This window comes from Ruegeria sp. BHSC029, from assembly GCF_059613085.1.
Genome location: NZ_JBXWRU010000002.1, coordinates 332,422 through 441,412, shown reverse-complemented (window position 1 = coordinate 441,412; position 108,991 = coordinate 332,422). Strand labels below are relative to the sequence as shown.

At 62.2% G+C, this 108,991-nt stretch carries 118 protein-coding genes, 1 tRNA gene and 2 riboswitches (1 of these 121 cut by a window edge); of the genes, 37 read left to right on the top strand and 82 right to left on the bottom strand.

Annotated features, from left to right (window positions below; all coding sequences use genetic code 11):
• Positions 1 to 758 carry the 3' portion of a Hint domain-containing protein gene (locus AC2FML_RS05880; RefSeq protein WP_496782366.1) on the top strand. The gene continues 7 nt to the left of window position 1, outside the view, so only the last 758 of its 765 coding nucleotides appear in the window; the start codon falls outside the window, past its left edge; its stop codon occupies positions 756 to 758.
• 55 nt (positions 759 to 813) lie between these two features.
• Here AC2FML_RS05880 and AC2FML_RS05875 read toward each other — a convergent pair whose 3' ends face one another.
• The 7 genes from AC2FML_RS05875 to AC2FML_RS05845 form a co-directional block, all read right to left on the bottom strand.
• On the bottom strand, positions 814 to 3,015 hold the full coding sequence (locus AC2FML_RS05875; RefSeq protein WP_496782364.1) for a 3-hydroxyacyl-CoA dehydrogenase NAD-binding domain-containing protein: 2,202 nt from the start codon (positions 3,013 to 3,015) through the stop codon (positions 814 to 816).
• A gap of 23 nt (positions 3,016 to 3,038) precedes the next feature.
• Positions 3,039 to 4,250, bottom strand: a complete 1,212-nt coding sequence (locus AC2FML_RS05870; protein ID WP_170366562.1) for an acetyl-CoA C-acetyltransferase — start codon at positions 4,248 to 4,250, stop codon at positions 3,039 to 3,041.
• Between the two features lie 10 nt (positions 4,251 to 4,260).
• Positions 4,261 to 4,899 (bottom strand): glutathione S-transferase family protein, encoded by a 639-nt coding sequence (locus AC2FML_RS05865; protein WP_170443344.1) that lies wholly within the window; start codon positions 4,897 to 4,899, stop codon positions 4,261 to 4,263.
• A gap of 136 nt (positions 4,900 to 5,035) precedes the next feature.
• Positions 5,036 to 5,248, bottom strand: coding sequence for a hypothetical protein (locus AC2FML_RS05860; RefSeq protein WP_005981899.1), 213 nt, complete (start codon positions 5,246 to 5,248; stop codon positions 5,036 to 5,038).
• Between the two features lie 56 nt (positions 5,249 to 5,304).
• Positions 5,305 to 7,086, bottom strand: coding sequence for an acyl-CoA dehydrogenase C-terminal domain-containing protein (locus AC2FML_RS05855; protein WP_496782362.1), 1,782 nt, complete (start codon positions 7,084 to 7,086; stop codon positions 5,305 to 5,307).
• Between the two features lie 46 nt (positions 7,087 to 7,132).
• Positions 7,133 to 7,534, bottom strand: coding sequence for a MerR family transcriptional regulator (locus AC2FML_RS05850; RefSeq protein ID WP_093962630.1), 402 nt, complete (start codon positions 7,532 to 7,534; stop codon positions 7,133 to 7,135).
• Positions 7,535 to 7,816: 282 nt separating this feature from the next.
• Complete coding sequence (locus AC2FML_RS05845) at positions 7,817 to 8,185, bottom strand: MerR family transcriptional regulator (RefSeq protein WP_170337669.1); 369 nt, start codon at positions 8,183 to 8,185, stop codon at positions 7,817 to 7,819.
• A 113-nt stretch (positions 8,186 to 8,298) separates the two neighbouring features.
• Here AC2FML_RS05845 and AC2FML_RS05840 point away from each other — a divergent pair, with 113 nt between their 5' ends.
• The 3 genes from AC2FML_RS05840 to AC2FML_RS05830 are packed head-to-tail and all read left to right on the top strand — an operon-like array spanning position 8,299 to position 10,560.
• Positions 8,299 to 8,718 carry a PaaI family thioesterase gene (locus AC2FML_RS05840; protein WP_170358398.1) on the top strand — a complete coding sequence of 140 codons (420 nt, stop codon included), beginning with the start codon at positions 8,299 to 8,301 and terminating at the stop codon, positions 8,716 to 8,718.
• 1 nt (position 8,719) lies between these two features.
• The gene (locus tag AC2FML_RS05835) at positions 8,720 to 9,238 is read left to right on the top strand and encodes a PaaI family thioesterase (RefSeq protein WP_170368762.1); all 519 of its coding nucleotides are present in this window, start codon (positions 8,720 to 8,722) and stop codon (positions 9,236 to 9,238) included.
• A gap of 5 nt (positions 9,239 to 9,243) precedes the next feature.
• Entirely contained in the window at positions 9,244 to 10,560 is a 1,317-nt protein-coding gene (locus tag AC2FML_RS05830) for an MATE family efflux transporter (protein WP_170443340.1), read from the top strand.
• Here the strand turns inward: AC2FML_RS05830 and arsC are convergent.
• The 4 genes from arsC to AC2FML_RS05810 are packed head-to-tail and all read right to left on the bottom strand — an operon-like array spanning position 10,557 to position 12,716.
• Positions 10,557 to 10,898 carry an arsenate reductase (glutaredoxin) gene (gene arsC / locus AC2FML_RS05825; protein ID WP_170337675.1) on the bottom strand — a complete coding sequence of 114 codons (342 nt, stop codon included), beginning with the start codon at positions 10,896 to 10,898 and terminating at the stop codon, positions 10,557 to 10,559. The genes AC2FML_RS05830 and arsC overlap by 4 nt on opposite strands.
• Positions 10,895 to 11,953 carry a quinone-dependent dihydroorotate dehydrogenase gene (locus AC2FML_RS05820; protein ID WP_496782359.1) on the bottom strand — a complete coding sequence of 353 codons (1,059 nt, stop codon included), beginning with the start codon at positions 11,951 to 11,953 and terminating at the stop codon, positions 10,895 to 10,897. The genes arsC and AC2FML_RS05820 overlap by 4 nt, the downstream gene beginning before the upstream one ends.
• Complete coding sequence (locus tag AC2FML_RS05815; protein WP_170366556.1) at positions 11,950 to 12,381, bottom strand: DUF1330 domain-containing protein; 432 nt, start codon at positions 12,379 to 12,381, stop codon at positions 11,950 to 11,952. Before AC2FML_RS05815 ends, AC2FML_RS05820 begins: the two co-directional genes overlap by 4 nt.
• Positions 12,378 to 12,716 (bottom strand): DUF952 domain-containing protein, encoded by a 339-nt coding sequence (locus AC2FML_RS05810; protein WP_170359235.1) that lies wholly within the window; start codon positions 12,714 to 12,716, stop codon positions 12,378 to 12,380. The genes AC2FML_RS05815 and AC2FML_RS05810 overlap by 4 nt, the downstream gene beginning before the upstream one ends.
• Before the next feature lie 107 nt (positions 12,717 to 12,823).
• Between AC2FML_RS05810 and AC2FML_RS05805 the strand changes: the two genes are divergently transcribed.
• Complete coding sequence (locus AC2FML_RS05805) at positions 12,824 to 14,401, top strand: bifunctional metallophosphatase/5'-nucleotidase (RefSeq protein ID WP_496735024.1); 1,578 nt, start codon at positions 12,824 to 12,826, stop codon at positions 14,399 to 14,401.
• Between the two features lie 63 nt (positions 14,402 to 14,464).
• Here the strand turns inward: AC2FML_RS05805 and AC2FML_RS05800 are convergent, their stop codons facing one another.
• A complete protein-coding gene (locus AC2FML_RS05800) occupies positions 14,465 to 16,117 on the bottom strand; it encodes a tetratricopeptide repeat-containing sulfotransferase family protein (RefSeq protein WP_496782357.1) in 1,653 nt (550 codons plus the stop codon).
• Positions 16,118 to 16,172: 55 nt separating this feature from the next.
• Here AC2FML_RS05800 and AC2FML_RS05795 point away from each other — a divergent pair, with 55 nt between their 5' ends.
• Entirely contained in the window at positions 16,173 to 16,841 is a 669-nt protein-coding gene (locus tag AC2FML_RS05795; RefSeq protein ID WP_496782355.1) for an SOS response-associated peptidase, read from the top strand.
• A gap of 51 nt (positions 16,842 to 16,892) precedes the next feature.
• Positions 16,893 to 17,945, top strand: a complete 1,053-nt coding sequence (gene mnmH, locus AC2FML_RS05790) for a tRNA 2-selenouridine(34) synthase MnmH (RefSeq protein ID WP_496782354.1) — start codon at positions 16,893 to 16,895, stop codon at positions 17,943 to 17,945.
• Here the strand turns inward: mnmH and selD are convergent.
• From selD to AC2FML_RS05755, 7 genes are read right to left on the bottom strand one after another with little or no spacing between them, the layout of a single operon-like run.
• Positions 17,936 to 20,095 (bottom strand): selenide, water dikinase SelD, encoded by a 2,160-nt coding sequence (gene selD / locus AC2FML_RS05785; protein ID WP_496782352.1) that lies wholly within the window; start codon positions 20,093 to 20,095, stop codon positions 17,936 to 17,938. The two genes, mnmH and selD, sit on opposite strands and share 10 nt — an antisense overlap.
• 4 nt (positions 20,096 to 20,099) lie before the next feature.
• Positions 20,100 to 20,486, bottom strand: a complete 387-nt coding sequence (locus tag AC2FML_RS05780) for a Na+/H+ antiporter subunit G (protein WP_093962618.1) — start codon at positions 20,484 to 20,486, stop codon at positions 20,100 to 20,102.
• A 7-nt stretch (positions 20,487 to 20,493) separates the two neighbouring features.
• The gene (locus tag AC2FML_RS05775; protein ID WP_093962617.1) at positions 20,494 to 20,763 is read right to left on the bottom strand and encodes a K+/H+ antiporter subunit F; all 270 of its coding nucleotides are present in this window, start codon (positions 20,761 to 20,763) and stop codon (positions 20,494 to 20,496) included.
• Complete coding sequence (locus tag AC2FML_RS05770) at positions 20,760 to 21,257, bottom strand: Na+/H+ antiporter subunit E (protein ID WP_170337690.1); 498 nt, start codon at positions 21,255 to 21,257, stop codon at positions 20,760 to 20,762. Before AC2FML_RS05770 ends, AC2FML_RS05775 begins: the two co-directional genes overlap by 4 nt.
• Positions 21,257 to 22,813, bottom strand: a complete 1,557-nt coding sequence (locus tag AC2FML_RS05765) for a monovalent cation/H+ antiporter subunit D (protein WP_170402042.1) — start codon at positions 22,811 to 22,813, stop codon at positions 21,257 to 21,259. The genes AC2FML_RS05770 and AC2FML_RS05765 overlap by 1 nt, the downstream gene beginning before the upstream one ends.
• The gene (locus tag AC2FML_RS05760; RefSeq protein WP_480635459.1) at positions 22,810 to 23,169 is read right to left on the bottom strand and encodes a Na+/H+ antiporter subunit C; all 360 of its coding nucleotides are present in this window, start codon (positions 23,167 to 23,169) and stop codon (positions 22,810 to 22,812) included. The genes AC2FML_RS05765 and AC2FML_RS05760 overlap by 4 nt, the downstream gene beginning before the upstream one ends.
• Positions 23,169 to 26,042, bottom strand: a complete 2,874-nt coding sequence (locus AC2FML_RS05755) for a monovalent cation/H+ antiporter subunit A (RefSeq protein ID WP_170417877.1) — start codon at positions 26,040 to 26,042, stop codon at positions 23,169 to 23,171. Before AC2FML_RS05755 ends, AC2FML_RS05760 begins: the two co-directional genes overlap by 1 nt.
• A gap of 222 nt (positions 26,043 to 26,264) precedes the next feature.
• Between AC2FML_RS05755 and AC2FML_RS05750 the strand changes: the two genes are divergently transcribed.
• Positions 26,265 to 26,735, top strand: coding sequence for a rhodanese-like domain-containing protein (locus tag AC2FML_RS05750; RefSeq protein WP_496782350.1), 471 nt, complete (start codon positions 26,265 to 26,267; stop codon positions 26,733 to 26,735).
• Positions 26,735 to 27,550: a CE1 family esterase gene (locus tag AC2FML_RS05745; protein ID WP_496782348.1), complete on the top strand. Its 816-nt coding sequence runs from the start codon at positions 26,735 to 26,737 to the stop codon at positions 27,548 to 27,550. The genes AC2FML_RS05750 and AC2FML_RS05745 overlap by 1 nt, the downstream gene beginning before the upstream one ends.
• Here the strand turns inward: AC2FML_RS05745 and mdoH are convergent, their stop codons facing one another.
• The 7 genes from mdoH to AC2FML_RS05710 all read right to left on the bottom strand — a co-directional run bounded on the left by mdoH (position 27,551) and on the right by AC2FML_RS05710 (position 37,044).
• Positions 27,551 to 29,431, bottom strand: a complete 1,881-nt coding sequence (gene mdoH / locus AC2FML_RS05740) for a glucans biosynthesis glucosyltransferase MdoH (protein ID WP_170358424.1) — start codon at positions 29,429 to 29,431, stop codon at positions 27,551 to 27,553. It abuts the gene before it with no gap.
• Entirely contained in the window at positions 29,419 to 30,918 is a 1,500-nt protein-coding gene (locus AC2FML_RS05735) for an OpgD/OpgG family glucan biosynthesis protein (RefSeq protein ID WP_170390553.1), read from the bottom strand. Before AC2FML_RS05735 ends, mdoH begins: the two co-directional genes overlap by 13 nt.
• Positions 30,915 to 32,132, bottom strand: a complete 1,218-nt coding sequence (locus tag AC2FML_RS05730; RefSeq protein WP_496735040.1) for an OpgC family protein — start codon at positions 32,130 to 32,132, stop codon at positions 30,915 to 30,917. The genes AC2FML_RS05735 and AC2FML_RS05730 overlap by 4 nt, the downstream gene beginning before the upstream one ends.
• A gap of 29 nt (positions 32,133 to 32,161) precedes the next feature.
• Positions 32,162 to 33,532 (bottom strand): tetratricopeptide repeat protein, encoded by a 1,371-nt coding sequence (locus AC2FML_RS05725; protein WP_170599303.1) that lies wholly within the window; start codon positions 33,530 to 33,532, stop codon positions 32,162 to 32,164.
• 180 nt (positions 33,533 to 33,712) lie between these two features.
• Positions 33,713 to 34,897 (bottom strand): CaiB/BaiF CoA transferase family protein, encoded by a 1,185-nt coding sequence (locus AC2FML_RS05720; protein WP_496782345.1) that lies wholly within the window; start codon positions 34,895 to 34,897, stop codon positions 33,713 to 33,715.
• Entirely contained in the window at positions 34,884 to 36,503 is a 1,620-nt protein-coding gene (locus AC2FML_RS05715) for a thiamine pyrophosphate-binding protein (RefSeq protein ID WP_496782343.1), read from the bottom strand. The genes AC2FML_RS05720 and AC2FML_RS05715 overlap by 14 nt, the downstream gene beginning before the upstream one ends.
• 79 nt (positions 36,504 to 36,582) lie before the next feature.
• The gene (locus AC2FML_RS05710; RefSeq protein WP_170358436.1) at positions 36,583 to 37,044 is read right to left on the bottom strand and encodes a DUF302 domain-containing protein; all 462 of its coding nucleotides are present in this window, start codon (positions 37,042 to 37,044) and stop codon (positions 36,583 to 36,585) included.
• Positions 37,045 to 37,188: 144 nt separating this feature from the next.
• On the opposite strand from AC2FML_RS05710, the gene AC2FML_RS05705 reads away from it, so the two are divergent.
• Positions 37,189 to 37,533, top strand: a complete 345-nt coding sequence (locus AC2FML_RS05705; RefSeq protein WP_496782341.1) for a DUF1636 family protein — start codon at positions 37,189 to 37,191, stop codon at positions 37,531 to 37,533.
• Here the strand turns inward: AC2FML_RS05705 and AC2FML_RS05700 are convergent.
• From AC2FML_RS05700 to cbiE, 9 genes are all read right to left on the bottom strand, one after another.
• Positions 37,521 to 38,015, bottom strand: a complete 495-nt coding sequence (locus AC2FML_RS05700; RefSeq protein WP_496782339.1) for a hypothetical protein — start codon at positions 38,013 to 38,015, stop codon at positions 37,521 to 37,523. The genes AC2FML_RS05705 and AC2FML_RS05700 overlap by 13 nt on opposite strands.
• Positions 38,016 to 38,079: 64 nt before the next feature.
• Positions 38,080 to 38,778, bottom strand: coding sequence for a CbtA family protein (locus AC2FML_RS05695; protein ID WP_496735046.1), 699 nt, complete (start codon positions 38,776 to 38,778; stop codon positions 38,080 to 38,082).
• Between the two features lie 4 nt (positions 38,779 to 38,782).
• Positions 38,783 to 38,953: a CbtB domain-containing protein gene (locus AC2FML_RS05690; RefSeq protein WP_005981986.1), complete on the bottom strand. Its 171-nt coding sequence runs from the start codon at positions 38,951 to 38,953 to the stop codon at positions 38,783 to 38,785.
• Between the two features lie 36 nt (positions 38,954 to 38,989).
• Positions 38,990 to 39,198: riboswitch (cobalamin riboswitch) on the bottom strand.
• 43 nt (positions 39,199 to 39,241) lie between these two features.
• On the bottom strand, positions 39,242 to 39,985 hold the full coding sequence (gene cobF / locus AC2FML_RS05685) for a precorrin-6A synthase (deacetylating) (RefSeq protein ID WP_496782338.1): 744 nt from the start codon (positions 39,983 to 39,985) through the stop codon (positions 39,242 to 39,244).
• Complete coding sequence (cobA, locus tag AC2FML_RS05680) at positions 39,978 to 40,706, bottom strand: uroporphyrinogen-III C-methyltransferase (protein ID WP_170443308.1); 729 nt, start codon at positions 40,704 to 40,706, stop codon at positions 39,978 to 39,980. Before cobA ends, cobF begins: the two co-directional genes overlap by 8 nt.
• Positions 40,703 to 42,019, bottom strand: coding sequence for a cobyrinic acid a,c-diamide synthase CobB (locus AC2FML_RS05675; RefSeq protein ID WP_496782336.1), 1,317 nt, complete (start codon positions 42,017 to 42,019; stop codon positions 40,703 to 40,705). The genes cobA and AC2FML_RS05675 overlap by 4 nt, the downstream gene beginning before the upstream one ends.
• Positions 42,012 to 42,806: a precorrin-4 C(11)-methyltransferase gene (gene cobM / locus AC2FML_RS05670; protein WP_496782334.1), complete on the bottom strand. Its 795-nt coding sequence runs from the start codon at positions 42,804 to 42,806 to the stop codon at positions 42,012 to 42,014. The genes AC2FML_RS05675 and cobM overlap by 8 nt, the downstream gene beginning before the upstream one ends.
• A complete protein-coding gene (locus tag AC2FML_RS05665) occupies positions 42,803 to 43,171 on the bottom strand; it encodes a cobalamin biosynthesis protein (protein ID WP_496680318.1) in 369 nt (122 codons plus the stop codon). Before AC2FML_RS05665 ends, cobM begins: the two co-directional genes overlap by 4 nt.
• Positions 43,168 to 44,367: a precorrin-6y C5,15-methyltransferase (decarboxylating) subunit CbiE gene (gene cbiE, locus AC2FML_RS05660; RefSeq protein ID WP_170358451.1), complete on the bottom strand. Its 1,200-nt coding sequence runs from the start codon at positions 44,365 to 44,367 to the stop codon at positions 43,168 to 43,170. Before cbiE ends, AC2FML_RS05665 begins: the two co-directional genes overlap by 4 nt.
• On the opposite strand from cbiE, the gene AC2FML_RS05655 reads away from it, so the two are divergent.
• Positions 44,366 to 45,115 carry a cobalt-precorrin-6A reductase gene (locus AC2FML_RS05655; RefSeq protein WP_496782332.1) on the top strand — a complete coding sequence of 250 codons (750 nt, stop codon included), beginning with the start codon at positions 44,366 to 44,368 and terminating at the stop codon, positions 45,113 to 45,115. The genes cbiE and AC2FML_RS05655 overlap by 2 nt on opposite strands.
• Here the strand turns inward: AC2FML_RS05655 and cobJ are convergent.
• The 8 genes from cobJ to AC2FML_RS05615 all read right to left on the bottom strand — a co-directional run bounded on the left by cobJ (position 45,088) and on the right by AC2FML_RS05615 (position 54,291).
• On the bottom strand, positions 45,088 to 45,840 hold the full coding sequence (gene cobJ, locus AC2FML_RS05650; protein ID WP_496782330.1) for a precorrin-3B C(17)-methyltransferase: 753 nt from the start codon (positions 45,838 to 45,840) through the stop codon (positions 45,088 to 45,090). The genes AC2FML_RS05655 and cobJ overlap by 28 nt on opposite strands.
• Positions 45,837 to 46,565 carry a precorrin-2 C(20)-methyltransferase gene (locus AC2FML_RS05645; RefSeq protein ID WP_496782329.1) on the bottom strand — a complete coding sequence of 243 codons (729 nt, stop codon included), beginning with the start codon at positions 46,563 to 46,565 and terminating at the stop codon, positions 45,837 to 45,839. The genes cobJ and AC2FML_RS05645 overlap by 4 nt, the downstream gene beginning before the upstream one ends.
• On the bottom strand, positions 46,562 to 47,191 hold the full coding sequence (locus AC2FML_RS05640) for a precorrin-8X methylmutase (RefSeq protein WP_170366531.1): 630 nt from the start codon (positions 47,189 to 47,191) through the stop codon (positions 46,562 to 46,564). Before AC2FML_RS05640 ends, AC2FML_RS05645 begins: the two co-directional genes overlap by 4 nt.
• Positions 47,191 to 48,318 carry a precorrin-3B synthase gene (cobG, locus tag AC2FML_RS05635; RefSeq protein WP_496782328.1) on the bottom strand — a complete coding sequence of 376 codons (1,128 nt, stop codon included), beginning with the start codon at positions 48,316 to 48,318 and terminating at the stop codon, positions 47,191 to 47,193. The genes AC2FML_RS05640 and cobG overlap by 1 nt, the downstream gene beginning before the upstream one ends.
• Complete coding sequence (gene cobN / locus AC2FML_RS05630) at positions 48,315 to 51,608, bottom strand: cobaltochelatase subunit CobN (RefSeq protein ID WP_496782326.1); 3,294 nt, start codon at positions 51,606 to 51,608, stop codon at positions 48,315 to 48,317. Before cobN ends, cobG begins: the two co-directional genes overlap by 4 nt.
• Positions 51,609 to 51,614: 6 nt before the next feature.
• Entirely contained in the window at positions 51,615 to 52,670 is a 1,056-nt protein-coding gene (gene cobW / locus AC2FML_RS05625; protein WP_170366528.1) for a cobalamin biosynthesis protein CobW, read from the bottom strand.
• A 2-nt stretch (positions 52,671 to 52,672) separates the two neighbouring features.
• Complete coding sequence (locus AC2FML_RS05620; RefSeq protein WP_093962591.1) at positions 52,673 to 53,056, bottom strand: DUF1636 family protein; 384 nt, start codon at positions 53,054 to 53,056, stop codon at positions 52,673 to 52,675.
• Between the two features lie 82 nt (positions 53,057 to 53,138).
• A riboswitch (cobalamin riboswitch) is annotated at positions 53,139 to 53,343 on the bottom strand.
• A 72-nt stretch (positions 53,344 to 53,415) separates the two neighbouring features.
• A complete protein-coding gene (locus AC2FML_RS05615) occupies positions 53,416 to 54,291 on the bottom strand; it encodes a LysR family transcriptional regulator (protein WP_170438054.1) in 876 nt (291 codons plus the stop codon).
• A gap of 108 nt (positions 54,292 to 54,399) precedes the next feature.
• Here AC2FML_RS05615 and AC2FML_RS05610 point away from each other — a divergent pair, with 108 nt between their 5' ends.
• A complete protein-coding gene (locus tag AC2FML_RS05610; RefSeq protein WP_496782325.1) occupies positions 54,400 to 55,356 on the top strand; it encodes an NAD(P)-dependent oxidoreductase in 957 nt (318 codons plus the stop codon).
• A gap of 220 nt (positions 55,357 to 55,576) precedes the next feature.
• On the opposite strand, the gene AC2FML_RS05605 is transcribed toward AC2FML_RS05610, so the two are convergent.
• Positions 55,577 to 55,650 (bottom strand) — tRNA-Cys (locus AC2FML_RS05605).
• A gap of 227 nt (positions 55,651 to 55,877) precedes the next feature.
• Between AC2FML_RS05605 and AC2FML_RS05600 the strand changes: the two genes are divergently transcribed.
• From AC2FML_RS05600 to AC2FML_RS05590, 3 genes are all read left to right on the top strand, one after another.
• The gene (locus tag AC2FML_RS05600; RefSeq protein WP_170338223.1) at positions 55,878 to 56,531 is read left to right on the top strand and encodes a protein-L-isoaspartate O-methyltransferase family protein; all 654 of its coding nucleotides are present in this window, start codon (positions 55,878 to 55,880) and stop codon (positions 56,529 to 56,531) included.
• A gap of 95 nt (positions 56,532 to 56,626) precedes the next feature.
• The gene (locus AC2FML_RS05595; RefSeq protein WP_170338225.1) at positions 56,627 to 58,045 is read left to right on the top strand and encodes a TolC family outer membrane protein; all 1,419 of its coding nucleotides are present in this window, start codon (positions 56,627 to 56,629) and stop codon (positions 58,043 to 58,045) included.
• A 74-nt stretch (positions 58,046 to 58,119) separates the two neighbouring features.
• Entirely contained in the window at positions 58,120 to 58,938 is an 819-nt protein-coding gene (locus tag AC2FML_RS05590) for a prolipoprotein diacylglyceryl transferase (protein WP_170443273.1), read from the top strand.
• 3 nt (positions 58,939 to 58,941) lie between these two features.
• On the opposite strand, the gene AC2FML_RS05585 is transcribed toward AC2FML_RS05590, so the two are convergent.
• Both AC2FML_RS05585 and AC2FML_RS05580 read right to left on the bottom strand, forming a co-directional pair.
• Positions 58,942 to 60,399, bottom strand: coding sequence for a cobyric acid synthase (locus AC2FML_RS05585; protein WP_496782322.1), 1,458 nt, complete (start codon positions 60,397 to 60,399; stop codon positions 58,942 to 58,944).
• 158 nt (positions 60,400 to 60,557) lie between these two features.
• Positions 60,558 to 60,878, bottom strand: coding sequence for a DUF6280 family protein (locus AC2FML_RS05580; protein ID WP_093962585.1), 321 nt, complete (start codon positions 60,876 to 60,878; stop codon positions 60,558 to 60,560).
• Between the two features lie 219 nt (positions 60,879 to 61,097).
• Here AC2FML_RS05580 and efp point away from each other — a divergent pair, with 219 nt between their 5' ends.
• The gene (gene efp, locus AC2FML_RS05575; protein ID WP_093962584.1) at positions 61,098 to 61,661 is read left to right on the top strand and encodes an elongation factor P; all 564 of its coding nucleotides are present in this window, start codon (positions 61,098 to 61,100) and stop codon (positions 61,659 to 61,661) included.
• A gap of 40 nt (positions 61,662 to 61,701) precedes the next feature.
• Here efp and AC2FML_RS05570 read toward each other — a convergent pair whose 3' ends face one another.
• Together AC2FML_RS05570 and ygfZ are read right to left on the bottom strand one after the other, a co-directional pair.
• Positions 61,702 to 62,667 (bottom strand): ABC transporter transmembrane domain-containing protein, encoded by a 966-nt coding sequence (locus tag AC2FML_RS05570; RefSeq protein ID WP_170338230.1) that lies wholly within the window; start codon positions 62,665 to 62,667, stop codon positions 61,702 to 61,704.
• Positions 62,668 to 62,773: 106 nt separating this feature from the next.
• Entirely contained in the window at positions 62,774 to 63,511 is a 738-nt protein-coding gene (gene ygfZ / locus AC2FML_RS05565; RefSeq protein ID WP_496782321.1) for a CAF17-like 4Fe-4S cluster assembly/insertion protein YgfZ, read from the bottom strand.
• 72 nt (positions 63,512 to 63,583) lie between these two features.
• On the opposite strand from ygfZ, the gene AC2FML_RS05560 reads away from it, so the two are divergent.
• Positions 63,584 to 64,183 carry a glycosyltransferase gene (locus tag AC2FML_RS05560; protein WP_496782319.1) on the top strand — a complete coding sequence of 200 codons (600 nt, stop codon included), beginning with the start codon at positions 63,584 to 63,586 and terminating at the stop codon, positions 64,181 to 64,183.
• Here the strand turns inward: AC2FML_RS05560 and AC2FML_RS05555 are convergent.
• On the bottom strand, positions 64,131 to 65,000 hold the full coding sequence (locus tag AC2FML_RS05555) for a hypothetical protein (RefSeq protein ID WP_496782317.1): 870 nt from the start codon (positions 64,998 to 65,000) through the stop codon (positions 64,131 to 64,133). The genes AC2FML_RS05560 and AC2FML_RS05555 overlap by 53 nt on opposite strands.
• Positions 65,001 to 65,106: 106 nt before the next feature.
• On the opposite strand from AC2FML_RS05555, the gene AC2FML_RS05550 reads away from it, so the two are divergent.
• Positions 65,107 to 65,877 carry an alpha/beta hydrolase gene (locus AC2FML_RS05550; RefSeq protein ID WP_496782315.1) on the top strand — a complete coding sequence of 257 codons (771 nt, stop codon included), beginning with the start codon at positions 65,107 to 65,109 and terminating at the stop codon, positions 65,875 to 65,877.
• A gap of 14 nt (positions 65,878 to 65,891) precedes the next feature.
• On the opposite strand, the gene AC2FML_RS05545 is transcribed toward AC2FML_RS05550, so the two are convergent.
• The 3 genes from AC2FML_RS05545 to parE all read right to left on the bottom strand — a co-directional run bounded on the left by AC2FML_RS05545 (position 65,892) and on the right by parE (position 69,246).
• Positions 65,892 to 66,173, bottom strand: a complete 282-nt coding sequence (locus AC2FML_RS05545; protein ID WP_170338238.1) for a DUF1496 domain-containing protein — start codon at positions 66,171 to 66,173, stop codon at positions 65,892 to 65,894.
• Between the two features lie 369 nt (positions 66,174 to 66,542).
• The gene (locus AC2FML_RS05540) at positions 66,543 to 67,262 is read right to left on the bottom strand and encodes a hypothetical protein (RefSeq protein WP_496782313.1); all 720 of its coding nucleotides are present in this window, start codon (positions 67,260 to 67,262) and stop codon (positions 66,543 to 66,545) included.
• A gap of 25 nt (positions 67,263 to 67,287) precedes the next feature.
• On the bottom strand, positions 67,288 to 69,246 hold the full coding sequence (gene parE, locus AC2FML_RS05535; RefSeq protein ID WP_170587455.1) for a DNA topoisomerase IV subunit B: 1,959 nt from the start codon (positions 69,244 to 69,246) through the stop codon (positions 67,288 to 67,290).
• 156 nt (positions 69,247 to 69,402) lie between these two features.
• On the opposite strand from parE, the gene AC2FML_RS05530 reads away from it, so the two are divergent.
• Complete coding sequence (locus AC2FML_RS05530) at positions 69,403 to 70,011, top strand: carboxymuconolactone decarboxylase family protein (protein ID WP_170443259.1); 609 nt, start codon at positions 69,403 to 69,405, stop codon at positions 70,009 to 70,011.
• 45 nt (positions 70,012 to 70,056) lie between these two features.
• On the opposite strand, the gene AC2FML_RS05525 is transcribed toward AC2FML_RS05530, so the two are convergent.
• Positions 70,057 to 70,935, bottom strand: a complete 879-nt coding sequence (locus tag AC2FML_RS05525; RefSeq protein WP_170435058.1) for an alpha/beta fold hydrolase — start codon at positions 70,933 to 70,935, stop codon at positions 70,057 to 70,059.
• A gap of 182 nt (positions 70,936 to 71,117) precedes the next feature.
• Between AC2FML_RS05525 and ppk2 the strand changes: the two genes are divergently transcribed.
• Together ppk2 and AC2FML_RS05515 are read left to right on the top strand one after the other, a co-directional pair.
• On the top strand, positions 71,118 to 71,999 hold the full coding sequence (gene ppk2 / locus AC2FML_RS05520) for a polyphosphate kinase 2 (protein ID WP_254430284.1): 882 nt from the start codon (positions 71,118 to 71,120) through the stop codon (positions 71,997 to 71,999).
• A gap of 101 nt (positions 72,000 to 72,100) precedes the next feature.
• Complete coding sequence (locus AC2FML_RS05515; RefSeq protein WP_170358487.1) at positions 72,101 to 73,453, top strand: MATE family efflux transporter; 1,353 nt, start codon at positions 72,101 to 72,103, stop codon at positions 73,451 to 73,453.
• 15 nt (positions 73,454 to 73,468) lie between these two features.
• Here the strand turns inward: AC2FML_RS05515 and AC2FML_RS05510 are convergent, their stop codons facing one another.
• Together AC2FML_RS05510 and AC2FML_RS05505 are read right to left on the bottom strand one after the other, a co-directional pair.
• A complete protein-coding gene (locus AC2FML_RS05510; RefSeq protein WP_093962573.1) occupies positions 73,469 to 73,870 on the bottom strand; it encodes a hypothetical protein in 402 nt (133 codons plus the stop codon).
• A gap of 14 nt (positions 73,871 to 73,884) precedes the next feature.
• Positions 73,885 to 75,087 carry a pyridoxal phosphate-dependent aminotransferase gene (locus AC2FML_RS05505; RefSeq protein WP_170363090.1) on the bottom strand — a complete coding sequence of 401 codons (1,203 nt, stop codon included), beginning with the start codon at positions 75,085 to 75,087 and terminating at the stop codon, positions 73,885 to 73,887.
• A gap of 92 nt (positions 75,088 to 75,179) precedes the next feature.
• Between AC2FML_RS05505 and AC2FML_RS05500 the strand changes: the two genes are divergently transcribed.
• The 3 genes from AC2FML_RS05500 to AC2FML_RS05490 all read left to right on the top strand — a co-directional run bounded on the left by AC2FML_RS05500 (position 75,180) and on the right by AC2FML_RS05490 (position 76,393).
• The gene (locus tag AC2FML_RS05500; protein WP_170337797.1) at positions 75,180 to 75,572 is read left to right on the top strand and encodes a helix-turn-helix domain-containing protein; all 393 of its coding nucleotides are present in this window, start codon (positions 75,180 to 75,182) and stop codon (positions 75,570 to 75,572) included.
• Positions 75,569 to 75,817, top strand: coding sequence for a succinate dehydrogenase assembly factor 2 (locus AC2FML_RS05495; RefSeq protein WP_170337799.1), 249 nt, complete (start codon positions 75,569 to 75,571; stop codon positions 75,815 to 75,817). Before AC2FML_RS05500 ends, AC2FML_RS05495 begins: the two co-directional genes overlap by 4 nt.
• 78 nt (positions 75,818 to 75,895) lie before the next feature.
• Positions 75,896 to 76,393, top strand: coding sequence for a MarR family winged helix-turn-helix transcriptional regulator (locus tag AC2FML_RS05490; protein WP_093962569.1), 498 nt, complete (start codon positions 75,896 to 75,898; stop codon positions 76,391 to 76,393).
• Here the strand turns inward: AC2FML_RS05490 and AC2FML_RS05485 are convergent.
• Genes AC2FML_RS05485 through AC2FML_RS05475 form a run of 3 tightly spaced genes read right to left on the bottom strand, consistent with a single transcriptional unit; the run spans position 76,387 to position 78,241 of the window.
• Entirely contained in the window at positions 76,387 to 77,118 is a 732-nt protein-coding gene (locus AC2FML_RS05485) for a DUF1194 domain-containing protein (protein ID WP_496782309.1), read from the bottom strand. The two genes, AC2FML_RS05490 and AC2FML_RS05485, sit on opposite strands and share 7 nt — an antisense overlap.
• A complete protein-coding gene (locus tag AC2FML_RS05480; RefSeq protein WP_170435053.1) occupies positions 77,115 to 77,816 on the bottom strand; it encodes a DUF1194 domain-containing protein in 702 nt (233 codons plus the stop codon). The genes AC2FML_RS05485 and AC2FML_RS05480 overlap by 4 nt, the downstream gene beginning before the upstream one ends.
• On the bottom strand, positions 77,813 to 78,241 hold the full coding sequence (locus AC2FML_RS05475) for a VOC family protein (RefSeq protein ID WP_170337804.1): 429 nt from the start codon (positions 78,239 to 78,241) through the stop codon (positions 77,813 to 77,815). The genes AC2FML_RS05480 and AC2FML_RS05475 overlap by 4 nt, the downstream gene beginning before the upstream one ends.
• Positions 78,242 to 78,419: 178 nt before the next feature.
• Between AC2FML_RS05475 and thyX the strand changes: the two genes are divergently transcribed.
• Together thyX and AC2FML_RS05465 are read left to right on the top strand one after the other, a co-directional pair.
• On the top strand, positions 78,420 to 79,331 hold the full coding sequence (thyX, locus tag AC2FML_RS05470; RefSeq protein ID WP_093962566.1) for an FAD-dependent thymidylate synthase: 912 nt from the start codon (positions 78,420 to 78,422) through the stop codon (positions 79,329 to 79,331).
• A 58-nt stretch (positions 79,332 to 79,389) separates the two neighbouring features.
• Positions 79,390 to 79,683 (top strand): hypothetical protein, encoded by a 294-nt coding sequence (locus AC2FML_RS05465; protein WP_170447089.1) that lies wholly within the window; start codon positions 79,390 to 79,392, stop codon positions 79,681 to 79,683.
• 82 nt (positions 79,684 to 79,765) lie between these two features.
• Here AC2FML_RS05465 and AC2FML_RS05460 read toward each other — a convergent pair whose 3' ends face one another.
• The gene (locus tag AC2FML_RS05460; RefSeq protein ID WP_008758035.1) at positions 79,766 to 79,972 is read right to left on the bottom strand and encodes a cold-shock protein; all 207 of its coding nucleotides are present in this window, start codon (positions 79,970 to 79,972) and stop codon (positions 79,766 to 79,768) included.
• A gap of 213 nt (positions 79,973 to 80,185) precedes the next feature.
• Here AC2FML_RS05460 and AC2FML_RS05455 point away from each other — a divergent pair, with 213 nt between their 5' ends.
• Together AC2FML_RS05455 and AC2FML_RS05450 are read left to right on the top strand one after the other, a co-directional pair.
• Positions 80,186 to 80,503 carry an ArsC/Spx/MgsR family protein gene (locus AC2FML_RS05455; RefSeq protein WP_093962565.1) on the top strand — a complete coding sequence of 106 codons (318 nt, stop codon included), beginning with the start codon at positions 80,186 to 80,188 and terminating at the stop codon, positions 80,501 to 80,503.
• 42 nt (positions 80,504 to 80,545) lie between these two features.
• The gene (locus AC2FML_RS05450; protein ID WP_170358498.1) at positions 80,546 to 80,914 is read left to right on the top strand and encodes a hypothetical protein; all 369 of its coding nucleotides are present in this window, start codon (positions 80,546 to 80,548) and stop codon (positions 80,912 to 80,914) included.
• 1 nt (position 80,915) lies between these two features.
• Here the strand turns inward: AC2FML_RS05450 and AC2FML_RS05445 are convergent, their stop codons facing one another.
• From AC2FML_RS05445 to thrS, 5 genes are all read right to left on the bottom strand, one after another.
• On the bottom strand, positions 80,916 to 81,443 hold the full coding sequence (locus AC2FML_RS05445; RefSeq protein ID WP_496782306.1) for a DoxX family membrane protein: 528 nt from the start codon (positions 81,441 to 81,443) through the stop codon (positions 80,916 to 80,918).
• The gene (locus tag AC2FML_RS05440) at positions 81,440 to 82,204 is read right to left on the bottom strand and encodes an HvfC/BufC N-terminal domain-containing protein (RefSeq protein ID WP_170358502.1); all 765 of its coding nucleotides are present in this window, start codon (positions 82,202 to 82,204) and stop codon (positions 81,440 to 81,442) included. The genes AC2FML_RS05445 and AC2FML_RS05440 overlap by 4 nt, the downstream gene beginning before the upstream one ends.
• Positions 82,201 to 83,058: an MNIO family bufferin maturase gene (bufB, locus tag AC2FML_RS05435; protein ID WP_496782304.1), complete on the bottom strand. Its 858-nt coding sequence runs from the start codon at positions 83,056 to 83,058 to the stop codon at positions 82,201 to 82,203. Before bufB ends, AC2FML_RS05440 begins: the two co-directional genes overlap by 4 nt.
• A 73-nt stretch (positions 83,059 to 83,131) precedes the next feature.
• Positions 83,132 to 83,434 (bottom strand): BufA1 family periplasmic bufferin-type metallophore, encoded by a 303-nt coding sequence (locus tag AC2FML_RS05430; protein WP_496782303.1) that lies wholly within the window; start codon positions 83,432 to 83,434, stop codon positions 83,132 to 83,134.
• Between the two features lie 221 nt (positions 83,435 to 83,655).
• Complete coding sequence (gene thrS, locus AC2FML_RS05425; RefSeq protein WP_496782301.1) at positions 83,656 to 85,614, bottom strand: threonine--tRNA ligase; 1,959 nt, start codon at positions 85,612 to 85,614, stop codon at positions 83,656 to 83,658.
• A gap of 219 nt (positions 85,615 to 85,833) precedes the next feature.
• Here thrS and AC2FML_RS05420 point away from each other — a divergent pair, with 219 nt between their 5' ends.
• The 5 genes from AC2FML_RS05420 (at position 85,834) to AC2FML_RS05400 (ending at position 89,430) form a co-directional block, all read left to right on the top strand.
• A complete protein-coding gene (locus AC2FML_RS05420; RefSeq protein WP_496782300.1) occupies positions 85,834 to 86,583 on the top strand; it encodes an alpha/beta fold hydrolase in 750 nt (249 codons plus the stop codon).
• Positions 86,583 to 87,575, top strand: coding sequence for an alpha/beta hydrolase (locus AC2FML_RS05415; protein ID WP_496782298.1), 993 nt, complete (start codon positions 86,583 to 86,585; stop codon positions 87,573 to 87,575). The genes AC2FML_RS05420 and AC2FML_RS05415 overlap by 1 nt, the downstream gene beginning before the upstream one ends.
• On the top strand, positions 87,575 to 88,000 hold the full coding sequence (locus tag AC2FML_RS05410) for a VOC family protein (RefSeq protein ID WP_496782546.1): 426 nt from the start codon (positions 87,575 to 87,577) through the stop codon (positions 87,998 to 88,000). The genes AC2FML_RS05415 and AC2FML_RS05410 overlap by 1 nt, the downstream gene beginning before the upstream one ends.
• A 20-nt stretch (positions 88,001 to 88,020) precedes the next feature.
• Entirely contained in the window at positions 88,021 to 88,635 is a 615-nt protein-coding gene (locus AC2FML_RS05405; RefSeq protein WP_170359241.1) for a hypothetical protein, read from the top strand.
• Between the two features lie 84 nt (positions 88,636 to 88,719).
• The gene (locus AC2FML_RS05400) at positions 88,720 to 89,430 is read left to right on the top strand and encodes an alpha/beta fold hydrolase (RefSeq protein ID WP_496782297.1); all 711 of its coding nucleotides are present in this window, start codon (positions 88,720 to 88,722) and stop codon (positions 89,428 to 89,430) included.
• On the opposite strand, the gene AC2FML_RS05395 is transcribed toward AC2FML_RS05400, so the two are convergent.
• Positions 89,427 to 90,011 carry a DUF6151 family protein gene (locus tag AC2FML_RS05395; protein ID WP_496782295.1) on the bottom strand — a complete coding sequence of 195 codons (585 nt, stop codon included), beginning with the start codon at positions 90,009 to 90,011 and terminating at the stop codon, positions 89,427 to 89,429. The two genes, AC2FML_RS05400 and AC2FML_RS05395, sit on opposite strands and share 4 nt — an antisense overlap.
• On the bottom strand, positions 90,011 to 91,282 hold the full coding sequence (phaZ, locus tag AC2FML_RS05390) for a polyhydroxyalkanoate depolymerase (protein WP_170337826.1): 1,272 nt from the start codon (positions 91,280 to 91,282) through the stop codon (positions 90,011 to 90,013). The genes AC2FML_RS05395 and phaZ overlap by 1 nt, the downstream gene beginning before the upstream one ends.
• A 111-nt stretch (positions 91,283 to 91,393) precedes the next feature.
• Here phaZ and AC2FML_RS05385 point away from each other — a divergent pair, with 111 nt between their 5' ends.
• The 3 genes from AC2FML_RS05385 (at position 91,394) to phaR (ending at position 94,464) form a co-directional block, all read left to right on the top strand.
• On the top strand, positions 91,394 to 93,196 hold the full coding sequence (locus tag AC2FML_RS05385; protein ID WP_496782293.1) for a PHA/PHB synthase family protein: 1,803 nt from the start codon (positions 91,394 to 91,396) through the stop codon (positions 93,194 to 93,196).
• 130 nt (positions 93,197 to 93,326) lie between these two features.
• Positions 93,327 to 93,773, top strand: coding sequence for a phasin, PhaP (locus AC2FML_RS05380; RefSeq protein WP_170338288.1), 447 nt, complete (start codon positions 93,327 to 93,329; stop codon positions 93,771 to 93,773).
• Positions 93,774 to 93,909: 136 nt separating this feature from the next.
• Positions 93,910 to 94,464, top strand: coding sequence for a polyhydroxyalkanoate synthesis repressor PhaR (gene phaR / locus AC2FML_RS05375; RefSeq protein ID WP_170438704.1), 555 nt, complete (start codon positions 93,910 to 93,912; stop codon positions 94,462 to 94,464).
• Positions 94,465 to 94,512: 48 nt separating this feature from the next.
• Here the strand turns inward: phaR and AC2FML_RS05370 are convergent, their stop codons facing one another.
• The 7 genes from AC2FML_RS05370 to AC2FML_RS05340 all read right to left on the bottom strand — a co-directional run bounded on the left by AC2FML_RS05370 (position 94,513) and on the right by AC2FML_RS05340 (position 101,189).
• Positions 94,513 to 95,727, bottom strand: coding sequence for a DegT/DnrJ/EryC1/StrS family aminotransferase (locus tag AC2FML_RS05370; protein ID WP_496782291.1), 1,215 nt, complete (start codon positions 95,725 to 95,727; stop codon positions 94,513 to 94,515).
• Between the two features lie 111 nt (positions 95,728 to 95,838).
• Positions 95,839 to 97,143, bottom strand: a complete 1,305-nt coding sequence (locus AC2FML_RS05365; protein ID WP_496782289.1) for an NAD(P)/FAD-dependent oxidoreductase — start codon at positions 97,141 to 97,143, stop codon at positions 95,839 to 95,841.
• Between the two features lie 12 nt (positions 97,144 to 97,155).
• Entirely contained in the window at positions 97,156 to 98,514 is a 1,359-nt protein-coding gene (locus tag AC2FML_RS05360) for a glutamine synthetase family protein (protein WP_170338296.1), read from the bottom strand.
• On the bottom strand, positions 98,514 to 99,194 hold the full coding sequence (locus AC2FML_RS05355; RefSeq protein ID WP_170438709.1) for a type 1 glutamine amidotransferase: 681 nt from the start codon (positions 99,192 to 99,194) through the stop codon (positions 98,514 to 98,516). Before AC2FML_RS05355 ends, AC2FML_RS05360 begins: the two co-directional genes overlap by 1 nt.
• 58 nt (positions 99,195 to 99,252) lie before the next feature.
• Positions 99,253 to 100,572 (bottom strand): glutamine synthetase family protein, encoded by a 1,320-nt coding sequence (locus AC2FML_RS05350; protein WP_496782288.1) that lies wholly within the window; start codon positions 100,570 to 100,572, stop codon positions 99,253 to 99,255.
• Positions 100,573 to 100,642: 70 nt separating this feature from the next.
• The gene (locus tag AC2FML_RS05345) at positions 100,643 to 100,861 is read right to left on the bottom strand and encodes a GDCCVxC domain-containing (seleno)protein (RefSeq protein ID WP_170366499.1); all 219 of its coding nucleotides are present in this window, start codon (positions 100,859 to 100,861) and stop codon (positions 100,643 to 100,645) included.
• Positions 100,862 to 100,865: 4 nt separating this feature from the next.
• A complete protein-coding gene (locus AC2FML_RS05340; RefSeq protein ID WP_496782286.1) occupies positions 100,866 to 101,189 on the bottom strand; it encodes a hypothetical protein in 324 nt (107 codons plus the stop codon).
• A gap of 98 nt (positions 101,190 to 101,287) precedes the next feature.
• Between AC2FML_RS05340 and AC2FML_RS05335 the strand changes: the two genes are divergently transcribed.
• Complete coding sequence (locus tag AC2FML_RS05335; RefSeq protein ID WP_170358527.1) at positions 101,288 to 101,677, top strand: MerR family transcriptional regulator; 390 nt, start codon at positions 101,288 to 101,290, stop codon at positions 101,675 to 101,677.
• 11 nt (positions 101,678 to 101,688) lie between these two features.
• Here AC2FML_RS05335 and AC2FML_RS05330 read toward each other — a convergent pair whose 3' ends face one another.
• From AC2FML_RS05330 to pyrG, 9 genes are all read right to left on the bottom strand, one after another.
• Positions 101,689 to 102,495: an ABC transporter permease gene (locus tag AC2FML_RS05330; RefSeq protein ID WP_496782284.1), complete on the bottom strand. Its 807-nt coding sequence runs from the start codon at positions 102,493 to 102,495 to the stop codon at positions 101,689 to 101,691.
• Positions 102,492 to 103,379 (bottom strand): ABC transporter permease, encoded by an 888-nt coding sequence (locus tag AC2FML_RS05325; RefSeq protein WP_170358530.1) that lies wholly within the window; start codon positions 103,377 to 103,379, stop codon positions 102,492 to 102,494. The genes AC2FML_RS05330 and AC2FML_RS05325 overlap by 4 nt, the downstream gene beginning before the upstream one ends.
• A gap of 80 nt (positions 103,380 to 103,459) precedes the next feature.
• Positions 103,460 to 104,209 carry a transporter substrate-binding domain-containing protein gene (locus AC2FML_RS05320; protein ID WP_093962541.1) on the bottom strand — a complete coding sequence of 250 codons (750 nt, stop codon included), beginning with the start codon at positions 104,207 to 104,209 and terminating at the stop codon, positions 103,460 to 103,462.
• Between the two features lie 32 nt (positions 104,210 to 104,241).
• A complete protein-coding gene (locus AC2FML_RS05315) occupies positions 104,242 to 105,018 on the bottom strand; it encodes an ABC transporter ATP-binding protein (RefSeq protein ID WP_093962540.1) in 777 nt (258 codons plus the stop codon).
• Positions 105,019 to 105,146: 128 nt separating this feature from the next.
• Positions 105,147 to 105,890: a phosphate/phosphite/phosphonate ABC transporter substrate-binding protein gene (locus AC2FML_RS05310; RefSeq protein WP_496782544.1), complete on the bottom strand. Its 744-nt coding sequence runs from the start codon at positions 105,888 to 105,890 to the stop codon at positions 105,147 to 105,149.
• A gap of 5 nt (positions 105,891 to 105,895) precedes the next feature.
• On the bottom strand, positions 105,896 to 106,333 hold the full coding sequence (locus tag AC2FML_RS05305; protein ID WP_093962539.1) for a tellurite resistance TerB family protein: 438 nt from the start codon (positions 106,331 to 106,333) through the stop codon (positions 105,896 to 105,898).
• 20 nt (positions 106,334 to 106,353) lie between these two features.
• Positions 106,354 to 106,803, bottom strand: a complete 450-nt coding sequence (locus AC2FML_RS05300) for a tellurite resistance TerB family protein (protein WP_170340012.1) — start codon at positions 106,801 to 106,803, stop codon at positions 106,354 to 106,356.
• A gap of 39 nt (positions 106,804 to 106,842) precedes the next feature.
• Positions 106,843 to 107,136: a DUF1330 domain-containing protein gene (locus AC2FML_RS05295; RefSeq protein WP_170435020.1), complete on the bottom strand. Its 294-nt coding sequence runs from the start codon at positions 107,134 to 107,136 to the stop codon at positions 106,843 to 106,845.
• An 80-nt stretch (positions 107,137 to 107,216) separates the two neighbouring features.
• A complete protein-coding gene (gene pyrG / locus AC2FML_RS05290; RefSeq protein WP_093963011.1) occupies positions 107,217 to 108,860 on the bottom strand; it encodes a CTP synthase in 1,644 nt (547 codons plus the stop codon).
• Positions 108,861 to 108,991: the final 131 nt, after the last annotated feature.

Sequence of the window (108,991 nt, the reverse complement as noted above, 5' to 3'; positions counted from 1 at the left end):
AAGTAGTGAGTGTTTCGGGGTTTTCCGAAAATAATATCCAGACCGTACCGGGTGACGCCGTTTCGGTCAGGCGTGGCGGATTGCTGCACGGGACGAAGGTTGCCACCACCAATGGCTGGAAACTGGCCGAGGCATTGGTTGCCGGCGATCTGGTCAGAACGATGGACAACGGGTTTCAGGAAGTGAAACGCGTGTCCCACGACAGAATAGCCGTACCGGCTGGCGAGGTTCGACCTGACTTTTTGCCCGTGCGCGTGCCGTCCCGCGCGGCATATAACGGTCGTGCGGTCTGGCTGATGCCCGAGCAGGGAATGGCCGTAGCCTTGTCTTCTGATTTCAACATAGACGAGGGGCTGGCGATCATTCCGGCGCGTCTGCTGAGCGGGCACTTCAGCTTTTCCTCTCGGACACCGGCAGAGGAATTCCAGGTCACATCGCTGTTTTTTGAGCAGGACGAAGTGGTCTTCATCGAGGGTGGCTTTCAAGCCTTCTGTTCCTCGTGCCGCATCCGTTCGCTGTCTGGCCCATCCCGACGATCCTACGCGGTGCTGGAAGAATCCGAGGCGCGGAGCCTCGTCACATCTATCGCAGAGGCCGGCGAACTGTCGCCCCTTGCAAACCCGTTGGGTGCACTGCCTGCACCCATCCCGCAGGAACCGATCTTTCCGATACGTCCCCCATCGGGGGTGCGGCGTCCGGGACGTCCGGGGCGGCCCAACGTGCCGGCCTTGTTTCTGCGGCCTGAATGGCAGACCTGACCAAACACTCTAAGAAAGATGCTGGCGCATGGGATCATGCGCCAGCATCACTTGTTCAGGCAGCTTTGGCTTCGGGGTCGAAGCGGCCGTAGAAGGTCTGACCTTTTTCGGCCATCTCGCGCAGCAGCGGCGGGCAGGCGAAGCGGTCACCGTATTTCTCTGACAGCTGGTCACAACGCTCGGCCGCGTAGGGCGCACCGATGATATCAAGCCAGCTGAACGGACCACCTGACCACGGCGCAAAGCCCCAGGCCAGGATGGCGCCGACATCGCCTTCGCGGATGTCTTCCAGAACACCTTCTTCAAGCGCGCGCACGGCTTCGAGAACCTGTGCGAACATCAGGCGTTCCTGTACCTCGATCAAGTCGGGCTGCTGCTCGGCCAGCGGATACTTGTCCTGCAGACCTTTCCAGTAGCCGATGCGCTTGCCGTTTTCGTCATAATCGAAGAACCCGGCCTTGGACTTGCGGCCCAGGCGACCCTGTTCTTCCATCCAGAAGATCAGATCGTCCGCCGGACTTTCCGGGTAGGCGTCGCCCATTGCCGCCTTGGTCGCCCGGGCAATCTTGGCGCCCAGGTCGATCGAAGTTTCGTCGGTTAGCTGAACCGGACCCACCGGGAAGCCCAGTTGACGGGCGGCGTTGTCGACCAGAACCGGGCTGACGCCTTCGGTGATCATCCGCGCCCCTTCGTTGATGTAGGGGATGATGCAGCGGTTGCAGTAGAAGAACCGCGCGTCATTGACCACGATCGGCGTCTTGCGGATCTGGCGGACATAGTCCAGCGCCTTGGCCACGGCCCGGTCACCGGTTTCCTTGCCCTTGATGATCTCGACCAGGAACATCTTCTCGACCGGCGAGAAGAAGTGGATGCCGATGAACTGATCGGGCCGCTTGCTGGCCTTGGCCAGTTCGGTGATCGGCAGGGTCGAGGTGTTCGAGGCAAAGATGCAGTCCTCGGGGATGATCGCCTCGACCTTCTGGGTCATCTCGGCCTTGACCTTGGGATCCTCGAACACGGCTTCGATGATCAGATCGCAGCCCGCCAGCTTTTCGAGGTCCGGCGTGGCAGTGATGCGGGCCAGCATGGCCTCTTTCTTCTCGGCCGTGACCTTGCCACGCTTCATGCCCTTGTCCAGATAGGCTTCGGTATAGGCCTTGCCTTTGTCGGCGGCGGCCTGATCGCGGTCGATCAGCACGACCTCCATCCCGGCCTGCGCCGAGACCAGCGCGATGCCCGCACCCATCATGCCTGCACCCAGAACGCCGATCTTCTTGACCGACTGATCCGGAATGCCTTGCGGACGAACGGCGCCTTTTTCCAGCGCTTCCTTGTTCAGGAACAGCGAACGGATCATCGCGCCCGAGGACGGGTTCATCAGCACCGAGGTGAACCAGCGCGCCTCGATCTTCAGCGCGGTGTCGAAATCGACCAGCGCGCCTTCATAGACCGCGCTCAGCAGGGCCTTGGCCGCCGGGAAGGCGCCTTGGGTCTTGCCGTTTACCATGGCCGAGGCACCCACGAAGTTCATGAAGCCCGCCGGGTGATAGGGCGCACCGCCGGGCATCTTGTAGCCCTTGGCGTCCCACGGCTTGACCAGATCGGCATCCTTGGCGTTCAGCACCCATTCCTTGGCCGCTGCCAGCGGATCGGCTGCGATCTCGTCGATGTAGCCTGCGCCCTTGGCCTTTTTCACGTCCAGCATCTTGCCTTCCAGCAGCAGCGGAGCCGCCGCGATGGCGCCCACCTTGCGGACCATACGCGTGGTGCCGCCCGCGCCGGGGAAGATGCCGACCATGATTTCCGGCAGGCCGTATTTGGCCTTGGGGTTTTCGGCGGCAAAGATGCGATGGGTCGCCAGCGGCAGCTCCATGCCGATGCCGGCGGCGGTGCCGGGCAGGGCGGCCGCGATCGGTTTGCCACCTTTCTTGGTCTTGGGGTCCATGCCAGCCAGCTCGATCTTGCGCAGCAGGGCGTGCATCTTCATCGTGCCTTCGAACAGGCCCTTGGCCGGGTCGTCGCCCGCCTGTTCCTTCATCACCGCCAGCAGGTTCAGGTCCATGCCGCCAGCGAACGAGCCTTCCTTGCCGCTGGTGATCACGATTCCCTTGATCTCGTCATCGGTCAGGGCCTGATCGATGCAGTCGTTCAGTTCGGACAGGCCGTCGAACGACATCACGTTCATGGTCTTGCCGGGGACGTCCCAGGTGATGATGCCAACGCCGTCGGCGTCTTTGGTCAGTGTAAAATCAGCCATTTTTCTTCTCCTGATCCCCGCCGTTACACACGTTCGATGATGGTTGCCGCGCCCATGCCGGATGCGATGCACAAGGTGGCCAGACCGGTTTCCTTGTCCTGGCGCTCCAGCTCGTCCAACAGGGTGCCGATGATGATCGCGCCGGTGGCGCCCAGCGGGTGGCCCATGGCGATCGAACCGCCATTGACGTTGACCAGCGCCGGATCGACGTCAAACGCCTGCTGGAACCGCAGCACGACCGAGGCGAAGGCCTCGTTGACCTCGAACAGGTCCAGATCACTGATCTTCATGCCGGTTTCGGCCAGGATCTTTTCGGTCACCGGAACCGGGCCGGTCAGCATGATGGTCGGGTCGGTGCCGATCTTGGCGGTGGCCTTGATGCGGGCGCGCGGCTTCAGGCCGTATTTCTCGCCGAATTCCTTGTTGCCGATCAGAACGGCCGCCGCGCCATCCACAATGCCCGACGAGTTGCCGGCGTGGTGGATGTGGTTGATCTTTTCCAGGTGCGGGTATTTCAGCATCGCCACCTTGTCGAAACCGGGCATCTGCTCGCCCATCATCTGGAAGGACGGGTTCAGCGCGCCGAGGCTCTGCATGTCGGTGCCGGGGCGCATGTATTCGTCGCGGTCCAGAATGGTCAGGCCGTTGCGGTCCTTGACGGTGATCACCGACTTGGCAAAGCGGTTCTCTTCCCACGCCTTGGCCGCGCGTTTCTGAGACTCGACGGCCAGCGCGTCGGCATCGTCACGGCTGAAACCGTATTCGGTGGCGATGATGTCGGCCGAGATGCCCTGCGGGACGAAATAGGTCTCCATCGCCAGCGACGGGTCGACCGCGATGGCGGCGCCGTCGCTGCCCATGGGCACGCGGCCCATCATCTCGACGCCGCCTGCGATATAGGCCTCGCCCGCGCCGCCTTTGACCTGATTGGCGGCCAGGTTCACGGCCTCCATGCCGGATGCGCAGAACCGGTTGATGGCTAGACCGGGGATCGATTCATCCAAGTCCGAGGCCAGAACCGCGGACCGCGCCAGGCAGCCACCCTGTTCCATCACCTGGGTGACGTTGCCCCAGATCACGTCCTCGACGGCGTGGCCTTCCAGGTTGTTGCGTTCCTTGATGGCGTTCAGGGCCACCGCCGACAGGCGCACCGAGGTCACCTCGTGCAGGCTGCCGTCCTTGCGGCCCTTGCCGCGCGGGGTGCGCAGGGCATCATAAATGTAAGCTTCGGTCATACTTCTCTCCTCAAGCTCGATCCGACGGGTTGCCGGGCATCAGGTCATAGGGGTGTTTCCATCCGGGCTGCTCGGACAGGCGGGTCAGCCAGGCGTCGATATGGGGCCATTCGGCGCGGTCAAAGCCGAAGGGTTCAGGGTAATACAGGTAGCCGCCGCAGCTGAGATCAGCGTTGGTCACACTGTCGCCGACGATCCAGTCGCGGCCTTCCAGATGCGCGTTCAGCACCTGATAGGCGGCCTTCAGTCGGCCCTGGTTGAAGGCGATCACATCCGGGTTGCGGTGCTCTTCGGGCAGGAAGTTCATCAGGAAACGGGTCAGGCCCGCCATCGAACTGAGTTTGTGGTTGTCCCACAGCACCCAGCGCAGGATGTTATAGTTCTCTTCCCGCGTCTTGCCGCCGAATTTCCCTGATTTTTCGGTGACATAGGCCTGAATCGCGCCCGACTGGCTGGTCCGGAAGTCTCCGTCGATCAGCACCGGCGCTTCGCCCATTTCGTTGACTTCGGCGCGGTATTCGGGGGTTCGGGTCTGGCCGTTGAAGAAATCGACAAAGACCGGCTCCCATTCCAACCCCGACATCTCGAGCGCAAGGGCGGCCTTGTACGAGTTTCCGCTTTCTCCGAAGCAATGCAGTTTTATCGTCATGCACTCACCCCTCCCAAGGCGGTTTGTACGGTTTCGTCACGCACGTGTTTCGAGAAAGACCTGACCGCGGGCCGCAGCCGCGTTCGGACTTGTCTTGCTGAAAACACGCCGGGCCTGGGCTAGGCATTGGGGTCGTCTAGCGTTTGCGCGCCTCAAGCTCGGAATTGAAGATGCGCAGCCGGTGGGTCAGGTTCTCCTCGTCGATCACGCTGTTGAAGTTCTCGAACAGGAATGACAGCGCCTCTCCTTCGTCCAGCCCGGCCTCGCGGGCAAACCCCTTGAGTTTTCGATACCCGTCCTCAGTCATGGCGACGGGAAAGCGGCGGGTCAGGCGAAAGCGTTTGGGCATGTCATCTCCTCCATGAGCGCTGGTTCCGGGCGGGGTCGCCCGGAACCAGACTGGGATCAGAAGTTCGCCGCGTCCAGTGCCATCACCGTGTCGGCGCCGGTCTGGATCCGCGCCAGGTGCATGCCCGTGGCCGGCAGACGGCGCGCCATGTAGTAGCGGCCGGTGGCGATCTTGGTCTCGTAGAAGTCCTTGTCGGACGCACCGGCATCCAGTGCTTCCTGCGCGGCCTTGGCCATCTGCGCCCACATCAGGCCCAGGCAGACATGACCGAACATGTGCATGAAGTCATACGAGCCCGACAGAGCGTTGTTCGGGTTGGTCATGCCGTTCTGCATGAAATACATGCCGGCGGCCTGCAGGTCTTTCGAGGCGGCCTTCAGCGGTTCGATGAAGGCCTTGTCATAGGCTTCGTCCTTGCCGCTGTTTTCCTTGCAGAAGGTTTTGACCATGTCGAAGAAGGCCATGACATGCTTGCCGCCGTCCTGCGCCAGCTTGCGGCCGACCAGGTCCAGCGCCTGAACGCCGTTGGCTCCTTCGTAGATCATGGCGATGCGGGCGTCGCGGGTGTATTGCGACATGCCCCATTCCTCGATGTAGCCATGGCCGCCATAGACCTGCTGGGCCTGAACGGTCATGTCATAGCCCTCGTCGGTCAGGAAACCCTTGATGACCGGGGTCATCAGCGAGATCAGCCCGTCGGCATCCTTGTCACCCGAACGGTGCGCCTTGTCGATCAGGGTCGCGCCCCACAGGATGAAGGCCCGCGCGCCTTCCACAAAGCTTTTCTGGTCCATCAGGCTGCGGCGGATGTCGGGATGTACGATCAGCGGATCGGCCGGGCCGTCGGGATTCTTGGCGCCGGTCACGTCGCGGCCTTGCAGGCGGTCCTTGGCGTATTCCAGCGCGTTCTGATAGGCGGCTTCGGCCTGAGCCAGACCTTGCATGCCGACACCCAAACGCGCTTCGTTCATCATGGTGAACATGGCGCGCATGCCCTTGTGTTCCTGACCCAGCAGCCAGCCGGTTGCGCCGTCATAGTTCATCACGCAGGTCGAGTTGCCGTGGATGCCCATCTTTTCTTCGATCTTGCCGACCGAAACACCATTGCGCTCGCCCAGGCTGCCGTCTTCGTTCACCAGGAACTTGGGCACGATGAACAGCGACACTCCCTTGATGCCCTCGGGGCCGCCGGGGATCTTGGCCAGCACCAGGTGGATGATGTTGTCGGCCATGTCGTGATCGCCGGACGAGATAAAGATCTTTTGGCCGGTGATCTTGTAGCTGCCATCGCCCTGCGGCTCGGCCTTGGTGCGCATCAGGCCCAGATCGGTGCCGCAATGCGGCTCGGTCAGGTTCATGGTGCCGGTCCATTCACAGCTGACCATCTTGGGCAGATATGTGTCTTTCTGCGCATCGGTGCCGTGCGCCAGGATGGCCGAGGCCGCGCCGTGGGTCAGGCCCTGATACATGGTGAAGGCCTGGTTTGCGGCCGAGAACATCTCGCCCACGGCCGTGCCAAGAACATAAGGCATGTTCTGGCCGCCATATTCCTCGGGCATATCCAGACCGGTCCAGCCGCCTTCCTTGACCTGCTCGAACGCGTCCTTGAACCCGGTCGGGGTGTAGACGACGCCGTTTTCCAGCCGGCAGCCTTCGGTGTCGCCGACCACGTTCAGCGGGTGCAGCAGGTTGACGGCGACCTTGCCGGCCTCCTCCAGAACGGCGCCCGTGAACTCGGGCTCCAGCTCATCGTAGCCCGGAATATCCGAGGCCGAGATTTTCAGAACGTCATGCAGAACGAATTGCGTGTCTTTGGTAGGCGCGTTGTAAACGGGCATTTGAAGCTCCCTTAATTCAGATGTCCGGGTGGCAGGCGGCGCGGAGTTACTCGGCCGCCTTCTTTTCCTGTTTCATCGAGGCGATGACCTTCTCGCCCCAGCGCAACTGCTCCTTCAGATCGTCGATCGCCTGGGTCAGTTCCTCGCGGCGGGCTTCCATGTCTGCCAGACGCTCGCACGCGATTTCATAGGTGCGGGTCATCTGGGTCAGTTGCTGGTCGCCGACATGGTACAGATCCAGAAGCTGACGAATCTCTTCCAGGCTGAAGCCAAAGCGCTTGCCGCGCAGGATCAGCTTGAGCCGCGCCCGGTCACGTTTGGTGAACAGCCGTTTCTGGCCCTCACGGATCGGAAACAGAAGCTCTTTGGCTTCGTAGAACCGCAAGGTCCGCGGCGTGACGTCATAGGTCTCGCACATCTCGCGGATGGTCATAAGATCTTCGGTCATTGGTCACCCTCTCGTCGCTGGCGTCATGAGAAAGTTGCGCAGTCGATGGCCGCTTTACAACATGAGATTGACGTTTACGTAATCCAGACGCTGCGTCACAAAGAAATTGACGTAACTTCCGGTCGCGTAAAGCGACGGGTTGGCAATTTTCTTTCCGTTAGGTCAGCCAAATCCACTGTACCCGCGCGGTTCGAATCCGACGGGCAGGCGGCAGGGCGCCAGCCGAAAAATTCGGATTTCCGGTGTAATGAAGGATGGATTTGGGGGCTCGAACTGGCCGATTTAGGTCAGCGAGTTGGCCGTTTGATCGCGAAGGCGCTGCAACTCGTCCATGGCTTCGTCCAGTTGCTGACGCTGCTGACGCAGCTCTTCCATCTGGCGGTCGGCCATTTCGATAAAGGTAGCCATCTGGGCCTTGTTGCCTTGATCTTCGTAGATCAACAACCACTGCCGAATTTCCTCAAGTGGAAACCCGAACTTTCGGCCACGCATGATCAGCTTCATCCGCGCACGCTCGCGCGGACCGTAAAACCGGGACCGTCCTTCCCGGTCTGGCTGCAGCAGCTCGATATACTCGTAGTAGCGCAGGGTGCGCGGAGTCACGTCGAACTCGGCGCACATCTCTTTGAATGACAAACGCTTGTCGGACATTCCTGTTCTCCTCGGTTGCAACCTAGGGCGTTGTGCGGACAAGCGCAACAGGCGGGCTTGCCCTTTGCGCGCAGAGCAGATCATAAAGGGGCAGGACAACAGGACTGAACCTCATGGTCGACAAGACAGTACTCGCCCGCCAGTTCATCGAGGCGATCCCCCATGCGCGGGCCCTGGGCCTGACGCTGACCCATATCGGCGAGGGTGAGGCCGAGATCACCATGCCTTACAACGAGGATCTGATCGGCGATCCCCGCACTGGCGTGATTCACGGCGGGGCTGTGTCGGCCAGCCTGGATACTTGCTGCGGGGCTGCGGTCATGAGCCATCCGGCGGCGCCGGGCGGCACAGCAACCATCGATCTGCGCATCGACTACATGCGCGCCGCAACGCCCGGCCAGACGATCACCACCCGCGCGACCTGCTATCACATCACGCGCAATGTGGCCTTCGTGCGCGCAACTGCCATGGACGACGATCAGGATCGCCCGGTGGCCACCGCCTCGGGCGCCTTCACAGTCGAGGGGAAGTGAGATGGCAAGACCCCGTCCCGAACCGATGCAGGTGGTGAAACAGCGCCGCGACGCGGCCCTCAAGGCGCTGGTCGAGGGTGTTCCGTATATCCGGTTCCTCAATATCAGCTTCGACCGGCGCGGAGACGAACTGACCGGAGTTCTGAATTTCGACGAAAAGCTGATCGGCAACCCGTTCCTGCCGGCGATTCATGGGGGCGTCACGGCGGCCTTTCTCGAGGTGACGGCGGTGATCACGCTCAGCTGGGAGCACCTGTTCCCGCGCATCGAAAGCGGTGAGATCGATGCCGAGGACATCATCTCCGATCACAGTATCCGCTTTCCCAAGACCATCGATTTCACGGTGGATTACCTGCGCTCGGGCCTGCCGCGCGATGCCTATGCACGCGCCTTCATCAGCCGGGCGGGTCGGCGGTATGCCTCGGTGCGCGTCGAGGCTTGGCAGGACAACCACGCCAAGCTGTTCGCGCAGGCCACAGGGCATTTCCTGATGCCGCAAGAGCCTTCGGCCAAGAGCTGAGCAAAATGCGGGACGCCTCGGCACCCATTACGCACAGACGGGTGCTGAAGATCGCGGTGCCGATCGTGCTGTCCAACGCGACGGTGCCGATTCTGGGCGCGGTAGATACCGGCGTGGTCGGCCAGATGGGGCAGGCCGCCCCGATCGGCGCGGTTGGCATTGGCGCGGTCATTCTGGCCACGATCTACTGGGTGTTCGGCTTTCTGCGCATGGGCACGACCGGATTGGCGGCGCAGGCCCGAGGCGCGGGAGACACGGCCGAAACCGGTGCGCTGCTCATGCGCGGCCTGCTCTTGGGCGGCGCGGCGGGGCTGTTCTTTATCGTGGCGCAGGTGGCGGTGTTCGCAGGGGCCTTCGCGCTGTCGCCCGCCAGCCCCGAGGTCGAGGCGTTGACGCGCAAATACCTCGAGATTCGCATCTGGGGCGCCCCCGCGACCATTGCGCTTTATGCCGTGACAGGCTGGCTGATCGCGGTCGAGCGCACGCGCGGCGTGTTCGTCCTGCAGGTTTGGATGAACGGGCTGAACATCCTGCTGGATCTGTGGTTCGTGCTGGGGCTGGGCTGGGGCGTCGAAGGGGTGGCGGTGGCCACGCTGGTTGCCGAATGGACGGGTCTGGCGCTGGGTCTGTGGCTGTGCCGCGATGCGTTCGGGGGTAATCAATGGCGCGATTGGGCGCGGATCTTCGACCCCGCCCGCCTGCGCCGGATGATGCAGGTCAATGGCGACATCATGATCCGGTCGGTCCTGCTGACCGGGTCCTTCACCACCTTTCTGTTCGTGGGCGCCGATCTGGGCGACGTGACGCTGGCCGCCAACCAGGTGCTGCTGCAGTTCCTGGAAATCACCGCTTTTGCACTGGACGGGTTCGCCTTTTCTGCCGAGGCATTGGTAGGCAGCGCCGTCGGAGCCAAGGACCGTTACCAGGTCCGGCGCGCCTCGGTCATGGCGTCGCAATGGGGCGTCGGTGGGGCTTTGGTGCTGGGGGCCACGTTTTTTGTGGCAGGGCCCGCATTGATCGACCTGATGGCCACCGCGCCCGAGGTGCGGATCACGGCGCGCGAATACCTGATCTGGGCGGCGCTGGCCCCGGTGGTCGGCGTTGCCAGCTGGATGTTCGACGGCATCTACATCGGCGCCACCTGGACCCGCGCCATGCGCATCGCCATGATCCAGTCGGTGGCAATCTATGTGGTGGCGCTGTTCCTGCTGGTGCCGACCATGGGCAATCACGGGCTGTGGGCCGCGCTGATGGTGCTGAACACCGCCCGCGCGGTGACGCTGGGCCTGCGCTATCCCCGGCTCGAGGCGCAGGTGGCCTAGAGCAGGGTCAGCAGGGTCTCGGGCGGGCGACCGATTGCGGCCTTGTCGGTGGTGATCCCGATGGGGCGTTCGATGAGGATCGGGTTCTCGGCCATGGCGTGAACCAAGGCCTCTTCGGGTGTTTCCCTACTCAGCCCCAGTTCCTTGAACCGCGCCTCGCCCCTGCGCATCATCTCGATCGCCGGGATGCCCAACCGGGACAGCACCGCGCGCAGCTCATCCGCGCTGGGCGCGTCCTCGAGGTATCTGCGAACGGTGACTTCGGCGCCGCGGTCCTGCAGCAGGGCCAGCCCGGCGCGCGATTTTGAACAGCGTGGGTTGTGCCAGTATTCGATCACAGCCAATCCTCTCGTTTGCTGCCGACGGCGTCGGCCACCGACTTGAACCCGTCCCGCGCCAGCAGGGCGTCCAGCCCCCGCGCGATCTCGGCCGCCAGCGACAGGCCGCCATAGACCATCGCGGTATAGAACTGCACGGCCGAGGCCCCGGCGCAGATTTTGGCATAGGCCTGTTCGGCCGTGCCGATGCCACCCACGCCGATCAGCGGGATCTGCCCGTCGGTCAACTGGCTCAGCCGAGCCAGAACGCGGGTCGATTTCTCGAACAGGGGCGCGCCCGACAATCCGCCGGCCTGATCCTTGTGCAGGCTGCGCAGCCCTTCGCGCGACAAGGTCGTGTTGGTGGCGATGACACCGTCGATGCCCGTGTCACGGGCGACATCGGCGATGTCCCGCAGTTCGTCATCCGTCAGGTCGGGGGCGATCTTCAGAAACACCGGGACCCGCCGCGCCAAGGCATCGCGGGTGTCCAGCACACCTGCCAGCAGGGCGCTCAGCGCTTCTTTCCCCTGCAGGTCGCGCAGCTTTTCGGTGTTGGGTGACGAGACATTCACCGTGGCGAAATCCAGCCATTGCCCGCAATGGGCCAGCACATGCGCAAAATCCCGCGCCCGGTCGGTGCTGTCTTTGTTGGCGCCCAGGTTCAGGCCGATCACCGCGTCCTTGGGGCGGTGCGCCAGACGCCGGGCCATCGCCTCCATCCCTTCGTTGTTGAAGCCGAACCGGTTGATGGCGGCGCGGTCCTCGGTCAGGCGGAACAGTCGCGGCTTGGGGTTGCCCGGCTGCGGGCGCGGGGTCACGGCGCCCACCTCAATGAATCCGAAGCCCGTGCGCGACAGCGGGCCCAGAACCTCGCCATTCTTGTCGAACCCGGCGGCCAGCCCCACCGGGTTGGGCAGGTCCAGCCCGGCAAGTTGCGTGCGCAAGCGCGTCGAGGTGACGGGACCGGGCGCCGGGGTCAGACCCGTTTTCAGCGCCTTGATCGACAGGCCGTGCGCGGTTTCTGGGTCCAGGCGATGTAGCGCGGCCAGGGCCAGTTTCTCGGTCAGTTTCATCCGAAGGACGCTCCGGTTGGGGTAGGGGCGGTGCGGATCAGGCGCGAGTCGGCCACCGCCGCCTGCCGGTGAATGACCGCCGCGCGATAGGCCGGGTCGGTCACCATCTCCAGAAACGCATGGGCCGAGGGGTAACGGGCGATGAACATCTCGTCCCACGCTTCGCCCTTCGGGCCGATCAGCGTTGTCTGGAACGTGCCGCGCCAGATGATCGAGGCCCCCAGCCGCGCGATGATCGGGGCGGTTTCGGCACCATACCGGCGATAGGCTTCTGCGCCGCTCAGCCCCGCGCCGGCCAGGTCGTGGCCTGCGGGATAGACGGCCTTGGCGCGGAACTGCACAAGGTTCAGCATCTCGATCGGGTGATCGCGGTCCAGCGCTTTGAACGCCTCGAACTCGGCGCGGTCGGGGTCGATATGGCCGGTCATTGCATCTCCTTGGGGAAGCGGTGCGCGCCGTTTTCCAGCGACAGCGGCTTGGCCCAGACCACATCCGCCATGCGCATGTTGCGATAGAGATGCGGGAACAAGGCCCCGCCGCGCGAGACCTCCCATCTCAGATCATCGCCCATTTTCTGGGCATCGCAGGCCACGAGGGTCAGGTTTTCGACCCCGGCAAAGTGTTTAGCCGCGGTCTCGGCCGCCTGTTCTGCGGTGGAGAAATGCACAAACCCATCCGCCACATCGATGGGCGCGCCCCGGGTTTCGCCCTGTGCCTGCAGGGCCGCCCATTCCTCGGCCCGGAATATCTTGTAGATCAGCATGGCGCCGTGATGCCCCGCGCGCGGGGTAGAATCAAGCCGCATTTCCCCCTTTGACTCTTTGCCGCCCTCGGCGCACGATCCTGACAATCAATTACAGGGAGTTTCAAATGATTACCCGTTTCCTGACATCCGTGGCGGCCCTTGGCCTGACTGCAGGCATGGCGGCGGCCGACTACAAGCTGACCATTCTGCACACCAACGACTTCCATTCCCGGTTCGAGCCGATCAACAAATATGACAGCGGCTGTGGTGCCGAGGACAATGCCGAGGGCAAGTGCTTCGGCGGTTCGGCGCGACTGGTGACCGCGGTCAACGATGCCCGCGCACGGGCCGAAAACTCGATCCTCGTGGACGGCGGTGACCAGTTTCAGGGGTCGTTGTTTTATACCTATTACAAGGGCAAGGTCGCGGCCGAGTTCATGAACAAGCTGGGCTATGATGCGATGACCGTGGGCAACCACGAATTCGATGACGGCCCCGAGGTTCTGGCCGGTTTCGTCGATGCGGTCGAATTTCCGATTCTGATGTCGAATGCGAACATCGAGAACGAAGAACTTCTGACTGACCGGATCAAGAAATCGACCGTGATCGAAGTGGGTGGAGAGAAGATTGGCCTGATCGGCCTGACCCCCGAAGACACCGACGAGTTGGCTTCACCCGGGCCGAATGTCGTGTTCTCTGATCCTGTTCCGGCGGTTCAGGCCGAGGTGGACAAGCTGACGGCGGAAGGCATCAACAAGATCATCGTGCTCAGCCACTCGGGCTATGGCGTCGACCAGCGGGTCGCGCAGGAAACCACGGGTGTTGACGTGATCGTGGGAGGACACTCGAACACCTACCTGTCGAACACTTCGGACAAGGCCGCCGGGCCGTACCCGACCGTGGTGAACGGGGTGCAGATCGTTCAGGCCTATGCCTACGGCAAGTTCCTGGGCGAGCTGAACGTGACCTTCGATGACGACGGCAACGTGGTTCAGGCGGTCGGTGAGCCGCTGATCATGGACAACACCGTGACCGAGGATCAGGCTGCCCTGGATCGCATCGCAGAACTGGCCACGCCGCTGGACGAGATCCGCAACAAGGTCGTGGCCAATGCCGCGGCTCCGATCGAAGGGGACCGGTCGATCTGCCGCGTGCAGGAATGCGAGATGGGTAACCTGGTGGCCGATGCCATGCTGGCGCGGGTCGCCGATCAGGGCGTTCAGATCGCCATCGCCAACTCGGGTGGCTTGCGCGCCTCGATCGACGCGGGCGACGTGACCATGGGCGAGGTGCTGACCGTTCTGCCCTTCCAGAACACGCTCTCGACCTTCGAGATCAGTGGGCAGGGTATCATCGATGCGCTGGAAAACGGCGTCAGCCAGGTAGAAGAGGTCAAGGGTCGCTTCCCGCAGGTGGCGGGGCTGAAATTCACCTGGGATCCGTCGGTTGCTCCCAACGAAGGCCGCGTGACCGAGGTCATGGTGGCCGAAGGTGATGGGTATGTGCCGATCGATCCGGCCAAGACCTATTTGGTGGTGACCAACAACTATGTCCGCAACGGTGGCGACGGGTACAAGATGTTCTCTGGCGAGGACAAGAATGCCTACGACTTCGGTCCCGATCTTGCGGATGTGACCGCTGAATACCTTGCGGCCAATGCGCCCTACACGCCCTATCTGGACGGACGTATCCAGCAGAAGTGATTGCTGACACAAAGAAAGAAAAGGCCGCATCCTTGGATGCGGCCTTTTTTGTTGGGTTTCGGCTTAATCGAATTCGTATTCGGGCCACAACTCGGGGTCGAAACCGTCCAACATGGGCCGGATATAGTCCGCAACCTGACGCCAGCCGCCAACCGATTTGGTCGAGATTTTGTTGCGCACCTGGTCGATACTGGCGGTACGCACCTGTTTCTTGTTTTCTTCCGGGTGCATCATGCTTTCGCGCCATTCGATCCCGCAGAATTCTGCAACCTGCTTGCTGTAGGTTTCGGGATCGGCAACCAGCTTTTCGTAGGGCACCGTCAGGATGCGATCACCGAAGATTGCATCCCAATGCTGCATGTAGCGGCGATACATGTTGGCCGAGTGCGCGATCGAGTTCAGGTTCGATGCGTATCGCATTCCGCCCGCTGGAAAACGCCGGATCCATTTCGACAGGCCGACGTCCCGTGGGTCACGCAGCATGTTGATGATCTTGGCGTTGGGGAACGCTGCCAAAAGAAAACCAACCCGCTGGTAGTTGTGCGGCATCTTGTCGACGAAAGCGATCGAGCCCTTGGGGATCGGGGGCATCAACTCGCGGAAATGCTTGGCGAACTCCGCGGCTTCTGCGTCCGAGAATGCCTTCTTTTCGTTCGAGTATGGCGCCGAAAGGTCGGACCCGAGGTTCAGCTCTCCACATCCCGCGATGTCGGGGGCGGAACTCAGCATCATTTCCATCAAGGTGGTGCCCGACCGAGGCTGTCCGATCACGAAAATCGGCAGGGGCATTTCCTCGATCCCGGAACTTGGGACCGACGTGCTGTCAGGGAACAGGCCGCAGATGCGGCGTAGTTTGCGCTCTTCTTCTTCGAAATCGTATGGGTTTTCGTCGTGCTGCACCCTGTTCGCGACTGCAAACTGCGCAAGAGCGGCCTCCAACCCACCGATCTTTGATTGAAGCTGTGCCAGCGTGAATTCCAGAGTCGAATTGGGGTGTTTCCGCTTTTCGATCGCGGCCTCGACCCGGGGCAGCAATGCTTCGGCCTGTTCGGCATCTACCATTGACGACAATTGGAACAACGCCGATGCGTGATACGGATCCTTGTCCAAAACACGCCACAAAAGGTCAGTACAGCCCTTCTTGTCGCCGGCTTGGTGCAGGTCCACTGCTCGGCGGAAGGCGATTTCGATGTTGTCGGGATCCAGCTCGTATGCGCGCGCAATATCGGCCGAGGCCGCATCCACGAAGCCGACGCGCCCATAGGCCCTGCTGCGGGTGGACAGCAGCTTGGGGTTGTCCGGATCGGTCATCAGTCGCTTGGTGGCGTTCTCGATGATGCTGCGCCAGTTCTTGCCCTTGAGCGTGATTTCATCGATCACCCGGACGATCTCGCGGTTGCCGGGCATCTTTTCGGCCATCTTTTCGGCATAGGCCAACGCTCGCGCGATCTGGCCGGTCTGCATCAGGGCATTCGCGATGTTTTCGACGAATTGCGGGTCGTCCGGTTTCAGGCGGGCGGCTTCCTGGAAATGCGGCAGCGATTTCCTGTACTGCTTCATCTCGGTCAGAACGAACCCGGCAATCGCGTGGTAGTCCGCGTCTTTCGGGAATTTCTTGATGCCGAGGGTAGCTTTCTTCAGAGCCTGAGGAAGCTTGCCGGAGTCCAGATCCGCCACCGCCTTGGCCTTGAGGGAATTTGGTGCTTGATTTGTCATCTGACTGCGCGAGACCCTGTGCCTGATTGAAACTTTTGTTGTTGGTTCATTACCCATGTGCGGACGGTTTGCAATAACTCTTCCCAACGATGCCATGGCGCAGCTGTTTGCTGCGCGGCCTTCAAACGCGTTGCCGGCGGTGCCCAACTACAACATCTGCCCGACAAATCAGGTGCATGTCGTGCGCGCCAGAGAGGGAGGGCGGCAGTTGGACCCGCTGCGATGGGGTTTCTTGCCACATTGGTACAAAGCCCAAAACGACGGTCCGCTGCTGATCAACGCCCGCGCCGAAACCCTGGCCCAGAAACCGGCCTTTCGCACAGCCTGCCGCGATCGGCGCTGTCTGATCGTGGCCACGGGCTTCTACGAATGGACCAAGACCCAAGACGGTGCGCGGCTGCCTTGGTACTTCCACCGCAGCGATGGTGCGCCCATCGCCTTTGCCGGCATCTGGCAGAACTGGGGCGAGGGTGAGGCGCGGCAGGCGACCTGCGCGATCGTCACGACCGCAGCCAACGACAATGTGCGTGCGGTTCATCACCGGATGCCGTTGATCATCGAACAGGCGGATTGGGCCTTGTGGCTGGGCGAGGTCGGCAAGGGGGCAGCCCGCCTGATGAAACCCGGCGCCGAGGATGTGTTGCAGTTTCACAGGGTCGGCACGGCCGTAAACTCCAACCGGGCCAGTGGGCCGGACCTTATCGCGCCCGAAGCCGATGAATGACATCAGCGGGGCCTTCTTTTCTTTTGCCATCCTGCGCGCTAAACCCCTGTCATGGCCCTGAAATTCTCAAACCTGTCGCAGCTGTACGCGCATCCGTTCGATACGATCATCGATGTGCGCAGCCCGGCAGAGTTTGCCGAGGACCATCTGCCCGGCGCCATCAACCTCCCGGTTCTGGACAATGAGGAACGCGCACGTGTCGGCACGATCTACGTTCAGCAGAGCCCGTTTCTGGCGCGCAAGCTGGGGGCCGCGTTGGTGTTTCGCAACGCCGCCACCCATATCGAGACGCAACTCAGCCACCACGAGGGCGGTTGGCGCCCTTTGGTCTATTGCTGGCGTGGCGGTCAGCGGTCAGGATCCTTCACCTGGATGCTGCAGCAGATCGGCTGGCGAGCCGAGGTGATCGAGGGCGGATACCGCAGCTATCGGCGTCTGGTGAAGCAGTACCTCTACGATGACCCGCTGCCGTTCAAGCTGGTGGCGTTGGATGGCTACACCGGCACTGCAAAAACGGAGCTTCTGGCCCAGTTGCAAACGCGCGGGGTGCAGGTTCTGGATCTCGAAGCGTTGGCCAATCACCGCGGTTCGCTGCTGGGCGAGCAACCCGGCGGACAACCCAGCCAGAAAGCGTTCGAATCTGCCTTGGCGTCGGCCATGTGCGCGCTTGATCCGGCATGGCCTGTGTTGGTCGAGGCCGAGTCGTCAAAAATCGGTTCGTTGATTTTGCCCCCTGCGGTCTGGCAGAACCTGTGCCAAGCGCCGCGAATCCTTGTCACGGCAGATATCGAGGCGCGAACGGACTATCTGGTCGCTGCCTATGACGACATTCTGTCCGATGCCGAGCGTTTGCAGGACCGCCTGTCGCCGCTGCGGTTTCACCGGGGGCATGATGTCGTGGATGCGTGGATGGCTCAGATTGCCGAGGGCAACAAGAAAGCTCTGACGCGCGCCTTGATGGAGCAGCACTATGACCCGGCTTACGAAAAGTCGCGGAAAAATCATCGGTTTGATGTGATCGCGTGCGTGCATGCCACGTCCTTGACTACAGACGGGCTGGATCAGGTCGCGTCGGAAATTGAAGGGATTGTGGCTCAGCTCTGAAGGCGCAGGCCGGGTGTGTCGCTCAATACACCGATGACTGCAGCCGGGTAACCAGCGGCACGTAAATGGTCGCAGATATTTAGTGCGTCGTCGGCCGAAACGGCAGCCAGCAACCCACCCGCGGTCTGAGGATCGAACAGCAGATCGGCTTTGCCGTCAATTGGAACTTCGGGCGCGATGGAACGATTGTCGTTGAACAAGCTGGACCGGACACCTTGCTGGCTGAGCTCGAGCGCCCCCTCCATGACCGGGACTGCGTCGAGATTCAGGACTGCGCCGCAGTTGGATGCCTCGCACAGTCCAACGAGATGCCCGGCCAGTCCAAATCCGGTGACGTCGGTCATGGCATGGGCTTGGGCCAGAATGCGTGCGGCGTCACCCTGCGGCCGCGTCATGTGGTCATAGGCGGACACTACCCACTCGCCGTTGGCTTGCCCTGCCATTTCTGCGGCCATCAGGACTCCGCTGCCAATAGGTTTGGTCAGGATCAACACATCACCGGGCCGCCCACCCGAAAGGGTGATCGGATCAGACTGGCACAAACCCGTGATGGTGAAACCGATGGTAAGCTCATCGCCCATCGAGCTGTGGCCGCCGACGATCTCAGCGCCGGCGCTGCGCATGACTTCGGTCGCGGTTGCCATGATTTCAGCCATGGTGCGGTGTTGCAGCTGAGAGGACATGCGCGGCAGGATCAGAGTGGCCGTCGCGGCCTGTGGGGTCGCACCCATCGCCCAGATGTCCCCCAGTGCGTGAATGGCCGCGATGCGGGTCATCAGAACAGGGTCCGAAACGAAGCTGCGCAAATGATCTGACGTCAGCACCTGCCGGACGCCTTCAAAGGTCAGCATTGCGGCATCATCCCCGGACAGGGGCGTGATATCCGGACGATCGGATCTCTGTACCGCGGATAGCGCGGCCTGCAAGGCGCCGCGACCTACCTTGGCGCCGCAACCGCCGCACATGGGCTTGTCGCCCAGAGCATCGCGCAGGCCATCCGCATGATGACGGGGAAGCGCGGGGCCTGGCATCTGGGGCAGCTCACGAAAGCGACGCATGAACTTCTGGTCGATATGGTTTTTCCACCGCCACATCACAGGTCCGCTGAATGACGTCCCAAAGCGCTCGGCCAGTGCCGAGCGTTCCCCCAGCGAGACCAGCTTCAGGTAATCCTTCTGCGGCTTGTACCGGCGCATGGTTCCAGCGCCGAGAGCTGCGCGCAGGTTGTTGAAGAGAACAGGAGCCTCTCGCACGGCAAAGACACCGGCCTTGGGGCGCGGCGTGTCATCCAGATGAGCGCAGTCGCCGACTGCGAAGACCGATGGATCGCTGGACTGCAAATACCCGTTCACTCGGATAAAGCCGTCGTGCAGGTCCAGTCCGGTCTGGCCGATCCAGTCATAGGGACGGGCGCCCGCCGCGCCGGTTGTGAAATCAGCCGTGATGTGACGCCCATCGGTCAGTTGCACGCCTTTTGGTGTGATCTGCGCAATTTCGGCCTGTTCGATGCAGTCGATGCCAAGCTGTTCCATCGTCCGCCGAATGGTCTGGGCGGCTTTGGGGTTTATCGCGGTCAAGATTTGCGCCTTGTCGATCAGAGTGACCGTTGATTGCCTACCCTTGGCGCGCAGGGCATGAGCCATGGCCATCGCCAGTTCAACGCCCGCGACGCCGCCGCCAATGACCGCCGCCGAAGCAGGGTCGGTTGTCTCCAGGTACTGGGCCCATTTTGAGGCAAAGGGACCAAGAGGTTTTGCCGGGATGGCATGTTCCGTGAACCCGGGCAAAGACGGCATGTTCGATGTTATTCCGACATTGATCGAGGCGACATCGAAAGCGACATCCGGGTGATCAGGCACATTCACCAGCCGCCGGTTCAGGTCCAGGCCGATCGCGGCACCCAGAATGATCCGGGCCCCCGCAAACCGTGCCAGCCGGATCAGATCGATGTCCAGGTCGCGGCGGGCATAGTGCCCCGCGACATATCCGGGCAACATCCCGGAATAGGGCGCGGTCGGGCCAGGATTGATCACGGTCAACCGCGCGCCGGGCAGGGGGTTCATCCCCCATTTCCGAAGGTAAAGCGCGTGCGTATGACCTCCGCCCACCAGAACCAGATCGCGGGTAAGTGGCAACGAAGGTGTTTTCATGAAGTCAGTTCGCGCTGTGATCCGGGACGTCTTCGACCTGCTCGACCGCGTGGGTGGCCCAAAGCTTGTCTTCGCCCGCGTCCGGCAGATCCTCGGGGGCTTCATGGCGGTGAATGTGCCACTTGGCAATGAACAGAGCCGTGATCGGAGCCGTCAGAAACAGGAACAGCGTGATTAGCAGTTCATGCATGGAAAGGCGCTGTTCGATCAGGATCGAATGAAAGATCGAGGCCAGCAACACACCGCCCACGCCCAGCGTGGTGGCTTTGGTCGGGGCGTGCAGCCGCGACATCGGATCCTTCAGCTTGATCATGCCGAATGACCCGACAAAGCCGAAAATCCCTGAAACGATCAGGAAAAATGCAATCAGAAGCTCGAAGATGAATTCCATGGCGGCCTCACTCGATGATGTTGCCGCGCAGCATAAAGCGCGCATAGGCCACGGTCGAAACAAAGCCCAGCATGGCAATGATCATGGCGGCTTCGAAAAAGATCTCGGTGCCCAGATGCAGGCCGTACAGGATCATCAGGGCGATGGTGTTGATCACCATCGTATCAAGGGCGAGCACTCGCGTTCCCACACCGTCGGCGGTGATGATCCGCCACAGGCACATCATGATCGCGGCCCCAAAGCAGGCAAAGGCAAAATAGATTGCATATTCGATCATTCGAAAATCTCCTTCAGGCGGCGCTCGTAACGCTGCTTGATCTGGTCTCGTACCGCGCCCGGATCCGGAGCGTCCAGGCAATGGACCAGCAGACAATGCCCTTGGGCCGAGAGGTCGCAACTGACGGTGCCCGGAGTCATGGTGATGGTTCCAGCCAGTACCGTGATCGCTTCGGGTGTGCGCAGTTCCAGCGGGATCGAGATCCAGTTCGGTTGTCTGTCCGCGTCGCGTTTGAACAGGATGATGCGGGCCACGGTCACGTTGGCCACCACGATGTCCCACAGAACCACGATCATGTACTCAACGACCATGGGCCAGTTCCGCAGGATGGGCCGGTCGGGCCAGTAGGGTTGGGTGATGAAGGGAATGATGATCCCCAGAAGCAATCCAAACACCAACGAGTTCAGCGAGGGCGCGTTGGCCAACAGCACCCAGACCAGAGTCAGCAGGAAGCTCAGATGCGGGTGGGGGAATATCCGGCGCAGCAGTTTCATCAGTCTTCCCTTCCCAATACGGCCGAGATGTACTGTTCCGGCGCGAACAGTTGCGCGGCGGTCTTGCGAGTGTAGTCCAGCGAGGGTCCGGCGAACAGGGTCAGCAGGACGAGGCCCAGAACCACTCCGAACACCGAGGTGAACGCCAGCCCCGGCTGCGGTTCAGGCGCGGGCCGGTGCGGGGGTTCATCATCGTTGGTGGCCTCGGTTTCGGGTTCCGGTTCGATCTGGGTGCTGGCGTCATAGCTTTTCCAGAAGATCAGGGACCCAGCGCGAGCCAGACCCACGATGGTGACAAAGGATCCGATCAGAACGACCGCCCAGACCGCAGTGGCATCCGGCGCATACCAAGACGCATCCAGCACCAGAAGCTTGCCGATGAACCCCGACAACGGCGGCATGCCCGCCATCGCTATGGCTCCTACGAAGAACAGCGCCGAGATCAGCCCGCTTTGCGGCATCGGCGGGCGGGGCGCAATGGCCCCTCCTCGACGTTCCATCACCAGATCGGCCACCAGGAACAGCAGTGCGGTCGCAAGGGTTGAATGGTAGACGTAATACAGAGCGGCGGCTGTGGCCGTCTCGGTGAACAAGGAAATAGCCACCAGCAGCGTTCCCATCGAGGCGATGGCGCAAAACGCAACCATGCGCGCGATGTGCCGCGTGCCCAGAATACCGATCGAGCCGATGGCAAGGGTCACCAGCGCGGCAGGTTGTAGCCAGTCACCAACCAGTCCTTCGGTGACGGCAACATCCGGGCCGAATGCCAAAGTATAGACCCGCAGGATCGAATAGGCCCCCACCTTGGTCATGATCGCAAACAGCGCGGCAACTGGCAGCGGCGCGTTGGCATAGCTGGCCGGCAGCCAGAAATGCAGCGGCAGGACAGCGGCCTTGATGCAGAAGACCAGCAGCAGAAGAACCGCACCCACGCGCAACAGGGCGGTGTCTTCGACCGGAATTTCCGCGACGCGCACGGCCAGGTCGGCCATGTTCAGGGTACCGGTAACCGAATAGATCGTGCCCAATGCAAACAGGAACAGAGTTGACCCCAAGAGGTTGTAGGTGACGTATTGCACCCCGGCCTTCAGGCGTACCGCGCCGCCGCCATGGGTCATCAGGCCGTAGGAGGCGATCAGCAATACCTCAAAAAACACGAACAGGTTGAAAGCGTCGCCGGTCAGGAAGGCGCCGCAGACACCCATAAGCTGGAATTGGAACAACGGATGAAAGTGGTTGCCGCGTTCGTCCCATCCGGACGCGATGGCGTACAGCACGACAGGCAAGGCCAGCAACGCCGTCAGCAACACCATCATCGCGGACAACCGGTCAAGGACCAGAACAATGCCAAACGGGGCCGGCCAATCACCCAGCTCGTAGACATGAATCTCGCCGCCCGCTGCCTGCGCAGTGATGGTCAGCGCGATGCCGAGCAGACCCACCACACCGGCGACTGAAAAGATACGCTGCAGGTCCAGATGGTACCGCAGAACCATGATGATGAAGGGGGCTAGGATCGCGGGCAGGACGATCGGCGCAACGATCCAGTGGTTCATGCGTCTTCTCCTGTGTCATCCACGCTGTCCTGCGCGGCCATGTCTATATGGTCATCCTTCGAAGACAGGTAGGCGCCCAGAGCGATCATCACGATCACAGCTGTCATCCCGAACGAGATCACAATCGCCGTCAGAACAAGGGCCTGCGGCAATGGATCGGTATAGGGAACCTCTTCGTATTTGTTCAGAACTGCAGGCGCGTTCACGGCCAGCCGTCCCGTGGCGAACAGGAACACGTTGACCGCATAGGTCAGCAGAGACAGGCCAAGGATGACCGGAAAGGTCCGACGGCGCAGGATCAGAAAGATCCCCGCGGCGGTCAGAACGCCAACGGCCGATGCGACGAGTGCTTCCATCAGCCCTGCTCCTTCGCTTTTTCTTGCTCTTCGGCCAGATCATCCCGCAACGGGTTGATGTCCATCGGGAATTCCTGTGCCATGCCCGGCCGCCACGCAAAGCGCGACAGGCTGTCCAGCGCCAACATCACGGCGCCCAGAACGGCAAGGAACACGCCTGTGTCGAACAGCATGGCCGTGGCCCATTCGAACTCTTCCAGCGGCGGCCAATGCAGATAGCCGAAATCGCTGGTCAGGAAGGGCCGCTCGTTGAACCAGGCGCCCAAACCCGTGGCCGCAGCGATCAGAACACCCCAGCCGATGGTGCCATGGTAGTAGAACCGCTGCCGCTCGATCGCCCAGGTATAGCCGCTGGCCATGTACTGCATCAGGAAGGCGATCGCGACCACCAGACCGGCGATGAACCCGCCTCCGGGCTGGTTGTGCCCCCGGAAGAAGATGTAGGCGCCCACCATAAGGGCGATCGGCATCATCACACGTGTAGCGACAACCATCATCAGCGGGTGCGAGTCACCTGACTGGGGCCAGTGCGGTTTGCGGTTCAGCAGGTAGGCCCGGACACTGGTGCCCAGCACGGCTTCGGTCAGGGCAAAGATGATCAGGGCCGCGATCCCCAGCACGATGATCTCGCCGAAGGTATCAAATCCCCGGAAGTCCACCAGGATCACGTTGACCACATTGGTGCCGCCGCCACCCTTGTAGGAATTGGCCAGGTGGAATTCCGAAATCGTCGGGAAGGCGAAATCGCGCAGCATGAGCGCATAGATCAAGCCCCCAGCTCCGATACCGGCCACCACCGAAATGGCGGCATCACGCCAACGCCGTGCCGCGCTGCTGTCCCATGGGGTCTCGGTCGGCAGGAAATTCAGCGACAGCAGCAGCAGTATCATCGTGACGACTTCGACCGAAATCTGCGTCAGGGCCAGATCAGGCGCGGACAGATAGTTGAAGGCCATCGACACGATCAGGCCGACGACACCGATCAAAACAAGCGACAGCAAACGGTTCCGGTGGAACCACATGATGCCCATCGTCGCCACGATCAGGCACAGCCAGCCGATGATCGGAATGATCGGAGCCGGCAGCGGAACCCGCGTTTCAACGCCAATCGTGCCGGTCGAATAGGCATAGTATCCAAGGCCGACCGTAAAGGCGATCAGGATAATCGCATAGCGACTGATGACACCGTTGTGCAGCTCGTCCGTGATCCAGCGGCTGGCGGCGGTCAATCCGCCGATCACGGCGTCGAAGATGGTCTTGGCCTCGGGGCGGGGCAGGATATTCCAGACCTGCTCGCCGCGGCGGTGCAAAGCCAACAGGAAGAGGCCGCCAAAAGTTGCGACGATCGACATGTACAAGGCAGGCGTGAACCCGTGCCACAGCTTCAGTGAGTAATAGGGCAGCTTCTCGCCGCCGATCACCGCGGAAGACACAACCGCAACCAAGGGGCCGACGATGGCGGCCGAGTTCAGGCCGATCAGCACGACCAGCACGACCAGGAATGCCGGAGCCAGCCACAGCCCCACCGGCGGGTCATGCGGGTGCGCAGGGTAATCCTCGCGTTCAGGGCCCAGGAAGACGTGGGACACGAACCGGAAGGAATATGCGGCAGAGAAGATCGCGGCTACCAGGGCAAGGGCTGGCACCAGATAGTGCGAGTTTCGCCAGACCGTGTGCACGGTTTCTTCCAGCATCATTTCCTTCGACAGGAATCCGTTCAAAGGTGGAATCCCTGCCATGGACAATGCGGCGATTGTTCCAATCGAAAAGGTGATCGGCATCAAATGGCGCAGGCCGCCCAGGCGCTTGATGTCCCGGGTGCCGGTTTCGTGGTCCACGATCCCGGCGGTCATGAACAGGGCGGCCTTGAAGGTGGCGTGGTTGATGATGTGAAAGATGGCGGCCACGACCGCGATCTTGGTGCCAAAGCCCAGCAGCATCGTGACCAGCCCCAGATGCGACACCGTCGAAAAGGCCAGCAACGCCTTGAGGTCATCCTTGAACAGCGCGATCACCGCGCCGATCAGCATGGTCACCAGGCCGGTGGTGGCGACGATGTAGAACCACGCCTCGGTTCCGGCCAGAACCGGCCACATGCGCGCCATCAGAAACAGGCCAGCCTTCACCATCGTGGCCGAGTGCAGATAGGCCGAAACCGGCGTTGGAGCGGCCATTGCATGCGGCAGCCAGAAATGGAACGGGAACTGGGCCGACTTGGTGAAACATCCCAGCAGGATCAGTATCAACGCCGGCAGGTAGTAGGGCGAAGACTGGATCAGTTCGCGGTTCTGGAGGATCACGCTCAGGTCATAGGACCCCACGATATTGCCGAGGATCAGCATCCCCGCAATCATCGCCAGCCCGCCGGACCCGGTGACCGCCAGCGCCATCCGCGCGCCCTGGCGGCCTTCGGGCAGGTGTTTCCAATAGCCGATGAGCAAGAACGAACTGAGCGAGGTCAATTCCCAGAAAACCAGCAAAAGCAGTATGTTGTCGGACAGAACGATACCGACCATCGCGCCCTGGAACAGCAGGAGATAGGTATAGAATTGCCCCATTGGGTCTTCACGCGACAGGTAGAACCGCGCGTACAGGATGATCAGCAGACCAATGCCAAGGATCAGCAGCGCGAACAGAAATCCCAGCCCGTCCAGCATGAAATTGGCGTTCAACCCCAGCCCTGGAATCCAGTCGAACCGCGCGGTGACCACCGTGCCGTTCATGACGTCTGGGATATGAATCAGCAGCCCCATCAAGGCCAGAAACGTGGTCAATCCCGCTGCCGACGCGGCTGCGTTGCGCCCGGCGCGGATCAGCAGGGCGGGAAAGACAGCTCCGAGGAAGGGAAGGGCCGCGATAAGGAATAGGGACAACTGCGATACTCCGGGCTGAGCGGTCAGGGTGCTGTTGATTTTGTAAGGATAATTTATTGACTGTCCAGCTATTGCAAGTTTTTCACCTTGCACTACTCCCCGCGAATTTTTGGCCAAAGCCTGCGCGAAAATGACGCGAACTTGATCCGTACCCGGCTTTTCGGCGCAGCGTCGGAGGCGGACCCGTGATAAAACCGGCTTGGAGAAACCGGAGGGTGCACATTGGCGATCACAACCAGGCTCAGCCGCAGAGGCGTGTTCCTTGGGGGCGCGGCCGCTGTTCTCGCGGGTTTTGCGATCCGTGAATACCGTCTGATCCCCGACGACTTTTCTGGCGGTACGTTGACCGTCGCTCGGGCGCACGAAAAGGCTGTTGCGGGGGAAATCCTGTTGCTCGACATTCGGACCCCGCGCGAATGGCGGGCCTCAGGCATCGGGCAGGGCGCCCAACCGCTGGACATGCGCCGTGAAGACTTTCTGGATGCGTTGGATCGCCTGTCTGGCGGTGACAAGGGGCGGCCGATTGCCTTGATCTGCGCCCGTGGTGTGCGGTCAGCGCGGCTGGGCAACAGGTTGACCGAGGCGGGCTACGGCAACATTCTTGACGTGCCCGAAGGGATGCTGGGGTCAGCCGCAGGTCCGGGCTGGGTGCGGGCCGGGCTGCCGGTGCAGGCGTGTTCGGAGGGGGCGTGATGAGGCTCAGGGACCTGTTGGCTGTGTTGATCGCAACCGCCGCAACTCCGGCATTGGCCGCGTGTGGGCAGGATCAGGGTGTTTGCGAGACTAAAACCGGAAGCTATCGCATCGAGCTGCCGGAAGACTCCAACCCGCCGTTGGTCGTGTTCCTGCACGGGTATGGCGGCAGCGCGCAGGGAACCATGAAAAACCGCGGCATGGTCGAACCCCTGCTGGCACGGGGATACGCGGTCATGGCACCCGAGGGGGCCGAGCGCAACGGGCGAAAGAGCTGGAACTTCTATCCGGGGTGGGACGGGCGAGACGAAGCCGCGTTCCTGAAGGAGGTTGTTGCGGATGCGGTCCAACGGTTCGGGATCGATGACCATCGCGTGGTGCTGGGAGGATTCTCGGCCGGCGGCTTTATGGTGAACTATCTGGCCTGCGCCGATCCCGAGGCATTCTCGGCCTATGTGCCGGTCTCAGGCGGATTCTGGCGCCCGCATCCCGAAAGTTGTGCGGGGCCCGTGCGCCTGTTCCACACACATGGCTGGACCGACAACGTGGTGCCGCTGGAGGGGCGCGCACTGGGCGGCGGTCGGTTCCTTCAGGGCGACATCTTCGCCGGGCTTGAAATCTGGCGGCAGGCCAACGAATGCGCCGACAACCGTCCGGACGGGTTTTCAACGACAGGTCAGTTCATGCGCCGCAAGTGGACCGCCTGTGCTGACGGCAGTGCATTGGAGTTCGCGCTGTTTCCCGGCGGTCATACAGTTCCGCGGGGCTGGGCCGACATGATGCTGGATTGGTACGAAGGGTTGCCCGGCGGGTGATCATTCCGCCGGGGTCATGGTTCCTTTGCCCTCGATCAGGCGTTTCAACTCGTTGCGATGCGAACGTGCCGCCCGCGTGATGGCGGGCTCGTGGAAATCCTCGGGCATGCCGACCATGCGACGCGCTGCTGCCGCAGATACGCCGCTGAGTGCGGAGAGCGGTACCGCAAAGGTCAGGCTGATGGCGATCGGAGCCAACCAGACCGAGACCAACCCGGCCAGGATACCCGCGCTCAGCGCGAAGCCGCTGATGGTTTCGAGCGCGTGACACACGATCAGCGTCCGCAGCCCATAAGTGCCGCCATCCCGTGCCTGCGGGGTCCAGCCTTTTTGCACACCGAGAACGGTGCGGAACACGGCGATCATCTGCTGCACCATCAGGATCGGTGCGTACAGGATCGACAGCACGACCTCGAACAGGAATGACGCAAGAAACCGGGTCCGGCCGCCGAAATCTTCATAGCGAACACCGCTGAGGGGCAATGCCAGTGCACCCAGAATTTTGGGGGCCAGCAGCATCGCGTACATGACAAGGATGATCAGAACATGCCGCGTTTCGGTCATTTCCGGCCACTGGGGGAACATCGGATTGTCGGGGCTGAAATAGTGCAGCACCGAAGCATCCTTGCCCTGACCGATCAACGCCCACATGACCAGCAGTGCGAACCACAAGGGTGACATCAGGTATCCGACGGCGCCGTGGAACAGATGAAACCGCGACACGGCCCGAAACCCGGTCGAGCCGAGCAGACGCAGATGCTGCAGGTTGCCCTGGCACCAGCGGCGGTCGCGTAGGGCGTGGTCGATCAATGTCGGCGGTGTTTCCTCGTACGAGCCTCGGATGCGCGGCAGAAAGCGAACGCCCCAACCGGCGCGGCGCAGCAACCCGGCCTCGACGAAGTCGTGGCTCATGATCAGTTGTTCCTGGCCCGAGAGCGAGCGCAGCTTGGGCAGACCCGCACAGGTCGCAAAGGCCTTGGTACGGATGATGGCGTTGTGGCCCCAATAGTTGCCTTCCTGGCCACACCAACGGGACAGGCCCTCTGCAAATGCGATGCCGTATACACCATTGGCGAACTGCTGCATCCGTGCAAAGACGGACTGGGCACCGATCAGTTGCGGATAGCTTTGGATCAGGCCGGCGCCGGGATCGCGGGCCAGCGCGTCGGTCAGCCGCGCGATCGCGCGCCCGGTCATCAGACTGTCGGCGTCCAGAACCAGCATTGCATCCCAAGCGCCACCCCAGCGGCTGACCCAATCAGCAATATTGCCGACCTTGCGGTCCGTATTCTGTTCTCTGCGTCGGTAATACAGCTCAAGCCCCGGGGCGAGCGTGGTACGCAGCGCCTCGATGCTGGCCTGTTCCTGGGCCGCGATTTCCGGATCGCGGGTGTCTGACAGGATGAACATCGCATAGTGATGCTTGCCCCCTCGGGCGCGCAATTCTTCCAGCATCGTGCGGGCATTGCCCAACACGTTCCACGGCACTTCGTTGTAGACGGGCATCAGCAAAGCAACCCGCAGTGGCTGCGCGCGACCCTGCCGTACCGGACGCTCTTGCCGGGCCAGAGAGACCATGCCCAGAAGGACGGTGCAGACCGTGAAGGAAATCCAGAAGAAATTGAACGAAATCAATGCCAACAGGATGGCTTCGACCACGTTTATCCCTTCGGCGTCGAACCAGTCCGCCATGACCCACAGCAAAGCAACCGAGGCGGCCATGGCAGGGGAAAACGCCAATGCGCGCCAAAGGCCAGCCGACGACCGGCGGGCATCCGCAGGTGCTTGGGCGTCCCGAAACCCGGCGCCAAAGTCCTGCTCCGGCATTGCCAGCGGTGCCTCGGGCGGCATGATTTTCAGGTCCGGGATTATGCTGTCCATCTGTACATCCAGACTTCCGAGGCGGGCTCGTCACCCAGCCTCAGTTGCGCGCGCAATTCTACGTGGTCGCGGTCGCCGGGTTGAAACGAAAAGGCCAGACGCAAACCGCCCGTATCCGGGTTGCGTTGCAGAACCCCGTCCGAGGTTTCCGCATGAGGCGACTGCACGAACACGCTGAGGGCGTCCGGATCGTCGAACAACTCGCTGGCTTCGAAGTCGATCACCGCAAGCCGTCCTTCGCCGAAAGTGTTCTCGCCCATTGCGGTGTTGATCACCCGCGGCATGGCGGTCCGCTGAGGTTCCTCGCCCCAGATCAGGCGGTACGACAAGTCGAGCTGAGCACCGGCAGCGACCGGTTCCGCAGGACGCCAATAGGCGACAATGTTGTCGTAGATCTCCTGATCGGCCGGAATTTCGACCAGAGTGACCGTACCTTTACCCCAATCGCCCATCGGCTCGACCCAAAGCCCGGGGCGCTTGTGGTATTGCGCCTCGAGGTCGGCATAGTCGGAAAACGCGCGTTTGCGCTGCATCAGTCCGAACCCGCGCGGATTCATGTCGACGAATGAGGACACCTGCAATCGCTTGGGATTGGCGAGCGGGCGCCAAATCACTTCTCCGGCCCCGTTTCGGATCATCAGCCCGTCGCTGTCGTGCACGGCCGGACGGAAATCGTCGAACCGGTTGTGATTGGTCTGATCGAACAGGAACATCGACGTCCCCGGAGCGATCCCGACATGGGGAAGTTCTTCCCGAGCAAACAAGGTTGCCTGCACCTCCATGATGCAGTCAGCGCCGGCCGAGATATCGAACCGGTAGGCGCCGGTCACACTGGGGCTGTCCATCAGGGCGTGAACGATCATGTTGCGCTGGCCGGGCTTTGGGCGCTCCAGCCAAAATCGGATGAAATCCGGAAATTCTTCGCCCTCGGGATCCCCGGTTTTTAGTGCAAGACCACGGGCCGACAGACCATAGACCTCGTGCAGGCCGATGGCACGGAAATAGCTGGCTCCCTGAAAGACGCAGAACTCGTCCGTCTTGCCAGGGCGATGCATCTCGGTGCGCAGCCGGAAACCCGAAAAACCCAGCGTTTCGTCTACGGGCAGATCGGGGACATCCTCGGCCCGGTCGAACATCTCGAGGTCGAAGGCAACCGGCGCGGTCATCCCGTTCTCAACCGCCGAGACCTGAACGGTTCGCGGGAAGTAGAGGCCGGGGGTGAAGAAATCGACGTTGAACGGCGTATCGGTCCCGTACCAGAGCGCACGGTCCAGCCGGAAACGGATGGAGCGGTACTGCTCGTAGGTGAGGTCCTGCCACGCCTGCGGAACGGTTTCGCGCGCCTCGTAGGGGCGGCTGGCCAGATCGCGGGCAAGGGCGATGATGTCGGCCCGGTCGAATGGCACCTCGCCACCGGTGGCAAAGGTGGCCGGGGCGAAGGCCAGCGCCGTAGTCGACGCAAGGAATGCACGACGCGTGAACTTCATGACTTCGATTTCCATGGGTGTGATTTGAACCAAGCGGCCAGATAAGCCACGCCGATGATCAATGCAAATCCAATTAGATTTGCGGCCAGAACGGTGGCAAAATCCCGCCCAAATTCGTCGAGGAAAACGCCGATAAGTCGTGCTGCTGCCATGGAAAATACAAAAACCGCCAAGGACTGCTGGCCCACTTTGGTGATCTGCTTCAGGATCCATCGCCACAGCTGCGCGCCGATCGTGTTGCCGGTGGCGATCAGGCGATGCCCATGTTGCCCTGCAGCCACCCAACCCAGGTAAGCCAGCGACAGGAAGTGCATGTACCGGAACAGGCCGAAATCGGTTTTTTCGCGCAGCTCGCTTGTAAGGGGCCAGACCTTTCGGATGTTCTCGGCAAGATCCGGGGCGGCCGCCTGCACCCACAAGAACACTTTCCACGATCCGAACGGGGCCGAGAGGACAAGGAACAATGCCGCGGCCCAGATCAGCGTCTTGGAAACCGGCGGCGCAGGAATCCAGCCCCGCATGAATGCAAAGCCCGTGAAAAACAGCAACTGCCATCCAAACGGGTTGAAGAACCACTGGCGGTCCGACCACGGTTCGGCCGGAAGCGCCAGCATACCGGTCTGCGCCACCAGCCAGATCGCGACCGAGACCAACCCGACCGCCCAGATGCTGAGGCGCGACAGGCCCATGAACATCGGCATCATTGCCAGAACGACCAGGTACATCGGCAGGATGTCGAAATAGTTCGGCACATAAGTCAGGGTGAACAGCCCCACCATCTGTGGCATCGGGTCGTTGAAGAAATGCTGCAGGTTCAATCCCGAGACATAGCTTTTGTCGAAGGCTCCGGACAGATCCAGTGCCGCCATGGACATGGCGACAAAGAAAAACAGGCAAATATGGGCCCAGTAGACCTGCCAGATGCGGAAGCTGACCCGGGCGGTACCTATCCACCAGCCCTTGCGTTCGAACGCGCCGCCAAAGGCGATCGCCGAAGCCATGCCCGAGCAGAAAACAAAGATTTCAGTCGCGTCCGAGAATCCGAAACGGGCCGGGATCCATCTGGCCCAAGGGTCGTTCGGGATGTGCGCGATCAGGATGATGAACATCGCAATACCGCGATAGAAATCCAGCCGCGGGTCGCGGGTTGTGGCAGCGGGGGCGGAGGATGCCGCCACCGGCGCAAAATCAGAAGCGGGCGATGCGGTCGCCATTCGTTTCTCTGTCCTTTGTGGTCGTCTTGTTATTCAGCCGGTACGCTTTGCACACCGGATTGGTCGCGGGCCGAACTGATTAGAGCGCGGCGCGCGAGGGCGTAATTGTCTTCGGTGCCGGACCGTTTGGCCTTGCGGTCGTCCAAAATGCGCTCGACATCATCGAGGCGTCCGGCACGCAGGCCGGAATCGATTGTAATGCGTTCAAAAACATCCCTCTGGGCGTGACTGCCGCCGGCCAATTGCATCGAATTTCGCGCATTTGCAAGATGCTCGAAGGCTTGGAGATAATCGCCTTTTCCAAATGCCTCAAGGCCAATGGCGGCGGCCAAGCCCGGGTCGGCCATGCGACGTGCCGTGTCGGTTGCGGGCTGTTGGGAGTCCTTGTGAATGCGGGCCAATAACTTGGCGGTCGAGTCGGGCCTGTTGTCACCAGTCAGTGCCAGAAGGTAATGCAAATCGGCGAAAATCAGACAGCCGTCTTCGGTGCGGGCGGCGCTCAGGTCGGCCAGTTCTTCCCATCGGGTGCCAATGTCCACCCCTTCAAGCTCGAGCCGCGACAACAGCGAGGTCGCATTCGAAATATCGCGATAGTCATCTGTCTTGTCCTGGCGAATCTCGTGGTCGTACAGATCAAGCACCTGGTCGATCTGACCCAGATCCAGATGCATCAACGCTTTGTGCCACCACACATGATACCGGAAGTTGTTGCAGTGGGACCAGGCAGCCTCGCGCCCGGCCAGCCAGTCCAGACCGGATTGCGCATTGCCCGTCATTTCGTGCACGTGGGCGACTGCGTGTAGGCCCCACGCATCGTCCGAGACCATCCACAGAGCCTGCCGCCCTGCGATCTCGGCCTTTTCATAGGCACCGGTTTCTTCCAACGCAAACGAATGGCACCCAAGCAGGTATCCACGACCGGGGTGATCGGGCGCATAGGCTGGCAGAACCCGTTCGATCGAGCGTCGCATTCCTGCGGAGTCACCCAACACGAAACGGGTCGCGTGGCTGAGTTTCATTGCCAGCGTGTCCTCGGGGTGAGTGCGCAGAATTGCCTCGAAGATTTGCACGGCGCGGGTGGGCTGGCCTGCCAGCCAGTGATCCAGGGCCTCAAGATACAATGTCTCGCGGGCCGAAATCGGCTGCTCAGCGGCCGCATTCTTTGCGGCGGCGGCGGCCTGATGGGCGACCTCCATCATTTCCCTGCGACCCAACAGAACCATGAACAGCCCCTTGATGGCATGTCCAAGCGCAAAGCCCGGTTCAAGCTCAAGCACCTTGCCCAGATGCTGAGGTGTGACCGCTGCGTGAGCCATGAAGCCAAGCAGAACACCATTCCACGCTTCGGCGCTGTCCGGGTGGGTCAGGGTGTTCATCTGTCCGAAAACATCTTGCTGCATGCTTGGGTCCAATCTGGTTGCAAAAACTCACACTCTTGGACTTAGCAGAGTGTGCAGACGGGACGTAACAGTATCGGGCCTGCTCTCGAATTGGTGAAAGCTTGTGTTCGCAAAAAGCGAAAAAAATCGCCGATTCAATGACATGTTTCAGCGACTTGCCGCCGAAAAAGGCAGAGTGTTTCAATCCTCGAAGGGGTTTTCCGCGTTCAGAACCGCTTGCGTGTCAGCGCCGAACTCGGGCGGAGCAGAGCGGTAGGTCACCGGGCTGCGGGACAACTTCAATGGATTCCCGATCAGACGCACCTGGCCGGGCCGGGCTGGCATATCCACTTGCATCCCCCGCGCCGCCACTTGGTCCGAGGCAAAGACCTGATCCAGCGTCTGAACCGGGCCGACCGGCACTTTCAGCGCCTCCAGGCCGTCGATGACGGCCTTGGTTTCCAGCCGCTGCAGCGCGGGCCGCAGAACGGCGTTCAATGCATCGCGGTGTTCCAGCCGAGCCGGGTTGGTGGCGAACCGCGCGTCGTCGGGCAGGTGGCTCAACTCCAGAAAACCGCAGAAGCGCCGGAACTGGCTGTCATTTCCCACGGCCAGAATGACGTGTCCATCGGCGGTTTCATAAACATCGTAGGGCACGATGTTGGGGTGCCCATTCCCGCGCCGCTGTGGAACCTGGCCCGAGGTCAGATAGTTCACGCCCTCGTTGATCAGCCATGCAATCTGGCTGTCGACCAGCGCGATGTCGATCTGCTGACCTTCGCCGGTCTGGTCCCGGTGGCGCAGCGCCGCCAGAATGCCGACGGTCGCGTACATGCCGCACATCACGTCGGCGATGCCCACGCCCACTTTCATAGGGGCTCCGTCCGGTTCGCCCGTCAGCGACATGATCCCGCCATAGCCCTGCGCCATCAGGTCATAGCCCGGCTTGGCCGCGTTCGGGCCGGTCTGGCCGTAGCCCGAGATCGAACAGTAGATCAGCCCCGGAAAGTCCCGCGAGAGGGTTTCATGGTCCAGCCCGTATTTGGCCAGCCCGCCGGGTTTGAAATTCTCGATGAGGATGTCGGCGCGGGAAGCCAGCCGCCGGATCTGTGCCTGCCCCTCTGGCGTTGCGATGTCGATGGCGACGGATTTCTTGTTGCGGTTCGCGGCCATGAAATAGGCGCTCAGATCGGTCGGGTTGCCATCCGCGTCGGTGACATAGGGCGGCCCCCATTGGCGGGTGTCATCGCCCCCGGTGGCCGGGTTTTCCACCTTGATCACGCTGGCTCCCAGATCGCCCAGCAGCTGCGTGCAGGTCGGCCCGGCCAGAATGCGTGACAGATCCAGAACCTTGACGCCCTTCAGCGGCCCGTCAGATGCGGCCATCATAGCCTCCGCGGTCGATCTCGGCGGCGATTACGGTGAACGTGTCGGCGGCCATCGCGGCCTGCAGCGCCGCGCGCAGTTCGGCGCGGTTGCGCACGGTGTGGCCGTTGCCGCCGAACGCCTGGCCCATCGCGGCATAGTCATGCCGGTCGAAATCGACGCCCCGATTGCCCATCTGGCGCTGGCGCTGTTTCAGCTCGATCAGTGCCAGGCTGGCATCGACAAAAACCAGAAAGATCGGGTTTCCGCCCATTTCCGCGGCGGTCGACAACTCACCGGCGACCATCAGGAATCCGGCATCGCCGGAAAAGCTGATGACCGTGCGGTCGGGTTCGGCCAGTTTCAGGCCGATCGCCATCGGAACGGCGCACCCCATCGTACACAGCGCCGACGACTGGATCAGGCCGCGCGCCTCGGAGCATTGCCACATCTGGCTGAGAAGGATGCGGTGCGCGCCGCTGTCGGCGGTGGCCAGTGTTTCGGGGGGCAGGGTGTCGCGGGCCTCGGCGATCACGGCGGCGGGGCCCCAGTCGTCATCGGTCGGAAAGGCCGACGCCAAGGCGGCCTTGACCTGCGCTGGTTGGCCTTGGGGCCAGGTCGGTCGGGCGGGGTTGCCCTTGGCGATCGCCTCGAGCGTGGCGCCGGTATCGGCCACCAGGTTCAGCCCTGCCTGGTGCATGTAGTGGTCATTCACCACGGCCGAGATGTCGATCACGCGTTTTTCGTCCGGGTCCCAGATCTCGCGCCAGCCGGGGCGCATTTCGATCGGGTCGTAGCCCAGGCACAGGATCAGGTCGGCCTGTTCGACCAACGGTACAAGCTGGGTGTCGGCAAGGGGCGACAGGCCCGCGCCACCCAGGCACAGCGAGTGATCCTCGGGCACCACGCCCTTGGCCTTGTACGTCGTGACGAACGGGATGCCGAAATGTTCCAGAAACGCCCGCACCACGCTGCGCGAGTCGTCATACAGCACGTCCAGCCCGATGATCGCCAGCGGACGCTCGGCCTCGGCCACCCAGCGGCGGGCCTTCTCCATGCATGTGCCCTCGGGCGCGACGCGGGCGGCCCGGGTCAGCCGTCGGCGCTTGGCGATAGACACCCGGGTATCGGCGACCGAGATCGGTACGTCGATATGCACCGGCCCCGGTCGCGCCTGCGTGGCCAGCGACACGGCCTTGTCGGCGATGATGTCGGCGCCCTTGGCCGTCAGGGTGAACGTACCCTTGGTGATCGAGCGATAGACCTGCGCATGATCCATGACCTGATGGGTGTAAGTCAGCGCCTCGTCGGCATCGACGCAGCCGGTCAGCACGATCATCGGTACCCGATCCTGCAGCGCGTTGGCCACGACATTGATGCCGTTCATGGCCCCAGGACCCAGGGTCGCCACCAGAACCGCCGGCGCGCCGTCGCGGTGGTGCACCGCCTCGGCCATGAAACCGGCCGAGTTTTCGTGCTTGGTCAGGTGAAAGGTGATCCCGGCCTGTTCCAGCGCATCGACCAGGGTCAACACCTCGCCACCGGGCATGCCGAATGCGTGGCGGCACCCGGCCTCGTACAGCCGTTGCGCCAGAAGGTCCGCAGCGCGGGGGGACAGGTCCTGCATCGAACAAGCTCCGTAAGTTCCGTTGCGCAGCAGATTGCGGAGGTTCCGGGCCGGTGCAAGCCGCATCACGTCAGTGTGACTATTTGACAGCCATCTGGGCGATGGCGGCGAATTTGGCGTCCAACTCTGCGGCAATCGCGGGCAAGGCGTCGGAGCCACCGTTGTAGGGGGCAAAGACCAAAGTGGGCGTTTTGTAGGACAGCGTCGCGGTCCCGTCCTCGTTTTCCGTGACGTACAGGCGGATCGGCGCCTCGATCATCGCGGGCACCGATTGTTCCAGAACCCGCACCGCATAGTCGTTGTTGAAGACGCCGATCACCCGATTGCCCGGAATGGTGATGCCGCGCGCGGCGGCGGCCTTGGTGGGCCCGGCCTGCGTTACCACGATCAGACCGTTTGCCTTGACCGCTGCGATCGTGTCGGCCACCAGCGCGTCATGGGTCTTGGTCGTCGGGTGGACGGCCCAACCCGGCCGTGGTTCGATATCGGCAGCAAGCGCGGGCAGCGCCAGCAGGCCGAGGAAAAACATAAGACGTTTCATCACGGGCTCTCCAGGTCGTGGTTGGCCCAAGTCTTCCCGAATTCCCGCGTGCGTACAGTCACAATATCGTGGGCGGCGGGCTTGCGCCGGGGGTGCGAAACCCGCACAAGCGACAGTGTGAAACGGAAAAGGCAGGCGAGTGGCATGCGTGTTTTGATCTGCAGCAGCTGCGCGGGCGAGCGCGACTTGCCGGCCGAGCGTCAGGCCGTATCGGACGCCCTGCGCGCTGCGGGCGTGGACGGGCAGGTCGAGATCGCCGAGCACGCCTGTTTCAGCGGTTGCAATGAGCCGACCGTGGTGGCGATGCAGGGGGAAAGCCTGGCGTCCCACGTGTTTTCGGGGATCGATCCGGTTGCCGATGCCGATGACATTGCGGCGACCTGCCGGACCATTCTGAACAGCCCGAATGGCTGGATCGAAGACGCCCGGCCGTGCGGGCGGCTTCGCTTGTGTCTGCGGGCGCGGATCCCCGCGTTTCAGTCCACCTGAACCGTGACCGAGGCGCTGACCGGCACCCCATCCACGGCCAGCGGGCTGTGGCTGTTGGCGTTCAGCGAGACCTCGATGGTAGTGTCGCCCTTGGGCAGGTCCGAAATGTGCATCCAGTTGCCATAAAGCCGGGCCAGCTTGACGCCGTTTACATAGACATGCGCATGGCCTTCGCCGGGCTTGTTGTCCAGCGAGGCGTTCTCCGGCGAGAAGCGGAAGTTTTTTGGCATCACATGCAGGTTCCAACCCGCCATCGGGTCGGGGGAGACGGCGATCTCCAGCCCCAGCGCGTCCGGTCCGGCGGGCAGGTTGATGGCGGCGCTGTGGTCATGGGCCTTGGCCTCGGCGTGATGGCCGCCATGTTGGGCGGGGTCGGAATGGTCGTGGCCATCGAAGGTGACGCCGTTGGCCGCGGCCAGCACGAACCCGGCACCCCCACCAAAGACCAGACCGATCGCGAAAAGAGCAAGCGAGCGTGTCATCATGTTTCCTTGAAAAGCAAATGACCCGCCGGTTGGGCGCCGGCGGGTCGTGGGATTTCGGAGATCAGGCCGCGGCTTCGACGCGCTTGCCCTCGCTTTGCCAGAAATACCCGGCAAACGAACCCAGCAGCACCCAGGCCACAAGGCCGACGCCAAAGGCGCGTGCTGCGAACAGGGCCCCGATCTCGGTCGGAACCGGCCCGGTGAACACGTCGGGTTCCGGCGCGCCGATCAGGTGCGGGGCCATCAACAGCACGGCCGCAACCAGATAGCTGACGATGTTGCCACCAAAGGCGATCAGCCACATGGCCACACCAGCAGCCGCGACGGTTGCCCACCACCAGATCTGCCGCGCGAACACGTCGGCTGCGGCAACACCCGGAACCTCGGGGGCCAGGGTGAAGCCCGGCGCCAGGTGAAAGGCGATGAAACCGGCCAGGCCCCACAGCACGCCCGTGCGCCCGTCAACAGGGTGGCCTTGCGCATCGGCCAGCGACATCAGGGCGACCAGAACCAGCGCATAGCCGGTATAGGTCAGCATGGTGAACACCACGCTCAGCCCGTCGCGGGTCAGGTCCGAGAACATGCCCGGCAGTTCGGGATGGGCCGAGACGGCTTCGGCTCCGAAATGCACCAGCTCTCCGGATTCATAGAGTTCAGCATGCAGCAACACGGGCTGCACGAATACCAACTGCAGCAGGGCGACGATCAACCCGGCTGCAGCACCAGCGAACAACGCGCTGGTCAGAATGCGACTGAACATTGGTTTAGTGGCAGGGGAAGCCGGTTGCGTGGCGCACGTCATGCGCGGCGTCATGCAGCGCCGATGCCTGAACGTGACCAGCCAAGGTGATGATCCCCAGGCCTAGGGCTGCCGCGAACACTGCCGAAAGAATGCCAGCGCGTGCCGTTGATGCGGTTTGCGTTTGTGTCGTCATTTTCTGTCCTCCTGTGCCGCCGCACCCGACGGCCGGTGTTTCATTGTTCGCCTGGCAGGTCTCCTGGCTTGCGGGTCAGCGCCTCTGTTCGCCTTCCCCCCGAACGGATCGGGAGTGGCTGGTTGAACAGGGCTCACCGCTTACAGTCGCGGGGGCGGCTTCGGATTTGACCTGCGCGCAGGCCGCACCAAATTCCCTCTTAGCATCCGGATGTCTCCGGCAGGACCAGACCCGTCCATTTAGACGTGAATGCCGCTGTGGCGCAATCGCCATTTGCGACCTTTCGCGTCAATTCCCGCGCTTTTTCAGAACATAGATATCCATGATCCACCCGTGCCAGGCGCGGGCCTCGGTGCGGGTGCGCAGGATCTCATCGGCCACATCGGCCAGCAGACCTTTGATCAGGATCTGCTCGGGCATACCCACGTAAGCCCCCCACCAGATGTCAAAATCGGCCATGTCCAGCATCTGGAACGAACATTCGCCATCCAGCATCACCGCAACCGTATCGGCGTCGCTGGGCCAGCCCTCGTCGCGGATGCGCCGGCCGGTGGTGACCAGATAAGGCGCGCCGATCTCGTTGATTGGCATGGCATGGGCCGCCGTCAGCGCCTGCAGCGCCGTGATGCCGGGTATCACCGTGGTGTTCGGCTGCGGGTCCAGCCGCGCCGCGATTCGCAGCGAACTGTCATAGAGCGACGGGTCGCCCCAGATCAGCAGGGCGACGGTGCGCGCCTTGGGGTGCCGGGCCATCGCCTCCTGCCAGCGCAGGCCGATCGCGTCGTGCCATTCATCCACGCCGCGCAGGTAGCCATCTTGCGACCGGCGCTCGGGGATGTCGAAATAGGCGATTTGGGGCGGTGTGCCGGTGACCTTGCGGATGATTTCCTCGCGCACGCCGGCCAGATCGGCCTTGTTGGCGCCCTTGCGCGGGATCAGGATCAGATCGGCCGCGCGGATCGCCTGCGCGCCCTGAAAGGTCACGTGGTCCGGGTTGCCGGTGCCGATCCCGATCAAGACCAGATCAATCATCGTCGAACTCCGCCAGCGGACCATAGAGGATCAGCGCTGGCGCGGTGCCGATCTCGGAACCCAGGCGCTCGGCCAAGGCACCGACGGTGGACCGGTGCAGCGACTGCTCAGGCGTCGAGACCGACTCGGCCATCAGCGCGGGGGTATCCAGCGGCAGCCCATGCGCGTGCAGCGCGCCGGCTAGCAGGGGAAAGGTGCGCTTGCCCATGAACACCACCGTCGTCGCACCCGGGTCGGCCAGCGCGGGCAGGTTCAAGTCCTCGGGAAGCTTCCCGCTGACATCGTGGCCGGTGACGAACTGCACGCGCCGCGCGGTCAGCCGCCGGGTCAGCGGGATGCCTGCCGCGGCAGCCGCGGCAATGGCTGAGGGGATGCCCGGAATGATCTCGTAGGCGACCCCGGCAGCGCGCAGGGCCACCAGTTCCTCCTCTAGCCGTCCGAACAGGCCGCCATCGCCCGATTTCAGCCGCACGATCCGCTGGCCGGTCTGGGCGTACTCGACCAGCAGGCGGCTGACATGGTCCTGCTTGGGCGAGGGCCGCCCGGCGCGCTTGCCCACGCCCACAAGGTCGGCCTCCTTGCGCGCATGGCTCAGGATCGGCCCGCTGCTGAGATCGTCGAACAGTACCGCATCGGCCTTTTGCAGCCGGTCCACGGCCTTGAGGGTCAACAATTCCGGGTCGCCGGGACCGGACCCGATGAAGGAAACGAAACCGCTCATGCGCTGGCCTCTGCGATCAGATGGAAGAACGTACCGGTGACATGTCCGCGGCGCGATCCGGTCTGCGGACCTTCGGCGCCTTCGGCGTCAAAAACCCGTGCCAAGGGCACGTCGGGCTGCTCGACGATCGAGGAATAGTGGAACTCGTGCCCCCGCAGCGCGGTCCCGGCCGAGAACCCGGGCATGTCGGCCAGCAACTCGGCCCGGCGATAGCCCAGGTTGAACTTGCGCTTCTCGTACGAGGTGACCAGACCCAGCAGCCCGGCCATCCGGTGGCGGGTGCCATCCTTGTCGATCAGCCCTTCGCCCAGGGCCATGTAGCCGCCGCATTCGCCATGCACGGGCCGCGTTTCGGCATGATTGCGCAGGCCGGTCAGGAACCGGTCTGCCGCAGCCAGGGTTCCGGCGTGCAGTTCGGGGTACCCGCCGGGCAACCAGACCAGATCGGCATCCGGGGCCGGCGCCTCGTCCGCCAGCGGAGAGAACGGCAGAATCTCGGCCCCGGCCGCCCGCCAGCCTTCCAGAAGATGCGGATAGGTAAAGGAAAACGCCGCGTCCCGGGCCAGTGCGATCCGTTGCGCCGGAGGGCGCGGCAGCGCGGCCGACGACGGCCCCGCGGGGCCCGAGGAGACCGCCCTCTTGATCGCCTCCAGATCCACATGCGCGCGCAGAAAGGCCGCGTAGCCGGCAATCGCGCTTTCCAGATCGGGGTGCTCGACCGCCTGGATCAGGCCCAGATGCCGCTCGGGCAGGGTCAGGTCGCCGCGTCGGGGCAAAACGCCCAGAACCGGCAGGCCCGCACGCTCCATCCCCAGACGGGTCAGGCGTTCGTGGCGCGCGCTGGCGCAGCGGTTCAGAATCACACCGGCAAAGGGCAGGTCGGGGTTGTACATCCGGAACCCCAGCGCCGTGGCCGCAGCCGATTGCGCCTGACCGCCCACATCCAGCACCAGAACCACGGGCCAACCCATGCGCAGCGCGGTCTCGGCGCTGGACCCGTGGCCCAGCTCTCCCGGCTTGGCGACCCCGTCGAACAGGCCCATCGACCCTTCGGCCACCACGATGTCGGCGCCTTTGGCCTGCGCCGAAATCGCGCCCAGTAACGGCGCGCCCATCGCCCAGCTGTCCAGGTTGAACGAGGCCCGCCCTGCCGCCGCCCGGTGAAAGGCCGGGTCGATGTAATCCGGCCCGCTCTTAAAGGGCTGAACGGTCAGCCCGTCCTCGGCCAGCGCGCGCAGCAGGCCCAGCATCACCGTGGTCTTGCCCGTCCCCGATGATGGGGCCGAGATCAGCAGTCCGGGCGGGTTAGTCATCGCCGTGACTCCAGCTCGACCACGGGCTGTCGGCGCTTTGCGGACGATAGCGACGGTCATAGGTCTTTGAATACAGACAACTTTCGTCGAAGCCTTCGCCCGCCAGCGCCGGTCCGACCAGGATCAGCGCGGTGCGCGAGATGCTCTCGTCCAGCGAGTCCTTCAACGTGCCCAGCGTGGCGCGGATGATCCGCTCGTCAGGCCAGCTTGCGCGGTACACCACGGCCACCGGGCAATCGGCGCCATAGGCGGGAGTCAGGTCGGCCATCACCTTGTCCAGGTTGCCGATCGACAGGTGAATGGCCAGCGTCGCGCCGGTGCGGGCGAAGTTGGTCAGCGTTTCACCCTCGGGCATGGACGAGGCGCGCCCCGGCGTCCGCGTCAGCACCACCGATTGCGCTAGCCCGGGCAGGGTCAGTTCGGTGCCCAAAGCGGCTGCCGCGGCGGCAAAGGACGGAACGCCGGGGGTCACGCTGACTGGAATGCCCATCTGTTTCAGGCGCCGGATCTGTTCGCCCATCGCCGACCAGACCGACAGGTCGCCCGAATGCAGCCGGGCCACGTCCTGACCGGCGTCATGGGCGGCTTGAATTTCGGCCATGATCTGATCCAGATCCATCGGCGCGGTATTCACGATCCGGGCGCCTTCGGGGCAGTGCGCCAGGATCTCCTCGGGTACCAGCGATCCGGCATACAGGCACACCGGGCAAGCGGCGATGATGTCGCGTCCACGCAGGGTCAGAAGGTCGGCGGCGCCCGGTCCGGCGCCGATGAAATGAACGGTCATGTCTGTCCTCCGATGGCGACCGCGCAGGTGGCAAGCCGGTCGTCCGAGATCTGTCGGGGTGAAAGCAGCCGCGCGCCCGGTCCGGCGGCGGCAAGGGCGGATGCTTCGGCCACGCTGCCGGTGCCATGGCTGGCGCGGCTGCGGGGCGAGCAGGTGAGCGTGCGTTGCCCGGCCAGATCGGCCGGGTCCGCGAAATGCAGGGGCAGGGCGCAGGCGGCGGCAAATTCGGCCAGCGCCGGATGGCCTGCCTTGTCGGCGGCGGTGGCCAGCGCGTCCACCGCGTGCCCGGCGGTGGCGCGGTCGAACGCGGCCCGCAGGCTGGCGCAGGTCGCGGTGGACGAAAATCCAAGCCCGGCCACGATCATAGGGTCACGCTCCACTGAACGACCGGATAGGCCGATTTCCAACCGCGCCGGGGGCCGAGGTCGCCGGCTTGCGCCAGCTCGATCCGCAGCAAGTCTCCGCCCAGCTTGGCATGCCATTGGCTCAGCACCGCTTCGCTTTCCAGCGTCACGGCGTTGGCGACCAGCCGGGTGCCCGAGGGCAGGTTGGCCGCAAGCCAGCCCAGCAGCGCGTCGCTCAGCCCACCGCCGATGAACACCACGTCGGGCAAGGGCAGGCCGTCCAACGCATCGGGTGCCCGGCCGTGGATGACTTGCAACCGATCCTGTCCCAGCGCGTCGGCATTGGCGCGGATTCGCGCGGCGCGGTCTGCGCGCGGCTCGATCGTGGTGGCCGTCAGGGACGGGTCGCACATCAGCCATTCGATGCCGATCGATCCGCTGCCGCCGCCGATGTCCCACAGATGCTCGCCCCGCGCAGGCGCCAGCGCCGACAGTGTCAGCGCGCGCACCGGCCGTTTGGTGATCTGCCCATCGGTTTCGAAAATCTCGTCGGGTTTGCCAGAGGCCAAGGGCAGCTCACGCCCGTCGCCCGAAACCTCGAGCGCAACGCAGACCGGATGCTCGAAAGCGCCCAGCAGGGCTTCGGTCAGGGACATGCTGCGCGCGCGTTCCCGAGGGCCGCCGAGGGCCTCCATCACGTGCAGGGTCGTGTCGCCGAACCCGGTCTCGGTCAGATAGCGGGCCAGCTCGGCCACCGCGGCCCCGTCGCGCAGCAGGATGATGGCGCGCAGGCCGCGTGACAGATGCGGACGCAGGCGGGTCAGAGGGGCAGCGTGCAGGCCGAAGGTGGCAGTGCTTTCCAACGGCCAGCCCAACCGCGCGGCTGCCAGCGAGAAGGTCGACTGGCCCGGCCGTGCCGCCCACTCCCAAGGGGCGAAATTGCGCGCGATCACCGATCCGGCGCCAAACCAGAACGGATCGCCCGAGGCCAGCACCACCGTGCGCCGGCCCTTAAGCCCCTGCAGGATGGGTAGCCCGTCGGCGAACGGCACCGGCCATGCGATGCGTTCGGCTCCGGTTTCGGGAACCAGCGATAGGTGCCGGGGCGGGCCCATGATGACCTCGGCGCGCTCCAGCTCTTGACGGCTTGCGGCGGACAGGCCATCCAGTCCATCCTCGCCCAGGCCCAGAATGGTCAGCCACGGAGTTTCAGACATGCCCAACCTCCTGATCCTTGGCGGCACGACCGAGGCCAACGCATTGGCCCGCGCCGTGGCGGATTTGGGTGTGGCGGCAACCTATTCCTATGCGGGCCGGGTCGACAACCCGCGGCCGCAACCGCTGCCTACGCGCGTGGGTGGCTTTGGCGGGCCCGAGGGTCTGGCGCGTCACATCCGAGACACCGGCGTGACCCATGTGATGGACGCCACCCATCCCTTTGCCGCGCAGATGAGCCGCAATACCATCGCCGCCTGTCAGCAGACGCAGACGCCGCTGGCCGCGTTGACCCGCCCGGAATGGACGGCCGGGCCCGGCGACCGGTGGCAACACGTGCCCGACATTGCCGACGCCGTCGCCGCGCTGGCTGGGCCGCCGCGTCGGGTGTTCCTTGCGGTGGGGCGCATGCATCTCGAGGATTTCGCGGCGCAGCCCCAGCACCACTATCTTCTGCGGCTGGTCGATGAACCCGGTCCGCTGCCCTTCGCTGATTGCGAGGTCGTCGTGTCGCGGGGGCCGTTCACCATTGAAGACGACACGGTGCTGATGCGCCGGCACCGGACCGAACTGGTGGTGTCCAAGAACGCCGGCGGCACCGGCGCGCGCGCCAAGCTGGACGCCGCGCGAGCGTTGGGCATCCCGGTGCTGATGATCGACCGGCCCAGGCTGCCCCGCCGGGTCGAGTTGACAAGCGTGCCGCAGGTTCTGGACTGGTTGACTCATTCCGGCGTGGACCTTGGCGTATAGACGATGGGGCCGATCGGCCGCTCGATGACGCGGGTCAGCGACGAGCCGACGATCACCACCGTCTGCATGTCGGCCATCTCGGGCGTTGCCTCGGCCAGGGTCGCGATGCGGATCGCCTCGTCCGAGCGCGATACGGCGCGGGCGAACAGGATCAGGCGCTCGGGTTCGCATTCCTGTCGCAGGATTTCCAGCGTCTTTACAAAACCTTCGGGCCGCGACTTAGAGCGCGGATTGTAGAAGGCCATCGCGAAATCGGCCTGCGCGGCCAGCCGCAGGCGTTTCTCGATTACGGCCCATGGCTTGAGGTTGTCGCTGAGGTTGATGGCGCAGAAATCATGGCCCAGCGGCGCGCCCGCCCGGGCCGCGGCGGCCAGCATGGCGGTGATGCCGGGTAGAACCTCGACAGGGATCTCGCGCCATGTGTCCGGGCCGTTTTCCAGCGCCTCGAATACGGCGGCGGCCATGGCAAAAACGCCCGGATCGCCCGACGAGACCACGACCACCCGCTTGCCCTCGGCCGCCATGCGCAGCGCGTGCTGCGAGCGGTCGATCTCGACCCGGTTGTCGCTGGCGTGCAGGGCCAGGCCCGGCCGTTCGGCCACCCGCGCAACGTAGGGGATGTAACCCACCACATCGGTCGCCTCGGCCAGGGCGGCGGTCACCTCGGGGGTCACCAGCGCCTCGTTTCCGGGGCCAAGCCCGGCGATCTTGACCCAGCCGCTCATGGCCGCCGCCCCTGTCCGTGCACGATGATGATCGAGAAATAGGGCGTGACCTCGGTGCAGGCGTCGCTCAGCTTGCGGACGGTCTGGTTGGGCATCTGCGCGTATTCCACGATCCAGGCCCGGTCGAACAGGCCCGCCGTTTTCAGCGCGCGCTTCACCTTGTCGATGTTGCGGCCGATCTTCATCACCACCAGCGCGTCGGTGCGCGCCATGCGGTCGGCCAGAACCTCTTCGGGCAGGGTGCCCATCAGCACCGTGAGGATGTCGTCGCCCCAAGTGATCGGATCGCCCGAGGCGGTCCACGCGCCCGACATGCCGGTGATCGCCGGCACCACCTCAACGGGCACCACGTCGCGCAGGCGACTGTAGAGATGCATGAACGAGCCGTAGAAGAACGGATCTCCCTCGCACAGCACCACCACGTCCTCGCCCTGATCGGCCAGCTCTTTCAAGCGCGCGGTGCAGCGTTCGTAGAACTCGGCCAGCAGTGCGTTGTAGCGCGGATCGGTGACCGGGATCTCGGTCGTGACCGGGTATTCCATGGGAAACTCGACCGCATCGTCGCGGATCATCCCGTTCACGATCTTGCGCGCCTGCCCGGTGCGGCCGGGCTTGCGGAAATAGGCCACGTGTTTCGCGCCGCGCAACAGGCGGTCGGCCCGGACGGTCATCAAATCGGGGTCGCCTGGGCCGAGGCCCACGCCATAGATCGTGCCCATGCTCATTCCGCCCGGCTTGCGATGGCGTTGATCGCGGCAACGGTGATGGCGCTGCCGCCCAAGCGGCCCTTGACGATGCAGCTGGGCACCGGCTGGGCCTCCCACAGGGCGTCCTTGGATTCGACCGCGCCGACAAAGCCCACGGGGCAGCCGATGATTGCGGCGGGGCGGGGGCAGTCGGGGTCCTCGAGCATGTTCAGCAGGTGAAACAGCGCCGTGGGCGCGTTGCCGATGGCCACCAGCGCACCCTCCAGATGCGGGCGCCACAGTTCCAGCGCGGCGGCGGATCGGGTGTTGCCCATCTTCTCGGCCAGCGCGCGCACGCGCTCGTCATGCAGGGTGCAGATGACCTGGTTGTCAGCGGGCAGGCGAAAGCGTGTGACGCCTTCGGACACCATCCGCGCGTCGCACAGGATCGGCGCGCCGTTTTCCAGCGCGGCGCGGGCGGTGCGCACGAAGCCGTCCGAGAAATGGATGAATTCTTCCAGCCCGACCATCCCGGCGGCATGGATCATGCGGACGGCGACCTGCTCTTCGTCCGGATCAAAGCGGGCCAGATCGGCCTCGGACCGGATCGTGGCGAAGGATTGCTTGTAGATCGCCGCGCCGTCGGTTTCGTATTCATAGGGCATCAGGTCAGGTCCATGGTCTTCAGTGTTTCGGGGTCCAGCCCGCGCTGGAGGGGCTCATCCCCCGCGCGGCCGTGTTTTACAAGATCAAATCGCCCGTCGCGGCCCACCAGCGTCAAGTCCGCCGCGGCCATGCGTGCGCAGCCCTTGGCGCAGCCCGAGACATGCAGGCTGCCGGACACGCGCGGAGCCAGCGCGCGGGCGATGGCGCGGGTCTCGGCCTGTGCCTGCGGGCAGAATGGCGCGCCGGGGCAGGCGTCGGTGGTCAACAGAGGGTCGGCGCCGTCCGTCACGAACCCCGGGGCGGGGATCGCCGCCCCGCCTTCCAGCAGGAACAACCGCCAGGGTGTGACGCGCAGGGCGGCGGCGCCCGAGGCCTCGACCAATGCACGCAACTCGGCGGCGGGCAGTTGCCCGAAGGCCGCGCCGTAGATTGGGCCGATTTCGCTGTTGCCGGGTTGCGGCGCCGGTGCCGTGGGGCCGGGGGCGTGGCCCTGCCATTCGTCGGGCAGAGCCTGCACCGCGATCAGGCGGGCCATGCGGCGGATGTCAGAAGTGAAGCGCTCGGAGAACCACCTGGCCAGATCGATCACGCAGTCGATCGCCGCGTCCTCGGTCACCAAGCGGCCGGTCTCGGCCCCGTCGGCGCGCAGGATCAGGCCCGCAGGTCCTCGCTCCAATCGGATATCGGCCGAGTCCCCGGCCAGCAGCCGCGCCTCGCCGGTATCCACCGCAAAGCCGAACTTGGCGGGCAGGGCGGGCAGATCACCGAGCCGGTCGATCAATGCCTGCGTCAGGCGCGCGGTCAGGTCGCCCGGTTGGTACAGCGGCGACACAAGGATGTTGCGCCGGGTCTCAAGCCCGGGCTCTGCATCCAGCAGGTTCAGCGCCGACAACTCGGCCAGCAGTGGCTGGTGATTGTCTTCGGCCACGCCGCGCAGTTGCAGGTTGGCGCGGTTGGTCAGGTCGATGGTGCCGTTACCGAACCGCAGCGCCAGATCGCACAGCCCCAGAGTCTGCGCGGCGCTTAGCCGGGCCAGACGCGGGCGCACCCGCACCACCAGCCCGTCGCCGGACATCATCGGGCGATGCGCGCCGGGGCACCAGCCCTGAACGACCGGGGCGCTCATCCCAACCCCTCCAGATCGGCGCGGATCGAGTTGCGGCGGGTGTTCCACAGCCCGGCCTCTAGCAGCGCGCGGAACCGGTCCTGCATGGCCTGATGGGCCTGCGGGTTGGCCTGCTGCAGGAACGCGTCCACCTCGGGGTTGCCCAAGGTCGCATCGTGATAGAGGTCGAACAAATGCGGGGCGACGCTGCCTGACAGATGCGCGAATGACGCCATGTGATCCAGCGTCGCGGCGATCTCGGCCGCGCCGCGAAAGCCGTGGCGCTGCATCCCGGCGATCCAGTCGGGATTGGCGGCGCGGGCGTGGACCACGCGGCTGATTTCCTCGGGCAGGGTGCGGGCGCGGGGTGTTTCTGGCCGAGTATTGTCCAAATGGTACAACTGCGCCTGCCCTCCGGTCAGCTTTTTGGCGGCGGCAAAGCCGGCCTCATGCGTGGCATAGTCGTTGGCCAGCAGCAGGTCGGTCTCGGTCAGGTCCTGCAGGTGCACGAAGCTATCGGCCTGCGCCACGCGCTGGGTTATCCCGTCGGGGTCATGGGCGATGTGCTCGCCCTCGAAGGCGAAGGCGCTGGCGTCCAGCCAGGCCTGACCGGCCTGCGCGCGCGCCGCGTCGGTATAGGTCTCGGACAGGTGGGTCATGTTCAGCCCATAGCTGCCCGGCGCCGGGCCATAGACGCGGGCGGCGGGAGCGTGGCCGGCATAGGGGTTCCAGTCGGGCGCCTCGTCGCGCTCCGACAGCGCCCGGACCGCCTGACCGAACAGCGCCGAAAGGGTCGGGAATACGTCGCGGAATAGGCCTGAGACGCGCAGGGTCACGTCCAGCCGCGGGCGTTCCAGATCGGTGATAGGCAGGACCTCGATGCCCGAGACGCGTTCGGAGCCCGGATCCCAGACCGGTTTGACGCCCAGCAGGTGCAGCGCCATGGCGAATTCCTCGCCCGCCGTGCGCATCGTGGCCGAGCCCCACAGATCGACGATCAAGCCCTTGGGGTAATCGCCTTCCTCCTGCAGGTGGCGGCGCACCAGTTCCTCGGCCAGTTTCACCCCCTGCGCATAGGCCGCGCGGGTGGGGACTGATCGCGGATCGGTGGTGAACAGGTTGCGCCCCGTGGGCAGCACGTCGGTACGCCCGCGATAGGGCGAGCCGGACGGCCCGGCCTCGATCCGCTTGCCCGCCAGCGCATCCAGCAGGGCCTGCCGTTCGGCCCGGGCCGAGGGCCCAGCGTCGAAATTGCTCGCACCCTGCGGCGCGCGGCCAAAGACATGCAGCCCGTCGCCGAACTGACTTTCCTTGATGTCGCAAACGAACCGGTCGATGCGGGTGATCGCCTCGGCGGTGCTTGTGGCCTGATCCAGCCCCAGATCGGCCTCGAGCCCGATGGCCTGCGCCTCGTCGCGGATATCGGCCTGCAGCCGGTCGCGCCGCTTGGGGTCCAGCCCGTCGGCGTTCGAGAATTCGTCTAGCAGCGATTCCAGCCGCACCATGCGGTCGGGCGTGCTGCTCTGTTTCATCGGCGGCGGGATATGGCCCAACGTGACGGCCCCGATCCGGCGCTTGGCCTGCGCGGCCTCGCCCGGGTCGTTCACGATGAACGGATAGATCACCGGCAGGTCGCCGATCAGCGCCTCGGGCCAGCACTCGGCCGACAGAGCCACCGATTTGCCCGGCAGCCATTCCAGGGTTCCGTGGGCGCCGATATGGATCAGCGCATCCGCCCCCAACCCGTGCCGCAGCCACAGGTAGAAGGCCACATAGCCATGCCGGGGCGTGCGCGACAGGTCGTGATATTCGTCGTCGCGCAGTTCCGGAGTGCCGCGTTCGGGCTGCAACGCCACCAGCGCCTTGCCGCGCCGAAGCGCGGTGAAGTGGAAGGCCCCATCGGCACAGGTCGGGTCGTCCTCGGGTGCGCCCCAGACGGTTTCCAGATCGGCGCGCAACGCCTCGGGCAGTTGCGCCAGCCCCGCGCGGTAGGCCGAGACCGGCCAGGAAATCCGGGCGTCCAGCAGGGTATCGGCAATCGGTTCGGCGGGGGCGGTGTCATAGCCGGCGCCCTGCAGGTCGGACAGGATCGCCTCGGCCGAGGCCAGCGCGTCCAGCCCCACCGCATGGGCCATCTGCCAGTTTTTGCCCGGATAGGTGGACAGGACCAGCGCGGGGACCTGTTGTGCCTTTGGTTTCTCGGCCAGGTCCACCCAAGCCATCGCCCGGTCGACGATGGCGGTGATCCGGTCGGGCTCGGGGCGGTGGGCGAAGCGGGAGTACTCAAGATGTGGGTCGCGCCTGCCCGGTTCCTTGAACGAGGCGACACCGGCCGAGATGCGCCCGTCCACTTCGGGCAGAACCACATGCATGGCCAGATCGGCAGGCGACAGGCCGCGTTCGGCCTCGGCCCAGGCATTGCGGCGCGAGGTCGCCAGCGCGACCTGGAACACCGGCACGCCGGCCACGTCCAACGGCGATGTGCCGGACGCGCCCTTGCCTGAAAACGAGGTGGCGTTGATGATCGCCGACGGTGCCATCGCGGGGATATTCTCGGCCAGCCACTCAGCCGCCGCAGGCGCCTTGAGCGAGGGCGCGAACAGCCCTACCGCCTGATGACCCCGCGCGCGGATTTCTCGGATCAGGGCCGCGACCGGCGCGGTATCGGCCGCGGTCAGGTAGGCGCGGTAGAACGTCACGATGATGCGCCGACCTTCGCCCGCGAATGCGTCCTCGGGCGCAATCACGCCGCGATCCGGGCACCACGCGCCGCAGTCGGGCAGAGTCTTGGCCCCCATCACCGGCCCGGCATAGAGCCCCGCCGCCAGCGCCATCTGCGCCAGCGCCGCCTGCGCGGCCACCTCGCCGCCGGTGTCGCACAGATGCGCCAGCCGCCGCAGGGTCGAGACCGGCAGGGTGGAATAGTCGTCCAGCCGCGTATCCTCGCGCCCGTCGGCGGGCAGCACCGCCAGCGCGATGCCCTTGGCCTGCGCCAGCGCCAGCACCTGCTGCAACCCGTAGGACCAATAGGGCATTCCGCCGATCAGCCGGATCAGGATGCCCTTGGCACCCTCCAGCGTCTGCTCGACATAGGTATCGACCGACAATGGGTGCTTCAGCGCCGTCAGGTTGGCCAGCCGCAACGAGGGCATCCGCCCCTCGGGCCCGCCGCCGCGATGCCAGCCGGCCGCGAAAGCACCCAGGTCGCTGTCCGAAAAGGACAGCACCACCAGATCCGCCGGGCTCTGGCCCAGATCGGTCGGGGTCTCGGTTTCTTCGAGCCCGTGGCTTTCGCGGAAGACGACGTGCATCGGTGCTTACTCGGCGGCCTCGGTGACGCCCGTCAGGATGCCGCGGATCGCGGCCTCGTCGATGTCGTCATGCTCGGCGATGACCACAAGGCGCGAGCGGCGCTCTTCCTCGGGTTTCCACGGGCGGTCATACTGGTGCCGCACCCGCGCGCCGACCGCCTGGACCAGCAGGCGCATCGGCTTGCCCTGAACGGCGGCATAGCCCTTGACCCGCAGGATGTTCAGCTCGTTCGCCAGACGCTCGATATTGGCGACCAGCTGCGCCGGGTCGGTCTGTTCTGGCAGCTCGACCACAATGCTTTCGAAATCGTCATGTTCGTGGTCGTCATGGCCATCGTGATGCGAGGGGCGGGCGTCCATGTCGTCTTCGGCTGCGGCCTCCAGCCCCAGCACCACGCGCACGTCCACCGCACCCTCGGCCACTTCGACCACGGGCAGGGGGCGGGGCGCCTCGGCGGCGATGATCTCGCGCGCCTTGGCCACGCCTTCGGGGCCGGCCAGGTCAGGCTTGGTCAGCAGGATGATGTCGGCGCACGAGATCTGATCCTCGAACACCTCGGACAGGGGCGTTTCGTGGTCGATCGAGTCATCGGCCATGCGCTGGGCATCCACCGCCGCGACATTCGGGGCGAAGCGGCCTGCGGCCACGGCCTCGGCATCGGCCAGAGCGATCACGCCGTCCACGGTGATCTTGGAACGGATGTCGGGCCAGTCGAACGCCTTGAGCAGCGGTTTCGGCAGGGCCAGACCGCTGGTTTCGATCAGGATGTGATCGGGGCGCGGGTCGAGCGCCATCAGCGCCTCGATCGTGGGGATGAAGTCATCGGCCACGGTGCAGCAGATGCAGCCATTGGCCAGTTCCATGATGTTTTCCGCCGGGCAGTCGGGGATCGCGCAGCTTTTCAGGATTTCGCCATCGACGCCCACGTCGCCGAATTCGTTGACCACCACGGCCAGCCGCTTGCCCTGCGGGTTTTGCATCAGATGGCGGATCAGCGTGGTCTTGCCCGAGCCGAGAAAGCCGGTGATGACGGTGACGGGAAGTTTTTCGAGGGTGCTCATGCTCAGGCTCCAATCGGGGGAATGCGGGCGGCGCAGTTCTTGCGGAAATGTTCAGGGCGGTCGCGCCATTTCACAAGGCCATCATCGGCGGCCAGATATTTGGTGGCGCCTTCGACGATGATCTCGACATGGTCGGATTCGTTCAGGTTCTCATAGACGAAGGTCCAGCGCGACGGCCCGCCGCGCAGAACGATCGAGCAGCCCTGATCGCAGTTCGACAGGCATTCGACCGGCTTCAGGGTGATGCCCTCGGGTAGGTCGGCGGCGGCCAGCGCCTTGTGCAGCAGCGTGCCGGGGCGCTGGGCGTCATCCTCGATGGGCAACCCGCGTCGGCAGGTGGTGCAGACCAGCAGTTCAACTGGTGTGGTCTCGGTCACGTCTCTCATCCCCCCTCACTCGGTTGTCGGGGGACGGGGTATGCGCGGGCCACGTTGCGGACATGGGCCCGACACCGGAACACCCCGTCCGGTTTGTCTTCGGGCGTTGGCAGGTCTCCCGGCTTGCGGATGTCAGAGCGGCGCTCTGTCGGATGTCCCGCCTTCCCGGCCTGCGGCCAGTGGCATTTGGGCACCCTCTCCGGTCACGGTCGCGGGGGCGGCTGCGTTTGACGGAAAACCGCTGACGCATTCCCTTTTCATCTGCTTGCACAGACACCAACGCAAGCGACATGCGGCACGGGCAGGGGGGTTGTCAAGCGCGCGGGGCCAAGTGCCTCGCGTCGGATCGAAAAAGCGACTTGCCGGGATCAATCCGCGGCATCTCCGGCCAGCCGGTCGCGCAGCCAGGCCAGGAACAACTGGGCAGGGATGGACGGAGGCGCCGCGCTGACGCTGCGGATCAGATAATGCGACTGGGCAAAGGGAATCGCCGGCCCCGCAACCCGGATCGGCGCGCCCTGGGCGATGGCGTTGCGCGCGAACCGCTCCAGAACGGTGGCATAGCCAGCGCCGGCCATCACCAGTTGCAGCGCCGTGACGGTCGTATCCGCCGAATTACGCGCGGGGCGGTCGGGCAGGTCGGTGCCCGTGGCCTCGAAGTACCGCGCCCAGTTGTCCTCATACCCCAGAATGTGAATCAACGGGCCGTTTTGCAGGTCTGGCGCCGGGTCCTGCGCCCGGCAGACGGGCACCAGCCGTTCCGAGCACAGCTGTTCGGCCGCAACTCCGGGCCAGTCGCCATAGCCCAGCCGGATTTCCACGTCCACATCCGCAGGCGCGGCCGAGTCGTTCCAGATATGTGACACCAGCCGCACCGGGATCTCGGGGTGCTGGGCGCTGAACGCGGGCAGCTCGGCCGCGATCCAGTAGGTCATCGTCGATATCGCCGCCCGGATGGTCAGCGCCTGCCGCGAGGCGGGGCCGAACAAGCTGTTGGTGGACAGCGCAATATCCGACAGCGCCCGGCGCACGGTCAGCGCATAGGACTGGCCCAGCTCGGTCAGCGACAGGTGTCGGGCGTTGCGGGCAAAAAGCGGCTGCCCGAGGTCCGCCTCGAGCGAGCGGATATGCAGCGACACTGCCGTCTGGGTCAGGCCCAGTTCCTGCGCGGCGGTGGTGAAATTCAGATGGCGGGCGGCGGCTTCGAAGCTGCGCAGCCAGGCCGGATTGGGCAGGCGGTCCATTCAGCACCAAAATATTTTGCATTTAGATTGACTTATTATTCGTTTCTTTTGTCGATGGGCAACGGAAATACTCGTGTCAACGAAATTGCGCCTGCGGGAGGGCAGAACATGAAGGTCGGTTTCATCGGTTTGGGCAATGTGGGGGGCAAGCTGTCGGGGTCGCTGCTGCGCAACGGTATCGACCTGACGGTACACGACCTGAACCCCGATCTTGTGGCGGAGTTCGCCGCCAAGGGAGCAAAAGCCGGTGAAAGCCCGGCCCAGATGATGCGCGATTGCGATGCGGTCATCACCTGCCTGCCGTCGCCGGCTGCCTCGGACGCGGTGATGCAGCAGATGCTGCCCGAGGTCACCCGCGGCAAGATCTGGATGGAGATGTCCACCACCGACGAGGCCGAGGTCAAACGCCTGGGGGCCATGGTGATCGAACGCGGCGGGGCGGCGGTGGACTGCCCGGTTTCGGGCGGGTGCCACCGGGCGGCCACGGGCAATATCTCGATCTTCGCGGGCTGCGACCGGGCCACGTTCGAGCGTATCCTGCCGTTCCTTACGACCATGGGCCGGCGCATTCTGCATACCGGCGATCTGGGCACGGCCTCGGTTCTGAAGGTGCTGACCAACTATCTGGCCACTGCCAACCTGATCACCTGCGCCGAGGCGCTGGTGACCGCCAAGGCCGCCGGGATGGACCTGAACACCACCTACGAGGCGATCAAGATTTCGTCCGGCACGTCCTTCGTGCATGAGACCGAAAGCCAGGTGATCCTGAACGGCTCGCGCGATATTTCCTTCACCATGGACCTGGTGAAAAAGGATATCGGCCTGTTCCAGGAGGTCGCCGACCGCGCCGGCGTGCCGTTGGAGATGAACCCGTTGATGATTAAGATCTTCGACGACGCCATCGCCCGCTATGGCGCGCGCGAGCTGTCGCCCAACGTCATTCGACGGCTCGAGGATGCAACCGGGCTGAGCATTACCGCGCCCGGTTTTCCGGCCGAGATGCAGGACGATGAACCGGAAGAGCCGGGGTATGAGGTGATTCCTCAAGGCCGAAGCACGGTTTGAGCCGACGGTCAGCGCAAGGCACGCCCTTTCCGGGGGGGGCTCGCATGTACCGACCGCGTCGCTGGTGACCCAGCGCGGACTAAATCCTTGCTCGGAAATTACTGGTTAGCTCGGCTGCGCTAACCATCTCCGCGCGTATTTTGGCGTTTCGTATCAACAAACTGGTCCAGGCGACAATCACAGGACCAGAGAACAGTGATGCAATGCGAGGCTGGAAAGTTGGAGGCGAGTACCGGAATCGAACCGGTGTACACGGATTTGCAATCCGCTGCGTCACCACTCCGCCAACTCGCCTTTTCAAGCAATTTCAATTACTTGACGTGGTGCAGACGCGGTTCTAGCAGCTTTCCCGAACAACGTCCAGAGGGTTGCTGAAAATTCCGCCGACCACGGCGTTGGATGGTCGGTCAGCGCAGTGGCAACTTTTGTCGCGGCCTGCAATTTTTGCCGGGCTGGCCGTTGCCGGGCGGGATCGGATGTGGCAAAAGCCGAGCAACCATGGGAAATATACGAGCGGTCACATGACGGATTTCGCAGCCCGACGCCACACGATGGTAGACACTCAGATCAGGCCCTCTGATGTCACCAAATTCCCGATCATCGATTCAATGCTGAAGGTCCAGCGTGAGAACTTCGTGCCGGATGCCAGTCGCGAAGTGGCCTATGCTGGCGACCTGATCGACCTGGGAAACGGGCGCTGCCTGCTGGAGCCGAGGACTCTGGCGAAGATGCTGGATGCATTGAATATTTCGAATGACGAGGTGGTTCTGGATATCGCCCCGGCGTTCGGATACTCGACCGCCGTCGCCGCGAACATGGCGCAGCTTGTGGTGGGCGTCGAGGATGACGAGGCCAACGCAGCCGACGCGCAGTCCCGCCTGATGGAGGCGGATATCGACAACGCGATCATTCATGTCGGACCTTTGGAGCAGGGGGCGGCCGAGCATGGCCCCTATGATGTCATCATCATCCAGGGCGGTGTGGAACGTCTGCCCGATGCCCTACTCGATCAACTGAAAGATCATGGCCGCATCGCCTGCCTGTTCGTCGAAGGCAATCTGGGCACCGTTCGCATTGGTCGAAAGTCCGATGGGCGGGTGACTTGGCGTCATGGCTTCAACGCAAACGCCCCGGTACTGCCGGCGTTTTCGGCCGAGTGTGCATTTTCGCTATAGTCGATCAGCGGTTTTCCGCGGTCCCTTGATTAGTTGAAAACAAAGGCGCAAACTGCCTGCGGGCTTGCGTTATTTTGATTTGAGAGGATTTGGGTATGCTTGGAACGGCTGGAGGGAAGCTCGTCAAGGCAGTCGCTCTGACGGCGGGAATCGCGCTGAGCGTGATGCCGGGGCGCTCGGTTTTGGCGGACAATCTGACCGACGCGTTCATCGGTGCATACAACACAAGCGGGCTGTTGGAACAGAACCGCGCCTTGCTGCGCGCAGCCGACGAAGACGTTGCAATCGCGTTGTCGGCCCTGCGCCCGATCATCAACTGGACCGTCCGTGTCAGCCAGGATTACGCCAAGACCCGCGCCGGAACTGTGGTGTCGACGGTCGAACCATCGCGCTTCTTCTCGGGGTTAACGCTGAGCCAGTTGGTCTATGACGGCGGTGCATCGATTCTCGGGAAACAGTCGGCTCAGGAAACAGTTCTGGCAACCCGCCAGGCATTGATCGATATTGAGCAACAGGTTCTGTTCCGCGCAACGACGGCTTATCTGAGTGTTCTGCTGCAGGAAGAAACGGTTCAAATTCGCCAGAACAACGTCAATCTCTCGGGCGAGGAACTGCGGGCCACGCAGGACCGTTTTGAAGTCGGTGAGGTCACCCGGACCGACGTCGCGCTGTCCGAAGCGCAGTTGGCAAGCTCGCAGGCTGATTTGGCCGATGCGCGAGGCGACCTGAGCACCGCTCAAGCGGAATACGTGAATGCCGTCGGCAAACAGCCTGGCCGTACAGCGGGCCAGCCGCGTCTGCCGAAGCTACCCGGTTCATTGGCCGAGGCCATCAGCCTGGCACAAAGAAACCATCCGGCAATCCTTTCGGCGCAGCATCAGGTGCGTGCCTTGGATCTGACCGTGCAGCAGCAGCGCGCGGGCCTTGGTCCGAATGTCAGCCTGAACGCGGACGCGGGGATAACGGAAAGCTATGACAACGACGACTATACCAACGATGCGTCCATCTCGTTGAATTTCAATCAGCCAATCTATGCCGGTGGTCGATTGGCGGCCAACGTGCGCCGAGCAATGGCTCAGCGGGATGCATCGCGCGCCAACCTTCTGAATGTGCAGAAAGACATCACTCAGGGTGTGACGGACGCCTATGTGCGCTTTGAAACGGCCACGGCCAGCCTGCGGGCATCCGTCGAACGGGTACGCGCATCGCAGGTCGCCTTTGACGGGATTCGCGAAGAGGCCACGTTGGGGGCTCGGACCACGCTGGACGTTCTGACCGCTCAGCAGGATTTGCTGGACGCACAATTGGCCGAAGTTGCCTCGCGGACGGAACGGTCTTTGGCTGCCTATCAGCTGTTGCAGGCGCAAGGTCTGTTGACCGCCGAGCGCCTTGGACTGGCAGTCCAGATTTATGACCCGACACTCTACTATAACTTGGTCAAAAAGGCGCCAGCACAGATCAGCAAGCAAAGCCGCGACCTGGATCGAGTTCTCAAAGCTTTGCGGCGCGAATGATCAGCCACACTATCTGTTGTTAGGTTCGACCGGATTGGATACACTGGTCCAAAAGGTCAGAGCGGTAGAGAACAATGACGGATAGCAGTGTCAAAGCAGGTGTCGAAGACGTATTGTCGTCGATCAAGCGTTTGGTCAGCGAAGAAGGGCGCAAGGTCCCGAACCTGATCAAAGCGACTGCGGCTCGCAAGCCGGGACGCCTGGTTTTGACGGATGCCCTGCGGGTTGGCACACCGGCCGAGGATCCAAAAGCACCTTTGAAGCTGGCCCAAAAGATCTCGGCTGAGGCGGCCTCGCAGCATGCTGCGAATGTCGAGGCGGTGCGCCCGGCCAACGACCTGTCACAACCTATGCGGTTGCGGTCTTGCGATATCGTTCGTCCCGGAACGCCGGCAATCAATGACATTGGCGGTGAGTCTTCGGATGATCGCGAAGGCCGCAGGGATCTGGCCGGAAGCCTGAGCGCCAAGATAGCGGCTCTTGAGGCTGCGATTGCGCGGACCGAAGATCAGTGGGAGCCTGACGGTGAAAGCGACGACGCTTATTCCGGCACGCGCACCGACACGGTCAGTTGGGCCTCGGACACCGGGTTTTCGGCGTCGAAGGATGCGGCTGAGTCTGAAGCGGAGATGGACGCTGACAGCGACGAGGAAACAACGCCTGCCACGTTTATCCGGGACAACCGGGATGCCTCTGAGGCCGAGGTGAAGCTGGATCAGGAAACGCCGGCGATGGCGACCGGCACGATGGATGAAGACGAATTGCGCGAGTTGATCGCAGACATCGTCCGTCAGGAACTGCAGGGCGCGCTGGGTGAACGTATCACCCGCAACATTCGCAAGCTGGTGCGGCGCGAGATCAACCGCGCTTTGGCCGCTCAGAATTTGGATTGACGCTCAGCCGAACCGAGGCTCGGCTGCCAGTGACAGCAGGGCATCAAGGTCCATATGCTGTTCAAGGTGATCGGCCAAAGACTCCAACGTTTGCTCAACACTGACTTCGTATGCCAGTTCCGACCTGGCTCCAAACCGCTGCAGAAACGACGCGCGGAAGGCGTCTGACGCGAAAATGCCGTGCAGGTAGCTTCCCAGAACGCGCCCGTCTCTCGATGCGGCGCCTTCCGGGCGCCCTTCCACCTGCAACCATGCGCGGGCAGTATCCGGACCTTGGGTGCGCCCCATGTGGATTTCGTAGCCGGTGACAGGCTCGCCGCCGGGCAAGGCCTGCGCTGATTGCAGTTCGACCCGTTTTTCCCCGGACATAACCGTTTCCACGTCCAGCAAACCCAACCCATCGACGCCGCCGGGTCTGCCGTCCACTCCGTCGGGGTCAGCGATCACCCGGCCCAGCATCTGATACCCGCCGCAGAGGCCAAGAACATGGCCGCCCCGCCGTACATGGGCATACAGGTCGATGTCCCAACCCTGTTTGCGGAAAAAGGCCAAATCTCCGATCGTTGATTTGCTGCCCGGCAGAATCACCAGATCCGCGTCACCGGGAAGGGGGCGGCCAGCCGGAATGATCTCGACCGAAACACCCGGCTCGGCAGATAGCGGGTCCAAATCATCGAAATTCGCCATGCGCTCCAACTGCGGCACCGCAACCTTGCAGGTGCCGCCTGCGTGCGAGCGGATATCCATCATGTCTTCCGCCGGCAGTTTCCAGGCGTCCTCAAACCAGGGAACGACGCCCAGGCAAGGCCATCCGGTGCGTGCCGCAATGTCGTCGCGCCCGTCATCAAACAGGCTGACGTCTCCCTTGAAGCGATTGACCGCAAAGCCGCGGATCATTGCAAGGTCAGCGTTCTCCAGCACTGCATGGGTGCCTACGATCTGCGCTATGACGCCGCCCCGGTGAATGTCTCCCACCAGTATGACGGGCACATTTGCGGCGCAGGCAAAGCCCATGTTGGCGATGTCGCCTGCCCGCAGGTTGGTCTCGGCCGGACTGCCGGCGCCCTCGACCAGCACAAGGTCGGCATCTTGGCAAAGTCTGGCAAAGCTCTCGAGCGCGGCGTTCAGAAGCTTGGATTTGTCCTTGCGATAGTCCTTGGCCCGCATCGTTCCCGCCCGCTTGCCCTGAACGATCACTTGCGCACCGGTATCGGTTTCCGGCTTCAGAAGGATTGGATTCATGTCCGTATGCGGCGGGCGCCCCGCCGCCCGGGCCTGCAGCGCCTGGGCGCGGCCAATCTCGCCTCCGTTTGTCGCCACTGCGGCGTTGTTGGACATGTTCTGCGGTTTGAAGGGGGCAACCTTCAAACCACGCCGCGCAAAGGCCCGGGCCAGCCCGGCCACAAGCATCGACTTGCCGACGTTGCTGCCGGTCCCCTGAATCATGATCGCGCGAACCATCTGAGCCTCCTGCGGATGTTGGCAGATGACCGCATTTATTCAGCCGACGAAAGCGCGGATCGGGCCATTTGCACGACGAATGCGACCATTCCGCTGCGTACAGGGCAAAAAAAAGCGCGCCGAAAGTAACGGCGCGCGTTTTTGGGTCGGACGAAGCCTTAGGCGGCTTCGGCCTGCTGTGCCGCGTTGCGGCGTTCGCTTTCTTCGCGCGACAGGGCGACGGACGTACGCACGCCACGGCCAACGAACTCCATCAGTCCGTGGACAACCCGTTCGTTCGGGTCGATGCCAGCGCAAGACAGCACTTCGCGACCATCGCGCGAGCGTGCCCAGCGGGCGATTTGTTCCGGGCCATTGCCGTATTTCTTGTCATCGGCGATGGCATCATCGAGTGCAGCCAGCACAACGGCCGCGAAAAGTTTGCGGGCACGGTTGCCTTGCTCATTGTTAAAGGCGGTGCCGTCAACGAAATCTCTCATCTCGTTTTCCTTGTTGTTCTTGCTCTTGTAATTTTCGGCGTGGCGGTCCTTATGACCTATTTAGTGCGATTCGGATACACCTAATTTGCATAGTTGCGTTGCGTCATTTGCATGGCTCTCTGCAGGTGCAGCACTAGGTTTCGTTGTATTGCATGGATCGGTCCCGCCAGATATAGGGACCACAACTGACGCATCAACCATGTGTGAAGGAAATATGTCATGCCCAAGATCAATGGGAACGAAATTCGCCCGGGCAATGTGCTTGAGCATAACGGCGGTCTGTGGGCGGCGGTCAAGGTCGATCACGTCAAACCGGGCAAAGGCGGTGCCTTTGCACAGGTGGAATTGCGGAACCTGCGCAACGGTTCGAAACTGAACGAGCGGTTCCGTTCAGCGGACAAGGTCGAGCGTGTTCGGTTGGAGCAGAAAGACCAGCAGTTCCTGTATGAAAGCGACGGGATGCTGGTATTCATGGATGCCGAGACCTATGAACAGATTGAATTGCCTGCAGATTTGCTGGGTGACCGTCGTCCGTTCCTTCAGGACGGGATGACCATCGTGGTCGAATTCTATGAAAGCGAGGCGCTGAACGCGACGCTGCCTCAGAAAGTCGTCTGCAAGGTCGTCGAGACTGAACCGGTCGTTAAAGGTCAGACTGCGGCGAACTCGTTCAAGCCGGCGGTTCTGGACAACGGGGTCAAAGTCATGGTGCCGCCGTTCATCGCGCAGGACGAGATGATCGTCGTGAACACCGAGACCATGGAATATTCCGAGCGCGCGTAACGTTGCGTCATACTCGGAGAAAGACCAAGAAACCGCGCCGCTATTCGGCGCGGTTTTTTTCTTGCGAGGCAGCCCCGCCCCGGCGGTAGCGGGCGCGGTCCGGGCCGAACAGTTCCAGCAACAGCTCGAACTTGATGCGATTGGCGCTGACCTGCCGGTAAAAAGCGATGAGAAACCCGGTCGGCCCCTGGATCCGGGCCAGACCGCTGGTCGCGGCGACGACGGTTCCCACGTCGGTTTCTCCCTGCAGAACCAGCCATCCGCCCAGCATCAGAACACCGACGGTGCCTGCACCGTTGATCACGCTCAGCAGAAACTTGGCCGACAATTTCCACAGGAACATCCGCCGCCGGGTGTCGTAGATCGCGTCGAACTGGTCGTGCACCTCTTGAGTCACGGCCTCGATGTTTTCGATCGTCAGATGGTCGGTCGCGCTACGCAATATGCGGACGCGGTCCGCCACGAACACGTTCACCTTTCTCTGCGAGACGAGAACGATAAGGATCTGCGGTGCGATCATCGAAAGGGCAATCAGTCCCAGCCAGGGTTGCGTCGACGAGATGTAGCCAATCACGCTGACCAAGGTTCCGATTTGTACGACCGGGTCCGAGAACGCGCCGCCTGCGAATTTGCCCAGTTCTTCGGCTTCGGCAGAAATGGCCGTCGTCATGGTCCCCTTGCGGACATTCTCGCCCGACTCGTCCACATCCACGGTGCGGGCCAGTAAAAGCTGACGGATCCGACGGATCATGTCTTCGCCCAATGTCCCCGCGCGATATCCCAGCACCCATTTCAGGGCGAGGCTCAGCAGGATCACCCCCATCATACCGGCGCCCAGCAGCAGAAGATGTGGCGCCTCGATATTGTCCGAGGTCAGATGGTTGATGATGTCCCGTTGAAACTCCAACGGGGCCGCGGCAAGAGCAGCGACCGACAAGGACAACAGGATCAGTATGACTTGCCGTCCGGCGCTGGCGCGCCAGATGGCTGAATACAGTTGGAGCATGCAGGCACCCGATCAGCCAAGTGCCTCAAGTCTTACCGTGTGGCCGGGCCGGATAAAACGTTTACAAAGCAGCCCGGTTAGTGGTCGTGCCGGTTGGGCAACAGGCTCACTCCAGCAGACGCAGCCGGGCGTCTCCGGCCTGCATGTCGTCGCCCGCCCGATCAAGGCGCAGATAGGCGATGGCCTGTCCGTTCGATTGCGTGAACAGCGTACCAGCTGGCTTTCCCGCCGAGAGGATTTCGGAGCCGACCGGAGCCGCGCCGTCGATGGCGACAACCCGCAGCCCCTTGCGCAACTGGGTCTTGTGCTTCATGCGAGCGGTTACCTCTTGCCCGACATAGCAACCCTTTTTGAAATCAACGCCGTTGAGCGGCTCGAAACCGGCCTCGAGGATATAAGTGTCCGGTTTCAGCTCGATCCCGGTTTCCGGGATGCAATAACGCACCCGAATTGCGTCCCAATCCGTTCCATCATCGGCTTCGGGAGCGTCAGAATATGCGCGCCAGCCCATATCGGGGTGACGAGGATCGGGCAGGGCGCCTTCGGGTGCGGGCCCGGTTCCGCGTTGCAGGTGCAAGTTGGTTTCCTCGATACGCACGTCCGCCCGCAGCTTGTACATGTTCAGCCGCTTGATCAGTGCATCCGCCATCCCCTCAACCACGTCCAGCAGTACCGAGTCGCCATCGCGTTTCAGAAAGAAATCGGCCAGGTACTTGCCCTGCGGGGTCAGGATGGCCGCGTAGACAAGACCATCATCCAGCTTGCGGGTGTCATTGGTGACCAGACCTTGCAAGAAGCTGTCGGTATCCGTGCCGGTCAGGCGCAAAATGCGGCGGGTGCTCATCTTTGGGTCCTCGTCATTGCCCTGAGAGCGGTGATATAAGCGAACCCGTTGCCAAGACCAGAGGTTTCGAACGTGTCCGCCCCGATCAGTATCGTGATTCCGACATTCGATTCCCAAACCGAACTCGCGCGCTCGCTGAGGACCCTGATGGAAGGTCTGCACGCCGGTCTGATCCGCGAACTTGTCATCGCCGATGGAGGGTCGACCGATCATACGTTGCGTATTGCCGATGAAGCAGGTGCCCGGATCGTTGCCGGGGCCGGGTCTCGTACCGCGCAGCTGCGCGTGGGATGCGACGCCGCGGTGGGCGACTGGTTGCTGATCATCCGTCCGGGGACCGAGCTTGAGCCGGGGTGGACCGATGCGGTGGCCGAGCACCTTGTAACGCAGCGTCCGGGTGTTTTTCGCCTTGGGTACCTGTCCTCAGGCCTGAGCCCGAGTTTGACGGCAGGTTGGGCCAATCTGCGTAGCCGGGTCTTCGGACTGGCGTCTGTTGATCAGGGCCTGCTGCTGCCGGCGCAATTGTACAAGGCCGCCGGTGGATATCCGGATCAACCGGGGAAGGAGGGGGCGCTCATGCGCTCTCTGCCGCGCGCGACACTATTGCGGGCGCGTGCCATTACAGGCGCCGGGCGCCGTGGTCGGACGCGTCCTGAGGTGCCACCGCGGTAACCTCGGTCGCAGGTGCTTCGGAGGTTGGCTGCCGCGCCGTCGGCTCGGCGATGAGGTTGGACCGCAACTCGACAACAGATTTGCCCAACCGGAATGGTGCCGCAAAGCTGACAAGACACAGCGCGATGATCTGTAGCACGAGAATGTGGGCGTTTTCCTGGAGGTACTCCCACTCTCCTTTCAGTTTGGCGACCTGAGCGATCAAATCATCATAGCTTTGCGCGAGGATCATATAGTCTCCGGCGATTGCCGGCACTTTCCGCCGCATGTTGTCGATAGCGGTCTGCGTTTCTTCGTCCAGCGTGGTGAATACCAGGAATTGCTCGATGTCGAAGGCATCGGCCTTGGCGGCCATGTCCTGAATGTCATCCATCTGGCCTCGGGACCGTGCGCCGAAGATGAAGTTCAGGCCCTGCAGCGGCGCAACTTCGTTGGTGACGGCGATGAACAGCGGCAGGTCGGCGTTGCTGGCGGTCGAGGCCGACAGGAATTCGACCTTGTCGCACAAAACCGCCGTGTCTGGGTCGTAGGCCGGATCGCAGAACCGCAGCCGGAACCGCGCGGCGTCGCGATCGAAGGCCAGTGTCGCCGCATAGGCAACGTCGATCTGCCTGTCCAACCTTGAGCTGTCGGATTTGTAGAGCCCGGCCATGACCGCCACCAGCGCGCCCAGCCCACCCAACACGACCCACACGAGGTCGGCCAGCTTCCATGCCCGGTGACCCGCTGGTTTGCGAAACAGGAACGCGGTGCCAATCGATCCGGCCAGAAAGAACAGCAACAGCAGGGGCAGCTGGTAGTCGGTGATGAAGTTCATGCATCCGAGTTTAAGTTGTCAGTCTTCCCACGCAACAGCGATCACGTGCAGTTGTAACGCGTGTCAGGATGCCCATACTCGGGTCAGGAGCCGGAGGGAGAACGTGATGACCAAAGAGATTGTGCTGATCCACGGGGCGTTTGCAGGGCCGTGGTGCATGGCGGACTATGCGGAGTTCTTCCGCGCCCGTGGATGGACGGCGCACACCCCGGCGCTGAGATTCCATGGCGGCGATCCCGCAGCCGAGCCCGATGCGGGTCTGACCGACACCAGCGTGCTGGATTATGCCAACGACATTGCCGAATTCGTTCAGGGGTTGGGCAGCAAACCCGTGATCCTTGGGCATGCCATTGCGGGCGTCGTTGCCCAGCAGGTTGCGTCTCGCGGGTTAGCCAGCGCCATCGTTTTGATCAACCCGAACGCGGCCTGGGGCACCCTGCCGGAAACCGATGACGAACGCGCCGTGCCGCGCGCCTTGATGGAGGGCGGGGCGTTCTGGAAGCAGCCCATGCGCGTCGATTTCGACTTGATGGCCCCATTCGCATTGAACAAAATGCCCGAAGCCCAGCAACATGCGGTCTTCGATCAGCTTGGCCCGGAAAGCGGGCGGGTGATGTTCGAGATGTTTTTCTGGATGTTCGACGATCACCACGCGATGAAGGTTGATATCGACAAGGTCGACTGCCCGGTTCTGATCGTTTCAGGCTCGGAGGACAGGGCGGTGAACCCCAACACCTGCCGTGCCTTGGCGAAACTCTATGGCGACCGCGCGACCTTTCTGTCCGCAGAAGGTCACGCGCATTTTCTGTTCATGGAGCCCGGTTGGGAAAAGCCGGCCGCACAGATCGCGGACTGGCTGGACCAGAAGCTGGGCTAGGGGCCGTTCAGGCGTTACTTGCTGACCTGAAACGTGCTCTGAGGCCGCCAACGCAGCACGCCGTCGCTTTCGCGGTAACAACGCAACAGGCGTTCCTGCACCGTGCTCACCGTGCTGGTGACGGTGTTGTCACCAACCATCAGCACAAAGGCGTCTTCGGAATAGGCCATGCCTTCGTAATAGCAGAACCGAGTCTCGGCGCCGTCGGGGATGGGGGATGCGGTGCTGAGCATCTGCTGCGCGGGGGCTGCCGAGGCCATCAGGGTCAGGGCCAGCCCGAGGGTCAAAGTTTTCATGTCGTCCTCCCGTTCGGGTATCCGTTTTTCAAATTGGGTCTTGGACGCTCGGAACCTCAAAGCTCGTTCTTGGATGACGGGTTGAGAGTAAGTGTGAACGGGATCAACGGGTTAGGCAAGGGGCGTGTTTGCGTGCCGCTCGTGGCGACGTCCCGCGCTATCCACGAAATGCTTGATGCAAAGCCTCCTGCACGCGCCTAACTAGCCTCATGGGCGAGCGCAAGAATTGGAGGATTGGGGGTTCTATAACCACAGTAAGCTTTTGACGAGTTTCGTCATCGGCCTTCAATGGAATTAGCGAGAACTCACAATTGTAGCCGTTATCATCGGAATAGTAACCTGTGTACAGCCAAATAGATGGGAAGGGCGTTAAAGAGATTTCATCCGCAATTGCGCCAAAAGCATCAAAGAAATCGTTCGGCTCGCTATGGGTTGTAAGATTATCAAGGACAAGAATCGTTTCATCTTTATCTCTATGTTTTTTTGAAGCTTTTTTTCTACTGCTTGAGAGATAGCTGCGCAAAGATCAATCTTTGGGTTCATTGGTGGGCGAAGAAATAGCTTTGGATCGTTCTCTACAAACTCGTTTTTGAAAGACTGTTTCTTGCCGTTTGGCGCATTTGCTTTTTCAACAATTTCACTCGGAAAAGTGCCGGGAAAGTGCTTTTCCACTTTGCGAATTTCAAAACCTTTCAAGTTCGCTTTCTGAAGCAGCAAAGTACAATCATTTTCTGCATTGATCGACTTCAGAAGTGCGGGATCGGCTACCCGGCAAATCTCCAAGTTAAAGCTGGTGCCATCGTGCATCACGTATTTGAAATCCCATGGGCAATCACGCCCAACTACGTAGAATTGCGGGGGCTCGCTACTCTCACTGTAGTTTAGTTTTCCGTACTGCTGACAAAAATGAAAGGCGATAAGATCTTCACGTAGGCGATCATCCCAAACGTTAAGACGAACTACTTCGCGTGAAGTGCCGTCCACGTCAATAAACACATGCCGACAATAATTGTGTTTGCCCTCCAGTCGGCTGCGAGGCTCAAACTTGTGCTCGCCACCTAATAGTACTTCTCTTTTGAATTCCGGCATAAGAAACATTCAAATCCGGAATAAATCAAACATCCAACTCCTCCACAAACCGCGCGTTCTCCTGAATGTATTGGAACCGCAGTTCGGGTTTCTTGCCCATCAGGCGCTCGACAAGGTCGCCGGTCTCACCGGGTTCGTCCTCGTCGATGGTGACACGGATCAATTTCCGCGATTTGGGGTCCATCGTGGTTTCTTTCAGGTCCTTGGCGTCCATTTCACCCAGACCCTTGAAGCGGCTGACGTCGATCTTGCCTTTGCCGCCCAGACCTTTCTCCAGCCATTCGTCGCGCTCGGCTTCGTCCAGGCAATAGACACGCTTGGCGCCTTGGGTCAGGCGGTAGAGGGGCGGGCAGGCCAGGTACAGGTGGCCCGTGTCGATCATTGGGCGCATCTGGGTGAAGAAGAAGGTCATCAGCAGCGAAGCGATATGCGCGCCGTCCACGTCGGCGTCGGTCATGATGATGACCTTGTCATAGCGCAGGTCGTCGATGTTAAACTTGGTGCCCAGCCCTACGCCAAGCGCCTGCGTCAGGTCATTGATCTCGGCGTTGGTGCCCAGTTTCGAGCTGGCCGCGCCAAGGACGTTCAGGATCTTGCCGCGCAGGGGCAGCAGGGCCTGTGTCTTGCGGTCGCGGGCCATCTTGGCCGAACCGCCAGCCGAGTCGCCCTCGACGATGAATAATTCGGTGCCGTCACGTGTTGAACTACTACAGTCCACCAACTTGCCGGGAAGACGGAGTTTCTTAGTGGCGGACTTGCGTTGTGTTTCCTTCTCGGCCCGTCGGCGCAGGCGTTCCTCGGCCCGCAGGATGAGGAAATCCAGAATGGCGCCGGCGGATTTGGTGTCGGCGGCCAGCCAATTGTCGAAATGGTCGCGGACCGAGTTTTCGACCAGCCGCTGCGCCTCGACCGTGGCAAGACGGTCCTTGGTCTGGCCGACGAATTCGGGTTCACGGATGAAGCACGAGACCAGCGCGCAGCCCCCGGTGATCAGGTCATCGCGGGTGATCTGGGCGGCCTTCTTGTTGTTGATCAGTTCACCGTAGGCCTTGATGCCCTTGAGGATCGCGGCCCAGAAGCCCGCCACGTGGGTGCCGCCCTCGGGCGTCGGAACGGTGTTGCAGTAGGACTGGATGAAGCCATCGCGCGACGGCGTCCAGTTGATCGCCCATTCCACCTTGCCGGGGGTGCCGAATTTCTCGTTGAAATCGACGGTCCCGGCGAAGGGCTGTTCGGAATAGGTCGAGGAGCCGTTCATCGTCTCCTTGAGGTAGTCCGACAAGCCACCTGGGAAGTGAAAGGTAGCCTCGGTGGGCGTCTCGCCGTCGTCGATCGCGGTTTTCCAACGAATTTCAACGCCCGAGAACAGGTAGGCCTTGGAGCGGATCGATTTGAACAGGCGGGCGGGTTTGAACCTGTGGTGGCCGAAGATTTCGGGGTCGGCATGGAAGGTGACGGTGGTGCCGCGCCGATTGGGAGCCGAGCCCACCTTTTCGACCGGACCCAGCGGGATGCCGCGCGAAAAGCGCTGTTCGTACAGCTCCTTGTTGCGGGCCACCTGCACGACCATCGAATCCGACAGCGCGTTGACCACCGAGGCGCCCACGCCGTGCAGACCGCCCGAGGTCTGGTAGGCCTTCCCCGAGAACTTGCCGCCCGCGTGCAGGGTGCACAGGATCACCTCAAGCGCGGATTTGTCGGGGAACTTCGGGTGCGGGTCGATCGGAATACCGCGGCCGTTGTCCCGCACGGTCAGGGCGTAATCGTCGTGCAGTTCCACCTCGATACGGTTGGCATGGCCGGCAACGGCCTCGTCCATCGAGTTGTCGAGGATTTCGGCCACCATGTGGTGCAGTGCCCGTTCGTCGGTGCCGCCGATATACATGCCGGGGCGTTTGCGCACGGGCTCCAGACCTTCGAGGACCTCGATCGAGGAGGCGTCGTAGGTGGTGGCGGATTCTGGCGTCAACAGGTCGTCGGGCATGGGTGCTGCTCTTGTTTTTGGGTTTGGCCCATTATGGCAGGTGATGTGGGTCGGGGGAAGAGGGACGCGAGGTGTTGTATCAAACTTGCGGGCGGTGGCGGGTTGCAAAACGGGTGGTTTTCCCGCTGAGTTGCGGAAATCTTGGAGGAGCAGGTGATGAGCTGGATCAAGACGATACCATTCGACGAGGCACGCGGTCGGTTGAAGACGCTGTATGACCGGGTCACGGGGCCGGGGAACAATGTGGACAACATCATGATGGTGCATTCCCTGCGTCCACATTCGATGGAAGGTCACATGGCGCTCTACAAGAACGTGCTGCACCATTCGGGAAACTCGGTTCCCAAGTGGTTTCTGGAAGTGCTCGGGGTCTGGGTCAGTTCGCTGAATCGCTGCGGCTATTGTGTCGAGCATCATTTCAGCGGGTTGCAGCGACTGTTGGGGGACGAGCAGCGCGGTTTGGCCATCCGCGCGGCGATCGAGGCGGAAACATCCGAGACGGCGCCGTTGGACCCCGCACAGGTGGCGGCGATGGAATATGCCCGAAAACTGACCGAGAACCCGGCCGACCTGGCGGCGGAGGATATCGACGCGTTGCGATCTGTTGGCTGGGACGATGGTGAGATTCTGGAGATCAATCAGGTTTGCGCCTATTTCTCCTATGCCAACCGCACCGTTCTGGGGCTTGGCTGTTCGACCAAGGGCGACATTCTGGGGTTGTCTCCGAACAATTCGGACAATCCGGATGACTGGGGCCATCGGTGAAGGGCGCTGCCTTTTGCGTCCTTCGGCGTCGGGCGAAGAGTTGGCTCAGTTGTCCTGAACCCAATCGAGAATAGCGTCGGCCACCGCCTGAGGTTTCTGGTGATGCAGCCAATGGTCTGTACCGTCGATCTGCATGCGGGTCAGGTTGGGAGCGAACTCTTCCAGCCCATCGGTGCATTCGGGAAGCAAGGCTTTGTCCCGCGGCCCCCACAGAAGCAAATGCGGGCAGCGGACCCTCAGCCTGTCAACGGGCAGTTCCGGCAGGTCCGTGCAGGGCGCGCCTGGCTCAGCCACCACAAGGGGTGAGGCCCGGTACCAGTTCAGCATGGCGTCGAGCCGTCCCGGGCGGGCCCATTCGGTGCGATAGTCGCCCATGCGCGCGTCGCTCATCCAGTCCAACCCCATGCCATGCCGAAAGAATTGTTCGAGCTTGGCGAAGTTGCCGGCCGAAAGAAATTCGGCTGCATCGGGCGCGCGCAGGCGGTTGATGTATTGAGAGGCCTCGGATTGTTTGCCTCCTGCCGCAAGTTCGCGCTGGAACGGGACAGGGTGAACACCGTTGGCGATGATCAGGCGGCTGACCAACTTGGGGTGGAACATGGCAATTCCGTAAGCCACCGAGGCGCCCCAATCATGTCCCAGCACAGTGACGGGGTCGCCAACCTGCTCGATCAGCACGGCCATGTCCGACACCAGCTTTGACAGCGCATAGTTCGAAATACCCTCGGGGGCCCAGCTTTGACCATAGCCACGCTGGTCCGGCGCGATGCAGTGAAAGCGGTCCGACAGGTGCGGGGCCAGGTCGGACCACGCGCCGCCATACTCCGGGAAACCGTGCAACATCAAAAGCGTAGGCAGGTTGGGATCGCCCCAGCGGCGGACGAAGAACGGGTGGCCGTTGAGGTCGAAGAATTCGCTGTCCATGCGGGATGCCCCTGACTGAGTTCACACCTGCAGAGTTTTCGGAGCCGTCGCCGAAGTCAACTTGATACGGATCAACGCGGAAAAGATGCAGATCTGCTAGGCGTTTCGGCGGACAGTGACACAGGAGAGAGCATATGGACGCAGTGATCCGAAAAAAGGCGACCGCAGCCCCCGTGGCCGTCATGGCCAAACCGAACGCGGACACCGAAGCGCCCACCCGCGAAAAGATCCGGCAGGCCTTTGAAAGCGGGGAGTATCCGTATCGCTCGAAATTGTCCCGGGCGGCTTATGAAAAGCAGAAGGCCCAGTTGCAGGCCGAATTGTTGAAGGTGCAGTTGTGGGCGCAGGAGACCGGGCAGAAGTTCGTGCTGTTGTTCGAGGGTCGCGACGCCGCCGGCAAGGGCGGCACCATCAAGCGGTTCATGGAGCATCTGAACCCGCGTCAGGCCCGGGTGGTGGCGCTGAACAAGCCGACCTGGGAGGAGAAGGGCCAGTGGTATTACCAGCGCTATATCCAGGAATTGCCCACCGTCGGCGAAATGGTCTTTTATGACCGGTCCTGGTACAACCGGGCCGGGGTCGAGCGGGTGATGGGGTTCTGCACCCCGAACGAATACCTCGAGTTCATGCGCCAGACGCCCGAGTTGGAGCGCATGATGGTTCGGTCGGGAATCCAGCTTTATAAATACTGGTTCTCGGTGACACGGGATGAGCAGCTGCGCCGTTTCAAAAGCCGCGAGACGGACCCGCTGAAGCAATGGAAACTGTCGCCCATCGACAAGGCCAGCTTGGACAAATGGGATGACTACACCGAGGCGAAAGAGGCGATGTTCTTCTATACCGACACCGCCGACGCGCCTTGGACCATCGTCAAGTCGAACGACAAGAAGCGCGCCCGGCTGAACTGCATGCGGCATTTCCTGTCGACGCTGGATTATCCGGACAAGGATCATGACATCGTGGGCCAGCCCGATCCTCTGATCGTGGGGCAGGCACATCATGTGGTCCACCGGTCGGATCACATCCTTGGTACGGCGATCCATCCCGAGGCGCGCGTCACCTGATTGGCCCGACGGGCGTCACCGAGGTCTCGAAGTGAAATTTCAGAGATCTCCCCTTGCCCCGGCTCGGGGCCGCGCATATGGCTGGCGGGATGAGAAAGGTCATGACATATCCCGCCCATTTCCGGGCCATTGCTGTGCTGGGGCTGCCGTTGATCGGTGGTCATCTGGCGCAATTCGCCATTGGCCTGACGGATACGATCATGCTGGGCTGGTATGGCGTCGAGGCACTGGCCGCGGTGACGCTGGCCAGCAGCTTTTACTTTGTTCTGTTTCTTTTCGGAGGCGGATTTGGCCTGGCCGTCATGCCGATGGTCGCGACCGCGGCCGCAGAGGAGGATGAAACCAGCATTCGCCGCAGCACCCGAATGGGTCTGTGGCTGTCGCTGCTGTATGGCATGCTGATCATGCCGCTGCTGTGGTGGTCCTACCCGATTCTGATCGCCACGGATCAGGATCCACAAGTGGCGCAAACCGCGTCCGAGTATCTGCGGGTTGCGGGCTGGGGCCTGTTCCCGGCGCTGGTGGTGATGGTTCTTAAATCCTATCTGGCCGCGTTGGAGCGTACGCAGATCGTGCTGTGGATTACCGTCGCGGCGGCAGTGGTCAATGGACTTACGAATTATGCGCTGATCTTCGGCAACTGGGGCGCGCCGGAACTGGGCGTGATGGGGGCCGCGATTGCGTCGGTGGTCACGCAGACCGTGTCGCTGGTGGCCGTGATAATTTACGCGGTAAAAGTCCTGCCGGAACACAACCTGTTCCAGCGATTCTGGCGCCCGGATTGGGAAATGTTGCTGAGCGTCCTGAAGCTGGGTGTGCCCATCGGTCTGACCTTGTTGGCCGAAGTGTCTCTGTTCGCCATGTCCGCCTTCATGATGGGTTGGATCGGACAGGTGCCGCTGGCGGCGCACGGGATTGCGCTGAACCTGGCCTCGGCCACATTCATGGTGCATCTGGGCCTGTCGAATGCAGCAACGATCCGGGCCGGCAACGCGCTGGGGCGCAAGGATCGACCGCATCTTGAGAAAGGCGCAATCGCGGTCACGGGCATGTCCCTTGTGGTGTCCGTGCTGACAATCATCCTGTTCCTGACCTGCGCCGAGCCGCTCATCTCGGTATTTGTCGAACCGGACGACCCGCAGCGTCCCCAGATTCTGGCCATCGGGACCGGTCTGCTGGCCATGGCGGCCCTGTTCCAGCTGGTGGACGGCGCGCAGGTAATCGCTCTGGGCCTTCTGCGCGGGTTGCAAGACGCCAAGGTGCCCATGGTTATGGCAGGCCTCAGCTATTGGGTCGTGGGGATCCCCGCATCCTACTACTTTGGTTTCGTGCAAGGCATGGCCGGGATCGGAGTCTGGCTTGGCCTTGTTCTGGGCCTTGCCTGCGCGGCGGTCATGCTGATGGGACGGTTCTGGCTGCGATCCGTCCGCGTGGTAGGTGCGCCCGCCGCGTAGCGACAACCGCCAGGCTCAACCCTTCTCCAGCCGGTCGGCCTTCTTGCGCACCAGTACCGTGCGCAAGTCGTGCATCGCCAGCAGCAACCGGTCCGTGATGTCTTCCAATTGGGTATCGGTCGCCTTGGACTGGGCCCATTGCGTGGTCAGGTTCAGGTGATCGATCGTGCGGTGGATGTCGTCGACGTCGCGCCGCGCAAGCAGGGCTTTGCGTTCGTCCATCCAACGGGCGATTTCGGTTTTGTCCGCTTCGGTCAGGGTACCCTGACCATGCGGCTTGACCTCGCCGTTGCGGATGTTGATCACCGCGATCTGGTCCATTTCGATCCGGCGCTGCCGGTTCTCCGTGTCGATCTTGAACACGACCGCGCCGTTCTCGCGGACGCGAAAGTAATATTCGGGCAGTGCTGCGGACATGTTGAACCTCGGTCTTAGCTCAGGGACGCACAGAACCGCTGGATGCGGGTGCAGGCTTCGGTCAAGGCTTCGTCCGACGTCGCGTAGCTGACGCGGAAATTGGGGCTGAGGCCGAACGCCGCTCCAAACACTACGGCTACGTCGGCCTCCTCCAAAAGGGCGGTCGCGAAGGCTTCGTCCGTGTCGATGACCGTGCCTGCCGGTGTGGTCTTGCCGATCAACCCGGCGATCGACGGATAGACGTAGAATGCGCCCTCGGGAGTGGGGCAGGTGATACCGTCAATCTGGTTCAGCATCCCGACCACAAGATCGCGTCGGCGTTTGAAAGTTTCATTGTTCGGGGCAAGGAAGTCTTGGGTGCCGTTCAGGGCCTCGACCGCGGCCCACTGGCTGATCGAGCAAGGGTTCGACGTGGATTGCGACTGGATTTTGCGCATGGCCGCGATCAGCTCGACAGGGCCTGCGGCATAGCCGATACGCCAGCCGGTCATGGCATAGGCCTTGGAGACACCGTTGCACGTGAGCGTGCGATCATACAGCCCGGGTTCGACTTCGGCTGGCGTGCAGAACTCAAACCCGTCATAGGCGAGGTGTTCATACATGTCGTCCGACATGATCCAGACATGAGGATGCCGCATCAGAACATCGGTCAGAGCCTTGAGTTCGGCGCGGCTGTACCCTGCGCCGGTCGGGTTCGACGGCGAGTTGAAGATGAACCATTTGGTGTTTGGCGTGATTGCGGCTTCCAACTGGTCTGGGGTCAGCTTAAAGCTGTTTTCCAGTGTGGTCTCAACCACGACAGGCGAACCGCCCGCAAGCAGCACCATGTCCGGATAGCTGACCCAGTAGGGGGCGGGAATGATAACTTCGTCGCCCGGATTCATCGTCGCCATCAGCGCATTGTACAGCGTCTGCTTGCCACCTGTTCCGACCGAGATCTGTGCGGGCGTGTAGTCCAGCCCGTGGTCACGTTTCATCTTGGCGCAAGCGGCCTGTTTCAGCTCGGGAATGCCGTCAGGCGCGGTGTATTTCGTTTTACCGGCGGCGATTGCGGCAACGGCTGCGTCCTTGATGTTCTGCGGCGTGTCGAAATCGGGCTCACCTGCGCTGAGGCCGATGACGTCCCGTCCGGCGGCCTTCAACTCGGCGGCTTTGGCCGTCATGGCAATGGTCGGCGAAGGTTTGACGCGCGACAGTGTCGCAGACAGAAAGCTCATGGCGGGCCTCGGTTTGTATGTTGCTCAGGACTGTCATAGGGTGCCGCCGAAACACGATCAAGCGATATGCTTTTGAAGAACTGGAGAGTTTGATGAGCGACGAAACCGACTGGTTCGGACCCGAGGCCGCGACATTCGGAGACCGCGTGGCCGGCGCGCGCGAAGCCGCCGGTATGACCCAGACCCAACTGGCCCGCCGGCTGGGTGTCAAGAAGTCCACTGTGGTGGCCTGGGAGAATGACCTGTCAGAACCGCGCGCCAACAAGCTGTCGATGATGGCAGGTATGTTGAACGTGTCGATCATGTGGCTGCTGACAGGTGAAGGCGAGGGCATGGATGCTCCGGACGTCGCGGAAGCCGCGGATATGGAGCTGGCACCGCTGGTCGCGGAGTTGCGCGCCATCCGGGGCGAGATGCGGGCCAGTTCCGAGCGCCTTGCGCGGGTCGAGAAAACGCTGCGGCTGAAGCTGGAGAAAGGCGAATGAACGACATCCGGATCAAGCGGCTGAAGATGCGGTCGATGCGGCGCGGCATCAAGGAAATGGACATCATTCTGTCCGCCTATGCCGACCAGCGGCTTGAGCGGATGTCTGCGGCCGAATTGGACCTGTACGAAGCTTTGTTGCACGAAAACGATCAGGACCTCTACCAATGGGTAACCGGGCAGGTCGCCGCCCCTGAACACTACGCGAGCATGATCTTCGATATCTCGCAAGTATTTCAAAAATAATGGCAAAACAGACTTAACAGATTCTTCGGGATTTCGCGTCAAAGTTTCCTGAGCGGCGCAATTGAATCGGAGGATCGGATGAGTTTGGAATTGCAGGTCTCCGCACCCGGAACCAAAGGGTTCATGTCCAGCTATCTTGAGGCGCTGGCATTGGTTGAACGTCTGCATCGGTTGCTTCTGGACGTCATAAAGGACGAGTTCGAGCGGGTCGGCGTTCTGGAAATCAACGCGGTGCAGGCGCTGCTGCTGTTCAACATCGGTGACCACGAGGTGACTGCCGGTGAACTCAAAAGCCGCGGCTATTATCAAGGCAGCAACGTCAGTTACAACCTCAAGAAACTGGTCGAGATGGGGTTCATGCATCACCAGAGATGCGAGATTGACCGACGTTCGGTGCGGGTGCGTCTGACACCTCGAGGGCGGGAAATCCGTGACATCGTGGCCGATCTCTTCTCGCGGCACGCCGAAGGGCTGCAGGCCAAGGGTGTCCTGGGCACCGAAGGGATCGAAGAGATTACCAGCGCTTTGCGCCGGGTCGAACGGTATTGGACGGATCAGATCCGGTACATCTACTGACTACCGCCGTTCAATGGCAAAACTTGGGACAGGGTCAGCGAATCCAGCTCTCTGATCAGCTTGCGCGTCATCGCGTCTTCGTAGGCTTCAAATCGCAAAGCGGTTTCGACGAAGGCTCCGGGCCCCAGAATGACCCAAGCGTTGTAATAGGCCGACAACTCTCCGATTTGCACATATCGCTTGTCCCCGGTGCTGGGATCATCGGCTCCGATCACAAGCCCATTGATCGTGATGCCGGTTGCCTGCAGTTGGGCTTTAGCTTCTCTGGGATGGAGGCCGACATTGTGCTTGCCATCTCCTGAGAGGTCCAGCGTCCGCTTCAAGCAGGCGGCTTGGGCATCCAACAAATCAGCCCCGTACTGCATGGCAGACCCCACCGCTGTGCCCTGAGGTGCCGATGACCGACGCGTGGATTGCAGACGTTGCGCAATCCCGGACAAATCGGTCGGGGACCGAATGTCGGTCCAGCCGACCAACAGCCGCTGGAAACCTGCTTCGCTCCATTCGAAAACGGCGATCCGAACGGGGGCTTCGGGATTCGACAGGATCAACCGTTCCACCTCCGGCCGTTGCAATGCAGCGGCCAAGCCGTCCAATTGAAGTCGGTATTCGTTGCTGTCGACTGAGCCTGAAACATCCAACCCAAGCGCCAGGGCTTGCCGGCATTGAGCAGCGGCCGGGCTGCCCAAGGCCAAACAACACAGAGCCAGCGCACGGGTAATCATTTTGCGTTGCGCCCCAACGCGCCGACCTGAAGGCTGGTCAATTCCCGTTCCAGCTTGCGTCGCATGGCGCGCTCAAAGTCTTCGAACCCTTGCGCGATTTCCAAAAAGGCGTTTGGCCCATGCAAGACGTTGTTCTCAAAAAACGGGATGAGGAACAGCTCCCCTTCGAAATCCGCCGCATTTATGACCAACCCATTCACGGTTATGCGGTCGAAGGGAAAGTGGCGATAGGCGATCTGCGGACCGTAGCCGTCATTGTTCGAGCCGTCCCCGGACAGGTCAATCGTTTGAAACAGGCATTGCGGAGCCTGCTCCATCAGAGAGGCCCCGAAAGCCAGGGCATATCCCATGGCAGTGGCCGAGCCGCTGTCAGATCTTTGGGACTCGCTCACCTGTGTCGCTGCAACAAGCAGATCAGCCTCGGTCTCGATCAGGCGCCAGGGAAGGACGATGTACTGGGCGTCGCGACCGCTCCACTCATAAACCGTCAGGGCTACGGGCAGCGGCGAGGAAAAGAACGCTTTCCGGACTTCAGGAGCGATCAGGGCTGAAGCCAGGCCCTGCCGCTGCAGGGCGTCTTCTTTGGCGTCGACCGAAACGGATATGTCCAAAGCAAGCGCCAAGGCCAGCCGGCAGTTTTGGGCCTCAGCAGAGCTGGCCAGAACGGCCAGCCCCAATCCTGTCAGCCAGCGGATCACCAGTGGCCGGTGCTTTCCATGCTGGCCCAAGGTTCGGCCGGGGGCAAGGCATCGCCATTCTGCAGCAGTTCAACCGAAATGTTGTCAGGCGAGCGCACGAACGCCATGCGCCCATCGCGGGGAGGGCGGTTGATGACGACACCATTGTCGGCAAGGTGCTGACAGGTCTCGTAAATGTTGTCGACCCCATAGGCCAAGTGGCCGAAATGGCGGCTGTCGCTTGGCAAACCCTCATCGCCATCCCAGTTCCATGTCAGCTCGATCGGCCTGTCCTCCTGACCCGGAGGGGCCATGAAGATCAGCGAAAATCGCCCTTCCTCGCTGTCGTAACGGCGGGTTTCCTGGAGTCCCAGCAGCTTGTAGAAGGCCATGGATTTTTCCAAATCCTTCACGCGCACCATGGTGTGGAGGTATCTCAGCCCCATCTCAGCGATCCTTTCGGTGTTGATGATTGTGTGCAGCTTAGCGCGCTGCAGGGGCGTGTCGAGGGGGCGGTCGCAGAGAAACCGAAAAATGCGTGACGCAGCACACATATGGCGGTTTCAGTGCTGATGTTGCCGATATATAGTGGTCGGCGACTCATTTCAAAAACGAGGTATGTCCATGCCGCTGTCCGCCGAACAACTGGCCGAGATCGAAGAGCAACGCGCACAAACGCAGTCGACCCGCCGTGTTGTGGCTCCGGGTATGGAACAGCACCTCTACACTGCGCATCCTGTTCTGGACCACGGGTTCGTGCGGGTCATCGACTATATGGGCGATGATGCTGCGATCTGCCAGGCGGCCCGCGTTTCCTATGGCAAAGGTACGAAGTCCGTACAGAATGACGAGGGGTTGATCCGCTATCTGATGCGCCACTGGCATTCGACCCCGTTCGAGATGTGCGAAGTGAAACTGCACGTGAAACTGCCGGTCTTCGTGGCCCGCCAGTGGATCCGCCACCGGACGGCCAACGTCAACGAATACTCTGCTCGCTATTCGATCCTTGATCGGGAATTCTACATTCCCGCGCCGGATCAATTGGCTGCGCAATCAGCGATCAACAATCAGGGGCGGGGCGAGGCGCTGCAGGGCGAAGAGGCTGCGCGCGTGCTGGACATTCTCAAGGCCGACAGCGCCCGCTGCTACGACAATTACGAAGCGATGATCGGCCAGGATGGCCAGCAGGGTCTGGCGCGCGAACTGGCGCGGATGAACCTGCCGGCAAACATCTACACGCAGTGGTATTGGAAGGTGGACCTGCACAATCTGTTCCACTTCCTGCGCCTGCGGGCAGATCCGCATGCGCAATACGAGATCCGCGTCTATGCCGAAACCATGTGCAAGATCGTGGCCGACTGGGTACCGTTCGCGTACAAGGCGTTCGAAGACTATCGCCTGGGTGCGGTCAACCTGTCGGCACAGATGGTCGAAGCGCTGCGTCGGATGCTGAAGGGCGAGCAGGTGACGCAGGAAAACTCGGGCATGACCGCGCGCGAATGGCGCGAGTTCGAAGCGGTGATCCGCGAAGGCTGATCGCCACCTGTTCGGATTGTCATGATCCTGTTACACTTTGGGCATGACGTTCAGCTTGATGTTTAGAACTGCGGCGATCGCTTTGTTGCTGGGCCAGCCGGCCTACGCAAAGTCGCCAATCGCTGAGGTGATCTGTGAGCCCACGGCGCGGATGCATGACAAACTGCGTCACCAATTCGGGGCGCAGCAGACCGCCTCCGGTGTTCGGGGACCCGAGCAGATCATGGAGGTGTGGACCAGCCGTCGCGGTGACTGGACCCTTGTCGTAACCTATGCGACCGGGACGTCCTGCATTGTGGCCATGGGCGATAACTGGACAAACCGCAACGAGGCCGACCCGACGCGAGGTTAGACTATCCGGGAAGAGGGTGGACAACGGCCTGTCAATTGGCCGTTGACCTTGTTTCGTCGCACCCGCCAGTTGGCGGGCCCTTTTACAATGGCTTCAAATCAGCCGCCATTTGGCGGCCGTCACGTCCGTCCTGCAACTCGTACGAGACTTTCTGATTGTCGGCGAGTCCGGTCAGGCCGGATCGTTCTACGGCCGAGATATGCACAAACACATCCTTACCCCCTTCATCGGGGGCAATAAAACCATAGCCTTTGGTCGTATTGAACCACTTCACGGTGCCGGTTGGCATTTCCCGTGTCTCCTTCTCCTTGCGCGTCACCCAGCAAATCGGCAGGGCATAGTCAAAGCGACCACAAACCCACGCAGTTCCGAACGAACGAGACGGCGTAAATTGTGTGTTTCGCCTTTTTCAACATTGCACGGTGAAGTAAAAAATCAAGGAATACTGGGTTAACCTATTCGTTTTGCCCGAAATTGCTGCAACGACCGGAGTAGATACATCATGCGCCTTTTTGGCCTGAAGACCTGCGATACCTGCCGTAAGGCATTGAAATCACTGCCTGATGCCGAATTCATTGATGTCCGAGGTGCGGGTGTTCCTTCGGAGGTGCTGGCCAAAGCGTTTGACCAGTTCGGCGAAGCCTTGCTCAACACCCGCTCGACAACCTGGCGTGGATTGGACGACGATCAACGCTCGCGACCACCGCTGGAACTGCTGGCTGATCATCCTGCCCTGATGAAGCGTCCGCTGATCGAACGTGACGGTCACTTGTTCCTGGGCTGGACCCCGCAAACCCGCGCAGCCCTTGGCATTGCTTGATCGGGTGACTATCTGAACCGGCGCAACAATCAGGAATAATTCATGCGAAACGCAGCCATGATATTGGGTGTCATTGCCGGTCTGGTCGGAATGATCGTCGGTTTTTTTGGGTACGGGTTTGTCGAGCTTGTGGATCGTTACGGCGAGATCGAGGGGTTGGCAGAGCAGGTGGAAAACCCCCAGCTTATCAAGACAGCATCGCTTTTGGCGCCGTTGCTGGCGATTGCCGGGGGGGCCATGGCGCATGCGCGTGCGCTGGTGGCTGGAGTGCTTCTGCTGATTTCCGCTGCGGGGATGTACTATGCCTTTGGCTTTGGCGTGTTCACCATGTTCCCGATTGCCTTCGCCGGCGTCGCCGGGCTGCTTGGGATCGCCGCGGGCAAGCCGGACGAACCCAAAGCGCATTTCTAGATCATTTCAGGCGCAGGACCCGGTCGAGCGAGAGTGGGCCCGCGCCGTTGATCACGATCACCACGAACAGTAAGGTCCACATGACCCGCTGATCCATCAGAGTGATGGTGTTGTCGAACAGACCGCCCAGTTTGACCCCGTGCCCGGTGACATCGGTGAAGGTCTGGACCCAGACGAACCCGATCATGCCCAGGGCGGCAAGGCGGGTCAGCAGCCCCACCAGAAGCAACGCAGGCAGGATGAATTCGGCCCAGGTTCCGGCGACGGCAACGGGCCAGGTAAAGAACCCTAGCTGCGAGCTGTCGTAGCCGACGGCCTCCATGGCCTTGGGGAAGATCTGGACATAGGCCCCATCCGAGGGGAACAGAAACCCGAAAAACCCGCTGCCCAGCTTGGTCATGGCCGAGTTCCAATAATAGAACAGAAGAACCGCTATGAAAGTCAGCCGCGCCACGGTCGGTGTCAGCCAGTTCGAGGCGTGGTCCAGCTTTCCAAGTGCGGAATTGTGCATAGAGATCAGGGCAGTCATGTTTCCGGCCTTTCGATAGTCACTGAAGTAATTGCACTGCCCTGCAACAGCAGTGCCAGGGTGGCACCCAGGTCGAACGCGGGCGTCCGAGTGGTGGTTGCCTCGAAGGCCTGACCAATGGTCTGGCCGGCCTGCATGGCGGTGATCCAGCCAAACCCGCCGGGGGGCAGCAGGTGCGGCGACGGGTCGAATTCGGGGCGCGTGATCAGCACGTCCTGGGCACCGGGCTGGGGCTTTGGCGCGCCGTCTTCGGTGTTGAACCGCCAGATGGCGTGGATGGGCCAGTCAGACCGGATCAGGTGCATGGCCGGGGCAAAGCCCAGCCGGGCCTGCATCAGGTCTTCGGGCGGCAGGGCGGCCAGCGCGTCGGGCGCGATCGGTTGGCTGTCGGCGGCGTGGTAGGACCGGCGCAATGCCAACTCCAGCCGTGCCACGTCGGGCAGATAGCCAAGATGCGCCAGTTGCTCGGTGTCGGCGAGGAATTCGGGGAAGTTCTCGCCATAGAACATCATCAGCGGAGAGCTAGGCGGGTTCCGACGCAGATAGATCCCGGCCAGACCGTCCATATTCTGCGGACCCAGCAGCTTGGTTATGACCGGAAATGCCTGGTGCATGGCCTCGGTCAGCGACACGGCCACGTTGTTGCGGTAGACGCTGAAGCGGCGTCCGGCGGGGCGGGCCTGATCGTCCAGCAACCCCTCGGGCACGGGAGCCGTCGGGTCCAGCAGGGCCGCCCGGAATTCTGATTGCGAGACGCTCATGCCGGGATCCGGTCCAGCGCGGATTGCGCGCGTTCTGCCTCGGCGCGCAGGGTGGGCCAGTCGGGCACGTCATTGTCCCATTCGATCAGCACGGGTTTGGGGCCCGACTGGTCGAGCACATAATCCAGCAACGCCCAGACCGGATCGACGACGGCGCGGCCATGGCTGTCGATCAGCAGGGGTTGGCCGTGATCGTCCTGATCCTCGTCATGGCCACCCAGGTGGATCTCGCCAACCTGGTCCAGAGGGTAGGCGTCAATATAGGCCCGCGGGCTGTAATTCAGATTGGTGGCCGAGACGAAGACGTTGTTGACGTCCAACAGCAGGCCACATCCGGTCCGGCGCGCAACCTCGCGCAAGAAGTCGGGTTCAGACCACGTGCTTTCGGCAAAAGCGAGATAGCTGGAAGGGTTCTCCAGCAACATCTGCCGGCCCACCGTCTGCTGTACCTGGTCGATATGATCGCAGATGCGGGCCAGTGTGGCGTCGGTATAGGGCAGGGGCAGCAGATCGTTCAGGAACTGGCTGTCATGGGTGGACCATGCCAGATGCTCCGAAAAGCTGGCCGGGTTCAGCCAGCCCACAAGATGCTTCAGGCGGGCCAGGTGCTCGGCGTCCAGCGGGCCTTCGCCACCGATGGACAGGCCCACGCCGTGCACGGAAATGGGAAACCGTTCGGACAGGTGGCGTAGCTGCGCCAGCGGTCGGCCGCCGTCGCCCATGTAGTTTTCGGCGTGAATTTCCAGCCAGCCGACCGGGCCGGGCTGGTCAAGGATCTCGGCATAGTGCTGCGGCTTGTAGCCGACCCCGGGCGCGGCGGGCAGCCGTTGCATTCTGCGGGCGTCATCCAACATCGCGTGATCCTTCTCAGCAAGAAACAGGGCGGGCTGTTTGGTTTAGCCCGCCCCTGACATTCCTTCCCGTGCCTTATGCCGGCAGATCGCGTTCCAGCGGCTCGAGCGAGCCTTTGCGGGGCGTTCCCTCCGCGGATTTGGGCAGCTCGATGTCGGCGCAGGTGCCCGCATCGACCAACGTCCAGGCGTTGCCTTGGTAATCCACGGTCGAGGTGCCGGCACATGTGGTGCCCGGTCCGGCGGCGCAGTCGTTCTGGCCTGCCAGCGATACGCCATAGCATTTTTCTTTGGCCTGAGCGGCGGCGGTGGTTGCAGAGCCCGCAACGGCTGCGGCAACGGCGCTTGCGATTACGAGGGTTTTGGCGGTGTTCGACATCTCAGGTAATCCTTTTCGTGATTGCGTATGTCTGCTTGTGACAGTGACAAAGGTAACGGCTGACACTGCTCTGTTGAATTCACGAGCCCGTGTCTCACGGCTGTGTCAGGGAGCGTTAATGCCCCTTGCAAGTTAACACACTGTAATAAATTAGGAAATCCAGAAATGTTTCAATCCGGCCCCGTGCTGGGGCCGGATTGGCGGCAAGACTGTGCCGAATGTTACAGAAGATCAGGGGGTGTTGCCGCGTGCGCCAGCTCTTTTGTTACAGCGTCAAGCGGCTGGACCTGGGTCTGCTTCTCGCCCAGACGGCGTACGCTGACTGTGCGCTCTTCGACCTCGCGGTGGCCGACGGCCAGGATCACCGGGACCTTGCCGACGGAATGTTCGCGGACCTTGTAGTTGATTTTCTCGTTGCGGATGTCGGCCTCGGCCCGGACACCGGCAGCCTTGAGCGTTTCGACCACTTCCAGAACATAGTCATCGGCCTCGGAGGTGATCGAGGCCACGACGACCTGGCGCGGCGCCAGCCAGAACGGCAGTTTGCCGGCGTGTTCTTCGATCAGGATGCCGATGAACCGTTCGAACGACCCCAGGCAGGCGCGGTGCAGCATCACCGGACGGTGTTTGGCCCCATCAGCGCCGATATAGGTGGCGTCCAGCCGTTCGGGCAGGACGAAATCCACCTGGAAGGTGCCGCACTGCCAGTCACGCCCGATCGCGTCGGTCAGGACGAATTCCAGCTTCGGCCCATAGAAGGCGCCTTCGCCGGGGTTCAGTTCCGGCTCGACCCCTGCAGCGCGGGTGGCGGTCAGCAGGGCTTCTTCGGCCTTGTCCCAGACCTCGTCAGAGCCGGCGCGCTGTTCGGGGCGATCCGAGAATTTGACCTTGAAGCTGTCAAAGCCCAGATCTTTGTAGACATCGGTCAGAAACCCGATGAAGCGGGCACATTCGTCGCCGATCTGGTCCTCGGTCGAGAAGATATGCGCGTCGTCCTGGGCAAAACCCCGGACCCGCATGATGCCATGCAGCGCGCCCGAGGGTTCGTAGCGCGCGCAGGATCCGAACTCGGCCATGCGCAGCGGCAGGTCGCGGTAGGATTTCAGGCCCTGTTTGAAGATTTCCACGTGGCAGGGACAGTTCATCGGCTTGAGCGCGTTCACGGCCTTTTCGCGGGCGTGTTCCTCGTCAACTTCGACGATGAACATGTTTTCCTGGTACTTGTCCCAGTGGCCCGAGCGTTCCCACAGCTTGCGATCGACCACCTGCGGGGTGTTGACCTCGACATAGCCGCCGCGGTGCTGGGCACGCCGCATATAGTCCTGAAGCTGGGTGTAGATGGTCCAGCCGTTGGGGTGCCAGAAGATCTGGCCCGGGGCCTCTTCCTGCATATGGAACAGGTCCATTTCGCGGCCCAGCTTGCGGTGGTCGCGCTTGGCGGCCTCTTCCAGCATGTGCAGGTGCGCCTTGAGCTTTTCCTTGCCGGTGAAGGCAACGCCATAGATACGCTGCAGCATCGGGCGGTTGCTGTCGCCACGCCAGTAGGCGCCGGCGATGGACATCAGCTTGAACGCGTCGCCGGGTAGTTGGCCGGTATGCTGCAGGTGCGGGCCGCGGCAGAGATCCTGCCAATGGCCGTGCCAATACATGCGCACCGGCTCGTCACCCGGAATCGCCTCGATCAGCTCGACCTTGTAGGGCTCGTTGTTGGCCTTGTAGAACGCGATGGCACGCTCGCGGTCCCAGATCTCGGTGGTGACGGGATCGCGCTTGTTGATGATCTCTTTCATCTTTTTCTCGATGAGGCCGAGATCTTCGGGCGTGAAGGGTTCTGCGCGGTCGAAGTCGTAATACCAGCCGTTTTCGATGACCGGGCCGATGGTGACCTTGGTGTCAGGCCAGATTTCCTGCACCGCGCGGGCCATCACGTGGGCGAAGTCGTGGCGGATCAGCTCGTTGGCCTGGGCCTCGTCCTTCATCGTGTGAAGGGCGATTTCGGCATTCTGTTCGATGGGCCACTGCAGGTCCCAGTGCTGGCCGTTGACGGTGGCCGAGATGGCCTTTTTCGCCAGCGAGGTGGAGATGTCGGCAGCGACCTCGGCCGGCGTGACGCCTGCCGCGTAGGATCGGGAATTGCCATCGGGGAAGGTAAGAGAGACGGATTTTGAATCCAGGGCCATGGTCTGGCTCTCCTCGTCGGTTTGGCGCCCACTGAACGCCCGGTTGCGGGTTATGCTGTCGGGTCCGTTTGGCAGGTGGTGGGGTCTGTGTCAAGCGTCGGCGGGCAGAGGGCTCTGCTCCAAGCGTGCCGCGGGATATCTGTCTCGAGATGACGGAGGGGCGGGAATTGCACTTGGGCGCGGCGCGTGCATGATGCTGTAAAAGCATGTGAGGATTTCATGGCAGCGACGACATTTCTGGAAACGCCGCAGGGGCGGCGGCTGGCCTATCACAAGAGCGAAGGGGCGGGGCCCACGGTCGTTTTCTTGGGTGGCCTCAAGTCGGACATGGAGGGCACCAAGGCGGTGCATCTCGAGGACTGGGCGCGGGCACGTGGGCAGGCCTATCTGCGGTTCGACTATTCCGGGCATGGCGAAAGCTCCGGCCGGTTCGAGGAGGGGTGCATCGGGGATTGGCATGAGGACACGGTTGCGGCGGTTTCAGCGCTGACCGAAAGGCCGCTGATCGTGGTTGGTTCGTCTATGGGCGGCTGGCAGGCATTGCTGCTTGCGCGGGCCATGCCCGAGCGGATCGCGGGGATGGTCACCATCGCTGCGGCGCCGGATTTCACCGAGGACGGCTATTGGTCCTCGTTCAGCGACGAACAGAAACAGGCGCTGGAGACGGTCGGGCATGTTGAACTGCCCTCGGACTACATGGAGCCCTACATCATCACCAAGCGGATGATCGAGGATGGGCGGACGCGGCTGGTGTTGCGGTCGCCCTTGAACCTGCCGTTTCCGGTGCGGTTCCTGCAAGGCACGGCGGATACGGCGGTTTCCACCGAGACGGCGGTACGGCTGCTCGACCATGCCAGCGGTCCGGACATGCGGCTGTTGTTGGTCAAGGATGCCGACCACCGGTTCTCGGACGGGCCGTGTCTGGGGCTGATCGAAGATGCGGTTCGCGACGTGATGGGGGGCAACTGATGCGGCGGCTGGGGCGGTTTCTCGGGCGGGCCTTGCTGGCGTTGGTGGTGGTCGGCGGGCTGATCTACTGGTTGGGCCCGCGCGAAGAGGTGGATCTGCACCCGCGGTTCGATCCGCGCAAGTTCGGCGAGGGGATTCAGGTCTATTTCGAAAGCATCGAGTCCGCCTATGACGATATCGTGCCGGGTGTCGAAAAGCGGGTGATCTGGCGGGACGGATTCAAGGAACGGCGCACACCCTATTCTGTGCTTTATGTGCACGGGTTCTCGGCCTCGTCCGAGGAAATCCGCCCGGTGCCCGACAGGATCGCCGACGCGCTGGGGGCCAATCTGGTCTATACGCGCCTGCAGGGGCACGGGCGAGACGGGCTGGCAATGGCCGAAGGGACGGCCTCGGGCTGGATGCGGGACATGGCCGAAGGCCTGGCCGCCGCCCGAGCCGTGGGCGACAAGGTCATCGTGGTCTCGACCTCGACCGGGGGGACCCTGGCGGCAGCCGCGGCGCTGGACCCCGAACTGAGCAAGGACGTGGTCGGGATGGTGTTCATCTCGCCCAATTTCGGGGTGCAGGCGGCCGGATCCTGGATCCCGTCGCTGCCGTGGGCGCGCAGCTGGCTGCCGTTTCTGATGGGCGAAACCCGCGACGTGTCGGGCCCTGATCCGGAAAAGAATCTGTACTGGTCGTCCTCTTATCCGTGGGAGGCGGTGGTTCCGATGTCAGTGCTGGTCGATACCGTCTACGAGCTGGATTTTTCAGGCGCACTGGTGCCGGCTCTGTTCTGGTTCTCGGATGACGATCAGGTGGTTCGGCCCGACCTGACTCACAAAGTTGCAAAAGACTGGGGGGCACCTGCGACCGTTCAGACCGTAACTATGGGGTCGGGTGACGACCCGCAATCGCACGTCATTGCCGGACGGCTGATGTCGCCGGGGCAGACCGATGCGACGGTGGCAGGTATTCTGCAATGGCTGAACGGTTTGGGGGTGGAGTGATGGAGCAACGCGTCAGCCTGATCACGATCGGGGCCGAAGATCCCGAAGCCGCAGCCCGCTTTTACGAGGCGCTGGGCTGGCGTCGTACCGACAGCCCGGACGGGGTGATCGTTTTTGACCTGATCGGCCAGACGCTGGGTCTGTACCCATTGACCGCGCTGGCCGAAGAAATCGGGGTTGGCGTTGAAACCCTGGGTCGCGGCGCGCTGACGCTCAGCCACAATTGCCGATCCAAGGAGGGTGTCGCCGAACTGTTGCAAGCTGCCGAGGCAGCGGGGGCCGAAATCCTGAAACCAGCCTCGGACGTGTTCTGGGGCGGGCACCATGGGTATTTTCGGGCACCGGATGGTTCGATCTGGGAGGTTGCGTTCAACCCGTACTCGGCCCTCGCGCCGGATGGGGCCTTTCGTTGGAACGGGTATTGAAAATGCGCCGACCAGGCAGCATGTGGAGCCTCGAGACCTTGGGCCGCGTGCGCCTGTCGCGCCATTTCTTCATGCGCGATTTCCTGTATTCCGAGATCGGGAACTTTCACGAAAAACAGAACCTGCCGGACAACCCGGGTCTTGCCATCGAAACCGGCCGTGCATTTTGCGAAACCCTTCTGGACCCGTTGGAGGAAACATTCGGGCGTGTTGCCGTCCGGTCTGGATACCGGTCGCCCTCGCTGAACCGGTTTGGAAACGAGAACAAGTTGAACTGCGCCCGCAACGATCATCCCCTTGAATGCCACATCTGGGACCGCGGCACAGGCGAGGCGCGAATTGCCGGAGCCTCGATCGTGATCCCATGGTTTGCCGACCGTTACGCACAAGGCAGGGACTGGCGCGATCTGGCCTGGTGGATGCACGATCATCTGGATTATTCCGAGATCTGGTTCTTTCCCAAACTCTGCGCCTTCAATCTGGTGTGGCGGCCCACCCCGTTGCGCCGGATCGACAGCTACATTGCGCCCCGTGGCAGTCTGCTCAGGGCCGGTGCCGATCCGGATGAGACTCTGAGCGAACGCCGGCGGCGCTATGCGGACTTTCCCGAATTTCGCGCAATCCGCTATCCTTAAAGTTTTTCTTGCCCGTCTGCGCCGAAACTCTCATCCTGATCAACAAAACGGCCGAGCCGATCGGCCAGTACAAGGAGGCCCTGCGTGATCGAGCCGCTGGTCTTGTTGCCAGGATTGATGTGCGATGCACGGCTGTTTCAGCCACAGACAACCCGGCTGTCTCAGACCAGGCCGGTAATGGTCGCGCCGATCGGCGGCGGTGATCGGATCGAAGAGATTGCCTCGGCGCTTTTGGACCAGTTGCCGCACCGCTTTGCGTTGGCTGGTCTGAGCATGGGGGGCATTGTTGCGTTGGAACTGGTGCGCCGCGCCCCGGAACGCGTGACCCGCCTTTGCCTCATGGCGACGGATGCGCAGGCCGATACCCCCCAGATCGCCGCTGACCGCGAAGAGCTGATCGTTTCGGCACAGGCTGGCCGTCTTGAGGATGTCATGCGCAAGGTTCTGGGTTCGGACACGCTGGCCCCCGGACCGCAGCGGATCCCGATATTGAACGACATGCTGGAAATGGCGCTGGAGCTGGGACCGGAACTGTTCGTGCGCCAAATGCGCGCTCTGCAGCGCCGCCCGGATCAGCAGGGCACATTGCGGCGAATAAAGGTGCCGACATTGGTTCTGTGCGGGGCACACGACACTCTGACGCCGGTCAGAAAACACAGTTTCATGGCCGAGTTGATCCCCGGTGCAGCCTTGCATGTGGTGGACATGGCGGGGCATCTTCCAACGCTTGAAGCGCCGGGTGAAACCACCGACGCGCTGTCCGACTGGTTGAACATACCCGTGCGGGCTTTCTAGTCGTACAGCGCCTTGCGTTCTTCAAGGCTGATGACATGCGGAGCCACGACCGGATCGCCGGTTGCGACGTCGAAGAACGGAGTCTGCTTCCAACGACCGGAAAGGCGCGCCGAAATGACTCTGCGGATCATGCCGAGAACAGCAGGAGCCACATTCTCGTGCTTCCATTTGCCATTCGCCTGCGGGACATGGGCGCGGGTCTTCACAGGCCCCAGAGGGGATGGATCGGAAAACCTGGCGACATCAAATCCGGCAAAGGGGAATTTCATGCTGCTGGTGGTGGTCGCCAAAGGCGCGTTGCAGCATTTGGCGTACCATCGAAACAGACCTTTGGGTCCCAGCCGCATCACGGTCAGGTACTCGGCGCCTTTGGTGATGCGGATATATTCGGGCGACATCTGAAAAATGTCTACCGGTCCCGGTGCGGGGTCAGGTTGACCGAAATACAGCTGTCCGGCGCGGCAATCTGGGCAGAAACAGACGACATGGGTGCCACTGGACACCCCTTTGGCCGTGATCTCGCCGCTAATCTCACCGCAGTTGCAGGCGAACGGAAGGGCAGGCGCCGGGTCTGCGGACATCAAGCAACCTTGTTGCTGTTGGCCGCGCGGCGGCGCGGTTTGCGGCTGTTTTCGTTCATGAAGTCTATGACCAGCGGGCGGATATTGTCACGCCAACTGCGTCCGGCGAAGATACCGTAATGGCCCGCGCCGGGTTCGACATGGCTGGCCTTCTTGCTGTCGGGCAGGCCGGTGCACAAGTCCAGCGCCGCGATACACTGACCGGGGGCCGAGATGTCGTCATTGGCGCCTTCGACCGTCTTGACCGCCACATCCGTGATTTTGCCGATGTCGACTTTGTGGCCAGCCACGATGAACTCATTCCGGGCGATCTCACGGTTCTTGAACACCCGCTCGACCGTCGAGAGGTAGAACTCTGCCGTCATGTCCATCACGGCCAGATATTCATCGTAGAAACGGTTGTGGGCGTCATGATCCGACGCCTCACCCCGCATGACGCGCTGGATCTGGTCGGAGAACGCCTTGCCATGGCGCTCGGCATTCATCGACATGAAGGATGCCAATTGAAGAAGCCCGGGATAAACCATGCGTCCCACGCCCTTGTATTTGAAGCCCACCCGCTGGATCATCGTTTCCTCAAGCTGGCCCATGGTCACGCGGCGGCCGAAATCGGTGACTTCGGTCGGGGTTGCATCAGGGTCAACCGGGCCACCGATCAGCGTCAGCGTGCTGGGCTGCGCCTTTGGGTCGGTTTCGGCAAGGTACGCCGTCGCTGCAAGGGTCAGGGGCGCGGGCTGGCAGACAGCGACGACATGCGTGTCCGGCCCCAGCTCCTTCATGAAATCGACAAGGTACAGGGTGTAGTCCTCGACATCGAACTTGCCTTCGGACACGGGGATGTCGCGCGCGTTATGCCAATCGGTCACGTAGACTTCGCAATTGACCAGCAGGCTCTTCACGGTCGAGCGCAGCAGGGTGGCGTAGTGTCCGGACATTGGCGCAACCAACAGCACCTTGCGCGGTTGCTCTTTGCGGCCATTCACGCGAAAGTGGACCAGATCGCCAAACGGGCGTTCAAGCACGGAGGTGACATCCACCAGATGATCTTTGCCGTCTTCGCAGGTAAACGTTCGGATACCCCAATCGGGTTTCACGACCATGCGTTGAAACGTGCGTTCGGTTACTTCGCCCCACGCGGCCATCCAGTTGAATGCCGGGTTGGGTATCATGGAAAACTGGGGGTAGGACGCCATCGCGCTTGCGGTTGCACCAAGCCATTGGTTGGTGTTGCGCATGGTTTCCATCAGGTCGTAGGTCATCATGTAACGCACGGGAATGGCCTCCTAAATGTCAGCCTGAGAGTTCGGACCATTCGTCGCTTTGCCCCCCGGTGCCCACGACGATATTCTGCACAGCAGCGAGGTTAGGGGGGATTTGTTAAAATGACAACAAGTGAAGGCCACATGCCCGACTTAAGTGACGAACACGTTGAACGCCTTAAGGAAAACATGCTGAAAGTCGAAGATCTGTCCAAGCGGCTGATCGAGGTGATGGCGTCGAAAAAAGCTCATACTCCCGCGCTGGACGGCCCGAATCAGGAACTTTTTGCAAGAGCAGCAACAGCTTATTGGGCCGAGGCCCTACAGAACCCGGCCAAGTTGTTGGAACAACAGCTGGAATACTGGGGCAAGTCCGTCCTGAATTTTGCTGCGGCGCAGCAGGCCCTGCTGGCGGGTGAAGGCGAAGCGGACGAGGCTCCGAGCAAGGACAAACGCTTCTCGAACCCGCTGTGGGATACGAACCCCTATTTCCGTCTCGTCCGCCAGCAATACCTGACCAATGCCGAAGCCATCGCGAACGCGGTGGAGTCGGTCGAGGACTTGGACGCCAAGGACAAGCGGCGGCTGAAATACTTCTCGCAGCAGATTGTCGACATGATGTCGCCGACGAATTTCCTGCCGACCAACCCCGACGCTCTGCAGAAGGCGATCGAAACCGATGGCCAGTCGCTGATCCAAGGGCTGGAGAATCTTGTTGCCGATCTCGAAGCCAATGATGGCGAGCTGATCGTCAAGCTGGCGGATGAAAACGCGTTCAAGGTGGGCGGCAACCTGGCCACAACACCCGGAGAAGTCGTCTATCGAAATCGGATGATGGAACTGATCCAGTACAGTCCTGCGACTGAGACGGTTTATGAAACCCCCGTCGTTCTGTTCCCGCCCTGGATCAACAAGTTCTACATCCTGGATCTGAAGGCACAGAACAGCCTGATCAAGTGGATCACCGATCAGGGCTATACCTTGTTCGTCGTCAGCTGGGTCAATCCGGATGCCAGCTATGCCGAAACGGGAATGGATGACTACGTTCAGGACGGATTCCTGACGGCGGTCGAAGAGGCCAAGAAGATCTGCAAGGTCAAACAAGTCAATGCGGTCGGGTACTGCATTGCCGGAACGACCTTGAGCCTCACTCTGTCGCTTTTGAAACAGCGCGGTGACAAGTCGATCAAATCCGCCACGTTCTTTACGGCGCTGACCGATTTTTCGGATCAGGGCGAGTTTACCCCCTTCCTGCAGAATGATTTCATCGACGGGATCGAGGAAGAGGTGAACAAGGAAGGTGTGCTGCGGTCATGGATCATGGCGCGCACGATGTCGTTCCTTCGGTCTCGCGACCTGGTTTATGGACCGGCTATCCGCAGCTACATGCTGGGCGAAACGCCTCCCGCCTTTGACCTGTTGTACTGGAACGGGGACGGCGCGAACCTGCCCGCGAAAATGGCGGTGCAGTATCTACGTGGCTTGTGTCAGCGCAACGAGTTCGCCTCGGACGGGTTCGAATTGATGGGCCACAAGCTGCATGTCCGCGACGTGGATGTGCCGTTGATGGCGATCACCTGCGAGACGGACCATATCGCCGCTTGGAAGGACTGCTATCGCGGTGTGCAGAAAATGGGTTCCCGCAGCAAAACCTTCATCGTTTCGGAATCGGGACATATTGCAGGCATCGTCAATCCGCCCAGCAAAAAGAAATACGGTCACTACACCAACCCCGATCTCAAGGCGGGTGCCGATACCTGGATGAAAGAGGCAAGCTTCCACGAAGGCTCGTGGTGGCCCCGCTGGGAGGCTTGGTTGAAGAAGCGGTCTGGCAAGCAGGTTCCGGCACGCAAACCGGGTGATTCGAGCCATCCACCGTTGGCTCCGGCGCCGGGAACCTATGTAGTCGCCAAACCAAAGTCTTGATTTCACATTGAAACTAAAAAATTCTGCGGTGCAGCAACAAAAAACTTGAAATGCTGCGCCGCAGCAATCATATTGTCCTCAAGCTGATGAAACCCGGGGTGGGCCCGGACCGGCTGAAAGGATTAGGACAATGGCAAAGACCCAAGACTTTACTGCGATCATGAAAGACATGATGGGCGCGTTCCCGGTGGACACCTCCGCCGTTGAAAATGCATTCAAATCGACCGCTTCGCTGAACGAAAAGCTGTCGGGTGTTGCTCTGGAAGCTGCCGAGAAATCGGCTGAAATCTCGAACAAGTGGACCAAGGAAACTCTGGCCAAGCTGAGCGAGATGTCGAAAGCCAAAGCAGAGCCGGCCGACTACGCCAAAGCAGCAACCGATTTCGCCAGCGCTTCGGCTGAAGTTGCTGCCGAGAACCTGGCTGCTTTCGCTGAAATCGCCAAGAAAGTTCAGTCGGAAACCGTCGAGCTGCTGATGGCTGCTGGCAAAGAAGCTGCGGAAGAAACCACCGCGGCCGTCAAGAAAGCCACCAACGAAGTGACCGCTGCTGCCAAGAAAGCAACGGCTGCCAAGTAAGCAAGATCCGCGAAACGCACCCATCCCTCCCAAATTGGTGCAATCGCTAAGGGCAGGTCCATTGACCTGCCCTTTCTTTTTGTTCTGCAGTCGCATAACCTCTGCTGCAACGCATCATCCTTGGGGAGGGTAAACGGTGTCGGACAAAGAAAAACCTCTGCTGATCAAGCGGTATGCCAGCCGTCGGCTGTATAACACCGAGACCAGCGACTACGTCACGCTCGAGGACATCGCTGGGTTCATCCGCGACGGGCGCGAGGTTCAGATCATCGACCTGAAAACCGGCGACGACCTGACACGACAGTATCTACTTCAAATCATTGCCGAACATGAAAGCCGGGGTGAGAACGTTCTGCCTGTGAACGTGCTGAATGACCTTGTCCGCAGCTACATGGTGCCGGGCGGGGGCATGATGCCGCAATTCCTGCAGTCCAGCTTTGAGATGCTGCGCGAAAGCCAGGCCAAGATGATGGAAAACATGAATGCGATGAACCCCATGAGCAGCATGCCTGGGTTCGAAGCAATGCAGGCGCAGCAGCAGGCGTTCCTGAAGGCCATGACAGGCGGGCTGTCGGGCAATTGGTCCGGGCCGGACAAGGACGAAGAAGGCAAGTCCGAGTCCAAAGAAGACCTGGACGACATCAAGAAACAACTGGCTGAATTGCAGCAGAAGCTTTCCAAGCTCAGCTGATACCAGACAGGCCCGGACAACCCGGGCCTTGTCTTTCTTGTGTTGGGGTCAGGTGCCGAAGGCCACTTCGGGCGCGGTAACCTCGCCGACCGAGGCCAGGATGATGTCGGCGATTACATCCAGTTCAGCACGGGTCAGGCGCACCGGCAGACGCACGTCACAGGCCGACATCAGCATTGCGCGTGTTCGAGGCAACTCGACCTGCTCTGGCAGAAACTGCCAGTTCCAGAAGGCGCGGGCGTTGTCCTCGCTCAGACCAAAGACCTGCACCTTGACGCCACGGCCCTCGGCGGCAGCGGCAAATGCCTTGATCTGGTCTTTGTTCAGGTCGACAAGGTTGAACTGGATCGAATCCGGCGCACGCCGTTCCGGTGTCAGCGGGTCGGGTACGTGGACGTGCGGTGAGCTGTTCAGGCGCTGCGCGACATAATCGTGGTTGGCCAGCCCGTCCCGCACCCGCCGCGCCAATTCGGGCAGTTGGGGGCGGATCACCGCGGCACTGAGGTTGCTCATGCGCAGATTGTAGAGCGGCAGCTTGTTCTGCCAGCGGGCAAAGGCCAGCTCCAGGTCGGGAGTATTCTGGCCGTGCGGGCCTTTGTGTTTTTTCCAGTTGTGCTCGTAGGCGCCCGACATGATCACGGCGCGGGCGACCAGGTCGGCATCGTCTGTGACAAGGATGCCCCCTTCGCCTGCGTTGATCATCTTGTAGGACTGGAACGAGAAACAGCCCATCTTGCCGATGGTGCCGATGTTGCGGCCATGCCAAGTGGTGCCCAGCGAATGGGCCGCGTCCTCGATCACCGGGATGTCGCGCGCGTCGCACAGCGCCATGATCGCGTCCATGTCCGAGGTATGGCCGCGCATGTGGCTGATGATCACCGCTTGAGCGTCGTCGAGCTTGGCCGCGAAATCGTCGATGTCGATGCGGTAATTGTCGCCCACCTCGCACAGGACCGGAAGGCAGTCGGCATGCACCACCGACGAGGGCACCGCCGCAAAGGTAAAGCCCGGGATCAGCACCCGCGCGTCCCGCGGCAGCCCCAGTGCCTTGAGCGACAGGAACAGAGCCGCCGAACAGGACGACACCGCCAGCGCGTATTTGCTGCCCAGCAACTCGGCGAACTCTGCCTCAAGCAAAGCAACCGGCGCGTCCTGCGGCGCGGTATAGCGGAACAGGTCCCCGGATTGCATCAGGGACTCGATCGCGTCTTTGGCGGCGGCAGGGATGGGTTCGGCGTCATGGACGTTGGGTGGCAGCGTCATATTCGATAATCCCAAATTCTATGTTTGGAAAAGATAAAATGAAAAGCTGAGCAAACCAAGCCTTCATTCGCCTGCTGGGCGAAATTTCACCGAACCGTCACAAGTGGTGGGTCAAAGGCCCAGCCGATCACGCAGGGCATACCAAGTCATCGCCAGTACCAGCAGAGGGCTGCGCAGGGCCGAGCCTCCGGGAAAAGGCAGAGCGGGCACGCGGGCCATCGTTTCGAATCCTTCGGCCTGGCCCTGGATGGCCAGCGCCATCAACTGACCGGCATGAGTCGCCGTGCCGACCCCATGACCGGAATAGCCCGAGGCCGACAGGATGTTTGGCGCCAGACGCGTCAGGTAGGGCATCCGCCGCATGGTGATAGCCAGCGTGCCGCCCCACGCATAGTCGATCCGAACGTCGCGCAGATGTGGAAAGATCTCGGTCATCGGTTTGCGAACCTTGGCGGCGATGTCGGATGGAAAGCGATAGCCATAGCTCTCGCCACCGCCGAACAACAGCCGCCCATCGGCGCTGAGCCGGAAATAGTTCACCACGAATTTCGTGTCGGCAACCGCCACGTCCTGCGTCAGAACCTTTGTAGCCTCGGCGCCCAGCGGCTCGGTCGCGGCGATGAAATTGTTGATCGGCATGACCCGCGCCGCGACCTTGCGGTTCAATTTGCCCAGATAGCCATTGCAAGCCAGAACCAGATGGTCGGCCGTGATCGAACCCTGTTCGGTGCGAACGGTGACGCGCGGGCCTTCCTCGATGCCCAGAACCTCGGTGTTTTCGTGCAGCGTCAGGCCGGCGGCCAAGGCGGCCTCGGCCAGACCCAGCGCATAGTTCAACGGGTGCAGATGGGCCGCGCCCATGTCCAGGTATCCGCCTGCATAGGCCGGCGAGGGGCAAAGCACGCGCCCGGCTTCGGCATCCAGCAGCTCGAATTGGTCATAGCCGTAGGCGGTTTTCAGGTGCTTGGCGTGGGCGTGCAATTCGCCCCGTTCGCCGTCGCTGAAGCCCAGTGTGGCGATGCCCGGTTTCAGGTCGCAATCGATGCCGTAGCGTTCGATCAGGGATTTGGTCAGCGTTTTTGCGTCTTCGGCCAGATCCCACAGCTTGGCCGCGTCGTCGCGCCCGACCAGCTTTTCCAGGTCCTCCTGATCCATGCGCTGGGCGCTGCCCAGTTGCCCGCCGTTGCGCCCCGAGGCGCCGAAACCCACGCGATGCGCTTCAAGCAGGACCACCCTGAAACCGGCCTCGGCCAGGTGCAGCGCGGTCGAAAGGCCCGTATACCCTCCACCCACGACGCAAACGTCGGCAGTGACATCGCCGCGCAGCGGCTCGGTCGGGGTTCGCGGGTGCGCGGTGGCGGCATACCAGCTGGGCGGGTAGGTGCCGCGTTTGTCATTGCTGTACAGCAGGTTCATGGCGCACATGGCTCAGACGTTCAGCAGCAGGTGTTCACGCTCCCACGGCGAAATCACCTGCAGGAACTCCTCGTACTCGGCGCGTTTTACGATGCTGTAGACCCGTGCGAACTCGGGGCCCAGAACCTGATGCAAGGCTTCGGCCTCGTCGAACAGATCCAGCGCGTTGCCCATGACCTGCGGGATGTCGCCGTCACCTTCGTAAGCGTCGCCATAGAACTGACGGCGCGGGCGGTCCTGATTGACCAGACCAAGATAGCCACAGGCCAGCGACACGGCGATGCCCAGATAGGGGTTGCAATCCATCCCGGCGATGCGGTTTTCCACCCGCCGGCTGTCGGGACCCGACAGCGGCACACGTATCCCCGTGGTGCGATTGTCGCGCGCCCATTCCAGGTTGATCGGGGCGGCATGGTCCTTGACGTAGCGCCGGTACGAGTTGACGTAGGGCGCCATCACCGCCAGCCCGGCGGGCAGGTGCAGCTGCAGACCGGCGATGAAGTTGTAGAACGCGTCCGTCTCGCCGCCCTGAGGCCCCGAGAACAGGTTCTTGCCCGTCTCCATGTCGATGATCGAGTGATGGATGTGCATGGCCGATCCCGGTTCATCCTCGATCGGTTTGGCCATGAAGGTGGCAAAGCAGTTGTGACGCAGCGCAGCCTCGCGGATCAGGCGTTTGAAATAAAACACCTCGTCGGCCAGCTTGACCGGGTCGCCATGGCGCAGGTTGATCTCAAGCTGACCGGCGCCGCCCTCCTGGGTGATGCCGTCGATCTCGAACCCTTGCGCCTCGGCGAAATCGTAGATGTCGTCGATCACGGGGCCGAATTCATCCACGGCGGTCATGGAATAGGCCTGCCGTGCGGCAGCCGGACGGCCCGAGCGGCCCATCATCGGCTCGATCCCCTTGGCCGGGTCCACGTTGCGGGCGACCAAAAAGAACTCCATCTCGGGCGCGACAACCGGTTTCCACCCTTTGTCCTTGTACAGCTGGACCACGCGTTTGAGCACGTTGCGCGGGCTGAACGGAATCGGATCGCCGTCCCTGTCGTAGGCGTCATGGATCACCTGAAGAGTCCAGTCACCGGTCCACGGTGCTGCCGAGGCCGTGCTGAAATCGGGCTTGAGGATCATGTCGCGTTCGATGAACCCATCCTCACCCGCGGCTTCGCCCCAGTCGCCAGTGATGGTCTGGTAGAAGATGCTGTCGGGTAGATGGAAATAGGCCTGTTTGGCGAATTTCGATGCCGGAACCGCCTTGCCGCGGGCAATCCCCGGCAGGTCCGAGATGATGCACTCGACCTCGTCCAGTCGGTGCCCTTCGATGTAATCCCGTGCTGCTTGTGGAAGTTGGTCTGTCCAGTCGGCCATCAGGCCCTCTCTTTCTTCAGGAACTCTGCCATGAAACGCCCGATATTGGCGTTGTCATCCGGAGCGTTCCATCGGTTTTTTGCGTCGTCCATCAGGGCGTCGGGCACCACACCTTTTCCGCGTGTCTCCATGAGGCCCTGAATGAAATCGTTGGAGTATTCGGGATGGGCTTGAACCGTCCAGATCGTGTCCCCGTAGGCAACCATCGCGTTCTTGCAGAACGCGTTGCTACCCAATAGCTGGGCGCCGTCGGGCAGGGCCGTCACCTGATCCTGGTGCCACGCGTTCAACGAAACCTTGCGCCCGTCATAGTCATACTCCGTGCGTCCGATCGCCCAACCCTTGCCGAACTTTTCAACCTTGCCGCCCAACGCCTGAGCGATGATCTGGTGGCCGAAACAGACCCCGATCAACGGTTTCCGTGCCGCTTGGATCTCGCGGATCAATTGCTCGAGCTTGGGGATCCACGGATGATCTTCGTAGGCGCCATGACGCGAGCCGGTGATCACCCATCCATCGCAATCGCTTGCGCTGTCGGGGAACACATCATCCACCACCGCATAGGTCACGAACTCGAAATCGTTGCCGTCCAGAAGCTGTTGAAACATCAGGTCGTAGTCGCCGAACGATCGTTCCAGCGGTTCGGGCGCGTGGCCAGTCTGCAGTATGCCGATTTTCATGAGTCACCAAATTTGATCAAATTCAATCTACCCGAGTCTCGATCCACGGGCAAGAGGATCATACGGACTCCAGATAGCTCAGCCAGTGACTGTCGGGGTCCATGTCGGCAAAGCGTGCGGATTCCTGCCTTTTGGTCATCACCATGTTTCGGATCAGATCCTCGGAGAAGATGCGCGCGATGATCGGGTCCGTCTCGAATGCCGAAATGGCCGAATCCCAGTCCCCTGCCAATTGCGGAAGCCCTTCGATCTCGTAGGCATTTCCCGTGATCGGGGGCGGGGGTTGAAGGCCGTCCTCGATGCCGATCAGAGCCGCGCCCAGAACCGCGGCCAGCATCAGATAAGGGTTGATGTCGCCGCCGGCCACGCGGTGCTCGATCCGGCGGGCAGCGGGCGCTCCGCCCGGAATGCGGATTGCCGCGGTCCGGTTCTCATAGGCCCAGGCCGCGCCTGTGGGGGCATGGGCTCCGGGCACGAGCCGCGTGTAAGAATTGCCATGCGGAGCAAAGATCAGCGTGCTGCCGGGCATGGCGGCCAGACAGCCGGCGACGGCAGAGCGCAGGATTTCGGTCCCTTCACGCCCGCCATTGTCAAACACGTTGCGTCCCTGGTCATCCAGCACGGAAAAATGCACATGCATTCCGTTCCCAGCATCATCGGCATAGGGTTTGGCCATGAAGGTCGCGGTAAAGCCGTGCTTGCGGGCCAACCCACGGGTCAATGCCTTGAAAAGCCACGTATCATCGGCGCAGCGCATGGCATCCTGATGGTTCAGATTGATTTCGAACTGGCCGATACCGCTCTCTGAGATTGCCGTTTGGGCGGGAATCCCCATTTCGGCGCACCCGTCATAAAGTTCGGTGAAAAAGGCGTCGAAGGCGTCCATTTCGGCCATCGACAGCACCGCCTCGCCGCGCAGCCGACGGCCGGTGACCGGGTTGTGCGGGGGCTTTGGTTGCGCGTCCGAGGAGTCAAGCAGGGTGAATTCCAGCTCGGTCGCGGCAACAACTTTCCATCCGCGCTGGGCATAGCGCGACAGGACTGCGGCCAGCGCGTGGCGGGGATCGCCGGCAAAGGGTGTGCCGTGATCGTCGTACAGGCACATCGGCACCAGCGCCGTGGGTGTGGTCAGCCAGGGCATCGGCACCGGGCCGCGCTCGGTCGGGCGCAGTACGCCATCGGCGTCACCGGTTTCGAACACCAGCGGGCTGCCCTCGATATCGGCGCCCCACAGATCGACGTTCAGCGCCGAAAACGGCATGCGCACCGCGCCGCTGTCCAGCTTGTCGGCGTAAGACGGGGGCACGCGTTTGCCGCGCATCTGGCCGTTCAGGTCACAGGCGGCGACGCGAAATGTATGCAGGGCGGCAAGGTCCATCTGGGGCTCCGTAGCTGTGCTGCGGCAAACCTAGTCGAGCTTTATGCCCTTGTCACGATATTTGATCAAATTATCCGCAGCAGCTGTCGCCTTGCTGAATGGGCGGGCAGGCTACGGTTCCGTACGAGCAATAGACACAGCAATCACCCGGCTTGGGTTTCAGTACCGTGTGACAGGCGCTGCATTCATAGAACCACTGGCAGGCGTCGGTGGGCATGGTCTCGGTCTGCGCGTGGCCGCAGGCGGGGCAGGTCAGGGTGCTTTCAAGCGTTACGGTCGTGTCTGTCATGGTCTCACATCTGTTGGATCAGAAATTCGTTGATGCGGGCCTCGTTGAACACGACGACCCAGGCGAGGGCGGTCATCGCGGTGCTGGCCGCCAAGCCCCATTTCAGATGGCGCACGGCATTGCGCCGATAGGCCACCAGCCAAGCCACCGCGACCAGCGCCGTCGAGGTCGCCAGAACATAGTAGCTGAGCGCCGCGATCTGGCCAAAGACAGCCAGCCAACTGCCGCCAAGGCCCAGCAACATCATCGTCATCGGCAGCACGCAGCATGCGCCCACACCCAAGGCCGACAGGGATCCGGCAAAGCTGAGGCCGAGAAATCCGCGCATCTTGTTCCTCCGTCATTCAGGGGCCGCAGCATTGCCGCAGCGTGTGGGCAGAGGTATAAATCCTGTAGCCACTACAGGATCAAGCGAAACGAGGTCACATGATTGCGATCGGTGAAGCGGCCCGTCAAAGCGGCGTAGGGATCGAGACCATCCGGTATTACGAGCGTGAAGGCATCGTGCCGCGCCCAGCGCGGGCGGCCAACAATCGGCGGCTGTATTCCGCGCAGGATGTGGGGCGGTTGCGGTTTCTGAAACGCTGCCGTGACCTGGGGTTTTCGCTGGGCGATGCAAAGGCCCTGCTGGACCTGTCCGAGGGCGGCGCGGCTGATTGCGCAGATGTCAGCGCATTGGCCCAACGCCACATGGACAGCGTCCGCCGCAAGATCGCCGAACTGCAACGGCTGGAGGCCGCCCTGGGCGAGCTGACGGCAAACTGCGCCGAAGGGTCGGTGGACTGCCCGATGCTGGGCCGGTTGCGGATGGCCTGAGTCCCGGCGCCTCAGCGCGCCAGGTTCAGGCGAAACCGAATCTTGGCCTTGCGCGCCACCGGCAGGTGCCGGTTCAGCCGCTTGTTGATCAGGCCGAACACGCCCACGATCACCAGCGTCAGCAGGATGAAATAGAACGCCAGGATCGGGTAGGGGACGAACGGGTTGAACGTCTTGTCGGCGAAATAGCTGGCATAGTAAAGCGCGTCCCCGCGTTGCTGCCAGGCCGGAAAGGCCGAGAAGAAGACCAGCGTGGTGGCATGGAACAGGAAAATCGCCTCGTTCGTGTAGGCGGGCCAGGCCAGTCGCAGCATGGTGGGCCACACGATCCGGCGGAAGCGCGACCAGCCGGACATGCCATAGGCATCGGCGGCCTCGATATCTCCCTTGGGGATCGACCGCAGCGCGCCATAGAAGATCTCGCCCGAATAGGCGGCAGTGTTCAGGAACAGCACGATCAGCGCCCCCAGCCAGGCCGAGGTGAAGGCGTCGAACATCGGGTAGCTCTTCTTGAGCGACAGGAACAGGAAGTAGGCAAAGAAGAACTGGATGAACAGTGGTGAGCCGCGGAAGATGAAGATGAACCATTCGGAGGGTTTGCGCAGCCACTTGCGGCTGGACGCCTTGCCCAGGGCCACGGCCGTGGCCAGGAAGAACCCGGTGGCCAGCGCCATCACGCCGAAATAGATGTTCCAGATCATCCCTGAACCGATCAGGGTGAACTGTTCGCACAGGGTGAAATCGCTGCGCGGCAGCAGGCGCTCGCCAAACCCGATCGAACGCAGGCCGTAATCCTGGATGGTCTGCAGGCAGCTCATGCGGTGGTCTCCTTGCGCAGCAGCTCTCCGCCCGATGTGGCCTGACCGTGAGATAGCCGGCGCATCAGCCGTTCGAGGCCGATCTCGGAAACGCGGGTCATGCCAAGGTAGAAAACCAGCAGGAACAGGAAGTACCACATGCGCCAGTCGCCATGCGGATAGGCGGTGAATTTCGAGGTCTTGGTGCCGCCCAGCTCGCGCGCCCAATAGACGATGTCTTCGACCCCCAGCAGGAACAGCAGCGGCGTGGCCTTGATCAGCACCATCCACAGGTTCGACAGGCCGGGCAGGGCATAGACCCACATCTGCGGCACGAGAATGCGCCAGAAGGTCTGGCGGCGCGTCATGCCATAGGCCTCGGCGGTTTCAAGCTGCGCCAGCGGCACGGCGCGCATGCCGCCGAACAGCACGTTGGCGGCGAAGGCACCAAACACGATCGAGAAGGTGATGACGGCCAGGAAAAAGCCGTAGGTTTCGTGCACCCATTCCGGTGCGGTGCCCAGCGGCAGCTTGGCCTGGGGGCAGACGAGGAAATCGTTGCCCTGGCGGATCGGATCGGTCCAGTCGGGACACAGCACCTGATGTCGCATCCACTCGAACCCCTGGTCCAGGGCGATCACGAAAAACAGGAAAAACGCAATGTCGGGCACACCGCGCACGATGGCGATATAGCCCTTGCCCAGCCAACCGAGTGGCGGGACATGCGACCGCGCCGCCATGGCCCCCGCAAAGCCGAAAGCCAACGCCACCGGGGCCGTCACCGCCAGCAAGGCCAGAACCTTGATGAACGACAGGTAGAACGACCAGTGCACGCCGTTGGTCAGATAGCATGAAAACCAGCGGAACGTGCCGAGCGTGTCGGGATCAGCGCAGTAGGAAAACATGGGGCGTCTTTCGAACGTCGGGTCCGGCGCGGGCCGGGGTGGGTTCGGCGCGCGTGGCGCCGAACCGCAGGACCGGATGCTTAGTTGGTGACGACCGAGCCGTCAGGTGCGTAGGTGGCGGTGTCTTCACCAAACCACTTTTTCAGCATCTCGTTCAGGGTGCCGTCCTCTTTCATCGAGGTGATGGCGGCATCGAACTTGCCGCGCAGTTCGGCATCGCTTTCGCGCAGGCCCATGCCGACGCCACCGCCCAGCGGAACCGGATCGCCGACAAAGACCAGTTCGCCATTCGATTCCTCGACCAGCGGCACCAGGTAGTCGCGGTCGGCCAGAACGGCATCAGCCTCACCGTTGCGCACGGCGGCGATGGTTTCCTCGGGCGTCGCGAACTCAACCAGAGTTGCGCCCGACTCGGCCACGTGGCCGGCCTGGATGGTGGCGGTCTGTGCGGCGACGACGCCGCCGGTCACGTCAGCATCCGCCGAGGTTGCGACATAGGCCGAAGCGGTCGGCGGATAGTAGTCCTGGGTGAAGTCGATGACCTCATCACGCTCGGCCGTGATCGACATGCCCGCGATGATGGTGTCGTAGTTGCCCGAGACCAGGTTCGGAATGATCGAATCCCAGTCGTTCTTGACCCATTCGCATTCCAGCTGGGCGCGTTTGCACAGCTCGTCGCCGACCTCACGCTCGAAGCCGTCGATCTCGCCGGCGTCGTTGATGAAGTTGTACGGAGGATAGGCGCCCTCGGTGCCCATGCGGACCGTGTCGGCCATGGCCATACCAGCGCCAAGCGCCAGCGCTGCAGTGGTCAGAATCAGGTTTTTCATTGGTAACTCCCCTGTTTGGTTCTGTCCTGATTTTACGCCGCCTTTGTGGCGGAGAGAAAGCCCCGAAGCCTTTCGGATTCGGCAGCAGTGAAAATATCTTCGGGCGAGCCTTCTTCTTCAATCAGGCCCTGGTGCAGAAACACCACGTGGCTTGAGATGTCGGCCGCCATCTGCATGTCGTGCGTGACGATGATCATGGTGCGGCCTTCGGCGGCCAGATCCTTGATCACCTTGATCACTTCCTGTTCCAGCTCGGGATCCAGCGCCGAGGTCGGCTCGTCGAACAGCAGCGCCTCAGGCTCCATGCACAGGCCCCGCGCGATCGCGGCGCGCTGTTGCTGGCCGCCAGACAACTGCGCGGGATAGGCGTCGCATTTGTCGCCGATGCCAACCTTGTCCAGGTATTTGCGGGCGCTGTCCTCGACCTCGTGCCGGTCACGGCCCAGCACGGTAATCGGGGCTTCCATCACGTTCTGCAGGATGGTCATGTGAGCCCAAAGGTTGAACTGCTGGAACACCATCGACAGGTTGGTACGGATGCGCAGCACCTGCTTGGGATCGGCGGGGCGGCGGTGATCGCGGGTTCCCGTCCAGCGCACCGGCTCACCTTTGAACAGGATCTCGCCCTCCTGGCTGTCTTCCAGCAGGTTGCAACAGCGCAGGAGGGTGGATTTGCCCGACCCGGATGATCCGATCAACGACACCACGTCGCCGCGATGGGCGGTGATGTCCACTCCTTTGAGGACTTCGAGATTGCCAAAGCTTTTGTGCAGGTTCTTGATCTCGATGACGGGAGTGCTGTCTGTCACGGGTCGTCCTGGTGTTGTTGATTGCGTTGGTGCGGTACTAGGGCCGAAAAACAAGAGCAATGCAATGCGCAAATGACAAGTTCAAGTCCCGAAACCTCCGATTCGGCCACGGTCAGTGGTCAAATTGGTCAGCTTTCAGGCAGCAACGCCGCAGGCGATGGCGGGTTGGGAACGGCAAGGTAGAGATCGGCTGCAATGTCGATCAACCCGCGGATGTGTAGCGCTGCGCGATCTGCCGGGGAAAGGTCTGAGATCGCGGCGCGAACCGCGGTGGCGACCGGAGCCGGATCGCGCTTGATCGCGGTGATGTAGGGCAACGCCGGGGTGGGGCGCGTGATTGCCACTTGGCGCAGGCGCTTGCCCAGATCGGTATGCTCTTGCAGCAGCACCCATGTAAGTGCGTCCAGTGATGCGAAATCGGCATGTCCATCGGCCACGGCCAGCGCTGACAGGGCGTGTCCACCGGTTTCCAGCAGGCGCGCCGGAGCAAGGCCCAGTTCGGACAGATGCGTGACCGGCGCGGCCCAGCCCGATTGGGACAGCGCCTCGTTATAGGCAAAAATGCCCGCTGCCAGTTCAGGCAGATCGCGCGCGTCATCGGCGCGGGCCACGAAAACCGAGCAGTAGTGTCCTGGCGGACAGCCCGGCAGGTCATAATCTGGAGTGCCGACCAGATGCACCTTGCCGTGCAGGCGCGTGCGATAAGGCATGCCGCAGGTCTGGGCAAAGACAAGGTCAGGGTCCTGCCAGATCTCCCAGAAATCGCGATCACGGGTCAGATGGTTCGGACCTTCGCCCAAATGTGCGCGAATCAAACTCCAAAAGCGATCGTTGGCCGGTTGCAAAGCGGGCATGTCGTACATGCCCAGCATCGCCGTCACGATTTGGCGGCCTTCTGCCGGGCTAGAGCTGAATCCACGTCGCTGACGCCCAGGAGGCTGACGACCAGCCGCAGCAGCGAGTCCTCGTCCTGCGAGCGCTGACCGTCAGCCAGCGCCACCGACCACAGCGCCTGAACCACGCCGAGGCGATGGTCGTACGGCACCGCATCCTTGATCGCACGGGTAAAGCGGACGGTATCAGGGGCCTCGGCCTCCAGATCTTCGGCCTGGGCGCGCAGCCCTGCGGCCTCGAACGGGGACAGGCCGTAGCGCTCGGCCAGAACCTTGTCGATGCGCGACATCTCGGTATCGGCATAGTCATCATCGGACCGGGCAAGGCGAACCAGCAGGGCGGCCAAGGCCAGCCGGGCGTCGTCATCGGTCAGTGGGTCGGGTTGCGGCTGGGTCAGCCGGGACAGGAAGGCGTTGAACATGGCCTAGATATAGCCGTCACTCAGCCCGCGTCCAAGCGGCTTTGCACCCGTTCGCGCGCGGCCTGGCTGTCATTGTAGCTGAGGCCCATTGCGATACGCGCTTCTTCGACGATCTTGATCTCGCCCTCGTCCGAATTGCCGTCGGCCAGCACAACCTCCCAAAGGGCCTCCATCGCGGCCAGACGTTCGTGCAAATCCGTCGTTTCGCGGATCAGTTTGCCGAAGGTATCCGTGTCGGGGGCTGCGGCGTGCAATTTCTCGCAAGTGGCGCGGACCTTGGCGGCCTCGATCGCGTTGTGCTGGTACAGCCGTGCCAGGATGCGGTCGATCAGGCTGATTTCCTCGATCTTGTAGTCGCGGTCGGCCTGCGCGACACGCACCAGCAAAGCGCCAAGCGCCAGTTCCGCATCAGGGTCCGGCAGCGTGGTCTGCTGAGGGGGGCGCAAAGCCTGCAGGAAGTTCTTTAGCAGTGGCATTGGGGAATCCGTATTTCTGTCACCGTGTCCGTGCTAGGCGTCATACCCTTCGATGATCACCAGATCACTGGATGAAACTGGATCGCGCAAGGCTTTAGCCTTTTGATACAGATCGCTGTCATAGCAGGCCAGGGCGGCCTCATAGCTGGGGAATTCGATAACGACGGTTCGCGCCCGCGCTGCGCCTTCCCGCACCTGCCGATTTCCACCGCGGACCAGAAAACGGGCACCGTATTCGGCAAAAGCCTCGCCATTGGCAGCGATGTAGGTCTTGTAGGTCTCCATGTCGTCTACATCGACATGGGCCACCCAGTATCCTTTGCTCACGCGGTCTGCTCCTTTTGTCCGTTCCGGCTCAAACTGAACCGGAACGCTTTGCAAAGCAAGACCAAGCGGTACAGTCCGCTTCAGACCAGACGCGACGTGTCCTTGGCCGCGCGAACGAAGTCGCGGAACAACGGGTGCGGATCGAAAGGTTTGGATTTCAGTTCCGGGTGGTACTGCACGCCGATGAACCACGGGTGATCCGACCATTCGACGATCTCGGGCAGGCGTCCGTCGGGTGACATCCCCGAGAAGTTCAAACCCGCTTTCTCAAGCTGTTCGCGATACTTGGTGTCCACCTCATAGCGGTGGCGGTGTCGTTCTTCGATCTGGGTGCTGCCATAGACCTCGGCCACTTTCGAGCCTTCGGTCAGAACCGCGTTGTAGGCACCCAGACGCATGGTGCCGCCCTTATCGTCACCAACCTTGCGTTCGATCTTGGCGTTGCCCTGAACCCATTCCTTGAGGTGATAGACCACCGGTTCAAAGCGTTTTTTGCCGGCCTCGTGGTCGAATTCCTCGGACCCCGCGCCGGAAATGCCGGCCACGTTGCGCGCGGCCTCGATCACTGCCATCTGCATGCCCAGACAGATGCCCAGATACGGCACCTTGTGTTCGCGGGCATATTGCGCAGCCTTGATCTTGCCTTCGGTGCCGCGCTCGCCAAAACCGCCGGGCACCAGAATGGCGTGGAACCCTTCCAGATGCGGGCCGGGGTCTTCGGTGTCGAAGATCTCGGCATCGACCCACTCAACCTTGACCCGGACGCGATTGGCCATGCCGCCATGGGTCAGCGCCTCGGCGATGGACTTATAGGCGTCTTCCAGCTGGGTGTACTTTCCGACGATCGCGACCTTCACTTCGCCCTCGGCGTTGTGGATGCGGTCGCTGACATCTTCCCACTTCGACAGGTCGGGCTTGGGCGCCGGGCTGATCTGGAATGCGTCAAGCACGGCCTGATCGAGACCTTCGCGGTGATAGGCCAGCGGCGCGTCGTAAATGGTCGAGAGATCTTGCGCGGCGATTACCGCATCGGGGCGCACGTTGCAGAACAGGGCCAGCTTTTCGCGCTCTTTCTGCGGGATCGGTCCTTCGGAACGGCAGACCAGAATGTCGGGCGCCAGGCCGATTGAGCGCAGTTCCTTGACCGAGTGCTGGGTGGGCTTGGTCTTCAGCTCGCCGGAGGCCTTGATGTAAGGCAACAGGGTCAGGTGCATGAAAATGCACTGGCCGCGCGGTTTGTCCTGACTGAACTGACGGATGGCTTCAAAGAAGGGCAGGCCTTCGATGTCGCCCACGGTGCCGCCGATCTCACACAGCATGAAATCGACCTCATCCTCGCCGATGGCGATGAAGTCCTTGATCTCGTTGGTCACGTGCGGGATCACCTGAATGGTCTTGCCCAGATAGTCGCCGCGGCGTTCCTTTTCCAGAACGTTCGAATAGATCCGCCCCGAACTGACCGAGTCGGTCTTTCGTGCGGCAACACCCGTGAAGCGTTCGTAGTGTCCCAGGTCCAGGTCGGTCTCAGCCCCGTCGTCGGTGACGAAAACTTCACCATGTTCGAACGGCGACATCGTGCCGGGATCGACATTCAGGTAGGGATCCAGCTTGCGCAGCCGAACCGAGTATCCCCGAGCCTGCAGAAGCGAACCCAGAGCAGCGGACGCCAGCCCTTTGCCCAAGGATGAAACAACACCACCAGTGATGAAAATAAATCGTGCCATGTTTCTTCGGCTGCCCCCGTGAGACGTCAACATCAACTGCCCGGCGGTTCGAAAAAACCGCAGCATCACGGGACTTCACGTATAAAGGATTCGCGCAAAAAGCGCAAGAGAACCGCAAGATGCTGTTGTGG

Coding starts and splice junctions, on each gene's coding strand:
- AC2FML_RS05875 (WP_496782364.1), bottom strand. CDS start 3,015: ATGGCTGATTTTACACTGACCAAAGACGCCGACGGCGTTGGCATCATC.
- AC2FML_RS05870 (WP_170366562.1), bottom strand. CDS start 4,250: ATGACCGAAGCTTACATTTATGATGCCCTGCGCACCCCGCGCGGCAAG.
- AC2FML_RS05865 (WP_170443344.1), bottom strand. CDS start 4,899: ATGACGATAAAACTGCATTGCTTCGGAGAAAGCGGAAACTCGTACAAG.
- AC2FML_RS05860 (WP_005981899.1), bottom strand. CDS start 5,248: ATGCCCAAACGCTTTCGCCTGACCCGCCGCTTTCCCGTCGCCATGACT.
- AC2FML_RS05855 (WP_496782362.1), bottom strand. CDS start 7,086: ATGCCCGTTTACAACGCGCCTACCAAAGACACGCAATTCGTTCTGCAT.
- AC2FML_RS05850 (WP_093962630.1), bottom strand. CDS start 7,534: ATGACCGAAGATCTTATGACCATCCGCGAGATGTGCGAGACCTATGAC.
- AC2FML_RS05845 (WP_170337669.1), bottom strand. CDS start 8,185: ATGTCCGACAAGCGTTTGTCATTCAAAGAGATGTGCGCCGAGTTCGAC.
- AC2FML_RS05840 (WP_170358398.1), top strand. CDS start 8,299: ATGGTCGACAAGACAGTACTCGCCCGCCAGTTCATCGAGGCGATCCCC.
- AC2FML_RS05835 (WP_170368762.1), top strand. CDS start 8,720: ATGGCAAGACCCCGTCCCGAACCGATGCAGGTGGTGAAACAGCGCCGC.
- AC2FML_RS05830 (WP_170443340.1), top strand. CDS start 9,244: ATGCGGGACGCCTCGGCACCCATTACGCACAGACGGGTGCTGAAGATC.
- AC2FML_RS05820 (WP_496782359.1), bottom strand. CDS start 11,953: ATGAAACTGACCGAGAAACTGGCCCTGGCCGCGCTACATCGCCTGGAC.
- AC2FML_RS05815 (WP_170366556.1), bottom strand. CDS start 12,381: ATGACCGGCCATATCGACCCCGACCGCGCCGAGTTCGAGGCGTTCAAA.
- AC2FML_RS05810 (WP_170359235.1), bottom strand. CDS start 12,716: ATGCTGATCTACAAGATATTCCGGGCCGAGGAATGGGCGGCCCTGCAG.
- AC2FML_RS05805 (WP_496735024.1), top strand. CDS start 12,824: ATGATTACCCGTTTCCTGACATCCGTGGCGGCCCTTGGCCTGACTGCA.
- AC2FML_RS05800 (WP_496782357.1), bottom strand. CDS start 16,117: ATGACAAATCAAGCACCAAATTCCCTCAAGGCCAAGGCGGTGGCGGAT.
- AC2FML_RS05795 (WP_496782355.1), top strand. CDS start 16,173: ATGTGCGGACGGTTTGCAATAACTCTTCCCAACGATGCCATGGCGCAG.
- mnmH (WP_496782354.1), top strand. CDS start 16,893: ATGGCCCTGAAATTCTCAAACCTGTCGCAGCTGTACGCGCATCCGTTC.
- selD (WP_496782352.1), bottom strand. CDS start 20,095: ATGAAAACACCTTCGTTGCCACTTACCCGCGATCTGGTTCTGGTGGGC.
- AC2FML_RS05780 (WP_093962618.1), bottom strand. CDS start 20,486: ATGGAATTCATCTTCGAGCTTCTGATTGCATTTTTCCTGATCGTTTCA.
- AC2FML_RS05775 (WP_093962617.1), bottom strand. CDS start 20,763: ATGATCGAATATGCAATCTATTTTGCCTTTGCCTGCTTTGGGGCCGCG.
- AC2FML_RS05770 (WP_170337690.1), bottom strand. CDS start 21,257: ATGAAACTGCTGCGCCGGATATTCCCCCACCCGCATCTGAGCTTCCTG.
- AC2FML_RS05765 (WP_170402042.1), bottom strand. CDS start 22,813: ATGAACCACTGGATCGTTGCGCCGATCGTCCTGCCCGCGATCCTAGCC.
- AC2FML_RS05760 (WP_480635459.1), bottom strand. CDS start 23,169: ATGGAAGCACTCGTCGCATCGGCCGTTGGCGTTCTGACCGCCGCGGGG.
- AC2FML_RS05745 (WP_496782348.1), top strand. CDS start 26,735: ATGAGGCTCAGGGACCTGTTGGCTGTGTTGATCGCAACCGCCGCAACT.
- mdoH (WP_170358424.1), bottom strand. CDS start 29,431: ATGGACAGCATAATCCCGGACCTGAAAATCATGCCGCCCGAGGCACCG.
- AC2FML_RS05735 (WP_170390553.1), bottom strand. CDS start 30,918: ATGAAGTTCACGCGTCGTGCATTCCTTGCGTCGACTACGGCGCTGGCC.
- AC2FML_RS05730 (WP_496735040.1), bottom strand. CDS start 32,132: ATGGCGACCGCATCGCCCGCTTCTGATTTTGCGCCGGTGGCGGCATCC.
- AC2FML_RS05725 (WP_170599303.1), bottom strand. CDS start 33,532: ATGCAGCAAGATGTTTTCGGACAGATGAACACCCTGACCCACCCGGAC.
- AC2FML_RS05720 (WP_496782345.1), bottom strand. CDS start 34,897: ATGGCCGCATCTGACGGGCCGCTGAAGGGCGTCAAGGTTCTGGATCTG.
- AC2FML_RS05715 (WP_496782343.1), bottom strand. CDS start 36,503: ATGCAGGACCTGTCCCCCCGCGCTGCGGACCTTCTGGCGCAACGGCTG.
- AC2FML_RS05710 (WP_170358436.1), bottom strand. CDS start 37,044: ATGAAACGTCTTATGTTTTTCCTCGGCCTGCTGGCGCTGCCCGCGCTT.
- AC2FML_RS05705 (WP_496782341.1), top strand. CDS start 37,189: ATGCGTGTTTTGATCTGCAGCAGCTGCGCGGGCGAGCGCGACTTGCCG.
- AC2FML_RS05700 (WP_496782339.1), bottom strand. CDS start 38,015: ATGACACGCTCGCTTGCTCTTTTCGCGATCGGTCTGGTCTTTGGTGGG.
- AC2FML_RS05695 (WP_496735046.1), bottom strand. CDS start 38,778: ATGTTCAGTCGCATTCTGACCAGCGCGTTGTTCGCTGGTGCTGCAGCC.
- AC2FML_RS05690 (WP_005981986.1), bottom strand. CDS start 38,953: ATGACGACACAAACGCAAACCGCATCAACGGCACGCGCTGGCATTCTT.
- cobF (WP_496782338.1), bottom strand. CDS start 39,985: ATGATTGATCTGGTCTTGATCGGGATCGGCACCGGCAACCCGGACCAC.
- cobA (WP_170443308.1), bottom strand. CDS start 40,706: ATGAGCGGTTTCGTTTCCTTCATCGGGTCCGGTCCCGGCGACCCGGAA.
- AC2FML_RS05675 (WP_496782336.1), bottom strand. CDS start 42,019: ATGACTAACCCGCCCGGACTGCTGATCTCGGCCCCATCATCGGGGACG.
- cobM (WP_496782334.1), bottom strand. CDS start 42,806: ATGACCGTTCATTTCATCGGCGCCGGACCGGGCGCCGCCGACCTTCTG.
- AC2FML_RS05665 (WP_496680318.1), bottom strand. CDS start 43,171: ATGATCGTGGCCGGGCTTGGATTTTCGTCCACCGCGACCTGCGCCAGC.
- AC2FML_RS05655 (WP_496782332.1), top strand. CDS start 44,366: ATGCCCAACCTCCTGATCCTTGGCGGCACGACCGAGGCCAACGCATTG.
- cbiE (WP_170358451.1), bottom strand. CDS start 44,367: ATGTCTGAAACTCCGTGGCTGACCATTCTGGGCCTGGGCGAGGATGGA.
- cobJ (WP_496782330.1), bottom strand. CDS start 45,840: ATGAGCGGCTGGGTCAAGATCGCCGGGCTTGGCCCCGGAAACGAGGCG.
- AC2FML_RS05645 (WP_496782329.1), bottom strand. CDS start 46,565: ATGAGCATGGGCACGATCTATGGCGTGGGCCTCGGCCCAGGCGACCCC.
- AC2FML_RS05640 (WP_170366531.1), bottom strand. CDS start 47,191: ATGCCCTATGAATACGAAACCGACGGCGCGGCGATCTACAAGCAATCC.
- cobG (WP_496782328.1), bottom strand. CDS start 48,318: ATGAGCGCCCCGGTCGTTCAGGGCTGGTGCCCCGGCGCGCATCGCCCG.
- cobN (WP_496782326.1), bottom strand. CDS start 51,608: ATGCACGTCGTCTTCCGCGAAAGCCACGGGCTCGAAGAAACCGAGACC.
- cobW (WP_170366528.1), bottom strand. CDS start 52,670: ATGAGCACCCTCGAAAAACTTCCCGTCACCGTCATCACCGGCTTTCTC.
- AC2FML_RS05620 (WP_093962591.1), bottom strand. CDS start 53,056: ATGAGAGACGTGACCGAGACCACACCAGTTGAACTGCTGGTCTGCACC.
- AC2FML_RS05615 (WP_170438054.1), bottom strand. CDS start 54,291: ATGGACCGCCTGCCCAATCCGGCCTGGCTGCGCAGCTTCGAAGCCGCC.
- AC2FML_RS05610 (WP_496782325.1), top strand. CDS start 54,400: ATGAAGGTCGGTTTCATCGGTTTGGGCAATGTGGGGGGCAAGCTGTCG.
- AC2FML_RS05600 (WP_170338223.1), top strand. CDS start 55,878: ATGACGGATTTCGCAGCCCGACGCCACACGATGGTAGACACTCAGATC.
- AC2FML_RS05595 (WP_170338225.1), top strand. CDS start 56,627: ATGCTTGGAACGGCTGGAGGGAAGCTCGTCAAGGCAGTCGCTCTGACG.
- AC2FML_RS05590 (WP_170443273.1), top strand. CDS start 58,120: ATGACGGATAGCAGTGTCAAAGCAGGTGTCGAAGACGTATTGTCGTCG.
- AC2FML_RS05585 (WP_496782322.1), bottom strand. CDS start 60,399: ATGGTTCGCGCGATCATGATTCAGGGGACCGGCAGCAACGTCGGCAAG.
- AC2FML_RS05580 (WP_093962585.1), bottom strand. CDS start 60,878: ATGAGAGATTTCGTTGACGGCACCGCCTTTAACAATGAGCAAGGCAAC.
- efp (WP_093962584.1), top strand. CDS start 61,098: ATGCCCAAGATCAATGGGAACGAAATTCGCCCGGGCAATGTGCTTGAG.
- AC2FML_RS05570 (WP_170338230.1), bottom strand. CDS start 62,667: ATGCTCCAACTGTATTCAGCCATCTGGCGCGCCAGCGCCGGACGGCAA.
- ygfZ (WP_496782321.1), bottom strand. CDS start 63,511: ATGAGCACCCGCCGCATTTTGCGCCTGACCGGCACGGATACCGACAGC.
- AC2FML_RS05555 (WP_496782317.1), bottom strand. CDS start 65,000: ATGAACTTCATCACCGACTACCAGCTGCCCCTGCTGTTGCTGTTCTTT.
- AC2FML_RS05550 (WP_496782315.1), top strand. CDS start 65,107: ATGACCAAAGAGATTGTGCTGATCCACGGGGCGTTTGCAGGGCCGTGG.
- AC2FML_RS05545 (WP_170338238.1), bottom strand. CDS start 66,173: ATGAAAACTTTGACCCTCGGGCTGGCCCTGACCCTGATGGCCTCGGCA.
- AC2FML_RS05540 (WP_496782313.1), bottom strand. CDS start 67,262: ATGCCGGAATTCAAAAGAGAAGTACTATTAGGTGGCGAGCACAAGTTT.
- parE (WP_170587455.1), bottom strand. CDS start 69,246: ATGCCCGACGACCTGTTGACGCCAGAATCCGCCACCACCTACGACGCC.
- AC2FML_RS05530 (WP_170443259.1), top strand. CDS start 69,403: ATGAGCTGGATCAAGACGATACCATTCGACGAGGCACGCGGTCGGTTG.
- AC2FML_RS05525 (WP_170435058.1), bottom strand. CDS start 70,935: ATGGACAGCGAATTCTTCGACCTCAACGGCCACCCGTTCTTCGTCCGC.
- ppk2 (WP_254430284.1), top strand. CDS start 71,118: ATGGCCAAACCGAACGCGGACACCGAAGCGCCCACCCGCGAAAAGATC.
- AC2FML_RS05515 (WP_170358487.1), top strand. CDS start 72,101: ATGACATATCCCGCCCATTTCCGGGCCATTGCTGTGCTGGGGCTGCCG.
- AC2FML_RS05510 (WP_093962573.1), bottom strand. CDS start 73,870: ATGTCCGCAGCACTGCCCGAATATTACTTTCGCGTCCGCGAGAACGGC.
- AC2FML_RS05505 (WP_170363090.1), bottom strand. CDS start 75,087: ATGAGCTTTCTGTCTGCGACACTGTCGCGCGTCAAACCTTCGCCGACC.
- AC2FML_RS05500 (WP_170337797.1), top strand. CDS start 75,180: ATGAGCGACGAAACCGACTGGTTCGGACCCGAGGCCGCGACATTCGGA.
- AC2FML_RS05495 (WP_170337799.1), top strand. CDS start 75,569: ATGAACGACATCCGGATCAAGCGGCTGAAGATGCGGTCGATGCGGCGC.
- AC2FML_RS05490 (WP_093962569.1), top strand. CDS start 75,896: ATGAGTTTGGAATTGCAGGTCTCCGCACCCGGAACCAAAGGGTTCATG.
- AC2FML_RS05485 (WP_496782309.1), bottom strand. CDS start 77,118: ATGATTACCCGTGCGCTGGCTCTGTGTTGTTTGGCCTTGGGCAGCCCG.
- AC2FML_RS05475 (WP_170337804.1), bottom strand. CDS start 78,241: ATGGGGCTGAGATACCTCCACACCATGGTGCGCGTGAAGGATTTGGAA.
- thyX (WP_093962566.1), top strand. CDS start 78,420: ATGCCGCTGTCCGCCGAACAACTGGCCGAGATCGAAGAGCAACGCGCA.
- AC2FML_RS05465 (WP_170447089.1), top strand. CDS start 79,390: ATGTTTAGAACTGCGGCGATCGCTTTGTTGCTGGGCCAGCCGGCCTAC.
- AC2FML_RS05460 (WP_008758035.1), bottom strand. CDS start 79,972: ATGCCAACCGGCACCGTGAAGTGGTTCAATACGACCAAAGGCTATGGT.
- AC2FML_RS05455 (WP_093962565.1), top strand. CDS start 80,186: ATGCGCCTTTTTGGCCTGAAGACCTGCGATACCTGCCGTAAGGCATTG.
- AC2FML_RS05450 (WP_170358498.1), top strand. CDS start 80,546: ATGCGAAACGCAGCCATGATATTGGGTGTCATTGCCGGTCTGGTCGGA.
- AC2FML_RS05445 (WP_496782306.1), bottom strand. CDS start 81,443: ATGACTGCCCTGATCTCTATGCACAATTCCGCACTTGGAAAGCTGGAC.
- AC2FML_RS05440 (WP_170358502.1), bottom strand. CDS start 82,204: ATGAGCGTCTCGCAATCAGAATTCCGGGCGGCCCTGCTGGACCCGACG.
- bufB (WP_496782304.1), bottom strand. CDS start 83,058: ATGTTGGATGACGCCCGCAGAATGCAACGGCTGCCCGCCGCGCCCGGG.
- AC2FML_RS05430 (WP_496782303.1), bottom strand. CDS start 83,434: ATGTCGAACACCGCCAAAACCCTCGTAATCGCAAGCGCCGTTGCCGCA.
- thrS (WP_496782301.1), bottom strand. CDS start 85,614: ATGGCCCTGGATTCAAAATCCGTCTCTCTTACCTTCCCCGATGGCAAT.
- AC2FML_RS05420 (WP_496782300.1), top strand. CDS start 85,834: ATGGCAGCGACGACATTTCTGGAAACGCCGCAGGGGCGGCGGCTGGCC.
- AC2FML_RS05415 (WP_496782298.1), top strand. CDS start 86,583: ATGCGGCGGCTGGGGCGGTTTCTCGGGCGGGCCTTGCTGGCGTTGGTG.
- AC2FML_RS05410 (WP_496782546.1), top strand. CDS start 87,575: ATGGAGCAACGCGTCAGCCTGATCACGATCGGGGCCGAAGATCCCGAA.
- AC2FML_RS05405 (WP_170359241.1), top strand. CDS start 88,021: ATGTGGAGCCTCGAGACCTTGGGCCGCGTGCGCCTGTCGCGCCATTTC.
- AC2FML_RS05395 (WP_496782295.1), bottom strand. CDS start 90,011: ATGTCCGCAGACCCGGCGCCTGCCCTTCCGTTCGCCTGCAACTGCGGT.
- AC2FML_RS05385 (WP_496782293.1), top strand. CDS start 91,394: ATGACAACAAGTGAAGGCCACATGCCCGACTTAAGTGACGAACACGTT.
- AC2FML_RS05380 (WP_170338288.1), top strand. CDS start 93,327: ATGGCAAAGACCCAAGACTTTACTGCGATCATGAAAGACATGATGGGC.
- AC2FML_RS05370 (WP_496782291.1), bottom strand. CDS start 95,727: ATGACGCTGCCACCCAACGTCCATGACGCCGAACCCATCCCTGCCGCC.
- AC2FML_RS05365 (WP_496782289.1), bottom strand. CDS start 97,143: ATGAACCTGCTGTACAGCAATGACAAACGCGGCACCTACCCGCCCAGC.
- AC2FML_RS05360 (WP_170338296.1), bottom strand. CDS start 98,514: ATGGCCGACTGGACAGACCAACTTCCACAAGCAGCACGGGATTACATC.
- AC2FML_RS05355 (WP_170438709.1), bottom strand. CDS start 99,194: ATGAAAATCGGCATACTGCAGACTGGCCACGCGCCCGAACCGCTGGAA.
- AC2FML_RS05350 (WP_496782288.1), bottom strand. CDS start 100,572: ATGGACCTTGCCGCCCTGCATACATTTCGCGTCGCCGCCTGTGACCTG.
- AC2FML_RS05345 (WP_170366499.1), bottom strand. CDS start 100,861: ATGACAGACACGACCGTAACGCTTGAAAGCACCCTGACCTGCCCCGCC.
- AC2FML_RS05340 (WP_496782286.1), bottom strand. CDS start 101,189: ATGCGCGGATTTCTCGGCCTCAGCTTTGCCGGATCCCTGTCGGCCTTG.
- AC2FML_RS05335 (WP_170358527.1), top strand. CDS start 101,288: ATGATTGCGATCGGTGAAGCGGCCCGTCAAAGCGGCGTAGGGATCGAG.
- AC2FML_RS05330 (WP_496782284.1), bottom strand. CDS start 102,495: ATGAGCTGCCTGCAGACCATCCAGGATTACGGCCTGCGTTCGATCGGG.
- AC2FML_RS05325 (WP_170358530.1), bottom strand. CDS start 103,379: ATGTTTTCCTACTGCGCTGATCCCGACACGCTCGGCACGTTCCGCTGG.
- AC2FML_RS05320 (WP_093962541.1), bottom strand. CDS start 104,209: ATGAAAAACCTGATTCTGACCACTGCAGCGCTGGCGCTTGGCGCTGGT.
- AC2FML_RS05310 (WP_496782544.1), bottom strand. CDS start 105,890: ATGCTGGGCATGTACGACATGCCCGCTTTGCAACCGGCCAACGATCGC.
- AC2FML_RS05305 (WP_093962539.1), bottom strand. CDS start 106,333: ATGTTCAACGCCTTCCTGTCCCGGCTGACCCAGCCGCAACCCGACCCA.
- pyrG (WP_093963011.1), bottom strand. CDS start 108,860: ATGGCACGATTTATTTTCATCACTGGTGGTGTTGTTTCATCCTTGGGC.